Origin of the sequence: Streptococcus sp. S5, assembly GCF_034134805.1 — a bacterium.
GTDB lineage: Bacteria > Bacillota > Bacilli > Lactobacillales > Streptococcaceae > Streptococcus > Streptococcus lingualis.
Genome location: NZ_CP139419.1, coordinates 1,725,677 through 1,841,019, shown reverse-complemented (window position 1 = coordinate 1,841,019; position 115,343 = coordinate 1,725,677). Strand labels below are relative to the sequence as shown.

106 protein-coding genes, 4 tRNA genes, 3 rRNA genes and 2 pseudogenes (2 of these 115 running past the window's edge) are annotated in these 115,343 nt (G+C 41.8%); 99 read left to right on the top strand and 16 right to left on the bottom strand.

Translation table 11 applies throughout. The features are described from left to right. The 30 genes from SM123_RS08925 to SM123_RS08780 all read left to right on the top strand — a co-directional run. On the top strand, positions 1-14 hold the 3' portion of the coding sequence (locus tag SM123_RS08925; protein WP_049497650.1) for a B3/B4 domain-containing protein. 682 nt of this gene lie to the left of the window's left edge; the window shows 14 of its 696 coding nt (coding positions 683-696); the start codon falls outside the window, past its left edge; the stop codon is at positions 12-14. A gap of 173 nt (positions 15-187) precedes the next feature. Beyond that, on the top strand, positions 188-1,801 hold the full coding sequence (locus SM123_RS08920; RefSeq protein WP_003004055.1) for a CTP synthase: 1,614 nt from the start codon (positions 188-190) through the stop codon (positions 1,799-1,801). A 123-nt stretch (positions 1,802-1,924) separates the two neighbouring features. Continuing rightward, a tRNA-Leu gene (locus SM123_RS08915) sits at positions 1,925-2,010 on the top strand. 80 nt (positions 2,011-2,090) lie between these two features. Beyond that, positions 2,091-2,543, top strand: a complete 453-nt coding sequence (locus SM123_RS08910; protein WP_049497653.1) for a hypothetical protein — start codon at positions 2,091-2,093, stop codon at positions 2,541-2,543. Between the two features lie 189 nt (positions 2,544-2,732). Beyond that, complete coding sequence (locus SM123_RS08905) at positions 2,733-3,614, top strand: class II fructose-bisphosphate aldolase (protein ID WP_003004573.1); 882 nt, start codon at positions 2,733-2,735, stop codon at positions 3,612-3,614. Positions 3,615-3,823: 209 nt separating this feature from the next. Continuing rightward, positions 3,824-4,609 (top strand): hypothetical protein, encoded by a 786-nt coding sequence (locus SM123_RS08900; RefSeq protein ID WP_257738288.1) that lies wholly within the window; start codon positions 3,824-3,826, stop codon positions 4,607-4,609. Between the two features lie 134 nt (positions 4,610-4,743). After that, entirely contained in the window at positions 4,744-5,685 is a 942-nt protein-coding gene (locus tag SM123_RS08895; protein WP_320909454.1) for an alpha/beta hydrolase, read from the top strand. A 359-nt stretch (positions 5,686-6,044) separates the two neighbouring features. Continuing rightward, entirely contained in the window at positions 6,045-7,037 is a 993-nt protein-coding gene (locus SM123_RS08890; protein ID WP_013904684.1) for an ABC transporter ATP-binding protein, read from the top strand. 1 nt (position 7,038) lies between these two features. Beyond that, on the top strand, positions 7,039-7,857 hold the full coding sequence (locus tag SM123_RS08885) for an ABC transporter permease (protein WP_023919334.1): 819 nt from the start codon (positions 7,039-7,041) through the stop codon (positions 7,855-7,857). Position 7,858: 1 nt separating this feature from the next. Beyond that, entirely contained in the window at positions 7,859-8,644 is a 786-nt protein-coding gene (locus SM123_RS08880) for an ABC transporter permease (RefSeq protein ID WP_003017328.1), read from the top strand. Between the two features lie 38 nt (positions 8,645-8,682). Next, positions 8,683-9,144, top strand: a complete 462-nt coding sequence (locus tag SM123_RS08875; protein ID WP_049513999.1) for a GNAT family N-acetyltransferase — start codon at positions 8,683-8,685, stop codon at positions 9,142-9,144. 46 nt (positions 9,145-9,190) lie between these two features. Next, a tRNA-Thr gene (locus SM123_RS08870) sits at positions 9,191-9,263 on the top strand. A 199-nt stretch (positions 9,264-9,462) separates the two neighbouring features. Beyond that, positions 9,463-9,774 carry a LiaF transmembrane domain-containing protein gene (locus tag SM123_RS08865; protein ID WP_320910007.1) on the top strand — a complete coding sequence of 104 codons (312 nt, stop codon included), beginning with the start codon at positions 9,463-9,465 and terminating at the stop codon, positions 9,772-9,774. A gap of 296 nt (positions 9,775-10,070) precedes the next feature. Continuing rightward, on the top strand, positions 10,071-10,517 hold the full coding sequence (locus SM123_RS08860) for a LytTR family DNA-binding domain-containing protein (protein ID WP_003004160.1): 447 nt from the start codon (positions 10,071-10,073) through the stop codon (positions 10,515-10,517). A 4-nt stretch (positions 10,518-10,521) separates the two neighbouring features. Then, positions 10,522-11,217: a LiaF transmembrane domain-containing protein gene (locus SM123_RS08855; protein ID WP_013904689.1), complete on the top strand. Its 696-nt coding sequence runs from the start codon at positions 10,522-10,524 to the stop codon at positions 11,215-11,217. 118 nt (positions 11,218-11,335) lie between these two features. After that, on the top strand, positions 11,336-11,524 hold the full coding sequence (rpmB, locus tag SM123_RS08850; protein WP_001140948.1) for a 50S ribosomal protein L28: 189 nt from the start codon (positions 11,336-11,338) through the stop codon (positions 11,522-11,524). A gap of 142 nt (positions 11,525-11,666) precedes the next feature. After that, the gene (locus SM123_RS08845; protein ID WP_003004393.1) at positions 11,667-12,032 is read left to right on the top strand and encodes an Asp23/Gls24 family envelope stress response protein; all 366 of its coding nucleotides are present in this window, start codon (positions 11,667-11,669) and stop codon (positions 12,030-12,032) included. Positions 12,033-12,034: 2 nt separating this feature from the next. After that, positions 12,035-13,699, top strand: a complete 1,665-nt coding sequence (locus tag SM123_RS08840; protein ID WP_320909453.1) for a DAK2 domain-containing protein — start codon at positions 12,035-12,037, stop codon at positions 13,697-13,699. A gap of 282 nt (positions 13,700-13,981) precedes the next feature. After that, positions 13,982-14,536 (top strand): SP0191 family lipoprotein, encoded by a 555-nt coding sequence (locus tag SM123_RS08835; protein WP_320909452.1) that lies wholly within the window; start codon positions 13,982-13,984, stop codon positions 14,534-14,536. Positions 14,537-14,671: 135 nt separating this feature from the next. Then, positions 14,672-14,863 carry a hypothetical protein gene (locus SM123_RS08830; protein WP_320909451.1) on the top strand — a complete coding sequence of 64 codons (192 nt, stop codon included), beginning with the start codon at positions 14,672-14,674 and terminating at the stop codon, positions 14,861-14,863. Between the two features lie 72 nt (positions 14,864-14,935). Beyond that, entirely contained in the window at positions 14,936-15,853 is a 918-nt protein-coding gene (locus tag SM123_RS08825) for an ABC transporter ATP-binding protein (RefSeq protein ID WP_320909450.1), read from the top strand. Beyond that, entirely contained in the window at positions 15,822-16,562 is a 741-nt protein-coding gene (locus SM123_RS08820) for an ABC transporter permease (protein WP_320909449.1), read from the top strand. The genes SM123_RS08825 and SM123_RS08820 overlap by 32 nt, the downstream gene beginning before the upstream one ends. Next, positions 16,559-17,656, top strand: a complete 1,098-nt coding sequence (locus SM123_RS08815) for a sensor histidine kinase (RefSeq protein WP_320909448.1) — start codon at positions 16,559-16,561, stop codon at positions 17,654-17,656. The genes SM123_RS08820 and SM123_RS08815 overlap by 4 nt, the downstream gene beginning before the upstream one ends. Before the next feature lies 1 nt (position 17,657). After that, positions 17,658-18,257, top strand: a complete 600-nt coding sequence (locus tag SM123_RS08810) for a response regulator transcription factor (protein ID WP_320909447.1) — start codon at positions 17,658-17,660, stop codon at positions 18,255-18,257. Positions 18,258-18,445: 188 nt separating this feature from the next. After that, on the top strand, positions 18,446-20,146 hold the full coding sequence (locus SM123_RS08805; protein WP_003004603.1) for an acetolactate synthase large subunit: 1,701 nt from the start codon (positions 18,446-18,448) through the stop codon (positions 20,144-20,146). Further along, entirely contained in the window at positions 20,139-20,615 is a 477-nt protein-coding gene (ilvN, locus tag SM123_RS08800) for an acetolactate synthase small subunit (RefSeq protein WP_320909446.1), read from the top strand. Before SM123_RS08805 ends, ilvN begins: the two co-directional genes overlap by 8 nt. 68 nt (positions 20,616-20,683) lie before the next feature. Continuing rightward, entirely contained in the window at positions 20,684-21,706 is a 1,023-nt protein-coding gene (gene ilvC / locus SM123_RS08795) for a ketol-acid reductoisomerase (protein WP_003010246.1), read from the top strand. 76 nt (positions 21,707-21,782) lie between these two features. After that, positions 21,783-23,033 carry a threonine ammonia-lyase IlvA gene (gene ilvA, locus SM123_RS08790; RefSeq protein ID WP_049488677.1) on the top strand — a complete coding sequence of 417 codons (1,251 nt, stop codon included), beginning with the start codon at positions 21,783-21,785 and terminating at the stop codon, positions 23,031-23,033. A gap of 110 nt (positions 23,034-23,143) precedes the next feature. Further along, positions 23,144-24,037 (top strand): SPFH domain-containing protein, encoded by an 894-nt coding sequence (locus SM123_RS08785; RefSeq protein WP_003004210.1) that lies wholly within the window; start codon positions 23,144-23,146, stop codon positions 24,035-24,037. A gap of 108 nt (positions 24,038-24,145) precedes the next feature. After that, positions 24,146-24,361, top strand: a complete 216-nt coding sequence (locus tag SM123_RS08780) for a capsule biosynthesis transcriptional regulator (RefSeq protein ID WP_003004771.1) — start codon at positions 24,146-24,148, stop codon at positions 24,359-24,361. 119 nt (positions 24,362-24,480) lie between these two features. Here the strand turns inward: SM123_RS08780 and SM123_RS08775 are convergent, their stop codons facing one another. Together SM123_RS08775 and SM123_RS08770 are read right to left on the bottom strand one after the other, a co-directional pair. Beyond that, positions 24,481-25,221 (bottom strand): amino acid ABC transporter ATP-binding protein, encoded by a 741-nt coding sequence (locus SM123_RS08775; protein ID WP_003010256.1) that lies wholly within the window; start codon positions 25,219-25,221, stop codon positions 24,481-24,483. Next, complete coding sequence (locus SM123_RS08770) at positions 25,221-26,783, bottom strand: ABC transporter substrate-binding protein/permease (RefSeq protein ID WP_320909445.1); 1,563 nt, start codon at positions 26,781-26,783, stop codon at positions 25,221-25,223. The genes SM123_RS08775 and SM123_RS08770 overlap by 1 nt, the downstream gene beginning before the upstream one ends. A gap of 117 nt (positions 26,784-26,900) precedes the next feature. Between SM123_RS08770 and SM123_RS08765 the strand changes: the two genes are divergently transcribed. The 9 genes from SM123_RS08765 to sufB all read left to right on the top strand — a co-directional run bounded on the left by SM123_RS08765 (position 26,901) and on the right by sufB (position 37,116). Continuing rightward, entirely contained in the window at positions 26,901-28,808 is a 1,908-nt protein-coding gene (locus SM123_RS08765) for a DUF2207 domain-containing protein (RefSeq protein ID WP_320909444.1), read from the top strand. 108 nt (positions 28,809-28,916) lie between these two features. After that, on the top strand, positions 28,917-29,753 hold the full coding sequence (locus SM123_RS08760; protein ID WP_003010265.1) for an undecaprenyl-diphosphate phosphatase: 837 nt from the start codon (positions 28,917-28,919) through the stop codon (positions 29,751-29,753). 135 nt (positions 29,754-29,888) lie between these two features. Then, positions 29,889-30,626, top strand: coding sequence for an adaptor protein MecA (gene mecA, locus SM123_RS08755; protein ID WP_003004768.1), 738 nt, complete (start codon positions 29,889-29,891; stop codon positions 30,624-30,626). Continuing rightward, the gene (locus SM123_RS08750) at positions 30,623-31,780 is read left to right on the top strand and encodes a glycosyltransferase family 4 protein (RefSeq protein ID WP_320909443.1); all 1,158 of its coding nucleotides are present in this window, start codon (positions 30,623-30,625) and stop codon (positions 31,778-31,780) included. Before mecA ends, SM123_RS08750 begins: the two co-directional genes overlap by 4 nt. 134 nt (positions 31,781-31,914) lie before the next feature. Beyond that, a complete protein-coding gene (gene sufC, locus SM123_RS08745; protein ID WP_003004238.1) occupies positions 31,915-32,685 on the top strand; it encodes a Fe-S cluster assembly ATPase SufC in 771 nt (256 codons plus the stop codon). A 66-nt stretch (positions 32,686-32,751) separates the two neighbouring features. Then, entirely contained in the window at positions 32,752-34,014 is a 1,263-nt protein-coding gene (sufD, locus tag SM123_RS08740; protein WP_070590541.1) for a Fe-S cluster assembly protein SufD, read from the top strand. Between the two features lie 9 nt (positions 34,015-34,023). Next, positions 34,024-35,250, top strand: a complete 1,227-nt coding sequence (locus tag SM123_RS08735; protein WP_023919307.1) for a cysteine desulfurase — start codon at positions 34,024-34,026, stop codon at positions 35,248-35,250. Beyond that, positions 35,237-35,671: a Fe-S cluster assembly sulfur transfer protein SufU gene (sufU, locus tag SM123_RS08730; protein WP_320909442.1), complete on the top strand. Its 435-nt coding sequence runs from the start codon at positions 35,237-35,239 to the stop codon at positions 35,669-35,671. The genes SM123_RS08735 and sufU overlap by 14 nt, the downstream gene beginning before the upstream one ends. A 32-nt stretch (positions 35,672-35,703) precedes the next feature. Beyond that, entirely contained in the window at positions 35,704-37,116 is a 1,413-nt protein-coding gene (gene sufB / locus SM123_RS08725; RefSeq protein ID WP_003010279.1) for a Fe-S cluster assembly protein SufB, read from the top strand. Between the two features lie 58 nt (positions 37,117-37,174). On the opposite strand, the gene SM123_RS08720 is transcribed toward sufB, so the two are convergent. Beyond that, on the bottom strand, positions 37,175-38,416 hold the full coding sequence (locus SM123_RS08720; protein WP_049475085.1) for a serine hydrolase: 1,242 nt from the start codon (positions 38,414-38,416) through the stop codon (positions 37,175-37,177). A 205-nt stretch (positions 38,417-38,621) separates the two neighbouring features. Between SM123_RS08720 and SM123_RS08715 the strand changes: the two genes are divergently transcribed. The 10 genes from SM123_RS08715 (at position 38,622) to SM123_RS08670 (ending at position 50,343) form a co-directional block, all read left to right on the top strand. Then, positions 38,622-40,607 carry a peptide ABC transporter substrate-binding protein gene (locus SM123_RS08715; RefSeq protein WP_070465015.1) on the top strand — a complete coding sequence of 662 codons (1,986 nt, stop codon included), beginning with the start codon at positions 38,622-38,624 and terminating at the stop codon, positions 40,605-40,607. A 73-nt stretch (positions 40,608-40,680) separates the two neighbouring features. Further along, entirely contained in the window at positions 40,681-42,180 is a 1,500-nt protein-coding gene (locus SM123_RS08710) for an ABC transporter permease (protein WP_021154493.1), read from the top strand. Continuing rightward, positions 42,180-43,106, top strand: coding sequence for an oligopeptide ABC transporter permease OppC (oppC, locus tag SM123_RS08705; protein ID WP_049488657.1), 927 nt, complete (start codon positions 42,180-42,182; stop codon positions 43,104-43,106). Before SM123_RS08710 ends, oppC begins: the two co-directional genes overlap by 1 nt. Positions 43,107-43,117: 11 nt before the next feature. Continuing rightward, positions 43,118-44,185, top strand: a complete 1,068-nt coding sequence (locus SM123_RS08700) for an ABC transporter ATP-binding protein (RefSeq protein WP_070665174.1) — start codon at positions 43,118-43,120, stop codon at positions 44,183-44,185. A gap of 10 nt (positions 44,186-44,195) precedes the next feature. Next, positions 44,196-45,122 (top strand): ATP-binding cassette domain-containing protein, encoded by a 927-nt coding sequence (locus SM123_RS08695; RefSeq protein ID WP_003010296.1) that lies wholly within the window; start codon positions 44,196-44,198, stop codon positions 45,120-45,122. A gap of 250 nt (positions 45,123-45,372) precedes the next feature. Beyond that, positions 45,373-46,920 (top strand): 16S ribosomal RNA (locus tag SM123_RS08690). Positions 46,921-46,973: 53 nt separating this feature from the next. Beyond that, positions 46,974-47,046, top strand: a tRNA-Ala gene (locus SM123_RS08685). A 123-nt stretch (positions 47,047-47,169) separates the two neighbouring features. Beyond that, positions 47,170-50,069 (top strand): 23S ribosomal RNA (locus SM123_RS08680). A 79-nt stretch (positions 50,070-50,148) separates the two neighbouring features. Continuing rightward, positions 50,149-50,264 (top strand): 5S ribosomal RNA (gene rrf, locus SM123_RS08675). The 16S, 23S and 5S rRNA genes sit together here with 2 tRNA genes alongside, the layout of an rRNA operon. Before the next feature lie 5 nt (positions 50,265-50,269). Further along, positions 50,270-50,343, top strand: a tRNA-Asn gene (locus SM123_RS08670). 95 nt (positions 50,344-50,438) lie between these two features. Here SM123_RS08670 and SM123_RS08665 read toward each other — a convergent pair. Further along, on the bottom strand, positions 50,439-51,794 hold the full coding sequence (locus SM123_RS08665) for an aspartate kinase (protein WP_320909441.1): 1,356 nt from the start codon (positions 51,792-51,794) through the stop codon (positions 50,439-50,441). A 240-nt stretch (positions 51,795-52,034) separates the two neighbouring features. Between SM123_RS08665 and fabM the strand changes: the two genes are divergently transcribed. From fabM to SM123_RS08600, 13 genes are all read left to right on the top strand, one after another. Next, entirely contained in the window at positions 52,035-52,826 is a 792-nt protein-coding gene (gene fabM / locus SM123_RS08660) for a trans-2-decenoyl-ACP isomerase (protein ID WP_045760237.1), read from the top strand. A gap of 96 nt (positions 52,827-52,922) precedes the next feature. Beyond that, positions 52,923-53,315, top strand: a complete 393-nt coding sequence (gene fabT / locus SM123_RS08655; protein ID WP_320909440.1) for a fatty acid biosynthesis transcriptional regulator FabT — start codon at positions 52,923-52,925, stop codon at positions 53,313-53,315. Between the two features lie 41 nt (positions 53,316-53,356). Beyond that, positions 53,357-54,331, top strand: a complete 975-nt coding sequence (locus tag SM123_RS08650; RefSeq protein WP_320909439.1) for a beta-ketoacyl-ACP synthase III — start codon at positions 53,357-53,359, stop codon at positions 54,329-54,331. 58 nt (positions 54,332-54,389) lie between these two features. After that, complete coding sequence (locus SM123_RS08645; RefSeq protein WP_003003892.1) at positions 54,390-54,614, top strand: acyl carrier protein; 225 nt, start codon at positions 54,390-54,392, stop codon at positions 54,612-54,614. A 114-nt stretch (positions 54,615-54,728) separates the two neighbouring features. After that, positions 54,729-55,694 (top strand): enoyl-[acyl-carrier-protein] reductase FabK, encoded by a 966-nt coding sequence (gene fabK / locus SM123_RS08640; protein WP_320909438.1) that lies wholly within the window; start codon positions 54,729-54,731, stop codon positions 55,692-55,694. Positions 55,695-55,716: 22 nt separating this feature from the next. Then, the gene (gene fabD, locus SM123_RS08635; protein WP_049522747.1) at positions 55,717-56,637 is read left to right on the top strand and encodes an ACP S-malonyltransferase; all 921 of its coding nucleotides are present in this window, start codon (positions 55,717-55,719) and stop codon (positions 56,635-56,637) included. A gap of 12 nt (positions 56,638-56,649) precedes the next feature. Beyond that, positions 56,650-57,384 carry a 3-oxoacyl-[acyl-carrier-protein] reductase gene (gene fabG, locus SM123_RS08630; protein ID WP_003010456.1) on the top strand — a complete coding sequence of 245 codons (735 nt, stop codon included), beginning with the start codon at positions 56,650-56,652 and terminating at the stop codon, positions 57,382-57,384. Between the two features lie 61 nt (positions 57,385-57,445). Next, positions 57,446-58,678: a beta-ketoacyl-ACP synthase II gene (gene fabF / locus SM123_RS08625; RefSeq protein WP_003010454.1), complete on the top strand. Its 1,233-nt coding sequence runs from the start codon at positions 57,446-57,448 to the stop codon at positions 58,676-58,678. 3 nt (positions 58,679-58,681) lie between these two features. After that, the gene (gene accB, locus SM123_RS08620; RefSeq protein ID WP_049482591.1) at positions 58,682-59,170 is read left to right on the top strand and encodes an acetyl-CoA carboxylase biotin carboxyl carrier protein; all 489 of its coding nucleotides are present in this window, start codon (positions 58,682-58,684) and stop codon (positions 59,168-59,170) included. Further along, complete coding sequence (gene fabZ, locus SM123_RS08615) at positions 59,167-59,592, top strand: 3-hydroxyacyl-ACP dehydratase FabZ (protein ID WP_003004019.1); 426 nt, start codon at positions 59,167-59,169, stop codon at positions 59,590-59,592. Before accB ends, fabZ begins: the two co-directional genes overlap by 4 nt. Before the next feature lie 13 nt (positions 59,593-59,605). Continuing rightward, the gene (locus SM123_RS08610; RefSeq protein ID WP_045760281.1) at positions 59,606-60,970 is read left to right on the top strand and encodes an acetyl-CoA carboxylase biotin carboxylase subunit; all 1,365 of its coding nucleotides are present in this window, start codon (positions 59,606-59,608) and stop codon (positions 60,968-60,970) included. Between the two features lie 103 nt (positions 60,971-61,073). Continuing rightward, positions 61,074-61,940 (top strand): acetyl-CoA carboxylase, carboxyltransferase subunit beta, encoded by an 867-nt coding sequence (accD, locus tag SM123_RS08605; RefSeq protein WP_021154503.1) that lies wholly within the window; start codon positions 61,074-61,076, stop codon positions 61,938-61,940. After that, positions 61,933-62,703, top strand: coding sequence for an acetyl-CoA carboxylase carboxyl transferase subunit alpha (locus SM123_RS08600; RefSeq protein WP_320909437.1), 771 nt, complete (start codon positions 61,933-61,935; stop codon positions 62,701-62,703). Before accD ends, SM123_RS08600 begins: the two co-directional genes overlap by 8 nt. A gap of 42 nt (positions 62,704-62,745) precedes the next feature. On the opposite strand, the gene serS is transcribed toward SM123_RS08600, so the two are convergent. The 7 genes from serS to SM123_RS08565 form a co-directional block, all read right to left on the bottom strand. Next, positions 62,746-64,023: a serine--tRNA ligase gene (gene serS, locus SM123_RS08595; protein WP_320909436.1), complete on the bottom strand. Its 1,278-nt coding sequence runs from the start codon at positions 64,021-64,023 to the stop codon at positions 62,746-62,748. 217 nt (positions 64,024-64,240) lie between these two features. Continuing rightward, positions 64,241-64,609, bottom strand: a complete 369-nt coding sequence (locus tag SM123_RS08590) for a DUF956 family protein (protein ID WP_023920226.1) — start codon at positions 64,607-64,609, stop codon at positions 64,241-64,243. Positions 64,610-64,689: 80 nt separating this feature from the next. After that, complete coding sequence (locus SM123_RS08585; RefSeq protein ID WP_320909435.1) at positions 64,690-65,601, bottom strand: PTS system mannose/fructose/sorbose family transporter subunit IID; 912 nt, start codon at positions 65,599-65,601, stop codon at positions 64,690-64,692. Between the two features lie 18 nt (positions 65,602-65,619). Further along, positions 65,620-66,423: a PTS mannose/fructose/sorbose transporter subunit IIC gene (locus tag SM123_RS08580; RefSeq protein WP_061455936.1), complete on the bottom strand. Its 804-nt coding sequence runs from the start codon at positions 66,421-66,423 to the stop codon at positions 65,620-65,622. A gap of 27 nt (positions 66,424-66,450) precedes the next feature. Beyond that, entirely contained in the window at positions 66,451-67,440 is a 990-nt protein-coding gene (locus SM123_RS08575; RefSeq protein WP_003010431.1) for a PTS sugar transporter subunit IIB, read from the bottom strand. A 373-nt stretch (positions 67,441-67,813) separates the two neighbouring features. Then, positions 67,814-68,836 carry an alcohol dehydrogenase AdhP gene (adhP, locus tag SM123_RS08570; protein ID WP_049474386.1) on the bottom strand — a complete coding sequence of 341 codons (1,023 nt, stop codon included), beginning with the start codon at positions 68,834-68,836 and terminating at the stop codon, positions 67,814-67,816. 189 nt (positions 68,837-69,025) lie between these two features. Then, positions 69,026-69,838 carry a Cof-type HAD-IIB family hydrolase gene (locus tag SM123_RS08565; protein WP_320909434.1) on the bottom strand — a complete coding sequence of 271 codons (813 nt, stop codon included), beginning with the start codon at positions 69,836-69,838 and terminating at the stop codon, positions 69,026-69,028. A gap of 175 nt (positions 69,839-70,013) precedes the next feature. Here SM123_RS08565 and SM123_RS08560 point away from each other — a divergent pair, with 175 nt between their 5' ends. From SM123_RS08560 to lytR, 4 genes are all read left to right on the top strand, one after another. Continuing rightward, positions 70,014-71,435, top strand: coding sequence for an NCS2 family permease (locus tag SM123_RS08560; RefSeq protein WP_320909433.1), 1,422 nt, complete (start codon positions 70,014-70,016; stop codon positions 71,433-71,435). Between the two features lie 382 nt (positions 71,436-71,817). Further along, complete coding sequence (tsaE, locus tag SM123_RS08555; protein WP_003010422.1) at positions 71,818-72,273, top strand: tRNA (adenosine(37)-N6)-threonylcarbamoyltransferase complex ATPase subunit type 1 TsaE; 456 nt, start codon at positions 71,818-71,820, stop codon at positions 72,271-72,273. After that, complete coding sequence (locus SM123_RS08550; RefSeq protein WP_049472478.1) at positions 72,266-72,796, top strand: GNAT family N-acetyltransferase; 531 nt, start codon at positions 72,266-72,268, stop codon at positions 72,794-72,796. Before tsaE ends, SM123_RS08550 begins: the two co-directional genes overlap by 8 nt. A gap of 13 nt (positions 72,797-72,809) precedes the next feature. Next, entirely contained in the window at positions 72,810-74,003 is a 1,194-nt protein-coding gene (lytR, locus tag SM123_RS08545) for a glycopolymer--peptidoglycan transferase LytR (RefSeq protein WP_049472477.1), read from the top strand. Between the two features lie 21 nt (positions 74,004-74,024). Here lytR and SM123_RS08540 read toward each other — a convergent pair whose 3' ends face one another. Continuing rightward, the gene (locus tag SM123_RS08540; RefSeq protein WP_049472476.1) at positions 74,025-74,315 is read right to left on the bottom strand and encodes a hypothetical protein; all 291 of its coding nucleotides are present in this window, start codon (positions 74,313-74,315) and stop codon (positions 74,025-74,027) included. 12 nt (positions 74,316-74,327) lie between these two features. Further along, a complete protein-coding gene (locus tag SM123_RS08535) occupies positions 74,328-74,741 on the bottom strand; it encodes an HIT family protein (protein WP_003012582.1) in 414 nt (137 codons plus the stop codon). Between the two features lie 67 nt (positions 74,742-74,808). On the opposite strand from SM123_RS08535, the gene SM123_RS08530 reads away from it, so the two are divergent. The 20 genes and pseudogenes from SM123_RS08530 (at position 74,809) to SM123_RS08440 (ending at position 98,477) form a co-directional block, all read left to right on the top strand. Next, a complete protein-coding gene (locus SM123_RS08530) occupies positions 74,809-75,540 on the top strand; it encodes an ABC transporter ATP-binding protein (protein ID WP_320909432.1) in 732 nt (243 codons plus the stop codon). Continuing rightward, positions 75,537-76,592 (top strand): ABC transporter permease, encoded by a 1,056-nt coding sequence (locus SM123_RS08525; RefSeq protein ID WP_195327271.1) that lies wholly within the window; start codon positions 75,537-75,539, stop codon positions 76,590-76,592. Before SM123_RS08530 ends, SM123_RS08525 begins: the two co-directional genes overlap by 4 nt. Before the next feature lie 40 nt (positions 76,593-76,632). Next, positions 76,633-77,427 (top strand): cell cycle regulator CcrZ, encoded by a 795-nt coding sequence (gene ccrZ, locus SM123_RS08520; RefSeq protein WP_003003852.1) that lies wholly within the window; start codon positions 76,633-76,635, stop codon positions 77,425-77,427. Next, entirely contained in the window at positions 77,424-78,059 is a 636-nt protein-coding gene (gene trmB / locus SM123_RS08515) for a tRNA (guanosine(46)-N7)-methyltransferase TrmB (protein WP_024056398.1), read from the top strand. The genes ccrZ and trmB overlap by 4 nt, the downstream gene beginning before the upstream one ends. 97 nt (positions 78,060-78,156) lie before the next feature. Beyond that, entirely contained in the window at positions 78,157-78,636 is a 480-nt protein-coding gene (gene rimP / locus SM123_RS08510) for a ribosome maturation factor RimP (protein ID WP_021154518.1), read from the top strand. Between the two features lie 44 nt (positions 78,637-78,680). Continuing rightward, on the top strand, positions 78,681-79,823 hold the full coding sequence (gene nusA / locus SM123_RS08505) for a transcription termination factor NusA (RefSeq protein ID WP_320909431.1): 1,143 nt from the start codon (positions 78,681-78,683) through the stop codon (positions 79,821-79,823). A 14-nt stretch (positions 79,824-79,837) separates the two neighbouring features. Then, entirely contained in the window at positions 79,838-80,134 is a 297-nt protein-coding gene (rnpM, locus tag SM123_RS08500; RefSeq protein ID WP_003010401.1) for an RNase P modulator RnpM, read from the top strand. Continuing rightward, positions 80,127-80,426 (top strand): YlxQ-related RNA-binding protein, encoded by a 300-nt coding sequence (locus SM123_RS08495; RefSeq protein ID WP_003010399.1) that lies wholly within the window; start codon positions 80,127-80,129, stop codon positions 80,424-80,426. The genes rnpM and SM123_RS08495 overlap by 8 nt, the downstream gene beginning before the upstream one ends. A 16-nt stretch (positions 80,427-80,442) precedes the next feature. Further along, positions 80,443-80,566 (top strand): annotated as a pseudogene (locus tag SM123_RS10290) (translation initiation factor IF-2 N-terminal domain-containing protein); the annotation flags it as partial. Between the two features lie 95 nt (positions 80,567-80,661). Next, a pseudogene (infB, locus tag SM123_RS08490) lies at positions 80,662-83,157 on the top strand (translation initiation factor IF-2); the annotation flags it as partial. A gap of 73 nt (positions 83,158-83,230) precedes the next feature. Next, on the top strand, positions 83,231-83,581 hold the full coding sequence (gene rbfA, locus SM123_RS08485) for a 30S ribosome-binding factor RbfA (RefSeq protein WP_003003976.1): 351 nt from the start codon (positions 83,231-83,233) through the stop codon (positions 83,579-83,581). A 449-nt stretch (positions 83,582-84,030) separates the two neighbouring features. Further along, on the top strand, positions 84,031-85,662 hold the full coding sequence (locus SM123_RS08480; protein WP_037608308.1) for a Na/Pi cotransporter family protein: 1,632 nt from the start codon (positions 84,031-84,033) through the stop codon (positions 85,660-85,662). Between the two features lie 153 nt (positions 85,663-85,815). Beyond that, positions 85,816-86,973: an N-acetylglucosamine-6-phosphate deacetylase gene (gene nagA / locus SM123_RS08475; RefSeq protein ID WP_042760248.1), complete on the top strand. Its 1,158-nt coding sequence runs from the start codon at positions 85,816-85,818 to the stop codon at positions 86,971-86,973. A 172-nt stretch (positions 86,974-87,145) separates the two neighbouring features. Continuing rightward, on the top strand, positions 87,146-87,364 hold the full coding sequence (locus tag SM123_RS08470) for a hypothetical protein (RefSeq protein ID WP_049498094.1): 219 nt from the start codon (positions 87,146-87,148) through the stop codon (positions 87,362-87,364). Beyond that, positions 87,361-88,203 carry an aldo/keto reductase gene (locus SM123_RS08465; RefSeq protein WP_320909429.1) on the top strand — a complete coding sequence of 281 codons (843 nt, stop codon included), beginning with the start codon at positions 87,361-87,363 and terminating at the stop codon, positions 88,201-88,203. The genes SM123_RS08470 and SM123_RS08465 overlap by 4 nt, the downstream gene beginning before the upstream one ends. A gap of 269 nt (positions 88,204-88,472) precedes the next feature. Continuing rightward, entirely contained in the window at positions 88,473-92,891 is a 4,419-nt protein-coding gene (locus tag SM123_RS08460; protein WP_320909428.1) for a S8 family serine peptidase, read from the top strand. 512 nt (positions 92,892-93,403) lie between these two features. Beyond that, positions 93,404-94,321 (top strand): glycine--tRNA ligase subunit alpha, encoded by a 918-nt coding sequence (gene glyQ / locus SM123_RS08455; protein WP_320909427.1) that lies wholly within the window; start codon positions 93,404-93,406, stop codon positions 94,319-94,321. Between the two features lie 282 nt (positions 94,322-94,603). After that, positions 94,604-96,640 carry a glycine--tRNA ligase subunit beta gene (gene glyS / locus SM123_RS08450; RefSeq protein WP_320909426.1) on the top strand — a complete coding sequence of 679 codons (2,037 nt, stop codon included), beginning with the start codon at positions 94,604-94,606 and terminating at the stop codon, positions 96,638-96,640. Positions 96,641-96,673: 33 nt separating this feature from the next. Then, the gene (locus SM123_RS08445; RefSeq protein ID WP_003010384.1) at positions 96,674-96,931 is read left to right on the top strand and encodes a DUF896 family protein; all 258 of its coding nucleotides are present in this window, start codon (positions 96,674-96,676) and stop codon (positions 96,929-96,931) included. Positions 96,932-97,094: 163 nt separating this feature from the next. Then, complete coding sequence (locus tag SM123_RS08440; protein WP_195487750.1) at positions 97,095-98,477, top strand: amino acid permease; 1,383 nt, start codon at positions 97,095-97,097, stop codon at positions 98,475-98,477. 260 nt (positions 98,478-98,737) lie between these two features. On the opposite strand, the gene SM123_RS08435 is transcribed toward SM123_RS08440, so the two are convergent. Continuing rightward, positions 98,738-98,917, bottom strand: coding sequence for a hypothetical protein (locus SM123_RS08435; protein WP_037599920.1), 180 nt, complete (start codon positions 98,915-98,917; stop codon positions 98,738-98,740). A gap of 150 nt (positions 98,918-99,067) precedes the next feature. Between SM123_RS08435 and rsmH the strand changes: the two genes are divergently transcribed. The 13 genes from rsmH to pepC all read left to right on the top strand — a co-directional run bounded on the left by rsmH (position 99,068) and on the right by pepC (position 112,718). Further along, positions 99,068-100,018, top strand: a complete 951-nt coding sequence (gene rsmH, locus SM123_RS08430; protein WP_003010377.1) for a 16S rRNA (cytosine(1402)-N(4))-methyltransferase RsmH — start codon at positions 99,068-99,070, stop codon at positions 100,016-100,018. Positions 100,019-100,029: 11 nt separating this feature from the next. Then, complete coding sequence (ftsL, locus tag SM123_RS08425) at positions 100,030-100,365, top strand: cell division protein FtsL (RefSeq protein WP_003003929.1); 336 nt, start codon at positions 100,030-100,032, stop codon at positions 100,363-100,365. Next, entirely contained in the window at positions 100,358-102,640 is a 2,283-nt protein-coding gene (pbp2x, locus tag SM123_RS08420; protein WP_320909425.1) for a penicillin-binding protein PBP2X, read from the top strand. Before ftsL ends, pbp2x begins: the two co-directional genes overlap by 8 nt. Position 102,641: 1 nt before the next feature. Continuing rightward, on the top strand, positions 102,642-103,634 hold the full coding sequence (gene mraY, locus SM123_RS08415; RefSeq protein WP_003014926.1) for a phospho-N-acetylmuramoyl-pentapeptide-transferase: 993 nt from the start codon (positions 102,642-102,644) through the stop codon (positions 103,632-103,634). Positions 103,635-103,768: 134 nt separating this feature from the next. Further along, positions 103,769-105,112, top strand: a complete 1,344-nt coding sequence (locus tag SM123_RS08410; protein WP_070659694.1) for a DEAD/DEAH box helicase — start codon at positions 103,769-103,771, stop codon at positions 105,110-105,112. Positions 105,113-105,308: 196 nt separating this feature from the next. After that, positions 105,309-106,109, top strand: coding sequence for an amino acid ABC transporter permease (locus tag SM123_RS08405; protein ID WP_049498839.1), 801 nt, complete (start codon positions 105,309-105,311; stop codon positions 106,107-106,109). Then, on the top strand, positions 106,109-106,852 hold the full coding sequence (locus tag SM123_RS08400; protein ID WP_320909424.1) for an amino acid ABC transporter ATP-binding protein: 744 nt from the start codon (positions 106,109-106,111) through the stop codon (positions 106,850-106,852). Before SM123_RS08405 ends, SM123_RS08400 begins: the two co-directional genes overlap by 1 nt. An 81-nt stretch (positions 106,853-106,933) precedes the next feature. Beyond that, on the top strand, positions 106,934-107,161 hold the full coding sequence (locus SM123_RS08395; protein WP_003003995.1) for a DUF4059 family protein: 228 nt from the start codon (positions 106,934-106,936) through the stop codon (positions 107,159-107,161). A gap of 59 nt (positions 107,162-107,220) precedes the next feature. Continuing rightward, positions 107,221-108,132, top strand: coding sequence for a thioredoxin-disulfide reductase (trxB, locus tag SM123_RS08390; RefSeq protein ID WP_320909423.1), 912 nt, complete (start codon positions 107,221-107,223; stop codon positions 108,130-108,132). A gap of 138 nt (positions 108,133-108,270) precedes the next feature. Then, positions 108,271-109,731, top strand: coding sequence for a nicotinate phosphoribosyltransferase (locus SM123_RS08385; protein ID WP_201087887.1), 1,461 nt, complete (start codon positions 108,271-108,273; stop codon positions 109,729-109,731). Further along, positions 109,728-110,552, top strand: a complete 825-nt coding sequence (gene nadE, locus SM123_RS08380) for an ammonia-dependent NAD(+) synthetase (protein WP_201087886.1) — start codon at positions 109,728-109,730, stop codon at positions 110,550-110,552. Before SM123_RS08385 ends, nadE begins: the two co-directional genes overlap by 4 nt. 212 nt (positions 110,553-110,764) lie before the next feature. Then, positions 110,765-111,316, top strand: coding sequence for a GNAT family N-acetyltransferase (locus tag SM123_RS08375; RefSeq protein WP_320909422.1), 552 nt, complete (start codon positions 110,765-110,767; stop codon positions 111,314-111,316). A gap of 67 nt (positions 111,317-111,383) precedes the next feature. After that, positions 111,384-112,718 carry an aminopeptidase C gene (gene pepC, locus SM123_RS08370; protein ID WP_070659665.1) on the top strand — a complete coding sequence of 445 codons (1,335 nt, stop codon included), beginning with the start codon at positions 111,384-111,386 and terminating at the stop codon, positions 112,716-112,718. Between the two features lie 152 nt (positions 112,719-112,870). Here the strand turns inward: pepC and pbp1a are convergent, their stop codons facing one another. Together pbp1a and recU are read right to left on the bottom strand one after the other, a co-directional pair. After that, complete coding sequence (gene pbp1a / locus SM123_RS08365; protein ID WP_070659666.1) at positions 112,871-114,985, bottom strand: penicillin-binding protein PBP1A; 2,115 nt, start codon at positions 114,983-114,985, stop codon at positions 112,871-112,873. Beyond that, positions 114,986-115,343 carry the 3' portion of a Holliday junction resolvase RecU gene (gene recU / locus SM123_RS08360; protein WP_320909421.1) on the bottom strand. The gene runs 236 nt beyond the window's last position, so the window shows 358 of its 594 coding nt (coding positions 237-594); the start codon falls outside the window, past its right edge; the stop codon is at positions 114,986-114,988. It abuts the gene before it with no gap.

Genomic DNA, 115,343 nt, shown 5'->3' with positions numbered 1-115,343 from the left:
AAAAGGTCGTGTAAACAGCGAAAATCATTTTCATGAATTTTTCAATTTGACAAAGTAATCCATTTGCGGTAAGATATTGTTCGGGCACCTCATTTTGAGGTCGGAGCTCCCTAAGGATTAGGGAGCTATTTTTGTTTTTTCTGCAAAGAGGAATGGCCTCTACAACATTAGAAGAAGAGGAAAGCACATGTCAACAAAATATATTTTTGTCACAGGTGGTGTCGTATCATCCATCGGGAAAGGGATTGTCGCAGCAAGTCTTGGTCGCTTGCTCAAAAATCGTGGATTGAAAGTGACCATCCAAAAATTTGACCCTTATATCAATATTGACCCAGGGACGATGAGCCCTTACCAACACGGGGAAGTATTTGTCACAGACGATGGCGCAGAGACAGACTTGGACCTTGGTCACTATGAACGCTTTATTGATATCAATTTGAATAAGTACTCAAATGTGACAACAGGGAAAATTTATAGCGAAGTCCTTCGCAAGGAGCGTCGTGGAGAATACCTGGGTGCGACGGTACAGGTGATTCCTCATATTACAGATGCTTTGAAAGAAAAGATCAAACGAGCAGCGACGACGACAGATTCAGATGTCATCATCACAGAAGTCGGGGGAACAGTTGGAGACATTGAGTCCCTTCCTTTCCTGGAAGCTCTTCGTCAAATGAAGGCAGATGTTGGTGCTGAAAACGTTATGTACATCCACACCACCCTTCTTCCTTACTTGAAGGCTGCGGGAGAAATGAAAACCAAGCCGACGCAACACTCTGTGAAAGAATTGCGTGGTCTTGGGATTCAACCAAATATGTTGGTCATCCGTACAGAAAAACCAGCTGGTCAAGGAATTAAGAACAAGTTGGCTCAATTCTGTGATGTGGCACCAGAAGCTGTCATCGAGTCACTGGATGTGGAACACTTGTACCAAATCCCATTGAACTTGCAAGCGCAAAACATGGATCAAATCGTTTGTGACCATTTGAAATTGGATGTTCCTGCAGCAGATATGACAGAATGGTCTGCGATGGTCGACAAGGTCATGAACCTCAAGAAACAGGTCAAGATTTCCTTGGTTGGAAAATACGTAGAATTGCAAGATGCCTACATTTCTGTTGTTGAGGCCTTGAAGCACTCAGGGTATGCTAACGATGCAGAAGTCAAAATTAATTGGGTCAATGCCAATGATGTGACAGCTGAAAATGTGGCAGAACTCCTTGGAGACGCGGATGGGATCATTGTCCCAGGTGGTTTTGGTCAACGGGGAACAGAAGGAAAAATTCAAGCCATCAAGTATGCGCGTGAACAGGACGTCCCAATGTTGGGTGTCTGCTTGGGGATGCAGTTGACTTGTATCGAGTTTGCCCGTCACGTTTTAGGCTTGGAAGGGGCTAATTCATCCGAATTGGATCCAGAAACCAAGTATCCGATTATCGATATCATGCGGGACCAAATCGATGTGGAAGACATGGGAGGAACGCTCCGTCTCGGTCTTTACCCATCTAAACTCAAACGAGGCTCAAAAGCAGCAGCTGCCTATGACAATCAAGAAGTGGTACAACGTCGCCACCGTCACCGTTATGAGTTTAACAATGCTTTCCGTGAACAGTTCGAAGAAGCAGGATTTGTCTTCTCAGGCGTTTCACCAGACAACCGTTTGGTCGAAATCGTTGAAATCCCAGAAAACAAATTCTTTGTTGCTTGCCAATACCACCCAGAATTGTCAAGCCGTCCAAACCGCCCAGAAGGACTTTACACAGCCTTTATCACAGCGGCAGTTGAAAACCACGATAGCAAATAAAAATCAAGGGAGCAGGTTGAAGGACCTGCTCCCTTTTGTGAAAAAATGACAAACTCTGAAAAAAGTTTGAAAAAAATCTTGACAAAAAAGTCGTTGATTGATATACTAGTAAAGTACTCAATCGCGGGGATGGCGGAATTGGCAGACGCGCAGGACTAAGGATCCTGTGACCGCTTTAGGTCGTGAGGGTTCAAGTCCCTCTCTCCGCATCGGATCAAGATAGCTTCGGCTATCTTTTTTTGTTTTCAAATCTCTTTGTGGTAGAATAGGTGTGAGATGAGGTGAGAACATGAAGAAGAAGTATCTGGTTTTGGTCGATGGCCTCTTTGCACTATTGGGAAGTGCCATTAATTTTTTCGGTCCTATCCTGATTTTAGCGATGGGGATAGGCGCATACAAGGATACTTTTAGATATTTTATCGCCTTAAACATATGGAATGTTTTCATTTTTTTAGTGGCGATTGCTTCTAAGTATCTGCTCAGAGATGAAAAAAGAATCAAAAAATGGATTCTTTATCTTTTTCTGATAGCGGGCAGTATTCTCTTTCTTGCCTCAATCCTTGCTGTGTGTGAGAATATTCCCTTTCTTGAGGGATTGGTAAACGGACTTCTTGGGAAAATGTTTACCGACAGTCAGTTATTTGCTGCTTATTTCTATTCTCAATGGGTCGCAGGTGGACTCCTTGTGATTTGCGGGATTGCTTTTCTCCTTTCATTAAAAAATTTTAAAGAGAAGGATTGAAAGGGGCTTGCGCCCCTTTTTTGCTTTTTGAATAGGATAGAAGTCTTAGGAGAGAGAGGGTTCCTCCTCATTTATCGTAAGAAATCGCTTAAAGGCACAGGAAAAACTAGCAATTTCATCTAAAAAGTGATAAAATAAACAATGTAAGTGGGATTAACCCCACAAAAATATATAGGAGGCCTATGACTAATGGCAATCGTTTCAGCAGAAAAATTTGTCCAAGCAGCTCGTGACAATGGTTATGCAGTTGGTGGATTTAACACAAACAACCTTGAGTGGACTCAAGCTATCTTGCGTGCAGCAGAAGCTAAGAAAGCTCCAGTACTTATCCAAACTTCTATGGGTGCTGCTAAATACATGGGTGGTTACAAAGTATGTAAAGCCCTTATTGAAAACCTTGTAGAATCAATGGGTATCACTGTACCAGTTGCTATTCACCTTGACCATGGTCACTACGACGATGCTCTTGAATGTATCGAAGCTGGTTACACTTCAATCATGTTTGACGGTTCACACCTTCCAGTTGAAGAAAACCTTAAATTGGCGAAAGATGTCGTTGAAAAAGCTCATGCTAAAGGTATCTCAGTAGAAGCTGAAGTTGGTACTATCGGTGGTGAAGAAGACGGTATCATCGGTGACGGTGAATTGGCACCAATCGAAGACGCTAAAGCAATGGTTGCTACAGGAATCGACTTCTTGGCTGCAGGTATCGGTAACATCCACGGTCCTTACCCAGCAAACTGGAAAGGTCTTCACCTTGACCACTTGCAAAAATTGACTGAAGCTGTTCCAGGATTCCCAATCGTATTGCACGGTGGATCAGGTATCCCTGATGATCAAATCCAAGCAGCGATCAAACTTGGTGTTGCAAAAGTTAATGTGAACACTGAATGCCAAATCGCATTTGCAAATGCTACTCGTCAATTCGTACGTGAATACGATGCAAACGAAGCAGAATACGACAAGAAGAAACTCTTCGACCCACGTAAATTCTTGAAACCAGGTTTCGAAGCAATTACTGCAGCTGTTGAAGAACGTATCGACGTATTCGGTTCAGAAGGCAAAGCTTAATTTAGCTTTGAAATGTTATTAACCAGAGGTTTATCCGCAAGGATAAACCTTTTTTGATTTTATATTCATTTCATCTGATTAATGTTGAATGAATAGAATTGTAAGTTAAAATCAATCCACGATTATATAAAAATGTTAATATATTTACTTCTGTAATAGGTTGTGCTAAAATGAAATTAAGTTTTAGGTATATAGGAGGTAGTGTGAATATGAAAAACACTAAATTATTGTTAACAGTTTTAATAGCTGGCTCGTTGCTGACGGCTTGTCATACTAATAATGTATCGAAAGATACTGCTTTGCCTGAAAAGAATCCAACGGTAAAATCGGATTCGACACCTAAGTCTGAAAAGAATTCGTCAATGAAAGATGTTACTAAAGAGAACTCGCGTTTAGAAGAGATGAATTTGTTAGCAAAACAATCGAAATCAACAGAAGAAATCTATGTCACCGGAGATGTTGTTGTGGGTGAGAACGGAGATGTAAAACCTGGTATTTATGATTTGGAAATAACAGGAGGATCAGGAAATATTTTTGGAAATAGGAAGGATCCTTTTTCACTGTTTATTAATTGGGTAGCAGGTGCACCAGGAACATCAACAGATTATCCTTCAAAAATCAGGATTATTTTATTTGAGGGTGATACATTGGATTTTAGTAATATTTCCAAGATTAAGTTTAATGCAGTACCAGAAAAAGTAGAAATGAGTAATGAAGCGGGAATTGGAGAGTATGTAGTGGGGCGTGATATTAAAGCTGGTACGTATAAACTGAGTACGAATGTGAAGCTAGATCCTGAATTTGATAATTTAGGTTGGTCAATTGATATTTATAATAATTCAACGAAAAAAAAGAAAGAACAAACTCTAAATTCTGGTAATCAAGATGTTGTCGTGAAATTAGAAGACGGAGATATAATTTCAACTAGTTTATATAACTCTGATCCTGATTTACCAAGTGATAATGCTAGATTAATTTTTACTGAATATAAATAGATTATAAATTAACCAGAGGTTTATCCGTAAGGATAAGCCTTTTTTGTAGACTTGGAGGTTATTATTTATCTCTTTTATTATTGCAATAAAAATATCTTATTTGTATTGCTAAAACACTCTAAAACTTGTACAATATGGCTATGAAAAAATTCAAACTGTGGAGCTGGATCGTTTGTGGCTTTCTCCTGCTCTTTTTAGGGGCTACATTTGTTTTTCATCAATTCAGTTTACGAAATGAAAGTAAGCTTCTCACACCCATTGGTAAACAAGTTACGGTCAATGGACATCAAATGAATGTATACATTAAAGGTGAAGGACCTGAAACAATCGTTTTTCTTTCCGGTGCAGGTATCGCCTCTCCTATTTTAGACTTTAAGAATCTATCAGATTCCCTATCCAAAAAATACAAAGTTGTTGTCGTGGAGCGAGCCGGATATGGTTTTAGCCAAGATAGTGATCGTTCAAGAGATGTGATGGAGGTCCTTTCTGAGACCCGTCAAGCTTTGGCGCAAGCTCATGTTTCAGGTCCTTATGTGATTATTTCGCATTCTATGGCTAGTTTAGAGAGTCTTGCTTGGCAAGAGAAATATCCGAATGAAGTGAAGGCTTTGATTGGCCTGGATTGGGCCTTGCCAGCGAGCTATGAAGATTTAAAAGAACACCCAACTCTCATAACCTTAGCTTATTGGACGAGTAAGATTGGCCTGCTCCGTTATTTCCCAGAGTCTGTTTACCTGAAGAATTCTGACTTGACTAAAAGTGAGCGTCAGCAATACCGATTTTTAGCTTACAAGCAGTTGCTGTCGACGGCTATGCTCAATGAGACCCGAACTGTAAAGAAAAATGCCCAAAAGGTTAGTAAATTTACCATTGATCCCAAAATCCCTGTACTTCTCTTGGTTTCTAACGGTGAAGGCACGACCTTTAGCCAATCAGAGTGGCAACGTTATGCAGAGAGATTTGCAAGCGACCAGTCTAATGTTCAAGTCGACTATATAGATGCGCCTCACGACCTCTATCATTATCAAAGCGATGCTATTGTTTCTCGTATTAAAGAATTTTTAGAGAATAATTGAGGGCTTAAAAATCCATTGAGACTGATGATAATAATTAAATGCTGAAGGATTAACAGTAGAATCGTTAATTTTCTCGATTAAAAAAATTCTTTTTCTTAACAATAGGCCTGCCCCTAAGGGCAGGTTTTTTGGTGTTTTAAGGAAACTATTTAACAGAATTTTTGATTAAAAGTTTCATTTTAAGAGAGAAATCTCTAATTTCATAATCTATAAGCAAACGCTTGCATTCCTATATTTATTAGATTATAATAGGTTGGTATAAAGCCTTCTGTAATAATATTGAGAAAGTGTAGGAAGTAAGGATTTAGAATATTTGTAGTCAAAAATACAATGTTGCTTCTTACGATAGGGCGATAGATATGGCAATGATAGAAGTGCAACATCTTCGGAAAAATTTTGTGAAGACAGTTAAGGAGCCGGGGTTAAAGGGAGCCTTACGCTCCTTTATTCATCCTGAAAAGCAGACCTTTGAAGCGGTCAAGGATTTAACTTTTGAAGTTCCAAAAGGGCAGATTTTAGGATTTATCGGGGCAAATGGTGCTGGGAAGTCAACCACCATCAAAATGCTGACAGGAATTTTGAAGCCCACATCTGGCTTTTGTCGGATTAACGGCAAGATTCCACAGGACAATCGCCAAGATTATGTCAAGGATATTGGAGTCGTTTTCGGACAACGCACCCAGCTATGGTGGGATTTGGCTCTGCAAGAGACCTACACGGTTTTGAAAGAGATCTATGATGTACCGGACTCGCTTTTCCATAAGCGCATGGACTTTTTGAATGAAGTTTTGGATTTGAAGGAATTTATCAAGGATCCTGTGCGGACTCTTTCACTAGGTCAACGGATGCGGGCGGATATTGCGGCTTCCTTGCTTCACAATCCCAAAGTTCTCTTTTTAGATGAGCCGACTATTGGTTTGGATGTGTCGGTCAAGGATAACATTCGTCGGGCCATTACCCAGATCAATCAAGAGGAAGAAACTACTATTCTCCTGACCACTCACGACCTGAGTGATATTGAGCAACTCTGTGATCGGATTTTTATGATTGATAAGGGGCAAGAGATTTTTGATGGAACGGTTAGCCAGCTCAAGGAGACCTTTGGAAAGATGAAGACTCTCTCCTTTGACCTGACGCCAGGTCAAAATCATCTAGTCTCTCATTATGAGGGTTTGCCTGATATGTCCATTGATAGACAAGGAAATACTCTCAATATTGAATTCGATAGTTCCCGCTACCAGTCGGCCGATATTATCAAGCAAACCTTATCTGATTTTGAGGTCCGTGATTTGAAGATGGTAGATACGGATATTGAAGATATTATCCGTCGCTTCTATCGAAAGGAGCTCTAAGATGGTCAAATTGTGGAGACGTTATAAACCCTTTATCAATGCAGGGATTCAGGAGTTGATTAGCTATCGAGTCAACTTTATTCTTTATCGGATTGGCGATGTCATGGGTGCTTTTGTGGCTTTTTATCTATGGAAGGCTGTCTTTGATTCCTCCCAGGAGCCTTTGATTCAGGGCTTCAGTATGGCGGATATCACCCTCTACATCATCATGAGTTTTGTGACTAATCTTCTGACTAGGTCGGATTCTTCCTTTATGATTGGTGATGAGGTCAAGGATGGTTCCATTATCATGCGCTTGTTGCGACCAGTGCATTTTGCGGCTTCTTACCTCTTTACGGAGCTTGGTTCCAGGTGGTTGATTTTTATCTCTGTTGGACTGCCATTTTTAAGTGTCATTGTTTTGATGAAAATCTTGTCTGGGCAAGGAATTGTAGAAGTGTTGGGACTAACTACCCTTTATCTTTTTAGCTTAACGCTGGCCTATCTGATTAACTTTTTCTTTAATATCTGCTTTGGATTTTCAGCCTTTGTATTTAAAAATCTTTGGGGTTCCAACCTACTTAAGACTTCCATAGTGGCCTTTATGTCTGGGAGTTTGATTCCCTTGGCTTTCTTTCCAAAGGTCATTTCAGATATTCTGTCCTTCTTACCTTTCTCATCCTTAATTTACACTCCGGTCATGATTATTGTTGGGAAATACGATGCTAGTCAGATTCTTCAAGCACTTTTGCTTCAGCTTTTCTGGCTTATAGTGATGGTGGGCTTGTCTCAGTTGATTTGGAAACGAGTCCAGTCATTTATCACCATTCAGGGAGGTTAGTATGAAAAAATATCAACGCATGCATCTGATTTTTATCAGACAGTACATCAAGCAAATCATGGAATACAAGGTAGATTTTGTGGTTGGTGTGTTGGGAGTCTTTCTGACTCAAGGCCTGAACCTCTTGTTTCTCAATGTCATCTTTCAACACATTCCCTCCCTAGAAGGTTGGACTTTTCAAGAAATTGCCTTTATCTATGGATTTTCCTTAATTCCAAAGGGACTAGATCATCTCTTTTTTGACAATCTCTGGGCTTTAGGTCAACGACTAGTTCGAAAAGGGGAGTTTGACAAGTATCTGACTCGTCCTATCAATCCTCTCTTTCACATCCTCGTTGAGACCTTTCAGATTGATGCCTTAGGTGAACTTTTGGTCGGTGGAATTTTACTAGCGACAACGGCGACTAGCATTGCTTGGACTCTTCCAAAATTCCTGATTTTTCTAGTTTGTATTCCTTTTGCGACCTTGATTTATACTTCCTTGAAAATTGCTACAGCCAGCATCGCTTTTTGGACCAAGCAGTCAGGTGCCATGATTTACATTTTCTATATGTTTAATGATTTTGCCAAGTATCCTATTTCTATTTACAATTCGCTCCTTCGATGGTTAATTAGCTTTATTGTACCTTTCGCCTTTACGGCCTACTATCCTGCCAGCTATTTCTTGCAGGACAAGGATGGACTCTTTAATATTGGTGGTTTGATTCTGATTTCCCTTGTTTTCTTTGTTATTTCCCTCAAACTTTGGGACAGGGGATTGGATGCCTACGAAAGTGCTGGTTCGTAAGAGGTAAAGTAAGACTAAAATCAAGAAAGGAACTTATGATGTTTGTAATTAAAGAAGTCAAGGGTGAAGATCAAAAAATGGCAGTTGTCGCTGAGATTTTAAGGGATTTGCCAGAATGGTTTGGAATACCAGAAAGCACGCAAGCCTACATTGAAGGAGCTAAGGATTTACGAGTTTGGGCTGCTTATCAAGAAAGTGATGTAGTAGGGTTTATAAGTTTATCATATTCGAGTGAAGATTGTGCTGAAATTGACTGTCTAGGCGTGAAAAAATCATTCCAAGGTCAAGGAATTGGAAGGGAATTAGTTACGACTATAGAAAGAGAAGCAGTCAAACAAGTGGCCTACCTACAGGTCAAAACAGTCGCAGAAGGTTCAAATAAAGATTATGACCGAACAAATGTCTTTTATCGCAGTCTTGGTTTTAAAAAATTAGAGATTTTTCCGCAACTATGGGATCCACAGAATCCATGTCAGATTCTGATTAAAAAGATCAACTAAAAGTGCTTGACATCCGCTATCAGAGTGCTATACTAAGAAGGTAATCGCCGATTTAGCTCAGTTGGTAGAGCAACGCACTCGTAACGCGTAGGTCACAGGTTCGATCCCTGCAATCGGCATAGGAAGAAACGGCTTTGAAGGAGCGAGACGACGAATGATGGTGATAACCGATTCGTTCTGTCTCGCTCTTTTTTTGACCGCATAGGCGCCATTTTTGACCGCTTAGTCAAAAGTCCTTGTCTCCATAGGGGCTCTCTGCTATCATAGAATCATCAAAGGAAGCAATACTTCCAATTAATGAAAAAGAGGTATACGATGATGAAAAAATTACTTGGACTTGGTTTTATTCTGGCAGCTCTTGCGGTTGTTATAATGGGAATGGTTGGCTTTCCAAAGCTTGATGTGAATATCTGGCCTTTATTCTCCGTTCTCTTATTTGCTTTCTTTACTCTTGAAAATCTGATGAAACAGGACTACAAGGCAAGTGTCATCTGTGCTTTAATTGCTCTGATGATTGCAAACGCGATCTACGATCTCTTGCCGGTTTCAAATGGCTTAGTGATCACAGCGGGTGTCCTTGCTTGTGTGGGTCTTAGTTTTCTTTTACCGGATAAGGAAAGCAACAAATAAAGAAAGAGAGTGGGACAGAAATCGGTCATTCGTTAGAATTCGATTTCGTCGTCCCACCTCCGCACAGTTGAGTAGGGCTATAAAAGCTGATGAAATCAGCGTAGTAGAGCCCACTCAACCACTGCGTCTTGCTCGACAATCCAAAGACAATTGAGAGGCTAGGACTTTTGTCCCAGCCTCTTTACTTCTCAAAAGCTACCTCTTGATGGGCAAAACGTGCCACTTACTGAAAAGCCCTTGTTTTGTTTTCAACAGCTGTTATAATGGTACTATCAAAACGTTGGGAAAGGAGTTTTATGAAAGTTAGAATCGAATTGGATCCATCAATGGATGAGCCTGAGATCTTGATTCGAGCTCCGCGCTTGACCCCGGAATTGACCCAGCTGCAAGAGAGAATCCTAGAACAAAAGGTCGCTCCTTTGGCCTTCTACAAGGATCGAAGTGAGTATTTTCTGGATGTGGCATCGATCCTCTTTTTTGAGACGGACGGGGAGAAGATTTTTGGGCACACCAAGGATGAGGCCTATGAGGTTAAGCAGAAGCTCTATGAGTTGGAGGAGCTGCTTCCCATCGCCTTTTGTCGGATATCCAAATCCACCATTGTCAACGCCAAGCAGATCTATTCTCTAGAAAAGTCTTTTTCAGGAACCAGCACGGTCAATTTCTATCAGACCCATAAGCAGGTTCACGTATCCAGACGCTACTATCAACTCTTAAAAGAACGACTAAATGAAATGAGGTAATATCATGAGAAAAAAATTAATCGGAGTATTCTTAATCCTTTTAGCAGCCTTAATCCTTTTACAGGGCTATTTTGTAAAATGGGACATCAGCATCTGGACCTTAGCTTGGGTTACCTTGCTTGCCGTCCTGTCCCTCTCTAGTTTCTTAAAACGCCATTTTGGTTGGGGCTTCATCTATGGACTTTTAGCCCTCTTTTGTCTCAATGGGCAATACCATTTCCTCCCAGTTTCAAATTCAGTTGTCATCCTTTCCTCAATTCTCGCTGTGATTGGGCTCAACATTTTGTTTAAACCCTCTAAGAAAACAAAAGCCCGCCTAGCTTCCTATTCTGCTGGGTCCATGAGTAAGTCGGATGGCAATGATATTGATGTCACTTTTTCAACAGTGACAAAATATCTCAATGACCAACACTTTACCCGCGGAAGTGCAGATGTGAGTATGGGAGAAGCATCGGTTTATTTTGACAATTGCCGCATCGAGGGTCCATCTGCTCAGTTTGTTGTCGATGTTTCCCTTGGGAGTCTGAGCCTCTATGTACCAAGCGATTGGCGCGTCCATGTAAATGTGGATAATTCCCTCTCAGCGATCCAACATCAGGAAAATCCAAGTGCTCTGACAAGCAAGGATTTCTACATTACGGGCGATGTTTCCTTAGGAAATCTGGAAATTATCTATGTCGGAGCGAATTCGTTTTCTTAAGTCGGAAATGAAAAACTTTGGCCAAAAGCTTGCCAAGAGAGATTTTTTTTGGTAATATAGTACGGTATGTGGTGCTAGCACATCCGTTATATTAGATCTAATAGGAGGAAACACAGAAATGGCTAAAGTATGTTATTTCACAGGTCGTAAGACTGTATCAGGTAACAACCGTTCACACGCTATGAACCAAACAAAACGTGCCGTAAAACCAAACCTTCAAAAAGTAACTGTCCTTATCGATGGTAAACCTAAAAAAGTTTGGGCTTCAGCTCGTGCATTGAAATCTGGTAAAGTAGAACGCGTTTAATAAAGAAATAAGAACCTCCTTGAGGTTCTTTTCTTTTTCTCTAGAGACAGCTGTCACAGCGGGAGAAGAATAGTCCCTACCCTTTTACAGTTGACCTCTTTTATGGTAAAATAGAATATAAAATACTTTTGAGGTAGAAATTATGACAGTAAAAATCAATACAAAGGACGGTCAAATTGAATTGACTGATGAGGTTATCGCAACTGTTGTAGGCGGTGCTGCTACTGAGATCTTCGGTGTGGTTGGAATGGCCAGCAAAAATGCGATCAAAGATAATTTCCAAGCCCTCCTAGGGAAAGAAAACTTCTCTAAAGGTGTTGTTGTCAAAACAACGGAAGCAGGAACTATCGCAGTTGATGTTTACACTGTTTTGAGCTATGGAACAAAAATTAGCGAAGTCTCAAAAAATATTCAAGAACGTGTGAAATTTAGTTTGGAAAATCAACTTGGAATCACTACGGATACTGTGAATGTCTATATTCAAAATATCAAGATTGTGGGAGAATAATCGTGGCTAATATTACTACAAGTTTATTTCAAGAAATGGTTCAAGCGGGGGCTACGCGCTTAAATAAACAAGCGGAATATGTAAACTCTTTGAACGTCTTTCCTGTACCAGACGGGGACACAGGAACCAATATGGGAATGACCATCGAAAATGGGGCCAAAGAAGTATCGGACCGTTCTGCTTCAACTGTTGGAGAAGCAGCAGGGATCTTTGCTAAAGGTCTCTTGATGGGCGCGCGTGGGAACTCAGGAGTTATCACTTCTCAATTGTTCCGTGGATTTTCTCAAAGTGTCAAAGACAAAGAAGAATTGGATGGAGCAGCGCTTGCGGCAGCCTTCCAGTCTGGGGTAGAAGTCGCTTATAAAGCCGTTATGAAGCCGGTTGAAGGAACCATTTTGACGGTTTCTCGTGGGGCAGCCATTGGGGCCAAGAAAAAAGCAGAATCTACCAACGATGCAGTGGAAGTTATGCGTGCAGCTCTTGAAGGAGCTAAAACAGCTCTTGCGAAGACTCCAGATATGTTGCCGGTCTTGAAAGAAGTTGGCGTGGTAGACTCTGGTGGTCAAGGTTTGGTCTTCATCTATGAAGGATTCTTATCAGTTTTGACAGGTGAATTCATCGCTTCTGAAGAGTTCCAAGCAACACCTGCAACCATGTCAGAAATGATTAATGCAGAACACCACAAGTCAGTCGCTGGCCATGTGGCTACTGAAGACATCAAGTTTGGTTACTGTACAGAAATCATGGTCGCTTTGAAACAAGGTCCAACCTATGTCAAAGACTTCGATTATGATGAATTCCGTAACTATTTGAACAACCTTGGGGATTCCCTATTGGTGGTGAATGACGATGAGATTGTCAAAGTTCACGTCCATACAGAAGATCCAGGTCTTGTCATGCAAGAAGGTCTTAAGTACGGAAGCTTGGTCAAGGTGAAAGTCGACAACATGCGTAACCAACACGAAGCGCAAGTTGAAAAAGAAGAACGTCAAGCCAAACCAGTTGAAGAAAAAGAATATGCCATCATCGCAGTAGTTGCTGGTGAGGGATTGGCTGATATCTTTAAAGCGCAAGGGGTTGATTACATCATCTCTGGTGGTCAAACCATGAACCCATCGACAGAAGACTTTGTCAAAGCAGTTGAAGAGTTGAATGCGCGCAACATCATTATCTTGCCAAACAACAAAAATATCTTGATGGCCGCTCAATCTGCAGCAGAAGTGATTGAGCAACCTGCAGCAGTTGTTGAGACCAAGACCATCCCTCAAGGATTGACTAGTCTTCTTGCTTTTGATGAAAGCAAATCAATCGAAGAAAACTACGAACGCATGAGCGCTTCATTGGGCGATGTTGTGTCTGGTAGTGTGACGACAGCGGTTCGCGATACTACTATTGATGGGCTTGAAATCCATGAAAATGATAATCTTGGAATGGTAGATGGCAAAATCGTTGTTTCAAATCCAGATATGATGGAAACCTTGGAAGAAACATTCGCTCATATGTTGGATGAAGACAGTGAAATTGTGACCATCTATGTTGGTGAAGACGGCAGTGAGGAGTTGGCAAATGAATTGGCCCAAGCCCTTGCTGAAAAATACGAAGATGTAGAAGTAGAAATCCACCAAGGTGGCCAACCTGTCTACCCATACTTGTTTAGTGTAGAATAATTGAACAGAAGGTTCCTTTCGGAACCTTTTTTGTATATAGAAAAACGAGGAGATTCCTATTAAAGCAGCGTGATTCAGAGGGATTGAGACTGAAGTGAACCCTCCACGGAGGCTTTATTCGTGAGAAAAAGGAGTTTCTGCAAAAAGTCTCACATTCATCAGTTTTTTATTCAAATTGAAGAGCTTGAAATGAGGGGGAAATGGTTTGAGCAGTGGAGTTTTTAGACAAGAAAGACGCGATATGTTATACTGGTATCAGTATGTGAAAGGAGAGTTATAAAAATGAAGAAATTTTTTGTAACCCTTGGGCTAGCCATTTTGGTATTGACTGGTTGTTCGCAATCCCAAACAAAGAAAACTACAACCGCTAGCTCATCTAGCAGTTCCTCTGTTAAAAAAGAAGTAAAAAATGAAGAAAAAACCACAACCTTAGTAGGAGATATCAATGGAACAAAACACCGGGATATCATCAAGTCTAAGGGAGATAAGGTAGAAAACCTTCGCATCGAAGTGACGGCCGATCTGCCCCAACAACTTGGGACCATCGCAGCAGAGAAGTCGCCTGAAGAACTCACAGCAGCCATTCAAGCTTTGCTGGAGCAAAATGAAGACTATAAGAAGCTAAAAACCGTTCCCGGTTTTAGTTTGGAATACACAGTCACACCAGAGAAAAAATTGCTCTCAACCAGTGTGATTGACCTCAACCTAATTGATGCCAAGTCTCTAGAAGAAATTTCTTACTTCAAAGATGCTGGTCTCAATGATTTGAAAAACATGAAGGCAGATGCCTTGGTCAAGGCCTTAAAATTGCATGGCATGAAAGAAGAAGGCCAGTAAGAAGAATAGAAAAAGTCGAGTGAAGTCACTTGGCTTTTTTTAGTGACTTTTGTCATGTGAGCGAGTGACAAAATTATCTAGTGGCTGTTATTTTCTTTCGCTATAATATAGTCAGAAAGTAAGAGGTAAGGAAAAATGAAACAATGGTTCTATAAAGTGTTTACGTTAACAGTGGTGGGGATGGTCGTCTATTTGATCTTTTCAAAGGATGATAGTCTCTATTACCATTTTCCTTGGGAATTATTTGCTGGGCTTGGCATCATGAGTTGGGCGATCCAAGAAGTTTTGAAAATGGTCAAGGCGGTTAAAAAGGAAATGGAGCAATGAACAAAACGGGAGTGACCTTGGTCGTCTTTGTCATCATTCCAGCTGGTCAAATCTGGTTGAAAGGAGAGTCTCATGAGTGTCATTAGAGTAGAGAACTTGAACAAAAGTATCAAAGGAAAGGTGATCCTAGAAGATCTTTCTTTCACAGTGGAACGAGGGGACTGTCTGGCCTTGATTGGGCCAAACGGGGCAGGGAAAACAACCTTGATGAACTGTCTTCTGGGAGATATGAAGGCGACTTCTGGGATTATTGAAGTAGAGGGGAAGGCACCTGGTCATCCTCAGTTAAAGGCTAGTGTGTCCTATCTCCCTCAAGAGAATGCCATCGTTCAAAAGTTAACCGTGCAGGAACTGATTAACTTCTTTCGCTCTATTTATCCCCAACCCTTAACAGGGGAAGAAATTGATGATTTATTACGTTTTAGCTCAGAACAAAAGAAACAATTGGCTAGTAAGTTGTCTGGTGGTCAAAAGCGCCTCTTATCCTTTGTTCTAACCTTGATTGGTTGTCCCAGCTTACTTTTCTTAGATGAGCCAACTGCGGGAATGGATACGTCCACTCGCCAACGCTTCTGGGAGATTGTCGGGCATTTAAAGGAAGAGGGTGTGACCATTGTCTATTCTTCGCATTACATCGAGGAAGTAGAGCACACGGCTGATCGAATTTTGGTCTTGCACCAGGGCCATTTGCTTCGGGATACGACACCTCTCGCTATGAGAAGCGAAGAGGTAGAAAAACATTTTACCTTGCCTTTGCGCTACCAAGCTCTAGTGGCAGAGATGGAAGACATTGGTCAAGTGGTCATTAAACCCGATGCCCTTCAGGTTGTGACACGGGACGCCAATCGTTTGTGGAGGCGATTGCAAGAAGAAAGCTGTTCAATCCAAGAGATTGAAGTGACCAATAGAAGTTTATTGGATTCTATTTTTGAAAATACAAAGGAAGTAGGTAGAGAAGATGAAACGCATGAAAGCTCTTGGCGTGGTTGAGTGGCATTTAACTAAACGCCAAGCCATTTATTACTTGTTATCAATTGGGATGCCCACGGCCTTTTATCTCTTCTTTTCAGGGATGTACCAGGACACACCAGGGGCACCCGCTCACTTTATGAGGGATTATCTCCTTTCTATGACGGCATTTTCTATGATGTCTACGGCTATCTTTTCTTTTCCAACCGTTCTTGAAACCGATCGACTCAATAATTGGCAAAAAGTCTTGCGCCATACCCCCGTATCTATGGTAGAATATTATCTAATAAAGGTTGTAGGTCTCTTTGTCGATTTTCTCCTTTCGATTGTAGTTGTCTTTACCGTGGGCCATGTGGTGCGGCATGTGAATATGCCCCTACAGGATTGGGTCTTAGCAGCCTTTATTCTCATCCTAGGAAGTCTAGCTTTTGTGGCTCTCGGTCTGGTCTTGACCCTGCTTCCTTCTAGTCAATTGATGTCTGTTGTAGGTAATCTCCTTTACATGGGACTGGCTGTCATGGGTGGCCTTTGGATGCCCATTAGTCTCTTTCCAGAATGGATGCAAGCCATCGGCAAATGCCTACCAACCTATCAATTGATGGAGCTGATCAAGACCTTTTTAAACAAGGGGCAGATCAATGTTCTCGCTAGTGTCTATTTAACCTTGTTTACCCTGGTCTTGTTTACCCTTGTCATTGTTTATCGTCGTCATTCTGAGGTTCGTTCATGATTGAAAAACTCAAGCGTATCCATTATATGTTTTACGCTAGCCTAGTCTTTATGGGCTTTCCCTTTATCTCTATTTTATTAGGGGAGGTCCCCTACTGGCACTTCTTTTTAGCCCTCTTGTTTATTGCTTCCTATCTAGGAGTCTTGATTACTGAAAACAAAAAGCTGACCTGGATTTGTTGGCTATACCTCCTAGCCTATGTAGCAGGAAATACTCTTTTTATTAACGCCAACTATTTTTGGTTTTATTTCTTCATCAGCAACCTATTGGTCTATCACTTTGAGATTCGCAATTTTCGCTCTCCCTATCTTTGGACAGTTTTTCTATCGCAATTCCTGCTTTTTGGGGCCATCTTTTTCAAACAGAGTGCGATGGAGTATGAATGGGTATTTTTAATCATTATTTTCTTTTTTACCCATGCCATGACCTACGGCATGATTCGGATTCGGATGGTGGAAGAGTTGAAAGCTGACCATGCCAAGCAAAATGCCCAGATCAATCTCTTGTTGGCAGAAAACGAGCGCCATCGGATTGGCCGCGATCTGCATGACAGTCTGGGACACACCTTTGCCATGCTCAGTGTCAAGGCGGACCTAGCTGATCAATTCTTAGCATTGGGTCAGGTTGAGAAGGCGCAGGAGCAGGTGCAAGAGATTCAAGCCATCAGTCAAGAGTCCATGCACCAAGTCCGAGAGATTGTCGAGAACTTGAAGCAGCGAACCCTGGCAAGAGAGCTAGAAACCGTCAAGCAAATGCTCGAAGTGGCGCAAATCAAAGTTGAGATTCAAAATGAGCTTGATACAGCCAGCATCTCGCCGATTCTAGAATCTGCTCTGGCCATGGTATCTCTGGAATTAGCTACCAATATGATCAAACACGCTAAAGCGACGCAGGCCCTTCTCTCTTATCGCTCCACCGAGACAGGTGTGGAAATGGTCGCAGAAGATAATGGCATCGGCTTTGACAAAGTCTCTGACGAAGACCTGCACTCGATTCGCGAACGGATTGCCTTGTTGGGAGGAGAGCTGGAGATCAGTCATCAACACAATCCGACCCGGATAGAAATACGGATCCCCTATCAAGAAAGGAAATAAGATGCGCTTATTAGTTGCTGAAGACCAAAGTATGTTGCGCGATGCGCTCTGCCAGCTCTTGCTCCTGCAAGAGGATGTGGAAGATGTCTTGCAGGCTGGCGATGGGCAAGAGGCTATTCGTTTACTCGAAACACATCCAGTCGATATTGCGATTTTAGATATCGAAATGCCCATCAAAACCGGGTTAGAAGTGTTGGAATGGGCTAAAAGTCAACAACCCCAGCTCAAGGTCGTCATCGTTACCACTTTTAAGCGGCCGGGCTATTTCGAGCGGGCACTCAAGGCTGGAGTCGATGCCTATGTCTTAAAAGAACGCCGCATTACGGATTTGATGGCGACTCTTCATGCAGTTTTAGCAGGGCAAAAAGAATATTCGCCTGAATTAATGGAAGGGATCTTGACCCATCCCAATCCTCTAAGCACTCAAGAAAAGGCAGTTTTAAAAGAAGTCGCAAAAGGGGCTTCTAACCAAGAAATTGCTGATCGCTTATTCCTCTCAAACGGGACCATCCGCAATTATATGTCAGCCATTCTGACCAAGTTGGATGCGGAAAACCGGACTGAGGCGGCAAAAATTGCCCAAGAAAAGGGTTGGTTATAAGGAAGAAAAGTTTCTAGGGTTTCCTAGAGACTTTTTTTGTGATAGACGTAGCATTTTTAGAAAAACTCTCATTCTTCGGATTTGGATAGAAAATTCAGAAAATTTACTATTTTTCCTTGAAATATTTTCTAAAAATGGTATGATAGTAGCATGCTAATTTGATATACAAAGTACTGGAAAGGAGAGACATGGAGAAAATTACCTTAGAAACTGCAAAAACCGGTTCAGAGCTCGTTCTTGAAACCCTGCGTGATTTGGGCATTGACACGATTTTTGGTTATCCTGGTGGAGCGGTTTTGCCTTTATACGATGCCATCTATAGCTTTGAGGGTATCCAGCATATCTTGGGTCGTCATGAACAAGGATGCTTGCATGAGGCTGAAGGCTACGCCAAATCAACTGGAAAGCTGGGTGTCGCAGTCGTCACTAGTGGACCGGGGGCTACAAATGCCATTACAGGGATTGCAGATGCCATGAGCGATAGCGTTCCCTTATTAGTCTTCACTGGTCAAGTCAATCGTGCTGGGATCGGGAAAGACGCCTTTCAAGAAGCGGATATCGTGGGAATTACCATGCCCATCACCAAGTACAATTATCAAGTACGTGAGACGGCAGATATTCCACGAATTATCACAGAAGCTGTCCATATTGCGACGACCGGCCGTCCTGGCCCTGTGGTAATTGACCTTCCAAAGGATGTGTCTGCTTTAGAGACAGATTTTATCTATGAACCAAGTGTGAAGCTTCCAAGCTACCAGCCTACCATTGAACCCAATGAATTGCAGATCAAAAAGATTTTGAAGCAATTGAGTAAGGCTAAAAAACCAGTTCTTCTTGCTGGTGGTGGGGTGAGTTACGCTGGAGCTGCAAAAGAGTTGATTGCTCTAGCAGAGCGCTATCAGATTCCAGTAGTGACCAGTCTGTTAGGTCAAGGAACGATTGCGACCAGTCATCCTCTTTTCCTAGGGATGGGAGGCATGCATGGATCCTTCGCGGCCAATATCGCTATGACAGAGACAGATTTCATGATCAGTGTTGGTTGTCGATTTGATGACCGTTTGACAGGGAATCCAAAGACTTTCGCTAAAAATGCTAAGGTTGCCCATATTGACATTGATCCTGCAGAGATTGGGAAGATCATTGCTGTCGACATTCCTGTTGTTGGCGATGCAAAGAAAGCCTTGCAACAGTTGCTAGCAGAGCCAACGGTTCATAACAACACAGAAAAATGGATTGAAAAGGTGACCCAAGATAAGAACCGGGTTCGTTCATACGACAAGAAAGAACGGGTTGTGCAACCACAAGCTGTGATCGAACGCATCGGAGAGTTGACCAAGGGGGACGCTATTGTCGTCACAGACGTTGGACAACACCAAATGTGGGCGGCTCAATACTATCCTTACCAAAATGAGCGCCAATTGGTAACATCTGGTGGTCTAGGAACGATGGGATTCGGTGTTCCTGCAGCTATCGGAGCGAAAATTGCCAATCCAGATAAAGAAGTTGTTCTCTTTGTCGGAGATGGTGGTTTCCAAATGACCAACCAAGAATTGGCGATCTTAAATATTTATAAGGTTCCGATCAAGGTCGTTATGCTCAACAACCACTCGCTTGGGATGGTCCGTCAATGGCAAGAAGCCTTCTATGATGGTCGGACGTCAGAGTCAGTCTTTGATAGCCTTCCGGATTTCCAATTGATGGCGCAAGCTTACGGGATCAAGAATTATAAATTTGATAATCCTGAAACTCTGGAGAAGGATTTGGAAGTCATCACAGAAGATGTACCAATGTTCATCGAAGTAGACATTTCTCGGAAAGAGCATGTCTTGCCGATGGTACCAGCTGGTAAGAGTAATCATGAGATGTTGGGGGTGAAGTTTAATGCGTAGAATGTTAACAGCCAAACTTCAAAACCGCTCAGGTGTTCTGAACCGCTTTACTGGAGTCTTGTCGAGACGTCAAGTCAATATCGAAAGTATCTCTGTCGGCGCAACAGAAAACCCTAATGTATCGCGGATTACCATTATCATTGATGTTGCTTCGCATGATGAAGTAGAGCAAATCATCAAACAGCTCAACCGCCAGATTGATGTGATTCGCATTCGTGATATCACTGACAAACCACACATGGAGCGCGAAGTGATCCTGGTGAAAGTTTCTGCACCAGCTGAGAAGCGGGCAGAAATATTGGCCATTATCCAACCTTTCCGTGCGACCGTGGTCGATGTAGCTCCAAGCTCTATCACCGTTCAAATGACGGGAAATGCAGAAAAGAGCGAAGCCCTCATTCGTGTTATTCGACCTTATGGGATTAAAAACATTGCCCGCACCGGTGCAACCGGATTTACTCGAGATTAAATCTCACCTTAACATTGTCAACTCCGCCTTAAAAAGGCAAATAATAAAATAGAAAAGAGATTTTACTTATGGCAGTTCAAATGGAATACGAAAAAGACGTTAAAGTTGCAGCATTAAACGGTAAGAAAATTGCTGTGATCGGTTATGGTTCACAAGGACATGCGCATGCACAAAACTTGCGTGACTCAGGTCATGATGTCATCATCGGTGTACGTCCAGGTAAATCATTCGATAAAGCAAAAGAAGATGGTTTTGATACCTATACAGTAGCAGAAGCGACTAAATTGGCAGACGTGATCATGATTTTGGCTCCGGATGAAATCCAACAAGAATTGTACGAAACAGAAATTGCGCCAAATCTTGAAGCGGGTAATGCTGTTGGTTTTGCACACGGATTCAATATCCACTTTGAATTCATCAAAGTTCCAGCGGATGTCGATGTCTTTATGTGTGCACCGAAAGGACCAGGTCACTTGGTTCGTCGTACTTATACTGAAGGATTTGGTGTACCAGCACTTTACGCAGTCTATCAAGATGCTACAGGTAATGCGAAAGATATCGCTATGGACTGGTGTAAAGGTGTTGGTGCGGCACGCGTTGGTCTTCTTGAAACAACCTACAAAGAAGAAACGGAAGAAGATTTGTTCGGAGAACAAGCTGTACTTTGTGGTGGTTTGACTGCCCTTATCGAAGCTGGTTTTGAAGTATTGACTGAAGCCGGTTATGCTCCAGAATTGGCATACTTTGAAGTTCTTCACGAAATGAAATTGATTGTGGACTTGATCTACGAAGGTGGCTTCAAGAAAATGCGTCAATCAATCTCTAACACTGCTGAATACGGTGACTATGTATCAGGCCCACGTGTAATCACTGAACAAGTGAAAGAAAATATGAAAGCTGTTCTTGCTGATATTCAAAATGGTAACTTCGCTAACGACTTTGTTAACGACTACAAAGCTGGACGTCCAAAATTAACTGCTTACCGTGAACAAGCTGCTAACCTTGAAATTGAAAAAGTTGGTGCTGAATTGCGTAAAGCGATGCCGTTCGTTGGTCAAAACGACGATGACGCCTTCAAAATCTACAACTAATTGTCTGTAGAAGACTAAGCAAGTTGGGACACCCTGGCTTGCTTTTTTGATCAATACACAGCAACAGAGGTATGAAATGATAACAGCAAAAGATGTGGCCAAGGCCCATAAAATATTAAGTGGAGTCGTTGTCAATACGCCCCTTGAATACGACCACTATTTATCTGAAAAATATGGGGCAAAGATTTATTTGAAAAAAGAAAACGCCCAACGTGTTCGTTCGTTCAAGATTCGTGGAGCGTATTTTGCAATTTCTCAACTCTCAAAAGAAGAGCGTGAGCGTGGGGTAGTGTGTGCATCTGCGGGAAACCACGCGCAAGGAGTTGCTTATACTTGTAATGAAATGAAGATTCCAGCGACCATCTTCATGCCGATTACAACACCGCAACAAAAGATCGGCCAAGTCCGATTCTTTGGTGGGGACTATGTAACGATTAAGTTGGTCGGGGATACCTTTGATGCATCAGCGAAGGCGGCCCAAGAATTTACTCTTGCAGAAAAACGGACCTTTATTGACCCTTTTGATGATCCACACGTACAGGCTGGCCAAGGAACAGTAGCCTATGAAATTCTTGAGGAAGCTCGAAAAGAATCGATTGCCTTTGATGCTGTCCTCGTTCCTGTTGGTGGAGGAGGCCTCATTTCAGGTGTTTCTACCTATATCAAAGAAACGGAGCCTCGGATTGAGGTTATTGGGGTAGAGGCCGAAGGAGCACGCTCCATGAAGGCTGCTTTTGAAGCAGGTGGTCCCGTCAAATTACCAGAAATCGATAAGTTTGCAGATGGGATTGCCGTGCAAAAGGTGGGCCAATTGACTTATGAAGTAACCCGCCAGCATGTGGAAACTCTTGTTGGAGTCGATGAAGGCTTGATTTCAGAGACCTTGATTGATCTTTATTCTAAACAAGGGATCGTAGCTGAACCAGCGGGAGCTGCAAGTGTGGCCTCCCTTGAAATCTTGCGCGAATACATCAAGGGGAAAACTATTTGTTGTATTATCTCAGGTGGGAATAATGATATCAACCGTATGCCTGAGATGGAAGAACGGGCTTTGATTTACGATGGAGTAAAACACTACTTTATCGTCAACTTCCCACAACGTCCGGGAGCTCTTCGCGAATTTGTAAATGATATCCTAGGACCAAATGATGATATCACGCGTTTTGAATACATCAAGCGTGCTAGTAAGGGAACAGGCCCTGTCTTGATTGGGGTTACTTTGGCCAATAAACATGACTATGCAGGCTTGGTTAACCGTATCGAGCGTTTTGATCCGTCTTTCATTAACTTGAACGGCAATGAAACTCTCTATAATATGCTGGTCTGAGTATCATGCAGAAATAATCGACTATTTAAGCAATATATTTTTATGGAATATATTGCTTTTTTATGAAGACTTGTGATATGATATGCGTAAATTAAAAGGAGGAACTTTTTATGCCTGGATTTATTATCTTTGTTTTATTCTTGCTCCTAGTTGCAGGAGTCATTGTGATCAGCTCACTATATGTGGTCAAGCAACAATCAGTTGCCATCATCGAGCGATTCGGACGTTATCAAAAAATTAGCGACAGTGGTATTCATATGAGAGCGCCTTTTGGCATCGATAAAATTGCAGCACGTGTTCAATTGCGCGTCTTGCAGAGTGAGATCGTGGTTGAAACAAAAACTCAGGATAACGTGTTCGTTACCATGAATGTGGCAACGCAATACCGAGTGAACGAAAGCAACGTAAAGGATGCCTACTACAAACTCATGCGTCCAGAATCACAGATTAAATCATACATTGAAGATGCTCTTCGTTCTTCTGTGCCTAAGTTGACCTTGGATGAATTATTTGAGAAAAAAGATGAAATCGCCCTTGAAGTTCAAAAACAAGTAGCAGAAGAAATGTCAACTTATGGATATATTATTGTTAAAACCTTGATCACCAAAGTTGAGCCAGATGCCGAAGTGAAACAATCCATGAACGAGATCAATGCGGCGCAAAGAAAACGCGTGGCAGCTCAGGAATTGGCAGAAGCAGACAAAATCAAGATCGTTACTGCTGCCGAAGCAGAGGCGGAAAAAGACCGTTTGCACGGGGTTGGTATTGCCGAGCAACGGAAGGCCATTGTCGATGGATTGGCAGACTCTATTAAAGAGTTAAAAGGTGCGAATGTAGACTTGACCGAAGAACAAATCATGTCTATTCTCTTAACCAACCAGTACTTAGATACCCTAAATAATTTTGCAGATAAAGAAGGGAATAATACGATTTTCCTACCGGCAAACCCTGATGGCGTTGAAAACATTCGTACACAAATATTATCAGCCCTGAAAGCAAAGTAAACTTTTTATCATTTTTTAAAAAAGGTTCGTATTTTCAGCGATTTTAGTTGACAAAATGTGCAAAAAAATTTATATTAGTATTGGAAATAATAATATAGGAGAAAGATCATGGCTAAATCGAACTTTGAGAAAGTAGAATCAGTTGTTGGATGGGTACGTGATAAGAAAATTACAGGGTATCGTATCAGCAAAGAAACAAATGCCCGTGAAATGTCTATCATTGCCTTGGCTCAAGGACGTGCAAAAGTAAAGAACATCTCGTTTGAAACTGCACTTGGATTGATTGATTTTTATGACAAAAATCATCAAAAATTCGAAGATTAATTTGTTGTTCCAATTGAAAACCAGAGAGTTTGCTCTCTGGTTTTTTTCGATGCCTCAAAAGCAGAAGCGATACAAAAAACAGCTTGCTTCCATACTGGTAAGCAAACTGTTTCAAGAGATTAATGTAAGAAGCGTTGAAGGAATTCCTTGGTCCGTTCTTCTTTTGGATTGCTAAAGATTTCTTTTGGATCTCCTTGCTCAGCGATGACACCCTTGTCCATGAAGATGACCCGGCTAGAGACATCGCGGGCAAATTCCATTTCGTGGGTTACGACAATCATGGTGAGTCCTTCTTTTGCCAGGTCCTGCATGATTTTCAAGACTTCCCCAACCATTTCTGGGTCTAGGGCAGAAGTTGGTTCATCGAAGAGAATGGCATCAGGATCCATTGAGAGGGCGCGTGCGATAGCGACCCGTTGCTTTTGACCACCTGAAAGTTGTTTCGGACGGGCAGCCCAATATTGAGATCCCATACCGACTTTTTCAAGGTTTTCTTTGGCAACTTTCTCTGCAGTCTCACGATCGCGCTTGAGGACGGTTGTTTGTGCAACGATCGTATTTTCCAAGACGTTTAAATTTTCGAAGAGATTAAAGCTTTGGAAAACCATTCCTAATTTCTCGCGGTAGTGGGTAAGATCATACTCAGGATCAAGAACATTTTGCCCACGATAGAGAATCTCTCCAGCTGTGGGAGTCTCTAGAAGATTGATGGAGCGAAGGAAGGTTGATTTTCCGCTACCAGAGCTCCCGATGATGGAAATCACCTCTCCTTTTTCAACGGTGAGCGAAATATCTTTCAAGACTTCATTTTGACCGTAAGATTTTTTTAAATGTTGGATTTCAAGAATTTTTTCTGCCATTATTTCACCTCACTGACTTGCATTTGATTGGCACCTGTAGTATAAGTATCAGAATCTAAGCGACGTTCGATGTAGCGAAGAATTCGTGTGATAGTAAAGGTGAGAACGAAGTAAATCACAGCGATGATCGTAAAGGTTGGGAAGTATTTGAAGTTCTGTGTTGCAACCGTATTTCCTGTGAAGTAAAGTTCAACTACAGAAATAACGTTCAAGACAGAGGTGTCTTTAATGTTAATGACGAATTCATTCCCCGTTGCTGGCAAGATATTGCGAATAACTTGTGGAAGTACAACCTTGCGCATGGTTTGTCCATGGGTCATTCCCAGTGCCGTAGCTGCTTCAAATTGCCCCTTATCCACAGCGTAGATCCCACCACGAACAATTTCACTCATGTAGGCACCTGTGTTGATAGATACGATGACGATGGCAGCGAGAGTCCGGTCGATTGAAATCCCAAAGGCTTGAGCTGTTCCGTAGTAAATAACCATAGATTGTACAATCATAGGTGTCCCACGGAAGATTTCAATATAGACGTTCAAGAACCAACCAAAGGCAGTTTGGAATCCAGCAAGGACTTTATTTTTTGCTTTTGGAGCTGTCCGGTAAACTCCAATCAATAACCCAATAATCAAACCGGCAACTGTCCCAGTCATAGAAATCAAGAGGGTCATTCCGGTTCCACGTAAGAACTGTGGACTACTTTCTTTTAAGATGTTTACAACTTGGTCAAAGAACGATTCTTTACTCTCAGTAGTATCTGTTGAAACAGGTTGTTTTGTCACCATGTCGTCCATTAGTTTGACCTGTTCTTTAGTGGAAATGTTTGCTAAAGCAGCATTGACTTTGTCAATCCGGCTATCACCTTTTTTCATACCGATAGCGATCGCGGCATCTTCTTCGCCAACTTTAAAACCATTTTTGAATTGAATCATTTTAAAATTTGAATTGGCAGATTCAGCTGTCAATGCTTCGGGACGTTCTGAAACATAGGCATCGATGACACCAGATTCTAAAGCTTGGCGCATTTGGGCAAAGTCGCCCATAGCAGTTACTTTTTTAGAACCTTTTAGTTGTGAAATAAGATTATATAGGTAGACACCTTGTTGAGAGGTGACCTTTGCATCTTTAAAGTCATCTAAGGTAGTAGCATTTGCATATTTTCCATCTTTGCGAACGAGCATAACTGGCTCACTGGTATAGTAGCTGTTAGAGAAAGCTATTTCTTTTTTTCGTTCTGCGGTAGGACTCATCCCTGCAATGATCATGTCAATTTTTCCAGATGATAAAGCTGGGATTAGTCCATTCCAAGATGTTTTGACAATTAGTGGTTTTTTTCCAAGTTTCTCTGCTACCTTTTTGGCGATTTGAACATCATATCCATTGGCATATTGATTCGTACCATCAATCTTAACAGCCCCATTTGAATCATCTTTTTGAGTCCAGTTGAAAGGAGCGTAGGCCGCTTCCATTCCGATTCGTAAATAGTCATCTGCATGAGCAACCTGTGTGATCCCCAGGCAAATGAAAAGCCCCGTTAAGAGCGCGAATAATGTTTTTTTCATTTTTTCTCCTCTTCCTTATTATAACTTCTCCTATTGTACAGTAAAATAGGCTGCATTTCAAACATGGTCCTCTTTTTATTTAAAAAATGCTATAATAATACAAAGGAGCGTGATCAAATGAAAAAGTATTTGTATGTTTTTTTCGCCTTTCTGGCCTGCCTTTTTGTCAGTCAGAATGTCCATGCATCTAGTCCATCTTATGATGTACTTTACTATGGTGGAACCTTGACCTTGGACACCTGGGACGACGCCACCTATGAGGAAGAACTGGTTTATTATTTCAAAGATTCTTATAGAGGGCAGTATGTTAGCCTAGGAACTGCGGGCAACATGCCACAAGGTTTTGCAATTGAGATACCGCCAAAGGTTGAGGTGGAAGGTCGTGATCTTCAAAGAGAACCCGAGATTACGAATCTAGGTGATGGCTACCGAGTGAAAATTTATAACAGTGGTGTAGCGACAGATACAGTCAAAATTAAAGTCACATGGAAATTAAAAAATCTTCTTTATTCACACAAGGATATCTTGCAGTTGAACTGGAAACCAATTACGGATGGCGATCAGAAGGTGGACGAAGTTCAATTTCGTGTCATTCCTAAGTTTGCACCAGCCAATGCCCAATCGGAACTGTATATCCATACAGCCTTTATGGGACCGGATGTGACTGTAAAGAAAGAAGATGGAATCTATTCTGCCACTTTCTATAACCTAGGCAAAGGAAAAGCTGTGGAGTTGTATGGTTACTGGTTGAAGTCAGACCTAACTACTTTGTATGATTCTGGTCGAAATACAGGATTGACCAAATTGGATGAATTTCACAAGAACCAAGCTAAAATTGAACAGGAAAAATACTGGACACGCATGTTTTGGAACTGGATCTTGCCAGCCTTCATTATTGCACTCTGGCTTCTTTCTCTCTTGGGTCGCAATCGGTTCAAAAAAATGATTTGGCCTGGTGTGACCTATCCGACCGATACTCGTCTTTATGAAATTCCACAGGATATTGCACCTCTTGTCATGAGCTCGGTTGTTTATTCAGCTGAATTAGACGAGGCCTCCCCGACTAATAAAGAGAAGGCGACTCCGCCGGTGTTTACATTTGAAAAAATGCTTCAAGCTACTTTGCTGGATCTGATGGACCGTGGAGTGATTGTCTACGAGCAACAAGGAAATGAAGTCGTTTTGACGAGAAAGTCTCATGGACATGTGGATGATTTTGAACGCTCCTTTATGAATATGGCTTTTGGGGATCAAGTTTCCTGTCCTGTTAACCGTCTCTTTGAGAATTATAAATTTAGTGATGATGTATACAAACATGCCAAAAAAGCAGATCAAGATGCCATTCGTTCACTAGGAAGTTGGGCTCAGGGCCGCTTTGATACGGCTGTCAACCAAGTGGCCCGAGATGTTCATCGCAAGGTGGAAGATCTCCATTTGCCAAGCTACTATCGCCCTTTAGAAGCAAAAGAAGAAGCGCAAGCTAGACGAAGTCTCTTCTTTGGTTGGGCTGCTTGGTTTATCGCTCTTGGAGCAGAAATCTTTGCTATCTTTGGGATGGGGTGGTTCTCTGTTCCTTGTTTGATAGGGATCCTCATACTTTGGTTTATGCCAGTGCGCTTCAATGGTGTCTTTAAAGCCTGCCTACGAGATGGAGTTGTCAATCTTGCGGGTGCTGAGCAACGCTATTACTGGGATAGTTTTGGTCGGATGTTGAAAGAGATTGCCCACCTCAATGATGCAGAGTTGCAGTCTCTGGTCCTATGGAATCGCTTATTGGTCTATGCGGCCTTGTATGGTGTAGCTGATCAGGTCACAAAGGTCATGAAGCTTCGGAATATTCATTTAGAAAATCAAGCCTTAAACGCCTTCGTTTATACTCCGTTCTATCATGATGTGACCCACTCAAGTCATGCCATGTCTACTTATGGATCGACAGCATCGACGGCTAGTCATTTCACAGTTTCCTCTGGTAGTGGAGGAGGTTTCTCTGGCGGAGGAGGCGGAGGAGGCTTTGGTGCCTTCTAAGTAGCACTAAGAATGGTCTTGGTCGCTCTTTCCCTTCTAGTTTAGAAGGCCTGGTCCAGTCCATAGATTTATGATATAATAGAGCAAATGTAAGTTTAGGAGAAAAAGATGTTTCTGATCGAATTAATCAAGGCGGTTCTTTTTGGGATTGTCGAGGGGATTACAGAATGGTTGCCGATCTCAAGTACAGGTCACTTGATTCTGTTACAGGATTTTGTGCAGTTTAAAAATCAAGATCCAGCCTTTATGGAGATGTTCAATGTCGTGATCCAATTGGGTGCGATCCTAGCGGTTGTGGTGATTTATTTCGATAAATTGTATCCCTTCAAACCTGGTAAATCTCCAATCGAAGTACGGCGGACCTGGCAATTATGGGCAAAAGTTGCGGTTGCAACGCTCCCGCTTGTCTTTGTTTTTAAATTAGATGATTGGTTTGAGGCGCATTTTCACAATTCGATTTCCGTTGCGATTATGTTGATCACCTACGGGATTGCCTTTATCTATCTAGAAAGACGGGAACAAGTTGAGCCAGCAGTAACGGAATTGCATAAGCTACCTTATCGAACAGCTCTTTATATCGGACTCTTCCAAGTTTTATCGCTATTTCCAGGAACAAGCCGTTCAGGTGCTACGATTGTAGGCGGCTTGATCAATGGTGTTAGTCGTCCAGTGGTGACAGAATTTACCTTTTATTTAGGGATCCCAGCCATGTTTGGCGCTAGCCTCTTAAAGGTTGGAAAATTCGCTCTTGGCGGACATTCACTAGCACTGGGGCAACTCTTTATTCTACTGGTAGCGATGGGAGTGGCCTTTGTGGTCAGCATGTACGCTATCCGCTTCTTGACAGATTATGTGAAAAATCATGATTTCACCGTCTTTGGGAAATACCGGATTGTTCTTGGTTCCATCTTGCTATTGTATGGACTCTTCCGTGTTATTTTCTAAGAGAACGGTTGAACTTGATCAAATTATTTTTCGAGGTTGGAGACTTTTGTCCCGACCTCTTTTCTATGCATCCTTTTTTTGAATTCTATCCAATTTTTTAGTATAATAGTAAGACTAGAAGTATGAGGTTATGCTATGAAGATGAAGCAAATTAGTGATTCAACTATTAAGATCACGATCCAACTAGAAGACTTAGAAGAACGTGGGATGGAAATTGCTGATTTCCTTGTCCCGCAAGAAAAAACAGAAGAATTTTTCTATGCCATTTTGGATGAACTCGAAATGCCAGAAAGCTTCCTGGATAGCGGGATGCTGAGTTTTCGCGTGACACCAAAACCAGATAAATTGGATGTTTTTGTTACCAAATCAAAAATTGATCAACAATTGGATTTTGAGGATTTGTCAGATCTTCCTGATATGGAAGAATTGTCGCGCATGACGCCAGATGAATTTATCAAAACCTTGGAAAAAACGATCTCTGATAAGACAAAAGGGGATGCAGAAGCTATTCACCATTTGGAACAAGAAGAGTTACGGGACAATCAAGAACAAGATCCTACATCTGAAGCACCAGTAAGTCAGTATATTTATTACATTTTGCGTTTTTCAAATATCCAGCAAGCAGTTGCCTTTTCAAAAACGGTCAGCTTTCCAGTGGATACCTCTGAATTATACAAAATGGGATCCGATTATTATTTAACTGTCTTGATCGATACAGAGGATCAACCAAATCAATATCCAACCTGGTTACTTGCCATCATTCGGGAGTATGCGGATGATTCAGAAGTGACACGGGCCGTTCTGCAGGAACATGGTCATTTATTAATGGTGTCTGGTGCGATTGAGAATTTGAAGAAAGTTGCTAGCTTATGATGTCCTTTTCCTTGCAATTTGTTCTGGTGCTGATTGGAACTTTTATGATTGCTTTGGTATTGACGCCCTTGGTTCGCTTGTTCTCCTTTAAGATTGATGCCGTAGATTATCCGAATGCGCGTCGGATCAATACCAAGCCCATGCCAAGCGCGGGTGGACTGTCTATCGTGATTGCTTTTTCAATTGCGACTCTTGTGTTTATTCCTATGCTGACATCCACTACCGCACCAATCAAAAATTACCTATCTTATACCTTGCCGGTCGTGGGCGCAGGATGGATTATCGCTCTCACAGGCTTGATCGATGATGTAAAAGAATTGTCTGCCAAGAAAAAGATGATCGGCATCCTGCTGGCAGCGAGTCTGGTCTGGTTTTTGACAGATTTTCGTCTGAATGATTTTAAGATTCCATTCGGTGGGCCCTTACTTCATTTTGAACCATGGCTATCGTATCTTTTGACAGTGATTTGGATTGTTGCCATTACCAATGCGGTCAATCTGATTGATGGATTAGATGGATTGGTGAGTGGGGTCTCTATTATTTCCCTAGTGACAATGGGGATTGTGTCCTATTTCTTTCTTCCAGTACCCAATCTCTTTCTGACCATGACGATCTTTGTCTTGGTTGCGTCCATCGCTGGTTTCTTTCCCTTTAACTACCATCCAGCCATTCTCTATCTAGGAGACACCGGTGCCTTGTTTATCGGATTCATGATTTCTGTCTTGTCCTTGCAAGGTTTGAAAAATGCGACAGCTGTTGCGGTAGTCACCCCAATGATTATCCTCGGAGTACCGATTACAGATACCTTTTTAGCCATTATCCGTCGGACCCTGTCTGGTCAAAAATTTTATAAACCGGATCGCAATCACTTGCACCACCGACTTCTTTCTCTGGGCTTGACACATCGGGGAACTGTATTGGTGATCTATGGAATTTCGATGATCTTCTCCTTGATTTCTCTCTTGCTCAACATCTCGAGTCGCATTGGGGGCGTCCTACTTGTGATCGGGCTCTTGTTTGGAGTAGAGTTGTTAGCAGAATTGATTGGGATTCTGGGGCCACATCATAGTCCTTTGTTAAATGTTCTGCGCTATATAGGGAATTCTTCCTATCGGGAGGAAGTTCGTCAAAAACGAAAAGAAAAAACTAAATAAGAATAGTTCTAATCAAAAGAAAAGCCATTTAGGCTTTTTTTTGATATACTTGAAAGGTAAAAAAATACTTTGTGATGAAGGAATCGATGCTTTGAGAACCTTCTAGACTTCAAAGTAAAAAGAAAGGGAATGCAATGTCGACATTAGAAATTAAAGACCTTCACGTTGAAATTGAAGGCAAAGAAATTTTAAAAGGTGTAAACCTGACCCTAAAAACTGGTGAGATAGCAGCCATCATGGGACCAAACGGAACAGGGAAATCTACTCTGTCAGCTGCCATTATGGGAAACCCAAATTATGAAGTAACCAAAGGGGAGATTCTCTTTGATGGTGTCAACATCTTGGAATTGGAAGTAGACGAACGTGCACGGATGGGCTTGTTCCTTGCCATGCAATACCCTTCAGAAATCCCAGGGATTACCAATGCAGAATTTTTACGTGCAGCCATGAATGCTGGTAAAGAAGAGGACGAGAAGATCTCTATTCGTGATTTCATCAAAAAATTGGATGAAAAGATGGAATTGCTCAACATGAAAGAAGAAATGGCAGAACGCTATTTGAACGAAGGATTCTCTGGTGGTGAGAAAAAACGCAATGAAATCCTTCAATTGTTGATGTTGGAACCAACATTTGCCCTGTTGGACGAAATTGACTCTGGTTTGGATATCGATGCTCTTAAGGTCGTATCTAAAGGGGTTAATGCAATGCGAGGTGAAGGTTTTGGAGCGATGATCATCACCCACTACCAACGTTTGTTGAACTATATTACTCCTGACGTCGTTCATGTGATGATGGAAGGCCGTGTCGTGCTTTCAGGTGGGCCAGAATTGGCTGCACGCTTGGAACGTGAAGGCTATGCCCAACTCGCAGAAGAACTCGGTTACGACTATAAAGAAGAACTATAACCTGATGACAAGTGATCTAATGTTGTCATAAAATCAAACAGATAGTATCTTTATTAGGAGAAAAAAATGAGTATTGAAAATATTACCCTCTTTTCGGAACTGCATGCTGAGCCAAGCTGGCTGCAAGATTTACGAAAAAAAGCTTTTGACAAGATCGATCAGTTGGAATTGCCAGCCATTGAACGCGTCAAATTTCACCGCTGGAATCTTGGAGATGGGACGATCACAGAAAGCGAGGCTTCTGCTAATGTTCCCGATTTTACAGCCCTCGATTCAAACTTAAAATTGGTCCAAGTTGGAACCCAAACTGTATTTGAACAGGTGCCACAGGCCTTGGCAGACCAAGGAGTCCTTTTCACAGATTTCCATACTGCTCTAGAAGAAATTCCGCAGGTGGTGGAAGACTACTTTATGTCTTCAGTTAAATACGACGATGATAAACTAGCAGCTTACCACACAGCTTATTTTAATAGTGGGGCTGTTCTCTATATTCCAGATAACGTCGAAATTTCAGAACCAATCGAAGGCATTTTCTACCAGGATAGCGACAGTGATGTACCTTTCAATAAACACATTTTGATTATTGCAGGCAAAAACAGCAAGTTCAGCTATTTGGAACGCTTGGAATCAAAAGGTGATGGCTCAGCAACAGCAACTGCGAATGTGACGGTTGAGGTGATTGCCCGCTCAGGTGCCCAAGTGAAATTTGCGGCGATTGACCGCCTGGGTGAAAATGTCACAGCCTACATCAGTCGACGTGGGAAACTAGGACAGGATGCCAGCATTGATTGGGCTATCGGTGTTATGAATGAAGGAAATGTGGTTGCGGACTTTGATAGTGACTTGGTTGGAAACGGAAGTCATGCAGATTTGAAAGTCGTTGCCTTATCAAGCGGTCGTCAGGTGCAAGGAATTGACACCCGCGTGACCAACTTTGGTTGCAACTCGATCGGAAATATCTTGCAACACGGGGTTATTCTTGAAAAAGGAACCTTGACCTTCAACGGAATTGGTCATATTATCAAGGGGGCTAAAGGAGCTGATGCTCAGCAAGAAAGCCGTGTTTTGATGTTATCGGACCAAGCGCGTTCAGATGCCAACCCAATCCTCTTGATTGATGAAAATGACGTTACAGCAGGCCATGCTGCATCGATCGGTCAAGTGGACCCAGAAGATATGTATTACCTCATGAGTCGTGGTCTGGATCAACACACAGCGGAACGCTTAGTGGTGCGTGGTTTCTTGGGATCTGTTATTGTTGAAATCCCAGTTAAAGAAGTACGTGATGAAATGATTGCTACCATCGAAGAAAAGTTATCTCAACGCTAAGGAGAAACAATGCTAGATAAAAATACGATTGCTCAAGATTTTCCCATTCTCGATCAACTAGTCCACGATGAGCCTTTGGTTTATCTAGATAATGCAGCGACGACGCAAAAACCTAAACGTGTTCTTGAAGCAGTCAATCACTATTATTTGCAAGATAACGCCAATGTCCATCGTGGAGTCCATACCTTGGCTGAACGAGCGACAGCTGCTTATGAGGCGGCGCGTGAGAAAGTCAGAAAATTTATCAACGCTTCATCAACCAAGGAAGTGCTCTTTACAAGAGGAACAACGACCGGACTCAACTGGGTAGCCCGCTATGCAGAAGAAGTCCTAAAGGAAGGGGATGAAGTCCTGATTTCCATCATGGAACATCACTCCAACATCATTCCTTGGCAGCAAGCCTGCAAGAAAACAGGAGCAAAACTGGTCTATGTCTATCTAAAAGATGGCTTACTGGATATGCAGGACTTAAAGAGCAAGCTTAGTGAGAAGACAAAATTTGTCTCTATCACCCATGCTTCAAATGTCTTAGGGGTGGTCAATCCGATCAAGGAAATTGCTCGATTAGCTCATGAAGTTGGAGCGATAATGGTCGTAGATGGGGCTCAATCAACCCCTCATATGGCCATTGATGTACAAGACTTAGATGCGGATTTCTTTGCTTTTTCTGGCCATAAGATGGCTGCACCAACAGGGATTGGTGTCCTCTATGGGAAGGAAGAAATATTAGAGCAAATGTCTCCGATCGAGTTTGGGGGCGAGATGATTGACTTTGTTTACGAGCAATCTGCCTCTTGGAAGGAATTACCTTGGAAATTTGAAGCTGGAACCCCTAATATGGCGGGTGCAATTGGACTTGGTGCAGCAATCGATTACTTAGAAGAGCTGGGGATGGAACAGGTAGAAGCGCATGAGCAAGAATTGATTGCCTATGTGTTTCCAAAATTACAGGCTATCGAAGGTTTGACCATCTATGGTTCCCAAGACTTAGCCCAACGTTCTGGCGTCATTTCCTTTAATCTAGGAGATCTCCATCCGCATGACTTGGCAACAGCATTAGATTATGAAGGGATTGCTGTTCGTGCAGGTCACCACTGTGCACAACCGCTCCTTCAATACCTACAAGTCCCAGCGACAACGAGAGCAAGTTTTTATATCTACAACACCAAAGCGGACTGTGATAAATTAATTGAGGCATTGATCAAAGCAAAGGAGTTTTTCAATGGCACTTTCTAAATTAGATTCGCTGTACATGGCGGTCGTAGCTGACCATTCAAAACACCCCCATCACCAAGGGCAGATTGAAGATGTTGATCAGATCCAACTCAACAATCCAACTTGTGGAGATGTGATCCAGTTAAGTGTGAAATTTGATGAGAATGACAGGGTGGAAGATATTGCCTTTGTGAATTCAGGCTGTACGATCTCAACAGCTTCAGCTAGCATGATGACAGATGCTGTAATGGGAAAAACAATAGAGGAAGTCGAAGAATTGGCGCAGGTCTTTTCAGAAATGGTCCAAGGGAAGTCAGATCCTCGCCAAGAGGAATTAGGAGACGCAGCCTTTTTATCTGGAGTCTCAAAATTTCCACAACGGATTAAATGTGCGACCCTCTCCTGGAATGCTCTTAAAAAAGCGATCGAACGTAGCAAATAATTAAAAGAAGAAACAGAGAAAGAAAGGAAATTATGGCTGAAGAAAGAGTCGAACCGAAACCAATTGATCTCGGTGAATATAAATTTGGATTTCACGATGACGTTCAACCCATTCTCTCTACCGGGAAGGGATTGAATGAAGCGGTTATTCGTGAATTGTCTGCAGCAAAAAATGAACCAGAATGGATGCTCGAATTCCGTTTGAAATCTTTTGAAACCTTCAAAAAGATGCCCATGCAAACCTGGGGAGCCGATCTATCAGAAATTGACTTTGATGATTTGATCTATTATCAAAAACCTTCGGATAAACCTGCCCGTTCATGGGACGAAGTCCCAGAGAAAATCAAGGAAACCTTTGAGCGTATCGGGATTCCTGAAGCGGAACGTGCTTACTTAGCGGGGGCTTCTGCTCAGTATGAATCAGAAGTGGTTTACCACAATATGAAAGAAGAGTTTGAAAAGTTGGGGATTATCTTTACCGATACGGATTCTGCCCTAAAAGAATATCCAGACCTTTTCAAACAGTATTTTGCGAAGTTAGTACCACCAACGGACAACAAATTGGCTGCCCTTAACTCAGCAGTCTGGTCTGGTGGAACCTTCATTTATGTACCAAAAGGTGTAAAAGTAGACGTCCCACTTCAAACTTACTTCCGTATCAACAATGAAAATACAGGTCAGTTTGAGCGCACTTTGATTATTGTGGATGAGGGAGCAAGTGTCCACTATGTAGAAGGCTGTACAGCGCCGACCTACTCAAGCAATAGCCTCCATGCAGCGATTGTTGAGATCTTTGCCTTGGATGGTGCTTATATGCGCTACACGACTATCCAAAACTGGTCTGACAATGTCTATAACTTGGTCACCAAGCGGGCCAAAGCCCAAAAAGATGCTACAGTTGAGTGGATCGATGGAAACCTAGGTGCGAAGACAACCATGAAGTACCCATCTGTTTATCTAGATGGAGAAGGAGCGCGCGGGACCATGTTGTCCATTGCCTTTGCGAATGCAGGTCAACACCAAGATACAGGTGCCAAGATGATCCACAATGCCCCTCACACTAGCTCGTCTATCGTATCTAAATCCATCGCGAAAGGTGGCGGAAAGGTAGACTACCGTGGACAAGTTACCTTTAACAAAAATTCCAAGAAATCAGTTTCTCACATCGAGTGTGACACCATTATCATGGATGATTTATCTGCATCAGATACGATTCCATTTAATGAAATCCACAACTCACAAGTTGCTTTGGAGCACGAAGCCAAGGTTTCAAAAATCTCAGAAGAACAACTGTATTATTTGATGAGTCGTGGTTTGTCTGAATCAGAAGCGACAGAAATGATTGTCATGGGATTTGTAGAGCCCTTTACAAAAGAACTTCCAATGGAATACGCCGTTGAGTTAAACCGACTCATTAGCTACGAAATGGAAGGATCTGTAGGATAATTCGTTTTAATAGCAAAATAAAATCACAATGGATTTGACTCCATTGTGATTTTTTTGCTTATAGCTTTTCGTTGACATAACGAACAAATTCATTCCACCAAACCTTTAAGAAAAAGCTTTTCTCAATGGTTCTTCCCGATACCATATCGACCGTTGGCTCTTGATCTTCTAAGTAGCCACGTCCGATTTTATCTGGATCAGTGTAGTGTAATTTTCCAAGATTTGTGCCTGATTTGACAGGTGCTCGGAATGATTCTTGGTCACTCTTGAATTGAATTTTTGGTTCTGCTTGACTACCTTGTTTTTCAACGATATAGAAGTCTTTTTTTGCAACAGCTAAAACAGTCTCGGATTTCCCATCCATGACAGTTGCCTTACTTTTTCCGTAGGGATCTCCTTCTTTAACGACAATGGAAGAAACAAAGGTCCGTACCACGTAGTTCATCAGAGAAGAAGTAGCCACAAAGCGTGCATAGGGATCACCGTCAACTGCCTCAACTCCTAGGACAACCGTGATCATATGGATGCCATTTTGCGTCGTCGATGCAGCAAAGGTGATGCCACCTTTGGTAGAGTTGCTGACCCGAAGGCCGTCGACTCCCGAACGGTAATTCGGCATGCCTTCTAGCATCAGATTGGGGTTTTCAATCTGCGTGTTTGAAAAAAGAGCAGTGGGCTTTGAAGTATATTTGGTCACTTCAGGAAAATCCTGGAGTAAGTGCTTGGCAATAACAGCAATATCATAAGCACTCAATTGATTTTCGTCTTCTTTCCCTCCAGGATCTCCACTGATGGTTTGAGTATTTAATCCGGTAGCATTGATTAAATGAGGAGATTGAATGCCCCATTCAGCAAGTTTTTGCTTCATTTTTTCAACGAAGCTTTTCTCAGAGCCACCCACTTTCTCAGCTAAGGCCAAGGCAGCAGTGCTAGAATTTCCAACTAAAAGAGCAGTCAATAACTGTTCAACTGTATATTGGTTCGCTTCCATAGGAAGAGTACCAGCACCTTCGATATCATTTAAGGCTAGAGCTTTCTCAGACAGTTTGATAGGATCTTTTAGAGAAAGTTTTTTTTCATGAATGGCTTCGAAAATCAGATAAGTGGTCAAGAGTGTAGATAGTCCCCCCACATCTCGCTTTTTCTCTGAATCCTTTTCATATAAGATTTTACCTGTATCAGCTTCAACAGCAATAGCACTTTGAGCAGGAAGATCTAGATCGTCTGCTAGAACGACATGATAAGGTAAACTGCATAACAGCAGGATGAAGGTTAAAAAAGAAAGAAAGAATTTTTTCACAGTTGTTTCCTCGTTGCTTAGTCCACTCTATTGTATCATACAAATGATTAATGGAAAATCGTAAAATCATCAATTAGGCTAAAAAGTCAATCATAGCAAGGTTTTTGGATGGTGTTGAAGCAAATATTCAGAAAATTTAGTTTACTTTTTTTTCTACTTGTGATATAATCTTAAACAAATCTAAAAAAACTATTGGAGAATTCCTATGAAAAAAGGTAAAGTATTCGCAGTTGCCGGAGTAACACTCCTTGCAGCTGGATTGTTAGCTGCATGTTCTAGTTCAAATACTAGCAAAGCAAGCTCAGGCGAAGACAAAAACTATGGTTATGTCTACACTTCAGATCCAACAACTTTGGACTATACAATTTCTTCTAAAGCTGCTACCCATGACATCACTACAAATGTGGTAGACGGTTTGTTAGAAAATGATAAATACGGTAACCTTGTACCTTCACTTGCGGAAGACTGGTCTGTTTCTAAAGATGGTTTGACTTATACCTACAAGATTCGTAAAGGTGTCAAATGGTATGATGCGGATGGTGAAGAACACGGCGAAGTGACTGCCAAAGACTTCGTGACTGGTTTGAAACACGCTGCTGATAAAAAATCAGAAGAACTTCCACTAGTTCAAGGCTCAATCAAAGGCTTGGATGATTATGTGCAAGGAAAAACTACAGACTTCAGCCAAGTTGGTGTCAAAGCGGTTGATGATTACACACTTCAATACACATTGAACAAACCTGAAACTTTCTGGAACTCTAAAACGACTAACGGAATTTTGTTCCCAATAAGCACAGAGTTCTTGAAGAGTAAGGGAGATGATTTTGGTCAACCAAACGATGTGAAGTCAATCCTTGCAAACGGACCTTTCCTTCTTAAATCAATCACTTCAAAATCATCTGTTGTATTTGAAAAGAATGACAACTACTGGGATAAGAAAAACGTTCACCTGAAAGAAGTAAAATATACTTATTACGATGGATCAGACCAAGATTCATTGGCACGTGGATTCTCTGATGGTGCTTATACAAAAGCTCGCCTTTTCCCTGCAAGTTCAAACTTTGCAACTGTAGAGAAAAAATATAAAGACGATATCTTTACTACACCAGCAGGATCAGGTGTAGCAGTTCTTGGCTTTAACCTTGATCGTCAATCTTACAAACACACTGCTAAGAAATCCGATGCTGAAAAATCTTCTACTAAGAAAGCAATTTTGAACAAAGATTTCCGTCAGGCCGTCACTTTTGCCTTGAACCGTGAAAGCTACTCAGCACAAGTCAATGGTAAAGAATTTGCTAAACCAGCTATCCGTAATACATATGTTGCACCTGCATTCGTACAAGTAGATGGAAAAGACTTCGGAAATGTAGTTGCAGATAAGTTGACTACTTATGGAGACCAATGGAAGGGTATCAACCTTGCAGATGGTCAAGATGGTCTTTACAACAAAGATAAAGCGAAAGCACAACTTGAAAAAGCCAAAGCTGAACTTCAAAAAGATGGTGTTCAATTCCCAATTCATATTGATGTACCGGTAGCACAAAATTCTACAAACTTTGTTTCACGGATGCAATCTCTGAAACAAACTGTGGAAGATACTCTTGGTAAAGACAATGTCGTTCTTGATCTTCAAATGATGGACTCAGACGAAGTGTTGAATATTACTTTGAATGTGCCATCAGCTGCAGACGCAGACTGGGATCTTCAAGGAATGGTAGGATGGAACCCAGACTATGATGATCCATCAACTTACCTTGATACTCTTCAACCAGCTTCTGAGGACCAAACAAAAGTTTACCTTGGTTTTGCAGGTGGTGTAGATAACCCATCAGCAAAAGCTGTAGGTTTGGATGAGTTTGCAAAACTTCTTGACGATGCAAACAACGAAACACAAGATGTTGTGAAACGTTATGAAAAATACGCAGCAGCTCAAGCTTGGTTGACAGATAGTGCGATTGTTATTCCAACGATGTCAAGTACAGGTGCTGCAACAGTTGTTTCTAAGGTAGTTCCATTCTCTGAACCATCATCACAAACAGGTAACAAAGGTTCAACATACTTGAAATACGTTGAAGTTCAAGATGAGCCGGTTACTAAGAAACAATACGATGAAGCCCTTAAGAAATGGCAAAAAGAAAAAGCTGAGTCAAACAAAAAAGCTCAACAAGATCTTGAAAAACACGTTAAATAATTAAATTATTGATTTTCATTAGAACTTTCTCTTCTAGGGGAGAAAGTTCTTTTGGACATTAAAGGAATGAAATATGAAAAAATATGTTTTTATGCGTATTTTGCGTTCGTTAGTGTCGATCTTTCTCGTCACGACATTAACCTACATGATTATCTATACGCTAACACCGAGAAATCTCATCTTTAAAAATGACCCTAACTACAATAAAGTAGCGAAGACAAAGGATTCGAAGATCAACTACGAAAATACAGTCTACGATCGCATGGGTTATTTGGAATACATGGATTCAAAGAGCTTGCAACAAAAAGCAAGTAAAGAAGATTCTTCTGTAACAGTTGATGCGACGACTGCTAATGAAAAGATCTATAAGGAATACATTAACAAATTAGGTCATGGTTGGCAGTTGAAACGTTTCCCGGAAAGTAAGTCTTTCTATGCGGTGCGTGAAATTCCGGTTTTTGAACGTGTCATCAGCTTCTATGCGAATTTGATTCAGTTTGATCATCCAGGTTGGGTGAAAGATGCCTCAAATCCAAACCTCAAACGCTATATCCGTATTGAAAATGATCCATCTATTGGTTGGTCAGTAGTAGGTTCTGGTACGAAACACAAATACCTCTTGTACTTTAATGGTCAATTCCCATATGTACACCAAAACTTTGTAACCTTAAACCTTGGAAATTCATATCCAACTTATTCAAATACCCCTGTTCTTCAAGTTATTACCCAAGGACAAGGAACGACTAAGAAGAGTGAAGTGAACTTCCCAACAGGTAAAAAGACATCTTCAATCGATATCTACTCACGTACCTACAAATCACCAAGTAAGGCAGACTCACAAGACATCAGTCGATTTGGTAAAGGGGACGCTTATACAGCAACGTTGAGCAACTATGAGAATCCATCAATGATTGCATCTTCTTCAATCATTGGTTTAATTGGTATTGCGATTGCTTACTTGATTGCGATCCCATTAGGATCTTACATGGCTCTTTTCAAGAACTCATGGTTTGATAGCATCTCAACAGCAACCTTGACATTTATGATGTCTCTTCCAACTATTGCCCTTGTTTACATTGTGCGTCTAGCAGGTTCATTTGTTGGACTTCCAGACTCATTCCCAGTACTTGGAGCACAGGACTGGCGTTCATATGTATTGCCGTCTCTGATTCTTGGTTTGTTGAGTGCGCCATTTATCGCAGTTTGGATTCGTCGTTACATGATAGATATCCATTCGCAAGATTTCGTCCGTTTTGCTCGTTCAAAAGGATTGTCAGAACGTGAGATCTCAAGAAAACACATCTTCAAAAATGCGATGGTTCCATTGGTATCTGGTATTCCAGGTTCTATCATTGGAGTTATCTCAGGTGCGACGTTGACTGAAACAGTCTTCGCTTTCCCAGGTATGGGTAAAATGTTGATTGACTCTATTAAAGCATCAAACAACACCATGGTCATCGGACTTGTCTTCATCTTCACATCACTTGGTATCTTTGCTGCCATGTTAGGTGATATCTTGATGACAGTGCTTGATCCACGGATTAAATTAACGAATACGAAAGGAGGCAAATAATGGCTACAATCGATAAAAATAAATTTCAGTTTGTAAAACGCGATGACTTTGCCTCTGAAGTAATCGATGCTCCAGCGTATTCATACTGGAAATCTGTATTTAGACAGTTCTTGAAGAAAAGAACCACGATCATTATGCTTGCTATTTTGATTGGGATTCTCTTGATGAGTTTTGTCTATCCTATGTTTTCAAATTTTGATTACAACGACGTAAGTAAGGTAAATGACTTTTCAGCACGTTTGAATCCACCAAGTGCCAAAGCTTTCTTTGGTACAGATAATAACGGTAAATCCCTCTTTGATGGAGTTTGGTTTGGTGCTCGGAATTCAATTATCATTTCCTTCATCGCAACTGTTATTAACGTGGTAGTCGGAGTTATCGTTGGTGGAATTTGGGGGATCTCAAAATCTATCGACCGTATCATGATGGAAGTTTATAACGTTATTTCAAACATTCCATTTATGTTGATCGTTATCGTCTTGACTTACTCAATGGGATCTGGTTTCTGGAACTTGATTCTTGCCATGTCCTTAACAGGATGGATCGGAATTGCTTATACCATTCGTGTCCAAATCATGCGTTACCGTGATTTGGAGTACAACCTTGCCAGCCGAACATTAGGAACACCAACAATGAAAATTGTTACGAAAAATATTTTACCTCAATTGGTATCTGTTATCGTGACACAAACATCACAGTTGCTTCCAAGCTTTATTTCTTACGAAGCCTTCCTTTCCTTCTTCGGACTTGGTCTTCCAATCACAGTTCCAAGTTTGGGACGGTTGATTTCTGACTATTCTCAAAACGTAACTACAAATGCCTACCTATTCTGGATTCCGCTTACTGTTTTGATTTTAGTATCCTTGTCATTCTTTATCGTCGGACAAAACTTGGCCGATGCCAGCGACCCACGTACACATAGATAGGAGGAGTAGATATGACATCAAATAACAATATTATTTTATCTGCTCAAGATATCGTAGTGGAATTTGACGTGCGCGATCGCGTACTGACAGCGATTCGTGGCGTATCGCTTGAGCTAGTAGAAGGTGAAGTTCTTGCCTTGGTTGGTGAGTCAGGTTCAGGGAAATCAGTTTTGACAAAAACATTCACCGGAATGTTAGAAGATAACGGCCGTATTGCCCAAGGTTCGATTAAATACCGTGGTCAAGAATTGACAGATTTGAAATCGAATAAAGATTGGGAAAATATTCGTGGGTCTAAGATCGCTACAATTTTCCAAGACCCAATGACAAGTTTGGACCCAATCAACACAATTGGTTCACAAATTACAGAAGTCATTATCAAACACCAAGGGAAAACAGCTAAAGAAGCTAAAGAAATGGCATTGGACTATATGGAGAAAGTTGGAATTCCAGATGCGGAACGTCGTTTTGATGAGTATCCATTTCAATATTCAGGTGGGATGCGTCAACGGATCGTTATTGCCATCGCCTTAGCCTGCCGTCCAGATATCTTGATCTGTGATGAACCAACAACAGCCCTTGACGTAACCATTCAAGCGCAAATCATTGATTTGTTGAAATCCCTTCAAAAAGAATACCAATTTACAGTTATCTTTATCACCCACGACTTAGGTGTGGTTGCAAGTATTGCAGATAAAGTAGCCGTTATGTATGCTGGAGAAATTGTTGAGTTTGGTAAAGTAGAAGAAATTTTCTACGATCCAAAACATCCATACACATGGAGCTTGCTTTCAAGCTTGCCTCAATTGTCAACCTCAGATGGTGATCTTTACTCTATTCCAGGAACTCCGCCATCATTGTATGCTCCAATTAAAGGAGATGCCTTCGCACTTCGTTCAGACTATGCAATGCAGATTGATTTTGAAGAAGAGGCACCTGCTTTCAAAGTGACCGATACTCACTGGGCTAAGACATGGTTGCTCCATCCAGATGCACCAACAGTTCATAAACCAGAAGTAATCGAAAACCTTCACGAAAAGATTGGCTCAAAAATGGGCTTCACTCAAATTACAGAATAGGAGGAAGGAAATGACTGAAAAATTAGTTGAAATTAAAGATTTAGAAATTTCCTTCGGTGAAGGAAGTAAAAAATTCGTTGCTGTAAAGAACGCCAACTTTTTCATTAATAAGGGAGAAACGTTCTCTCTTGTTGGTGAATCAGGAAGTGGTAAGACAACAATTGGGCGTGCGATCATCGGTTTGAATGATACAAGTGCTGGAGAAATTATTTATGACGGTCGCAAGATCAACGGAAAAAACTCTCATAGTGAAAAATCAGAGTTGATCCGTAAAATTCAAATGATCTTCCAAGACCCAGCAGCAAGTTTGAATGAACGTGCAACAGTTGATTATATTATCTCTGAAGGTTTGATCAACCACCATTTGTTTAACAGCGAAGAAGAACGTCAGGAAAAAGTAAAAAATATTATGCATGAAGTTGGGCTTCTAGCAGAACATTTGACACGTTATCCTCACGAATTCTCAGGTGGGCAACGTCAACGGATCGGTATTGCCCGTGCACTTGTCATGGAACCAGAATTTGTCATTGCGGATGAACCAATCTCAGCTCTTGACGTTTCAGTACGTGCACAGGTCTTGAACCTTTTGAAAAAATTCCAAAGAGAATTAGGCTTGACCTACCTCTTTATCGCCCATGACTTGTCAGTTGTACGCTTCATTTCCGACCGTATTGCAGTTATCTATAAAGGGGTTATTGTAGAAGTAGCAGAAACTGAAGAGCTATTTAACCACCCAATCCATCCATACACACAATCCCTACTTTCAGCTGTCCCAATTCCAGATCCAATTCTAGAACGTAAAAAAGTTCTAAAAATCTACGATCCAGAACAACATGATTATTCTGAAGATAAACCACAAATGGTTGAAATTAAACCAGGTCATTATGTATGGGCTAACAAAGCTGAAGAAAACAAATACAGACAAGAATATAAATAGAGAGGATTCCCTCTCTATTTTCTTTATTTCAAAAAAACATTCAAAAAAATAAATTTTTTTAAGAAAAAGTGTTGACAGTAAGGGTAGGTCATGATATACTAATATAGTTGTCGCGCGAGAGCGACAAAGACCTTTGAAAACTGAACAAGACGAACCAATGTGCAGGGCGCTATAACTAAGGTTATAGTAACTGAACAATAAAAAACAATAAATCTGTCAGTGACAGAATGAGTTTAAGACAAACAATTATTTTAATGAGAGTTTGATCCTGGCTCAGGATGAACGCTGGCGGCGTGCCTAATACATGCAAGTAGAACGCTGAAGCTTGGTGCTTGCACCGAGCGGATGAGTTGCGAACGGGTGAGTAACGCGTAGGTAACCTGCCTCTTAGCGGGGGATAACTATTGGAAACGATAGCTAATACCGCATAAAAGTCGATATCGCATGATATTGATTTGAAAGGTGCAATTGCATCACTAAGAGATGGACCTGCGTTGTATTAGCTAGTTGGTGAGGTAACGGCTCACCAAGGCGACGATACATAGCCGACCTGAGAGGGTGATCGGCCACACTGGGACTGAGACACGGCCCAGACTCCTACGGGAGGCAGCAGTAGGGAATCTTCGGCAATGGGGGCAACCCTGACCGAGCAACGCCGCGTGAGTGAAGAAGGTTTTCGGATCGTAAAGCTCTGTTGTAAGAGAAGAACGAGTGTGAGAGTGGAAAGTTCACACTGTGACGGTAACTTACCAGAAAGGGACGGCTAACTACGTGCCAGCAGCCGCGGTAATACGTAGGTCCCGAGCGTTATCCGGATTTATTGGGCGTAAAGCGAGCGCAGGCGGTTAGATAAGTCTGAAGTTAAAGGCTGTGGCTTAACCATAGTACGCTTTGGAAACTGTTTAACTTGAGTGCAGAAGGGGAGAGTGGAATTCCATGTGTAGCGGTGAAATGCGTAGATATATGGAGGAACACCGGTGGCGAAAGCGGCTCTCTGGTCTGTAACTGACGCTGAGGCTCGAAAGCGTGGGGAGCAAACAGGATTAGATACCCTGGTAGTCCACGCCGTAAACGATGAGTGCTAGGTGTTGGGTCCTTTCCGGGACTCAGTGCCGCAGCTAACGCATTAAGCACTCCGCCTGGGGAGTACGACCGCAAGGTTGAAACTCAAAGGAATTGACGGGGGCCCGCACAAGCGGTGGAGCATGTGGTTTAATTCGAAGCAACGCGAAGAACCTTACCAGGTCTTGACATCCCTCTGACCGCTCTAGAGATAGAGTTTTCCTTCGGGACAGAGGTGACAGGTGGTGCATGGTTGTCGTCAGCTCGTGTCGTGAGATGTTGGGTTAAGTCCCGCAACGAGCGCAACCCCTATTGTTAGTTGCCATCATTCAGTTGGGCACTCTAGCGAGACTGCCGGTAATAAACCGGAGGAAGGTGGGGATGACGTCAAATCATCATGCCCCTTATGACCTGGGCTACACACGTGCTACAATGGCTGGTACAACGAGTCGCGAGTCGGTGACGGCAAGCTAATCTCTTAAAGCCAGTCTCAGTTCGGATTGTAGGCTGCAACTCGCCTACATGAAGTCGGAATCGCTAGTAATCGCGGATCAGCACGCCGCGGTGAATACGTTCCCGGGCCTTGTACACACCGCCCGTCACACCACGAGAGTTTGTAACACCCGAAGTCGGTGAGGTAACCTTTTGGAGCCAGCCGCCTAAGGTGGGATAGATGATTGGGGTGAAGTCGTAACAAGGTAGCCGTATCGGAAGGTGCGGCTGGATCACCTCCTTTCTAAGGAAATGGAAACCTGTACGTTGGTCTTGTTTAGTTTTGAGAGGTCTTGTGGGGCCTTAGCTCAGCTGGGAGAGCGCCTGCTTTGCACGCAGGAGGTCAGCGGTTCGATCCCGCTAGGCTCCATTAACACTGTAAGGGTGTTAAGATTGAACATTGAAAATTGAATATCTATATCAAATAGTAACAAGAAAATAAACCGAAACGCTGTAAATATTTAAAGAGTTTAGGTCGTAAGACCAAAAATAAGGTTAAGTTAATAAGGGCGCACGGTGGATGCCTTGGCACTAGAAGCCGAAGAAGGACGTGACAAACGACGAAATGCTTTGGGGAGCTGTAAGTAAGCGACGATCCAGAGATGTCCGAATGGGGGAACCCACTAGCTGATGGCTAGTACTCCTATCTGTTAAGGATAGGTAGAGGAAGACGCAGTGAACTGAAACATCTAAGTAGCTGCAGGAAGAGAAAGCAAAAGCGATTGCCTGAGTAGCGGCGAGCGAAACGGCAGGAGGGCAAACCGAAGAGTTTACTCTTCGGGGTTGTAGGACTGCAATGTGGACTTAAAGATTATAGAAGAATGACATGGGAAGGTCAGCCAAAGAGAGTAAGAGCCTCGTATTCGAAATAGTCTTTATACCTAGCAGTATCCTGAGTACGGCGGGACACGAGAAATCCCGTCGGAATCTGGGAGGACCATCTCCCAACCCTAAATACTCTCTAGTGACCGATAGTGAACCAGTACCGTGAGGGAAAGGTGAAAAGCACCCCGGGAGGGGAGTGAAATAGAACCTGAAACCGTGTGCCTACAACAAGTTCGAGCCCGTTAATGGGTGAGAGCGTGCCTTTTGTAGAATGAACCGGCGAGTTACGATATGATGCGAGGTTAAGTTGAAGAGACGGAGCCGTAGGGAAACCGAGTCTGAATAGGGCGAGTTAGTATTATGTCGTAGACCCGAAACCATGTGACCTACCCATGAGCAGGTTGAAGGTGAGGTAAAACTCACTGGAGGACCGAACCAGGGCACGTTGAAAAGTGCTTGGATGACTTGTGGGTAGCGGAGAAATTCCAAACGAACTTGGAGATAGCTGGTTCTCTCCGAAATAGCTTTAGGGCTAGCGTCGACATTAAGATTCTTGGAGGTAGAGCACTGTTTGGGTGAGGGGTCCATCCCGGATTACCAATCTCAGATAAACTCCGAATGCCAATGAATTATGGTCGGCAGTCAGACTGCGAGTGCTAAGATCCGTAGTCGAAAGGGAAACAGCCCAGACCACCAGCTAAGGTCCCAAAATAATTGTTAAGTGGAAAAGGATGTGGGGTTGCACAGACAACTAGGATGTTAGCTTAGAAGCAGCTATTCATTCAAAGAGTGCGTAATAGCTCACTAGTCGAGTGACCCTGCGCCGAAAATGTACCGGGGCTAAAACAATTTACCGAAGCTGTGGATACCTTTATAGGTATGGTAGGAGAGCGTTCTATGTGTGGAGAAGGTGTACCGTGAGGAGCGCTGGAACGCATAGAAGTGAGAATGCCGGTATGAGTAGCGAAAGACAGGTGAGAATCCTGTCCACCGTAAGACTAAGGTTTCCAGGGGAAGGCTCGTCCGCCCTGGGTTAGTCGGGACCTAAGGAGAGACCGAAAGGTGTATCCGATGGACAACAGGTTGATATTCCTGTACTAGAGTATGTAGTGAAGGAGGGACGCAGTAGGCTAACTAAAGCGTGCGACTGGAAGTGCACGTCTAAGCAGTGAGGTGTGAATTGAGTTAAATGCTTAATTCTGTAACATTGAGCTGTGATGGGGAGCGAAGTTTAGTAGCGAAGTTAGTGACGTCACACTGCCAAGAAAAGCTTCTAGCGTTAATCATACTCTACCCGTACCGCAAACCGACACAGGTAGTCGAGGCGAGTAGCCTCAGGTGAGCGAGAGAACTCTCGTTAAGGAACTCGGCAAAATGACCCCGTAACTTCGGGAGAAGGGGTGCTGGCTTTAAGTCAGCCGCAGTGAATAGGCCCAAGCAACTGTTTATCAAAAACACAGCTCTCTGCTAAATCGTAAGATGATGTATAGGGGGTGACGCCTGCCCGGTGCTGGAAGGTTAAGAGGAGTGCTTAGCGTAAGCGAAGGTATGAATTGAAGCCCCAGTAAACGGCGGCCGTAACTATAACGGTCCTAAGGTAGCGAAATTCCTTGTCGGGTAAGTTCCGACCCGCACGAAAGGCGTAATGATTTGGGCACTGTCTCAACGAGAGACTCGGTGAAATTTTAGTACCTGTGAAGATGCAGGTTACCCGCGACAGGACGGAAAGACCCCATGGAGCTTTACTGCAGTTTGATATTGAGTGTCTGTGCCACATGTACAGGATAGGTAGGAGCCATTGAGATCGGGACGCCAGTTTCGATGGAGGCGTTGTTGGGATACTACCCTTGTGTTATGGCCACTCTAACCCGGTAGGTTCATCATCTACGGAGACAGTGTCTGACGGGCAGTTTGACTGGGGCGGTCGCCTCCTAAAAGGTAACGGAGGCGCCCAAAGGTTCCCTCAGAATGGTTGGAAATCATTCGCAGAGTGTAAAGGTATAAGGGAGCTTGACTGCGAGAGCTACAACTCGAGCAGGGACGAAAGTCGGGCTTAGTGATCCGGTGGTTCCGTATGGAAGGGCCATCGCTCAACGGATAAAAGCTACCCTGGGGATAACAGGCTTATCTCCCCCAAGAGTTCACATCGACGGGGAGGTTTGGCACCTCGATGTCGGCTCGTCGCATCCTGGGGCTGTAGTCGGTCCCAAGGGTTGGGCTGTTCGCCCATTAAAGCGGCACGCGAGCTGGGTTCAGAACGTCGTGAGACAGTTCGGTCCCTATCCGTCGCGGGCGTAGGAAATTTGAGAGGATCTGCTCCTAGTACGAGAGGACCAGAGTGGACTTACCGCTGGTGTACCAGTTGTCTCGCCAGAGGCATCGCTGGGTAGCTATGTAGGGAAGGGATAAACGCTGAAAGCATCTAAGTGTGAAACCCACCTCAAGATGAGATTTCCCATGATTTTATATCAGTAAGAGCCCTGAGAGAAGATCAGGTAGATAGGTTAGGAGTGGAAGTTGTGTGAGCAATGGAGCGGACTAATACTAATAGCTCGAGGACTTATCCAAAGAGTCAGAAGATATTGACAACGAAAGGTTAACTTGTTAGAATATAGATGTTCAATTTTGAATGTTTAATCATTCAGAGTTAAGTGACGATAGCCTAGGAGATACACCTGTACCCATGCCGAACACAGCAGTTAAGCCCTAGAACGCCGGAAGTAGTTGGGGGTTGCCCCCTGTGAGATAAGGTAGTCGCTTAGCTTGATTCCGCCATAGCTCAGTTGGTAGTAGCGCATGACTGTTAATCATGATGTCGTAGGTTCGAGTCCTACTGGCGGAGTATAGAAAAAAAAGAGATCAGGTAATTGATCTCTTTTTTACTTTTCATTTTAATGTTAATTAAAGCTCCGTTTAGTTAACGGAGCTTTTCTCTATTTAGTTATTTGGGAAAAATGCTTGATATAAGGCTTTAATTGCTTTTTCTTCTTGATCTTTACTTACAACGAACATAATGGAAACTTCACTAGAACCTTGCGAGATCATTTGAATATTCACTTCATTTTCTGATAGTGCTTTGGCTGCAGTGGCGGTAACCCCCACTTGACTCTTCATTTTCTCACCAACAATCATAATGATGGAAAGATCATGTTCAATTTCGGCTGTGTCAACTTCTAGCTTTTGTGTTAATTGTTTCAGAATCTCTTGTTCTTTGATTGGAGTCAGTTCACGTGAACGCAAAATGATGGATAAATCATCAATTCCTGTTGGCATATGGTCCCAACTGATATTGAGATCTTCTAAAATTTGAAGGACTTTTCGACCAAAACCGACTTCGCGGTTCATAAGGTATTTTGTAGTGTTAATACTAACGAATCCTGAATCACCTGCAATCCCTACAACAGTCACATGATCATTTGAATGTTCCAAAACAATGCGGGTTCCAGGGTGGTCTGGATTATTTGTATTTTTAATGACTAATGGAATTTTACCTCTGTATGCTGGAACAAGTGCTTCATCATGTAAGACTGAAAAACCAGCATAGGCTAATTCACGCATTTCTTTGTAGGTTAATTCAGGAATAGAATGTGGGTGTTTAATAATACCTGGATGTGCTGCAAAGATACCATTTACGTCTGTAAAGTTTTCGTATAAGTCTGCTTTTACACCTGCTGCAATGATCGATCCAGTAATATCAGATCCACCACGAGAAAATGTACAAATATTACCATCTTGAGTAACACCAAAGAATCCTGGAATGACAATCACTTCACTTGAGTCTTTTAGTTCTTCAATTTTATCGTAACTAGATGGTAATATACGAGCGTTGGAAGGTTCTGCAGTGACTGTAATCCCTGCCTCTTTTGGATGGATGTATCTTGCTTCTAATCCATTTTGATTGAAATAAGCAGCAATGAGTTTAGCATTGTTATTTTCGCCTGCTGCTAGGAATGCATCGTATGTGAATGGATTCCCTTTTTTAGGTAAATTTGTTAAATCATAGATATCTTCAGCAATTTCTTGAATAATGGAATCTTTGAGACCCAATTCTTCTGTAATGGCACGATAACGTTCAATAATCCACTGTTGTGTTTGTGTGACATCCTTATCTGAAGTAAATTCTTTATAATACCGGATCAGAGCGTCTGTTACTTTTGTATCTTCAGCGTTGCGTTTGCCTGGAGCTGATACAACTACAAATCTTCTTTCTGGATCATCTTTAATGATATCAAGTACTTTTTTTAATTGAGAAGCTGATGCTAGAGAACTTCCACCGAATTTAGTTACTTTCATATTTTCTCCTTAATAGTTTCATTAATACATTATATCAAAGTTCAGTTATTGATACAATGTATTTACAGATAGGGCATAAAATAATTGATTCTGTAGAGGAGAGAAATTGTAATTATTCAAATTTTACAATTTTGTTACATCTTATAGATATATTTTACTATTTTACTTTTTTGTGGTATGATATGTTATAATTCAAAAGTTTTAATATCAAAATATTTTATATTTAAACAAAAGGAGTCTGTGATGTTTGAAACAATTTTGTATTCTGTCGAAAACGACCTCGCGACAATCTCTTTAAATCGTCCTGAAGTATCCAATGGTTTTAACATTCCAATGTGTCAGGAAATTTTAGCTGCCCTGGAAGATGCAGAAAAAAATGAGGAAGTAAAATTCATTATTCTATCAGCAGAAGGGAAAATCTTTTCAGTTGGTGGAGATTTAAGCGAAATGAAACGAGCAGTCGATGCGGATGACATCGAGTCTCTTGTTTTAATTGCCGAATTAGTTAATACGATTTCAAAGAAAATCAAGCAATTGCCAAAACCGGTTATTATGATGGCAGATGGAGCGGTTGCTGGAGCAGCTGCTAACATTGCAGTAGCTGTTGATTTTTGTATTATTAGTGATCGTACTAAATTTATCCAAGCCTTTGTTGGGGTTGGTTTAGCACCGGATGCGGGTGGGTTATTCTTGTTAGGAAAAGCCATTGGCATGTCTCGGGCTACTCATTTAGTAATGACGGGTGAAGCCTTGACTGCTGAAAAGGCATTTGATTATGGTCTAGCTTATCGTGTTTGTGAATCTGAAAGACTCGATAAAACAGTTGAGCAATTGCTTAAAAAATTAAGAAGAGGATCTTCAAATTCTTATGCTGCCATGAAAGAAATGGTTTGGGAAGCATTCTTGAAAGAATGGGACCAATATGCGGGTCTTGAATTGGATTTGCAAAAGAAACTAGCATTTACAGAAGATTTCAAGGAAGGGGTTATTGCCTACTCTGAGAAACGTCGGCCACAATTTAAAGGAAAATAAATTTGTAATTTTTCTATGTTTTGTGAAAAAATGCTTGCAAATTATTTTCATTTTTGATAAAATTTGACTATCAAAGTAAAATTAGGAGGTGGAGTTTTGAATTACCAATTAGTTAACGACTATTTAACATCCATCTTTAATAATGTTTTGGTTATTGAGGAGTCGAGCCTAAGAGCAAGTCGATTCAAAGATGTTTCTATTAAAGAAATGCATACGATCGATGTGATTGGTTCGACACCGAATGCAACCCCGAGTGATATTTCACGGGAGTTGATGGTGACTTTGGGGACTGTCACGACAAGTTTGAATAATCTTGAGCGCAAAGGGTATATCGAAAGAAGAAGATCGGAAGTTGATCGTCGGGTTGTACACTTGAGTTTAACGAAGAACGGTCGTCTACTTTATCGTCTTCATCAGCAATTCCATAAACGGATGGTCAACCAGATTATTGGAGATATGAGTCCCGAAGAGAAGAAAGTGATGCAATAAGGATTGCAAAATCTGTATCGTTTCTTGGAGGAAATTAAATAATGGTCTTTGCTAAAATTAGTCAAGTTGCTCATTATGCACCTGACCAAGTCGTATCAAATGATGATTTGGCTGAGATCATGGATACAAGTGATGAATGGATCAGTAGTCGGACAGGTATCCTTCGGCGTCACATTTCAAAAGATGAGACGACAAGTGATCTAGCAACAATTGTTGCACAAAGATTATTAGCAAAAGCAAACTTAGATGCTGAGGAAATTGATTTCATCGTTGTTGCTACGATTACACCAGATAGCTTAATGCCATCAACTGCAGCCCGGGTACAAGCTAATATTGGAGCTTCTCGAGCTTTTGCCTTTGATCTGACTGCAGCATGTAGCGGATTTGTATTTGCATTAGCCACTGCTGAAAAATACATTTCTTCAGGTATGTACCGGCGAGGAATTGTGATCGGTAGTGAGACGCTTTCAAAAGTATTAGACTGGTCAGACCGTTCCACTTCAGTCCTTTTTGGAGATGGAGCTGGTGGTGTCTTGCTTGAAGCAAGCGATCAAAAATCGTTTTTGGCTGAGAATCTTTTTACAGATGGTAGCCGAGGTGCTAGTCTTGAGTCTTGCTATTTGGGTCTGTCTTCCCCTTATTCAGATGACGTTTTTGATCGAAGATATCTGACAATGGATGGACGGGCAGTTTTTGATTTTGCCATTCGTGATGTCACGAAAAGTATTCAAAAAATTATAGTAGACGCCTCTATGGAAGCAGAAGAGATTGACTATTTTCTGTTACACCAGGCGAATGACCGAATGTTAGATAAGATGTCAAAAAAACTGGGTGTCTCTAGAGAGAAAATCCCAGCAAATATGATGGAATATGGGAACACTAGTGCTGCTAGTATCCCCATTCTATTATCGGAGTGTGTCGAGAATCATCGAATCAAGATGGATGGAAGTCAAAAAATTCTTCTGACAGGATTCGGTGGAGGTTTGACATGGGGCACACTTCTTGTTACAATCTAGTTAAACATGTGGAAACACATTTTAAAAATTTATATATTATTTTTTAAGGAGGCCTATTATGGCAGTATTTGAAAAAGTACAAGAAATTATCGTTGAAGAACTTGGTAAAGAACCATCAGAAGTAACTCTTGAATCTACATTCGAAGATTTAGAAGCAGATTCATTGGATTTGTTCCAAGTTATCTCTGAAATTGAAGATGCTTTTGACATCCAAATCGAAACTGAAGAAGGGTTGTCTACAGTTGGTGACCTTGTCGCTTACGTAGAAGAAAAAACAAAATAATGATAGATGAGAGTATCGAAAGATATTCTCTCTTGTTTAGGTAATAGTTTGAGGCTCAAAGAAACAATCTTTTAAACTCAAACTATTACTTAAGCGAAAAAAGAGGTAGGTATAATGCAAACACGAATTACTGAACTATTGAATATTAAATATCCAATCTTCCAAGGTGGGATGGCATGGGTCGCTGATGGTGACTTGGCTGGAGCAGTATCAAACGCCGGTGGTCTTGGAATCATTGGTGGCGGGAACGCTCCAAAAGAAGTTGTAAAGGCTAACATTGATAAGGTGAAGTCTATTACAGATAAGCCTTTTGGTGTAAATATCATGCTTTTGTCCCCATTCGCGGATGACATTGTTGACCTGGTGATTGAAGAAGGTGTAAAAGTTGTTACAACTGGAGCTGGAAATCCTGGGAAATACATGGATCGTTTCCATGAAGCAGGGATCACTGTCATTCCTGTTGTTCCATCTGTTGCCCTTGCAAAACGGATGGAAAAATTGGGTGCCGATGCAATGATTGCAGAAGGAATGGAAGCTGGAGGTCACATTGGTAAATTGACGACTATGACCTTGGTTCGTCAAGTGGTTGAAGCTGTTTCTATTCCAGTAATTGGTGCTGGAGGTGTCGCTGATGGTGCTGGTGCTGCAGCTGTCTTTATGTTAGGTGCCGAAGCTGTTCAGGTGGGAACTCGTTTCGTGGTTGCTAAAGAATCTAATGCTCACCAAAACTTTAAGAATAAAATCTTGAAAGCGAAAGATATTGATACGGTAGTTTCAGCATCAGTTGTTGGACACCCTGTTCGTGCGATCAAGAATAAATTGGCTTCTGCCTATAACCAAGCTGAAAAAGATTTCTTGGCAGGTAAGAAGACTCAAGAAGAAATTGAAGAATTAGGAGCAGGTGCCCTTCGCAATGCCGTTGTTGATGGAGATGTTGACAATGGATCTGTAATGGCAGGTCAAATTGCTGGACTTGTCAGCAAGGAAGAAACTTGTGCTGAAATTCTAGAAGATATCTATTATGGTGCAGCCAAGGTGATTCAAAGAGAGGCTGCTCGTTGGGCAGATGTAAACGTCTAAAAACGTCGAAAGGATTAGGATAGTGACAAAACGTGCGTTCTTATTTGCTGGTCAAGGGGCTCAGAAATTGGGCATGGCGAGCGATTTGTATGCGGCTTATCCCGTTGTTAAAGAGACATTTGATACGGCTAGTCGTATTCTAGGTTATGATTTGCGTGAATTGATTGATTCTAACGAAGAAAAACTGAATCAGACACGCTATACTCAACCAGCTATTTTGACAACGTCAGTAGCCATTTATCGTCTCTTAGTAGAAAATGGTATCACTCCTGATATTGTTGCCGGCCTCTCTTTGGGGGAATATTCTGCCCTGGTTGCGGCTGGAGCTCTTTCGTTTGAAGATGCAGTAGCTTTGGTTGCGAAACGAGGTGAATTCATGGAAACGGCAGCTCCCGCTGGAAGTGGGAAAATGGTTGCTGTTATGAATACAGATCCAAGTTTGATCGAAGAGATTTGTCAACAAGCATCTGAAAAGGGTGTAGTGACACCAGCTAACTACAATACACCCGCACAAATTGTGATTGGTGGTGAGGTTGCAGCTGTGGACTATGCTGTGGAACTATTGCAGGAAGCAGGTGCCAAACGCTTGATCCCTTTGAATGTGTCAGGTCCATTCCACACAGCCTTACTGGAATCTGCTAGTCAAAAATTGGCGGCTGAACTAGAAAAAGTATCATTTAATGATTTTGATCTTCCTTTAGTTGGGAATACAGAAGCTACTATCATGAAGTCAGAAGATGTGAAAGCACTTTTGGCCCGTCAAGTAAAAGAACCGGTTCGTTTCTATGATTCAATTGCTACGATTCAAGACTTTGGTGTAGATGAAGTCATCGAGATCGGACCTGGAAAAGTCTTGTCAGGATTCTTGAAGAAAATTGATAAAACTCTTCCAACTCATAACGTCGAAGATCAGGCTAGTCTAGATGCACTTCTGAATGCTTAAAACGAGGTAAAGATGGAACTTAAAAATAAAAATGTTTTTGTAACAGGTTCAACACGCGGAATTGGATTGGCTGTGGCTCATAAATTTGCGAGTCTCGGTGCCAATGTTGTCCTAAATGGACGTTCTGAAATTTCTGAGGACTTGCTTGCACAGTTTGCTGACTATGGTGTGACTGTTGTTGGTATTTCTGGGGATATTTCGAATGGCGAAGATGCTCAACGTATGGTGGCTGAAGCAATTGAAAAGCTTGGGAGTGTTGATGTTTTGGTCAATAACGCTGGCATCACAAATGACAAGTTGATGTTGAAAATGACTGAAGAAGATTTTGAACGGGTCTTGAAAATCAACTTGACTGGTGCCTTCAATATGACACAAGCTGTCTTAAAACCAATGTCTAAGGCGCGTCAAGGTGCCATTATCAACATGTCCTCTGTTGTTGGTCTAATGGGGAATATTGGTCAAGCGAACTATGCAGCTTCAAAAGCTGGATTGATTGGTTTTACCAAATCCGTTGCGCGTGAAGTTGCGGCTCGTGGCGTTCGTGTGAATGCCATTGCACCTGGTTTCATTGAATCAGATATGACAGACGCTATTCCAGAGAAAATGAAAGATGCCATGCTAGCTCAAGTGCCAATGAAACGAATTGGTCAAGCTGAAGAAGTGGCAGAAGTTGCGGCTTTCTTGGCAGGTCAAGAATATTTAACTGGTCAAACAATTGCCATTGATGGCGGCATGACTATGCAATAATGAATGCTTACTGATCGAAAATCACTTACTTAAATATCCATCCGACAAAAGGAGAATATATATGTCTACAAATCGTGTTGTTGTTACAGGTTACGGTGTAACCTCACCAATCGGAAATACACCAGAGGAGTTCTGGAATAGCCTTCATGAAGGAAAAATTGGAATCAAGCCCATTACGAAATTTGATGCTTCTGAAATTCCAGTCTTTAATGCTGGTGAAATTCAAGATTTCCCATTCGATAAATATTTTGTGAAAAAAGATCAAAATCGTATGGATACTTACTCATTGTATGCAATCTATGCTGCGATGGAAGCTATTGAAAATTCAGGCTTGAATATGGAAGAAGAAGACCGTGATCGAGTAGGCGTGATTGTATCATCTGGTATCGGTGGTTTGCAAGAATTGGAAGATCAAATTATCCGGATGCATGAACGTGGGATGAAGAGAATCCAACCAATGTTTATTCCAAAAGCTCTTTCAAACATGGGTGCTGGAAACATCGCACTTAAGATTGGGGCTCAAGGGGTATGTAAATCCGTAACAACAGCTTGTGCTTCTGCTAATGATGCCATTGGTGAAGCTTTCCGTGAAATTAAATTTGGTATGCATGATGTTGTTTTGGCAGGTGGTGCTGAAGCTTCAATTACCAAGATTGGTATCGGTGGTTTTAATGCCCTTACGGCCCTTTCAACAACGGAAGATCCAGAACGTTCATCTATCCCATTTGACAAAGACCGTAATGGTTTTGTGATGGGTGAAGGTGCAGGGGTTCTTGTCATCGAAAGCTTGGAACATGCCCAAAAACGTGGTGCTAATATTTTAGCTGAAATTGTTGGTTACGGTTCGAACTGTGATGCCTACCATATGACAACACCGACACCAGATGGTTCAGGTGCTGCTAAAGCGATTAAATTAGCGATCAATGAAGCGGGTATCAAGCCTGAAGATGTCGATTATGTCAATGCGCATGGTACATCTACACCTGCTAATGAGAAAGGTGAAAGCGGAGCTATTGTTTCTGTCCTTGGTAAAGAAGTTCCTGTATCATCTACTAAATCATTTACAGGACACTTGTTAGGTGCTGCTGGTGCGGTTGAAGCGATTGCTACCATCGAAGCGATTCGTCACAGCTTTGTACCAAAAACTGCTGGTACTAAAGAATTGTCTGACTATATCGAAGCAAACGTTGTTTATGGTGAAGGTCAAGAAGCGGATATTCAGTACGCTATCTCAAATACCTTTGGTTTTGGAGGACACAATGCTGTTCTGGCCTTTAAACGTTGGGAGGGTTAATTCATGAATATTTCTGAAATCAAAGATTTGTTGGCTCAATTTGATGCGTCAACTTTGCGTGAATTCTCATATAAAAATAATGGCGAAGAATTGAATTTGAGTAAAAACCAAACGAGTTCAGTTGCGGCTACACCGGTTGCTCCTGCAGTTGAAGTGGTAGCAACTCCTCAAACTCCTGTAGTAGCCCCTGTTGTTGAAGCACCAGCAACTCCAGCTGTAGCGGCTGAACCAGTTGCTGCTCCAGCTCAGGCTGCAGAAGGTGATGTGGTTGAAAGTCCATTGGTTGGGGTGGCTTACTTGTCGCCAGCTCCGGATAAACCAGCCTTTGTATCTGTAGGAGACAAAGTTACTAAGGGTCAAACACTCTTGATTATCGAAGCCATGAAAGTGATGAATGAAGTCCCAGCGCCTAAAGATGGGGTAGTCACTGAAATTTTGGTAACGAATGAAGAAATGGTTGAATTTGGAAAAGGATTGGTTCGAATCAAATGACAATTGATATTAATGCTATTCGTGAGGCTTTGCCACATCGTTACCCAATGCTTTTGGTGGATCGCGTATTGGAAACAAGCGAAGATACGATTGTTGCCATTAAAAATGTGACAATTAATGAACCATTTTTTAATGGACATTTTCCACAATATCCTGTTATGCCAGGTGTTCTTATCATGGAAGCTTTGGCACAAACAGCAGGTGTACTAGAGTTGTCAAAACCTGAAAATAAAGGGAAATTAGTCTTTTATGCAGGGATGGACAAGGTGAAGTTTAAAAAACAAGTCGTTCCAGGAGATCAACTGGTGATGACAGCTACTTTTGTCAAACGTCGTGGAACCATTGCTGTTGTTGAAGCGAAAGCAGAGGTAGACGGTAAGCTTGCAGCTTCAGGAACACTTACTTTTGCAATTGGAAATTAAGAAAGGCCTATCTATGTTTCGTAAGATCTTAATCGCCAATCGTGGTGAGATTGCAGTGCGCATTATTCGTGCGGCTCGTGAACTTGGCATCGAGACGGTTGCGGTGTATTCTACTGCTGATAAAGAAGCCTTGCATACCTTACTAGCGGATGAAGCAGTCTGTATTGGCCCTGCTAAATCAACAGAATCTTATTTGAATATGAGTGCTGTCTTGTCTGCAGCTGTCTTAACAGGTGCAGAAGCTATCCACCCTGGTTTTGGATTTTTAAGTGAAAACTCAAAATTTGCAACCATGTGTGAGGAAGTGGGCATTAAATTTATTGGTCCTTCTGCTAAAGTCATGGATTTGATGGGGGATAAGATTAATGCTCGTAAACAGATGATCAAAGCAGGAGTGCCTGTTATTCCTGGATCAGATGGTGAAGTGTATACTGCTGAAGAAGCACTCGAGATTGCAGAGCGTATTGGTTACCCTGTGATGTTGAAAGCATCTGCAGGAGGCGGTGGCAAGGGAATTCGGAAGGTTGAAAAACCAGAAGATTTGGTTGCTGCTTTTGAATCTGCTTCCTCAGAAGCTCAAGCTGCTTTTGGGAATGGTGCCATGTATATGGAGCGGGTGATTTATCCGGCACGCCACATTGAAGTACAGATTTTAGCGGATCAGCATGGACATGTCATTCACTTAGGTGAACGCGATTGTTCTCTTCAACGAAATAACCAAAAAGTTCTAGAAGAATCCCCTTCGATTGCTATTGGAAAAACGCTTCGTGATCGGATTGGTTCTGCAGCTGTTCGTGCAGCTGAATCAGTTGGGTACGAGAATGCTGGAACGATTGAATTCTTGTATGATGAAGGCAAGGGTGAGTTCTACTTTATGGAAATGAATACCCGTGTCCAAGTAGAGCATCCTGTCACGGAATTTGTAACAGGAGTTGATATCGTTAAGGAACAGATTAAAATCGCAGCTGGCCAAGAATTATCCGTTACTCAAGAGGATATTGTCATTAAAGGCCATGCGATTGAATGCCGGATCAATGCGGAAAATCCTTCCTTTAACTTTGCACCAAGCCCAGGTAAGATCACTAATCTCTATCTTCCAAGTGGTGGGGTTGGCTTGCGTGTGGATTCTGCTGTGTATCCTGGTTATACGATTCCACCATACTATGATAGTATGATTGCCAAGATCATTGTCCATGGGGAAAATCGCTTTGATGCACTGATGAAAATGCAGCGTGCTCTTTATGAGTTGGAAATCGATGGTGTCACAACCAATAGCAGTTTCCAGTTGGATTTGATTTCAGATTCACATGTGATCGCTGGTGATTATGACACTGCATTTTTGATGGAACAATTCCTTCCAAATTATAATAAGGAATGATGAAAAAGCCTGGACTTGTGAGGGGAGTATGAACATCATCTTCACAGTTTCGGGCTTTTATAGTAATGCTGCAGATACTGTAGCATATTATAAGGAGTAAGTAATGGCATTATTTTCTAAAAAAGATAAATATATTCGGATCAATCCGAATAGGTCAGCCTGGAAGGAGCCTCAGCCAAAACCTGAAGTTCCTGATGAACTATTTTCACAATGCCCAGGTTGTAAACATACCATTTACCAAAAGGATTTAGGTAGTGAACGGGTATGCCCAAACTGTGGCTATACCTTCCGTATTTCTGCTAAAGAACGCTTGGCGCTGACAGTGGATCCAGCTAGCTTTGAAGAAATGTTTACAGGAATCGAAACGACAGATCCTTTGAATTTCCCAAATTATAAGAAAAAACTAGCAGCAGTGAGGGAAATGACAGGACTGGATGAAGCAGTCCTGACTGGCACTGCCTTGATTAAAGGGCAAAAAGTTGCGCTTGGGATCATGGATTCCAACTTTATCATGGCTTCAATGGGTTCTGTAGTAGGTGAAAAAATTACTCGTTTATTTGAATTTGCGACAAAAGAAAAATTGCCAGTTGTTCTCTTTACCGCTTCCGGTGGTGCTCGGATGCAAGAAGGAATCGTGAGTTTGATGCAAATGGCAAAGATTTCTGCGGCTGTTCAACATCATTCTAAAGAAAAATTATTCTATTTGACAGTATTGACAGATCCGACAACTGGTGGGGTGACAGCCTCATTTGCTATGGAAGGTGATATTATCATGGCAGAGAGTCAGGCCTTGGTCGGGTTTGCCGGTCGTCGCGTGATCGAATCAACTGTGCGTGAAAAATTGCCAGATGATTTCCAAAAAGCAGAATTTCTACAAGAACATGGATTTGTAGACTTGATCGTGGAGAGAAGCCAAATCCGAGCAACAGTTGGACAATTATTGGCCCTTCATGGAGGTAAACATGAGTAAAATAACACAGATTATTAAAGAAGCACGTGACCAAGGAAGATTGACTGCTCTTGATTTTGCTCAAGGAATTTTTGATGATTTTATCGAATTGCATGGAGATCGAAACTTCCGTGATGATGGTGCGGTGATTGGTGGGATTGGACGCTTAGGCGATCAAACGGTTACAGTCGTTGGGATCCAAAAAGGAAAAAATCTTCAGGATAATCTAAAACGTAATTTTGGACAACCACATCCAGAAGGCTATCGAAAAGCTTTACGCCTCATGAAGCAAGCGGAGAAGTTTGGCCGTCCAGTTGTGACCTTTATCAATACAGCGGGTGCTTATCCTGGTGTTGGTGCCGAGGAACGAGGACAAGGTGAAGCTATTGCCCGCAACCTCATGGAAATGAGTGATTTAAAAGTTCCAATTATCGCGATTATCATCGGAGAAGGTGGCTCTGGTGGGGCCTTGGCTCTGGCTGTAGCAGATAAGGTCTGGATGCTAGAAAACTCCATCTATGCAGTCTTGAGTCCAGAAGGTTTTGCCTCTATTCTTTGGAAAGATGGAAGCCGTGCCATGGAAGCAGCAGAGTTGATGAAGATTACTTCTCACGAGTTGTTAAATATGGACATTGTCGATAAGGTGATTCCAGAGCATGGATTTTCAAATGGTGAACTACTGGCTCAAGTGAAGAAGGAATTACAGGAAGAGTTAAAGGTTTTACAAGCCGTACCTCTGGAGGATCTTTTAGAGCAACGCTACCAACGTTTTCGTAAATATTAAAAAACTGAGCTTGCAATTTGCAAGACTCAGTTTTTTTAAACTTTATTTTGGTGCGATGACTTCAGCGCCACCCATGTATGGACGGAGGACTTCTGGAATAGTCACAGAACCGTCTTCGTTTTGATAGTTTTCAAGAATAGCAGCGACGGTACGTCCAACAGCCAACCCAGAACCGTTCAAAGTGTGAAGGAGTTTTACCTTGCCATCTGCTTCATCACGGTAACGGATTTGCGCACGGCGAGCTTGGAAATCTTCTGTATTGGAACAGCTTGAGATTTCACGGTAGGTGTTTTGCGCCGGAATCCATACTTCCAAGTCATAAGTCTTAGCAGCTGAGAAGCCCATGTCTCCAGTGGAGAGAGCTACCACACGGTATGGAAGGTTCAGTTTTTGAAGGATATTTTCAGCATTGACAACCATTTTTTCCAATTCATCGTATGATTCTTCTGGTTTGGCAAATTTCACCATTTCAACCTTATGGAATTGGTGCAACCGGATCAAGCCACGAGTATCACGACCAGCAGAACCAGCTTCTGAACGGAAAGATGGACTCATAGCGGTGAAGTAGATTGGAAGGTCTTTCCCATCAAGAATTTCATCGCGGTAGTAGTTTGTCAAAGGAACTTCGGCTGTTGGAATGAGGACGTAATTGGTATCGCTAAGTTCAAAAGTATCTTCCTTGAATTTTGGATATTGTCCAGTACCAAACATAGAATCATGGTTGACCATGTAAGGAGGGATGACTTCAGTGTAGCCTTCCTTGCCATGTTCGTCCAACATGAAGTTGTAGATAGCGCGTTCTAAGCGAGCTCCAAGTCCTTTGTAAAAGAGGAAACGAGCACCAGTAACTTTAGCCCCGCGTTCCCAGTCAAGGATATCAAGGTCTTCACCTAAATCCCAGTGAGCTTTTGGTTCGAAGTCAAACTCGCGAGGAGTTCCCCAACGGCGAACTTCAACGTTGTCATCCTCATCTGCTCCAACAGGGACACTATCAGCAGGGATATTTGGAAGGGTAGTAGTGAATTCAGTTAATTTGGCATCGATTTCAGCCAATTCTGTATCCAATGCTTTGACTTCTGCAGAGAGGGTTTGCATGGCAGCAATCTTATCATCTGCATTTTCCTTGTTGCGTTTAGCTTGTGCGATTTCAGCAGATACAGTGTTACGCTCTGCTTTAAGATTTTCTACTTTGACTAAGATATCTCGACGTTTGGCATCGATTTCTTTCATTTCATTCAAAATAGCTGCATCTACGCCACGTGTTGCCAATTTTTTAGCAACCGTATCAAAGTCTGTACGAATCCGTTTAATATCTAACATAGCTTCTCCTTTAACAAAAAACACACCTGTTAGAGTGTTGGAGTGGCAGAGCCACGGTTCCATCCAACTTCACAGGTGTGCACTTGATTCGATATTGTATTTTAAAGAAACGGTAGAATTTCAATTAAGATTTCTATCTGCTCGCAGCAACCGCAGACTTTCTGAAAGAGACTCTTAACTTACTTATCCGTTTGCGTCTATTATACAAGAAAAGATTCTATTTTGCAAATAGATTTTTAATTTTAGCCGTGATGATTTGGATCAACGTAGGAAGTTTGACAATTTTATCATTTCCTAGATGTTCCCGAGCAATCTTTAAAATTTTTCCAGAGTCTTTTGAAGCAAAGAGAAATTTTGATTCTCTGGTATAGATTTCAAAATGGCGGCTAATTTTACGTCCGGATACATTGGCTCCGATTCGCTCGATTTCTTGCCAGGGAATTTGGATGTAGTCTTCTACATTTGCATCCGCATAAAATTCAAAAGCGGCATTCCCGACTAGGATTTTTCCAACCTTTCCCCCCACTCCAAGGTAAGAAACCCCTGTAGTATGGAATTCAACGGTTTTATTCAATGATTGAGCCATGAGATCCTCCTGTATTGCTGTTCACTCCATTATATCATAATAAAAAGAAGGCCGAAACCTTCTTTTTAGTTGATCTTTGCTTACATCAAGCCAGCAACGTGTGCTAATACACCGATTACAAAGAGGGCGATGATGATGGCGATTGGAGATACTTTTTTCTTCAACAACCACATACAAGCAAAAGTAAGAAGTAATCCCATCAAACCAGGAATCAATGAATCCAAGTTTTGTTGGAAAGTCGTAACTTTTTCAGGTGTTTGAGAGAGACCTGAGCCAACTTGAGCGAAGGCTTCTTGGATACCCTTGTATCCTTCAGGAAGTTTATCCCAGTGGATATAAGCTTTGTCGTCTAATTTGACAGAAGAAACATTAAAGATGAATTTAATAGATACCCAACGTTCTACCAAGACAGCAAGGATGAACATCCCGAGGATAGAAGCTCCTTTGGTGATGTCTTGCAAGATCCCACCAGACATATCTTTGGTAATTTCAGAACCTGCTTTGTAGCCAAGTTCTTGCGTGTACCACAAGAAGGACATACGAATCGCATTCCATGCGATAAAGAAGATGAGTGGGCCAAGGATGTTACCAGACGCAGCAAGTGATGCACCAAGGGCACCAAGGATAGGACGTACTGTAAACCAGAAGACTGGATCTCCGATACCCGCCAAAGGACCCATCATACCAATTTTAACCCCTTGGATGGCAGCATCGTCAATCGCAGCACCGTTTGCTCTTTCTTCTTCAAGAGCAAGTGTTACCCCGATGATAGGAGCAGCAACGTATGGGTGAGTGTTAAAGAATTCCATGTGACGTTCAAGAGCAGCCGCTTGGTCTTCTTTCTTTGTGTAGAGTTTTTTGATAGCTGGGATCAATGAGTATGCCCAACCCAAGTTTTGCATCCGTTCATAGTTCCAAGAACCTTGCAAGAAGGTTGAACGCCACCAAACTTTTTGACGATCTGATTTAGATAATTGTAATTTTTCAGTCATGATAGTGTCACACCTTTCTTAATAGTCTTCGAGAATGTCGCCGATTGGATCGTTAGAAGTAGCGGCTCCGCCACCTCCATTGCCACCTTTCTTAGAGAGTGAAAGGTAGATTAAGGCAAGAGCAACACCGATTGCTCCAAGAGCGATCAAGGTCAATTGGCTAACAGCTGCAAGAGCAAAACCGATGGCAAAGAATGGCCATACTTCACGGCTCGCCATCATGTTGATAACCATGGCATAACCAACGGCTACAACCATACCACCACCGATTTGCATTCCATCAGAGAGCCATTTTGGCATTTGTTCAAGAGCAGTTTTGACAGTTTCAGCAGGAATCATCAACAAGAGGGCTGCAGGAATGGCGATACGAAGACCTTGAAGAAGAAGGGCCACAAAGTGAGCGCGTTCTACACCTTTGATATCCCCTTTTCTAGCAGCAGCGTCGGCAGTGTGAACCAAACCAACGGAAAGGGTACGGACGATCATGGTCAAGAAAAGGCCAGCAACTGCAAGTGGAATAGCGACACCTTGAGCGACAGCGATTCCTTTTGTACTGAAGTCTCCCCCAAGTACCATGATGATGGCAGCAGCGACAGATGCAAGGGCAGCATCGGGTGCAACTGCGGCACCAATGTTTGCCCAGCCAAGTGCAATAAATTGAAGTGAACCACCAAGCATAATGCCAGCAGTCAAATTACCTGTTACCAAACCGATTAAGGTACAAGCAACAAGGGGTTGGTGGAATTGGAATTGGTCAAGGATACCTTCAAGACCTGCTAAGAAGGCAACAACGACCACTAATACCATAGAAATAATAGACATGTTTAAAATCCTTTCGTAAGTAATCGATTATTGAACGTTAGCTTTGTTAATTAAGTCAAACAAATCTTTCTTAGAGTCATTTGGCACTTTACGGACGTCAAATTCAACTCCAAGATCACGCATTTTTTCAAATGTAGCCACGTCATCTTTATCCATTGACAACACATTGTTCACCATGGTTTTACCAGTTGAGTGGGCCATTGAACCAACGTTCAAGGTTTTAATCGGAACACCACCTTCGATGGCGCGAAGAGCATCTTGAGGTGTTTCAAATAAGATCAAAGCATGGGTATTTCCAAAACGTGGATCTTTTGCAACGTCGATCAATTTTTGAATTGGGACAACGTTTGCTTTCACACCATTTGGTGCCGCTTGTTTGATCAATTCCTTACGGAGTTCATCTTTGGCAACAGAATCTGAAGCAACAATGATCCGATCGGCTTTTGAATCAGGTGTCCAAGCAGTTGCCACTTGTCCATGAAGAAGACGTGTATCTAAGCGGGCAAGGTTAATCTTGAGTTTTCCATCTCCGATAACTGTTCCTTCTGGAATAGCAGCTTGGGCTACAGGAGCAGCAGCGGCTGTACTAGCTTCTTCAACAGGATTCAATTCTTCTGGAAGGGCTTTGACACCGTCTTTTGCTTCCTTAATGATGTTTGCAGCGACTTGATCAACGCCGGCATTTGCATCCATCAAACGTTCTGTATAAGCTTGAATCAACATCGGAAGGTTTAATCCTGTAATGATCGCAAATTTACGATCTGGATTTTCTCCCATGACGCGACTTGCTTGGTTAAATGGAGAACCACTCCAAAGGTCAGCCAAAACCAAGACTTCATCTTCTGCATCAAATGCGGCAACAGCTGCATTGAATTTAGCATAGAGATCATCCGGGCCTTCACTTGGCATGAACGTAACCACTTGAACTTTCTCTTGATCCCCAAAGATCATCGAGCCGGATTGGTGGATTCCAGCTGCAAATTCACCGTGGCTAGCAATAATGATACCAATACTCATTATTGACATTCCTCCTTATAAAATTTGTTTGACTTTCAGTTTAAGAAAACTTTAAGCTACTTTATTATAAATCGTTTCCACACTTAAGTCAATTTTTCTATCAAAATCTCGATGTAAAAATATTGATTTATTATATTAAATTATCGTTAGATAGAAAAAGAATGCTCTTGAATGCATTTTGTTTATTACTTGTTGATGCTTAAAAAAACAATAATAGATATGTTTTATAGGATTTTGTTCTCAATGAAAAGATTCCGACAATCAAACGATATTCTCGAAAATAAAAATAAATATATAATAAATTGTAAAATAGAGTGATTGGGAGCACTAAAAAAGACTAGCCCAGTTGGGCTAGTCCTGTAGGTTCAGTTGTTTAGTTTGTAAAGTCAAGTACCATACGTCCTTGAATGGTTCCAGCTTCCATTTCGTCAAAGACTTTGACAGCATCTTCTACTGGACGTTTTTGAACGATAGGGACTACCAAGCCTTCTGCTCCAAATTGGAAAGCTTCTTCCAAGTCTTTACGAGTTCCTACAAGAGAACCAATGACTTGGATACCATCTAATACAGTTTTCACAATGCTGAGGTCCATCATTTCAGAAGGAAGACCAACTGCGACCACGCGGCCACCTGCACGAACAGAATCTACTGCTTGGTTGAAAGCTACTTTAGAAACAGCTGTTACGACAGCAGAGTGAGCTCCACCATTTGTTTTTTCTTTGATCAATCCTGGGACATCATCAACTTCGCGACCGTTGATGACAAAGTCTGCACCAACTTCTTTCGCTAATTCCAGTTTATCATTGTTGATATCGACAGCGATGACATGTGCGTTGAAGACTTTCTTAGCATATTGAACAGCCAAGTTTCCTAGTCCACCAGCTCCATAGATAACGATCCATTGTCCTGGTTCAGCTTTGGCTTCTTTGATGGCTTTGTAAGTTGTAACACCTGCACAGGTAATAGAAGAAGCTTGGGCTGGATCTAATCCTTCAGGTACTTTCACTGCGTAATCTGCAGTAACGATACATTGTTCAGCCATCCCTCCATCAACAGAGTAACCAGCATTTTTTACAGTACGGCAAAGAGTTTCACGACCAGTTGTACAGTATTCACAAGTTCCACATCCTTCGAAGAACCATGCGACACTGACACGATCCCCAACTTTTAGGCTCTTGACATCTGGAGCAACTTCTTTAACAATACCGATTCCTTCGTGTCCAAGAACACGTCCTGGAACTTTACCAAAGTCTCCGTGAGCAACGTGCAAGTCAGTGTGGCAGACACCACAGTATTCGATTTGAACAAGAGCTTCCCCTGTTTCAAGTGGACGCATGTCTTTGTTTGCAACGATTTCAACACCAGTACCTTCTGGATTTACAACAACAGCTTTCATTTTGTTCCTCCTTAAGTGAACGAGAAGCGATTTAGCATTTTTGAAAGCGCTTCTTTAATAACTATGTTAATAATATCACAAACTAGATGGCAAGGCAATGAAAAAAATGTAAAAATAGGAGGGTATTGATTAACCGATTAAGTATTTAGGATAGAAACAGACATGAGGGATAGCTCATGTCTGTTCCTATTATAAGAATAATTGAATTAGTTGGCGCGCGACACCGTCCTCATTATTGGTAAAATCTGTGACGGAATCCGCGTAAGGAAGTAGGACAGAGCTCGCGTTTTTCATGGCGTATCCATGACCAGCGAGAGCTAGCATGTCGGTATCGTTGTGCTCGTCTCCAAAGGCAATCAAATCCTTCTGATCCATATTGAGTTTATCTAGAAGGTAGGTCAGAGCAGAAGCTTTGGTCACATTTTTTGGATTGCATTCCAGAATATTTAAGGGACCACCCCAAGTATTGATAGACAGATTGTAGTTATAATGCCGATTCATTTCATCTGCCAGAGCATATTTGTCTTCCGCTTTCGTTTGAAAGAGGATACAGTTTGGGTCGCTCGTTACCCGTTCGGGGTTGAATTGATTTTCTGGTTGGAAAGATTCAATCCCGAATAATTTAGGATCTGCAACGTGCTCATTTGGATCGGTAATAAAGAATTTATTGCGGTATTCGCCTGCTATAAAGTCCGCTTGGATAGTGTCTCGGTTAGCGACCATATCTAACAGGTATTTTTTATCTAAAGTCAAACATTGTTCATCTGCCCATTTTTTCTCAGGTAGATGCGTAAGGGAGCCGTTAAAATTGATCATCGGAGTATCTAGCACTAGTTGTTTGTAATAGGTATGTGCCATACGGTAGGGGCGGCCTGTTGTAATAATGACTTTATGGCCAAGAGCACTAATTTTTTTTATCGTATCAATGGTAAAGTCGCTCAATTTGCTTTCGGAATTTAAGAGAGTGCCGTCTAGATCTAGAGCGATCATCTTTTTATGCATATTTCAGTTCCTTTCGAGAAGAATGAGACCATTATATCAGAAAAATCGGAAAAGCGCTCAAAAATCGAGAAGAGAAGCGGGATTTCTTGAAAGGCGAAAGATCTTTTGGTAAAATAGAAATAACGTTCGCAAATTGATTGGGAGCGAGAATGATGAAAAAGGAGTTTATTCTGAAATGGATAAGTTTTTTAAACTTTCAGAACATGGAACCACTGTTCGAACAGAGGTTCTTGCTGGTTTGACAACCTTTTTTGCGATGAGTTATATCCTCTTCGTAAACCCGCAAATGTTGTCACAAACAGGGATGCCAGCTCAAGGGGTCTTCCTTGCAACGATTATTGGATCTGTTGTCGGAACCTTGATGATGGCTTTTTATGCCAATTTACCGTATGCACAAGCACCAGGAATGGGCTTGAATGCCTTCTTTACCTTTACCGTTGTATTTGGTATGGGCTACTCCTGGCAGGAAGCTTTAGGAATGGTCTTCATTTGTGGTGTGATTTCATTGATCATCACATTGACAAATGTTAGGAAGATGATCATCGAATCGATTCCGACAGCCCTACGTTCTGCTATTTCAGCGGGGATTGGGATTTTCTTGGCCTATGTTGGAATTAAGAATGCAGGATTTTTGAAATTTACGATTGACCCTCATACCTACACAGTGGTCGGAGAAGGAGCAGATAAGGCGAATGCAACGATCTCAGCCAATGCATCTGCTGTTCCTGGTTTGGTTGATTTTAACAATCCAGCCGTCCTCTTGGCCCTTGTTGGTCTTGCGATTACCATTTTCTTTGTTGTCAAGGGGATTAAGGGAGGGATTATCCTTTCCATCTTAGTGACGACGGTTCTTGGAATTCTCATCCATGTTGTTGATATCAGCAAAATCGACTTTGCAAGTAACCATCTAGGAGCTGCCTTTAAGGATTTAGGCACGATCTTTGGTCAAGCTTTAGGATCGAAAGGATTGGGTTCGTTGATTTCCAATACGTCTCGTTTGCCTGAGACCTTCATGGCAATCTTAGCCTTCTCCTTGACCGATATTTTTGATACAATCGGAACTTTGATCGGTACGGGTGAAACAGTTGGGATTGTTGCGACGAATGGGGAAAATCATCAATCAGCTAAATTAGATAAAGCGCTCTATTCAGACCTCGTAGCGACTTCAGTTGGAGCTATTGCAGGGACATCGAATGTAACGACCTATGTTGAATCTGCAGCCGGTATTGGAGCGGGTGGACGAACTGGTCTGACAGCCTTGGTTGTAGCGATCTGTTTTGCTATTTCAAGTCTCTTTAGTCCCTTGTTGGCGATTGTACCGACCGCTGCTACAGCCCCAATTTTGATTGTTGTTGGGATCATGATGTTGAGTGGTTTGAAAAATATCCATTGGGAAGATATGTCAGAAGCCGTTCCTGCCTTCTTCACTTCTATCTTTATGGGCTTCAGCTACTCAATTACTCAAGGGATCGCTGCTGGATTTATCACCTATAGCTTGGTGAAAGTGGTTAAAGGACAAGCCAAAGAAGTGCATAGCATGATTTGGATCCTAGATGTTCTCTTTATTTTAAACTACGTTAGCATGGCCTTGAATTAAGTATCAGAAAAGTGCCAAAAAGGAATGGGAGTTGTCTCCCATTCCTTTCAGATTGAAGACAAAGTTATACCAAAAACATTCCTTAGGTGAGTACGGACGTCAGCGAACTTCTTTGAAGTTCCATGACTAATTATTGAGCCTAAGGTCTCAATAATTCCGAGTGCCTGAAACGTTATTGTTTCAGGCACTTTTCTCACAGCGGAAAGTTTCAGTATTTTCTTAAATCGATTTAAAAATTGGAACTCAAATTTATTTTTTTTTGCAGAATCACTTAACTTATTTTACTTTAAAATAGTTTGTCTATCTATCTAAAAAGCAAACCTGAGTCGAACAATTTCTAAAAGAAAGAGCAGATTTTTAAAAAGTTTGGTATAATAGAGAAATGATTAGTCACAATGAAACGGAGCTGATCGCTCTAGGAAAACAGCTAGGAAAACTCTTAGAAAAGCAAGACGTGATTATCTTATCAGGTGATCTAGGAGCAGGAAAAACGACCTTTACCAAGGGAATTGCAAAGGGGTTAGGGATTGATCAGATGATTAAAAGCCCGACCTATACCATTGTTCGTGAATACGAAGGTCGCTTGCCTTTATACCATTTGGATGTTTACCGGATTGGGAATGATCCAGATTCTATTGATTTAGATGATTTTCTATTTGGAGATGGTGCTACCATTATTGAATGGGGAGAGCTGATTGAGCCGAGTCTTTCGGATGCTTATCTAAAAATTTTTATCCGAAAATTAGAAGATGGGCGAGAGTTAGCTTTTGAAGCTCATGGAGCGCGTGCAGAAGCTTTACTGACATCCTTTGAGCAGGTGGAAAAAACGGATGACTAAGGAAAAGGAAGTGACAGTAGAAATTCGGCAAGCTGACAGTGCAGATGCGGCTCTTGTCGTTGATTTCTTAAATCAAGTTGGGAAAGAGTCAGATTACATGACACTAGATGAAGCTGGAATTGGCATGTCTCCAGCAGACATGGAGCAATTTCTGATGGTGCAAGAGATGGCGGAAAACCGGATTTGCCTCTTGCTATTTCTAGATCAGGAACTGGCAGCTTTGTTAAATATCACTGCAGCTTCTCAACGGTCCATTCGGCATATTGGTGATGTCTTTATTGTGGTTCAAAAAGCTTATTGGAATCAAGGGCTTGGACAGATCCTGTTGGAAGAAGGGATCGAGTGGGCGCACTCGACCGGTGTTCTTAGGAAACTAGTCTTGAATGTCCAAGTGCGCAATGAACGGGCGGTTCACCTGTATAAAAAGTTAGGTTTTGAGATCGAAGGTTGCCAAGCTCGTGGAGCTTGTTCAGCTGAAGGAGAATTCTTAGATGTTTACCTTATGGGGAAACTGATAGATTAGAGAGAGATTCTATATGGTTAAAAAAATTATTTTAATGTTTTTGAGCTTATTGACGGTAACAGTGATTGGGATTGGGGCTTATGGCCTTACCATCCTAAACCAAACGACTGGGACTCTCAGTAAGACCTATAAAGGCTTTGGAAATGAGACCAATGTCATTGCAGAAAACAAGCCGATGACCATCCTTTTGATGGGGGTTGATACAGGTAGCGGTTCTCGGGAAGATCCTTGGGCCGGAAATAGTGATACTATGATTTTGGTGACTGTTAATCCTCAAACAAAAGAAACAACCATGACTAGCTTGGAAAGAGATATCCTAACCAATATTACTTCAGATGGCGAAACGGTCCAAGCAAAATTGAATTCGGCTTATGCTCAAGGTGGTGCCAAGTTAGCCATTAAGACCATTCAAGATCTTTTGAATATCCATATTGACCGCTATGTCATGATCAATATGAAGGGGCTGGTTCAATTAGTGGATAAGGTTGGTGGCATCACAGTCAACAATCCATTTGACTTCGATATCTCGATCGAGGAAAATGAGCCAGAATATACGGCTAAGATCGCACCAGGACGTCAGGAGATTAATGGGGACCAAGCTCTCGTTTATTCACGCATGCGCTACCAAGACCCAGAAGGAGACTACGGACGTCAAAAACGCCAACGTGAAGTGATCAAAAAGATTGTTGAGAAAGTTTTAAGCCTCAATAGTTTGAGTCACTACAAAGGAATCATTGAGTCTGTTAGCGATAATATGCAAACCAACATAGCGCTTGACAGTAATAGCCTTCTTCAATTGCTAGGATATAAAGATGCCCTTTCAACGATTCATCAGTACCAGCTGAAAGGAGAAGATGCCACCTTAGCAGATGGCGGAAGTTATCAGATTGTCACTTCAAAACATATCTTGAAAATTCAAAATATCATCCGTAAAGCTTTGGGACTAAAAGAAATCAAAACATTGAAAACCAATGCTTACCTATTAGATGGAGATGAAGAGTTGAAGAATGCTTCTTCTCAAAATGATACGCCAGCGGCATCATCTGAGGAAGCGCCTGTTTACCAAGAGTTTAACCAACTACCAGTTGTACCATCGACCCAGGATACGGGAGTGGTGACGCCTCAAAGTTCTGTTGCACCAGTGACACCAGTTGCTCCTGCAGCTACAGAGTCGAGCAGTGTGACACCTACGGTACCTTCAGAATAAGAAAAAAACGATTGAGTTTTCTCAATCGTTTTTACTTGGTTGCCAGATGTCTTGAATTTCTTTTAGAGAGGCTGTTGCTTGTTGACTAAATAATTTGGTCTTGTATTGGAAATCCGTTACCAATTCTTGAAGATTGGTCTGTTGGGCTTGGATAATATCCAGATTGCGTTGGATTTTTGCTAGGTTATCTTGAATTCCCTTAACCAATTGGCTGGATTCAGTTACCTCTGTTTTGATTTCTTTGCGGTTTTTAACCAGGTGGTAGCTAATGCTAGCTCCTGTTGCAAACCAAAAGAGATTTTTGAGTTTCATATGGCCTCCTTTTTAACTGTTTTTGATGGTTTCTGCGAGAACTGCTAGTTGTTCAAAATTAGGCTCGTGTTCAGTAAAAGAAATGGCAAGCTCATCTTGATCGGAATAGCGAGGGATAATGTGGACATGTGTGTGAAATACGGTTTGTCCAGAAACTTCTTCCATGTTGCTGATGATATTCATTCCCTTAGCTTGGGTAGCAGCTTCTACTTTTTTAGCAACTTTAGAAACACGTGCAAATAGTTGAGCTGTGGCGGTTTCGTCCATCTCTAAGAGGTTGCGAGCGTGTTTTTTTGGAACCACTAACGTATGACCTGGTGTAACCTGAGAGATGTCCAAAAATGCGAGGACTTCCTCGTCCTCATAGACTTTGGAGGAAGGAATGTCGCCAGCTATAATCTTACAAAAAATACAATCGTCAACCATAAATACACCTCATTTAGACTAAATTTTGTTATAATATAAGAACATTATACCAGAAATCGGAGAAAATATGTTAGAAATCAACAAGTTGACAGGGGGCTATGTCAACATCCCTGTCCTGAAAGAGGTGAGTTTTTCAGTTCCGGATGGCCAACTGATTGGTTTGATTGGACTTAATGGAGCTGGGAAGTCAACCACGATTAATGAAATTATTGGTCTCCTGCATCCTTATGCTGGTGAAGTACGGATTGACGGCTTGAGTCTGCCAGAAGCTCCAACGGAATACCGCAAGAAAATTGGTTATATTCCAGAAACCCCTAGTCTATATGAAGAATTAACCTTGAGAGAGCATATCGAGACCGTAGCTATGGCCTATGATTTAGACATGGAGCAGGTCATGGTGCGCGTCCAGCCTTTGTTGGAACGATTTCGTTTGGCTGAAAAATTAGATTGGTTCCCGACCCAGTTTTCAAAAGGGATGAAGCAAAAGGTCATGATTATTTGCGCCTATGCAGTGGATCCAAGTCTTTATATTGTCGATGAACCCTTTTTGGGATTGGATCCTGTTGCGATTGCAGATTTGATTCAGTTATTGGCAGATGAGAAAGCAAAAGGAAAATCGATTTTGATGAGTACCCACGTTCTGGATTCGGCTGAAAAGATGTGTGATGGTTTTGTGATCCTCCATAAGGGTCAGGTCCGAGCAAAAGGGACCTTGGACGAGCTGCGTTCAACTTTTGGGGATGAGAAAGCAAGTCTAAATGATATCTACATGACCTTGACAGAAGAGGAAACAGCATGAAAGAGTTGATGAAAAAACGGCAAGAAACGTTTCGAACTCAATGTGTAAAATATAGCCGCTATGTTCTCAATGATCATTTCGTTCTCTTTATGTTGATTTTCATAGGATTTTTGGCGGTTCAATACAGCCAATTCTTGCAAGATCTACCCAAAGATACAAGCCTGATCCGCTGGAGTCTCATGATTGGCTTGCTCCTCTTGGTTCCGATTGGCTCCATTGCGACCTACTTAGAGAAGCCCGATGCTTTATTCCTTTTGGTAAAGGAAGAGGAAGTGAAACGTTATGTCAAAGGGCAGGCCAAGAAGTCTTTTGTGTTTTGGTTTTTGATTCAAAGTTTTGTCCTTCTATTATTTGTGCCTCTTCTTCTGGCAACAGGGCTGGATAAACTTGCTATTGTAGCTTATATCCTTGTCTTAGGGGTGGCTAAAGGGGCTGTTTTTAGCTGGAAGGAAGCGCGTTTCTACCAGGATGAAAATTTAAATTGGCCCTTGGCTATTGCTCGTGAGAATGCAAGGAAACAATTGATTCTTCGCTTCTTTGCCTTGTTTACAACGGTGAAAGGTATTACTAACAGTGTCAAAAGAAGAGCGTACTTGGATGGTTTCTTAGGGCTTCTTCCCAAAACACATGGCAATACGTGGCTGCACTTATATATGCGCTCCTTCCTACGGAATGGAGATCTTTTCTCTATGACTCTACGACTCTTGGCTCTTTCCATTCTCGCTATCATCTTTATTCCCCAGCCTCTCGTAGTGATTGCCCTTGTAGCCTTGCTCAATTACTTGGTTATTTTTCAATTACTGGGGCTTTACAGTGCTTTTGATTACCAACCCTTGACCCTCCTTTTCCCGATGAAAAAGGGCAGTAAAAAGGCAGGGTTGAACAAAACGATTCAGCTGGTCATGGGGATGATAACGGTGATAGAAGGAGGAATTGGCCTGGTCTTTATTTCAGATAAAGTCCTGTTGTTAGGCCTACTGGCTTATACAGTTGCTTTAATCCTACTCTATCTTCCATTTAAGATGGCGCGCTTGGTTGACGAAAGTCGTTAAAATTAGTAAAATAGATTGGAAACTTTTTACGGAGGAAAAGATGGACTCGAATGAAAAAGAGCTAAGCCTCACCCCAATTCCTGGGAAGAGTGGGAAGGCCTACATGGGGACCTACCCAGATGGTGGGCGCGTTTTTGTAAAAATGAATACGACCCCAATCCTTGCGGGTCTAGCAAAAGAACAGATTGCTCCTCAATTGTTATGGAGTCGACGCTTGCCAGATGGAAATGTGATGAGTGCCCAAGAATGGTTGAATGGGGAAATTCTCACGCCAAATGGGATGTCGAAAAAACAAGTCGTCAATATTTTAACGAGATTGCACCGTTCTAGACCTTTGATGACTCAATTAAAAAAACTTGGCTATCCTGTGGAATCTCCATTAGAATTGCTCAATTCTTGGAGTAACCGGTTGCCAATTGCCCTACGTCAGAACCACTATATCCAATCAGTCGTAAAGAATTTACGTAAGACAGTGCCTGCCTTTCGGGAGGATTATGCGACGATCGTCCACGGGGATGTTCGTCATAGTAACTGGATTGAGACAGAGAGCGGCTTGATTTATCTAGTCGACTGGGACTCTGTTCGTTTGACAGACCGGATGTTGGATGTGGCGCATATCTTGAGTCACTATATCCCAGATTCTAATTGGCGCGATTGGTTAGGCTATTATGGCTACAAGTACAATCAAAAAGTATTTGATAAACTCTATTGGTTTGGTCAATACTCTTTCTTGTGCCAAATTGCTAAATACTATGAAAATAATGATTTAGAAAATGTCAATCGCGAGATCTATGCTCTGCGCAATTTCCGGTTGAAATATGGAAAGGAAATATGAGAGTTAGAAATCGCAAGGGAGCGACTGAATTATTAGAAGCGAACCCGCAATATGTGGTCCTAAATCCAGAAGATGCCAAGGGAAAGTGGCATGAGATTTTTGGGAATGACCATCCTATTCATATCGAAGTGGGTAGCGGAAAAGGGGCCTTTATTACTGGGATGGCTAAGGCCAATCCAGAGATCAACTACATTGGAATTGATATTCAAAAATCGGTCTTGAGTTATGCTTTAGATAAGGTCTTAGAAGCTGATGTTCCTAACATTAAATTGCTTTGGGTAGACGGAGATAGCTTGACCAACTATTTTGAAGATGGGGAAATTGATCAACTCTATCTGAATTTTTCAGATCCTTGGCCTAAGAAACGTCATGAGAAGCGTCGTTTGACCTACAAGACCTTCCTGGATACCTTCAAGCAAATTCTTCCAGAACATGGGGAGATTCACTTTAAAACAGATAATCGAGGTCTGTTTGAATACAGTTTGGTGAGCTTTTCGCAATATGGGATGACTTTGAAGGGAGTCTGGCTAGACCTTCATGCTAGTGATTTTGAGGGGAATGTCATGACGGAATATGAGAAGAAGTTCTCAAGTAAAGGTCAGGTCATTTACCGTGTAGAAGCACAGTTTTAGCATATTCCTTGCAATCATTGGGGAATCGTGTTATAATACATTAAATGAATAGAAAAGGAGAGGCGGGGAAATATCTTCGCCTCTTATCTATGAGGAGGTGGCAACCATCGCAACGATTGTTGACTTAGTAACAGAAGTGATTCAGCCAGCCATCAAGGAACCATTTGAATTGGTCGATGTTGAATATGGCAAAATGGGTGGTGACTACGTCTTAAGCATTTTCGTAGACAAACCAGAAGGGATCACACTGAATGATACAGCGGATTTGACAGAAATCATTAGCCCGCTATTGGATCAAATTAAACCAGACCCATTTCCAGAACAGTACTTTTTAGAAGTTACCAGTCCTGGCTTGGAGAGACCTTTGAAAACCAAGGAAGCACTCGAGGGAGCTGTTGGCAAGTATGTCAATATCAGCTTGTATAAGGCTGTTGAAAAGCAAAAGGTCTTTGAGGGGAACTTGGTAGGTTTTGAAGAGGATGTTTTGACCATTGAGTATATGGATAAAACACGAAAGAAAACTGTAGAAATTCCTTATAACCTTGTGTCCAAAGCAAGGTTGGCTGTAAAATTGTAACAGAATGAAAGAAAGGATGCCTTTATAGTAGAGGCAAGAAAAACATGAGTAAAGAAATGCTAGAAGCCTTCCGCATTTTGGAAGAAGACAAAGGGATCAAAAAAGAAGATATCATCGAAGCCGTCACAGAATCATTGCGTTCAGCTTATCGCCGTCGTTATGGACAATCAGAAAGTGCAGCGATTGAATTCAATGAAAAAACTGGAGATTTCCGTGTTTATACGGTTCGTGAAGTGGTGGATGAAGTCTTTGATAGCCGTTTAGAAATCAGCTTGAAGGATGCCTTGGCCATTAGCTCTGCTTATGAGTTGGGGGATAAGATCAAGTTTGAAGAAGCACCAGCTGAATTTGGTCGTGTAGCAGGTCAATCTGCTAAACAAACGATCATGGAAAAAATGCGTAAGCAAACGCGCACCATCACCTATAACACTTATAAAGAACATGAAAATGAAATCATGAGTGGAACGGTGGAGCGCTTTGACAATCGATTTATCTATGTCAATCTTGGTTCGATCGAAGCTCAATTGTCTAAGCAAGACCAAATTCCAGGAGAAGTCTTCCAATCCCATGACCGGATCGAAGTTTTTGTTTACAAGGTAGAAGATAACCCTCGTGGTGTCAATGTCTTTGTTAGCCGAAGCCATCCTGAAATGATCAAACGTTTGATGGAACAAGAAATTCCTGAAGTCTATGATGGAACTGTTGAGATTATGAGTGTAGCGCGTGAAGCTGGAGATCGTACAAAAGTTGCGGTTCGTAGCCATAATTCAAACGTAGATGCGATTGGGACTATCGTTGGTCGTGGTGGATCGAATATTAAAAAGATTACCAGCAAGTTCCACCCAGCTCGATACGATCAAAAATTAGACCGTATGGTTCCGACAGAAGAAAACATCGATGTCATCGAGTGGGTTCCAGATCCAGCTGAATTCATCTATAATGCGATCGCTCCTGCAGAAGTGGACCAAGTTATTTTTGATGATGAAGATAGCAAACATGCTCTCGTTGTGGTTCCAGACAACAAATTATCTCTTGCCATTGGTCGTCGTGGTCAAAACGTTCGTTTGGCAGCTCATTTGACTGGTTACCGCATTGATATCAAATCTGCTAGTGAGTTCGAAGAAATGGAAGCAGCTCAAGAAACTTTTGAAGACCAAGTAGAAAGTGGCGAAGAGCAAGTCGATTAAGAGAGGGAGGGAAAATGGTAAAAACAAGAAAAATCCCTTTAAGAAAATCTGTCGTTTCAAATGAAATTATTGATAAGCGCGATTTGCTCCGCATTGTCAAAAATAAAGAAGGACAAGTCTTTATCGATCCAACTGGCAAAGCCAATGGTCGAGGCGCTTACATCAAGCTAGACAATGAAGAAGCGGCACTTGCTAAGAAAAAGAAAGTTTTTAATCGTAGCTTTAATATGGAAGTGGAAGAAGCTTTCTATGATGAATTGATCGCTTATGTAGATCATAAGGTGAAGAGAAGAGAGTTAGGCCTTGAATAAGCAAAAGATAAGTAATTTGTTGGGCTTGGCGCAAAGAGCAGGAAAACTCATTTCTGGAGAAGAACTCGTGATCAAAGCAATCCAGGAAGAAAAAGCAAAATTAGTTTTTCTGGCGAATGATGCAGCTAGTAACCTGACAAAAAAGGTGACAGATAAGGGTCACTATTATGAGGTTCAAGTATCTACCGTGTTTTCAACACTAGAATTAAGCACTGCAATTGGACGTGCCCGTAAGGTCGTCGCTGTTGTAGATGCTGGATTTTCAAAGAAAATGAGGTCTCTTATGGAATAGAAGAGGAGGACAGCAATTGTCTAAGAAAAGATTATACGAAATTGCCAAAGAATTGGGCAAGGAAAGTAAGGAAGTCGTCACTCGTGCGAAAGAATTAGGTTTTGACGTCAAGAGTCATGCATCTAGTGTCGATACTGATGTTGCTGAAAAGTTGATCAAGAGCTTTGCAGCGAAAAAAGAAACAGTCGAAAAGAAAGTAGCAGAAGTGGCTGCCAAGGCAACGGCTGTCGCAGAGAAAAAAGAAGCAGCGCCCGTCAAAAAAGAAGGAGCAACTGAGACAAAATCAGTAACGCCAGCTGCTAAACCAAAGAGTCGGAACTTTAAAGCGGAACGAGAAGCGCGTGCAAAAGAGCAGGCTGAACGTAGGAAACAACAAGACAATCGTCCAAAACGCGATCGCAAAGACAATCAGCGTTATGGTGACAACCGAAATCAACGACCACAAGAGCGAAATGAACAACGAAATCAAGGTTCTGAGCGTCGCAATAACCGACCAGATCAAAGACGTAGTGCACAACCCCAAGTGGCACCAAAAGTTGATTTCAAAGCGCGTGCAGCGGCACTGAAAGCTGAACAAAATGCTGAATACGCACGTGGAAGTGAAGATCGCTACAAACAACAAGCTGTAAAAGCAGAACAAGAACGTCAACAGCGCCGGAAACGGGTAGAAGCACCAGAAGTTAAAGCACCTGTACAGGAGCCAGCTGTTGAGAACCATACAAAACCAGCTGTTGCTGCTGCTCCAGCTCAAGTCGATACACGTCGGAAGAAACAAGCGCGACCAGATAAGAAACGCGATGATTTTGATCGTGAAGAAGATGGTCCAAGAAAACAACAAAGGAATCGAAATAGTCAAAATCAAGTGAGAAATCAGAGAAATAGTAACTGGAATAACAATAAGAAAAATAAAAAAGGAAAGAACAACCGTAATGATGCTCCAAAACCAGTAACAGAGCGTAAATTCCATGAATTACCAAGTGAATTTGAGTATACGGATGGAATGACGGTTGCAGAAATCGCAAAACGCATCAAGCGTGAACCGGCTGAAATCGTTAAGAAGCTCTTTATGATGGGAGTCATGGCGACTCAAAACCAATCGCTGGATGGAGATACGATTGAACTCTTGATGGTGGATTATGGAATTGAAGCCAAGAAAAAGGTTGAAGTGGACAATGCCGATATCGAACGCTTCTTCGTTGAAGATGGTTATTTGAATCCAGATGAATTGGTAGAGCGTCCACCAGTTGTCACCATCATGGGACACGTTGACCACGGTAAAACTACCCTTTTGGATACCCTTCGTAATTCCCGTGTAGCAACAGGTGAAGCGGGAGGAATCACTCAGCACATCGGTGCCTACCAAATCGTGGAAAATGGTAAGAAGATTACCTTCTTGGATACACCTGGACACGCGGCCTTTACTTCTATGCGGGCGCGTGGTGCATCTGTTACCGATATTACCATCTTGGTTGTAGCAGCAGATGACGGGGTGATGCCACAGACCATCGAAGCCATCAACCACTCAAAAGCTGCCAATGTCCCAATCATTGTGGCTATCAACAAGATCGATAAACCAGGAGCTAATCCAGAGCGTGTCATCGGTGAATTGGCAGAGCATGGAGTTATGTCAACTGCCTGGGGTGGAGATTCTGAGTTTGTAGAGATCTCTGCCAAGTTCAACCAAAATATCGATGAACTCTTGGAAACTGTCCTTCTTGTAGCTGAAATCCAAGAACTCAAGGCAGATCCAACTGTTCGTGCCATCGGTACTGTTATCGAAGCGCGTTTGGATAAAGGAAAAGGTGCGGTGGCAACCCTCCTTGTTCAACAAGGTACCTTGAATGTCCAAGACCCAATCGTTGTCGGAAATACCTTTGGACGTGTCCGTGCCATGACCAATGACCTTGGCCGTCGTGTGAAAGTAGCTGGACCATCTACTCCGGTTTCTATCACTGGTTTGAACGAAGCCCCAATGGCGGGGGACCACTTCGCGGTTTACGAAGATGAAAAATCTGCGCGTGCAGCCGGTGAAGAACGTGCCAAACGTGCTCTTATGAAACAACGTCAAGCAACCAACCGCGTCAGCCTTGAAAATCTCTTTGATACCTTGAAGGCTGGGGAAGTGAAATCTGTTAATGTCATCATTAAAGCCGATGTACAAGGTTCGGTTGAAGCCCTTGCTGCTTCCCTTCAAAAGATTGAAGTGGAAGGTGTGAAAGTGACCATCGTTCACTCAGCAGTTGGTGCCATCAACGAATCAGACGTGACCCTTGCAGAAGCTTCAAATGCCTTCATCATCGGATTTAACGTCCGTCCTACTCCACAAGCACGTCAACAAGCTGAAGCTGACGAGGTGGAAATCCGTCTTCACTCAATCATCTACAAAGTGATTGAAGAAATGGAAGATGCCATGAAAGGTATGTTGGATCCTGAGTTCGAAGAGAAAGTCATCGGGGAAGCAGTTATTCGTGAAACCTTTAAGGTCTCTAAAGTGGGTACCATTGGTGGATTTATGGTCCTTAGTGGTAAGGTTACACGTGATTCCAAAGTCCGTGTCATTCGTGACGGTGTCGTGATCTATGACGGAGCTCTTGCAAGCTTGAAACACTTCAAAGATGATGTCAAAGAGATCACAAATGGTCGTGAAGGTGGATTGATGATTGAAGGCTACAATGATATCAAGACAGACGATACCATTGAAGCCTACATCATGGAAGAAATTAAAAAATAAGAGGCTGACTAGGAAAAAAGAGGAATTTTCTCTGATTTCCTAGTTTTTAAACACAAAGCAGAAAGGAGTTCCTATGGCAAGTCATTTTCGGACAGATCGAGTAGGGATGGAAATCAAGCGTGAAGTCAATGAGATTTTACAAAAGAAAGTCCGTGACCCGCGTGTTCAAGGCGTTACTATTACGGATGTTCAAATGCTAGGTGATTTGTCTATGGCCAAAGTGTATTATTCAATTATGAGTGATTTGGCTTCAGACAATCAAAAGGCTCAGACAGGCCTTGAAAAAGCAACAGGAACCATCAAGCGTGAATTAGGTCGGAATTTGAAACTGTACAAGATTCCGGATCTTACTTTTGTCAAAGACGAGTCTATCGAATACGGTAACAAGATCGATGAGATGTTACGCAATTTGAACAAAGACTAGAGAGGTTGGAAATTTTCCACGCCCAGATTGAAAGACAAAGTCTTCTTAGAAACTTTCCTTAGGTGAGTACGGACGTCAGCGAACTTCTTCGAAGTTCCATGACTAATTATTGAGCCTAAGGTCTCAATAATTCCGAGTACCTGAAACTATTAAGTTTCAGGTACTTTTCTCACGACGAAAAGTTTCAGTAGATGATTGAATCACTCTAACGAGTAACATTTCTTTTTATAGAATTTATTAGATTTATAAAAAAGAATAGTTTGTCTACAGTCTCGGGTTGGAAATTTTCCACCCTCTTTTTTTGGCTCTTAAAACGAGGAAAATAAAACAGAAGGAAAAACGGTTTCAAAAAATAATAGAAATTTACAGAAATCTCTTGTGTGATTGGAAATTATCCTTTACAATAGGAGAGGAGTTTTATTTCTGATCTCAAATTTGGAGGAATGAACATGTCGATTAACTGGCAGGAAATTGTATTTAACTTTTTGGGAGGCCTGGGGCTCTTTCTCTATAGTATTAAAACCATGGGAGAAGGCTTGCAACAGGCTGCAGGAGATCGACTTCGATACTATATTGATAAATATACGAGTAATCCCTTTCTAGGGGTTCTAGTAGGGATTGGGATGACTGCCTTGATTCAGTCGAGTTCAGGGGTTACAGTGATTACGGTCGGTCTGGTGAGTGCAGGACTTCTAACCCTCCGTCAAGCTATTGGTATTGTTATGGGGGCCAATATTGGAACGACTATTACCTCCTTTATCATTGGTTTTAAATTAGGAGACTACGCTCTTCCCATGCTCTTTATCGGAGCGGTTTGTCTCTTCTTTACCAAAAATCGTTTGGTTAATAATGTTGGACGAATCGTTTTTGGTGTCGGTGGTATCTTCTTTGCCCTCAACTTGATGAGTGGGGCTATGGAACCTCTTAAAGATTTGCAAGTCTTTCGTGACTATATGGTGCAGTTAAGTAAAAGTCCTATCTTGGGTGTCTTTGTTGGATCAGGCTTAACACTTTTGATTCAGGCCTCTTCTGCAACCATTGGTATCTTGCAAAATCTCTATGCTAGTCATTTGATTGACCTGAAAGGAGCCCTCCCAGTTCTCTTTGGTGATAATATCGGAACGACCATTACAGCTATCATTGCTTCCTTGGGAGCTAATATTGCGGCCAAACGTGTGGCAGGTGCCCATGTAGCCTTTAATGTTATCGGAACCATTATCTGTCTTGTCTTCCTTGTTCCGTTTACCTCTTTGATTCAATGGTTTGAAACGACTCTTCATTTATCCCCAGAAATGACCATAGCCTTTGCTCACGGAACCTTTAATATAACCAATACCATCATCCAGTTCCCATTCATTGGAGCTTTGGCATACTTTGTGACCAAGCTGATTCCTGGTGAGGATGAGGTTGTCAAATATGAACCGCTCTACTTGGATGAAAACTTGATCACCCAAGCGCCTTCGATTGCTCTTGGAAATGCGAAAAAAGAGTTGCTTCATTTAGGTGGATATGCAGACAAAGCTTTTAATCTTTCTTATGATTATATTGTTCATCAAAATGAGAAAACAGCTGAAAAGGGTCATAAGACAGAAGAAGCCATCAATACCATTGATGATGATTTGACTCGCTACCTGATTCGTTTGTCAAGTGAAGCCTTGAGTCCGAGAGAAAGTGAAGTTCTCACCAATATCTTGGATTCTTCACGGGATTTGGAGCGGATTGGAGATCACGCGGAAGCCTTGATCAATCTGACCGATTATTTAATTCGTAAGAAAGTGGTCTTTTCAGAAGCGGCCTTGGCTGAATTGGAAGATATTTACAACCAAACCCATCAATTTGTAGAGGATGCCTTAAAAGCTGTTGAGAACAATGATGTGAGTCTTGCAAACCAATTGGTAGCACGTCACGAGGCAATTGAAAAGTTGGAGAAAAGACTTCGGAAAACCCATATTCGTCGTTTGAACCAAGGCGAATGTACACCTCAAGCCGGAGTAAACTTTATTGATATCATTTCTCACTATACACGTGTTGCAGACCATGCCATGAATCTCGCTGAAAAAGTACAAATCGAGCAAATTTAAGGAACGTCAAACAGAGTAAGTAGGAAGCTTACTCTGTTTTTTGTTGGATTCTATTCAAAAATAGGTCTAGACCATTTACAAATGGAAGTGAAAGCGTTATAATATGTATGAATATAAATGGAACACAGTTCCTACAATGGAAAGGACGATTTTATGTCTACATATATTAAAGCAGATCAATTTTATTATCCACATGGGGTTCGCCGCGGAGGCTATTTGGAGCTTGTTGATGGCAAGTTTGGAAAACATGTGGAAAGCTTACCAGAAGGTGCGGATGTGCTGGATTATTCTGGTTACAGCATTGCGCCTGGCCTCGTAGATACCCATATTCACGGATTTGGTGGGGTAGATGTGATGGATAATAATATCGAAGGCACTCTCCATACCATGAGTGAAGGGCTCTTGAGTACAGGGGTTACGAGCTTTTTGCCTACGACCCTTACTTCCTCTTACGAACAACTTTTGGCAGTAACTGAAAATATCGGTGCACGATACAAAGAAGCAACAGGAGCTAAGATTCGCGGGATTTATTTTGAAGGACCTTATTTTACAGAAAAATACAAGGGAGCTCAAAACCCATCTTATATGAAGGATCCAAGTATGGAAGAATTCCGGGCTTGGCAAAAAGCTGCCAATGGTCTGTTGAATAAGATTGCCCTTGCTCCCGAGCGTGAAGGGGTAGAAGAATTTGTTCGGACCATTACAGGAGAAGGGGTGACTGTCGCTCTGGGACACTCTAATGCTACTTTTGAAGAAGCTAAAAAAGCGGTTGATGCAGGTGCGAGTGTCTGGGTGCATGCCTACAATGGTATGCGTGGTTTGACGCACCGTGAACTCGGTATGGTTGGTGCCATGTATGAGTTGCCTCATACTACAGCAGAGTTGATCTGTGATGGCCATCACGTGGATCCACTAGCGTGTGATATCCTGATGAAACAAAAAGGAAAAGAAAATGTTGCCTTGATTACGGACTGTATGACAGCTGGGGGCTTAGAAGACGGGGACTACATGCTTGGGGAATTCCCGGTTGTGGTCGCTGAAGGGACGGCTCGCTTGAAATCAACTGGTAATCTAGCTGGCTCAATCTTGAAATTGAAAGATGGATTAAAAAATGTTGTAGAGTGGGGGATTGCTAACCCTCACGAAGCAGTGATGATGGCCAGCCTCAATCCGGCAAAATCAGTCCATATTGATGATGTTTGTGGTCAAATTCGAGAAGGATATGACGCGGACTTCATCGTGCTTGATCAAAATTTGGATCTGGTTGCGACCTATCTCGATGGGGTCAAACGTTACCAAGCTACCAATTAGATTCAAGAATCGAAGATAGAATACTCCCTCTCTAGGTCATACCTAGAGAGGTTTTTGTGACGTATTCAAGGGGTTAAACAGTCTTGAGTGGCTTTTTGTTTACCGATGGTAGTGCAATTTTGTGAATGCTGTCTTTTCATGCTATAATGGGAATTGAAATGTGAGGTAGCTTATGAAGGCAATTGATATACGTTTTTTATTGATGGGAATTTTTTTCTTGCTCTATGGGATTGTAAGAAAAAATATCTTTATTGTAATCGTTGGTGGGTCATTTTTACTCTATAGTTTTTATAGCAAGAAGATGGAGCCAACCAAGAAGAATATTTTTAAGCCAGAGCTCAAGCTTCGAGGGCCTAAGAAACCAAAATCGAAGAAAGGAAAGAAAAAATGAATCATTATCGTTTAAATAATGGGGTGGAGATTCCTGTATTGGGATTTGGTACATGGAAAGCAGCGGATGGAGAAGAAGCCTATCAAGCTGTTTTAGCTGCTTTAAAAGCAGGTTATCGCCATATCGATACAGCTGCGATTTATCAGAATGAAGAGAGTGTGGGTCGGGCCATTAAAGACAGTGGTCTTGCGCGCGAAGACCTGTTTATTACCACCAAACTTTGGAATACTCATCACACCTATGAAGATGCTCAAGCTGCTTTGAAAGAGTCTCTTGAAAAACTAGGCTTGGACTATGTGGACCTTTATTTGATTCATTGGCCAAATCCAAAACCTCTTCGAGAAAATGATGCTTGGAAACAACGAAATGCTGAGGTTTGGCGAGCAATGGAAGATATGCTAGCTACTGGCAAGGTTCGAGCTATTGGTATTAGCAATTTTCTGCCTCATCATTTGGAAGCCCTCCTTGAAACAGCTCGGGTCATTCCGTCTGTGAACCAAATTCGTCTAGCACCTGGGGTTTACCAAAGCGAAGCCATTGCAGCGAGTCGTAAGCATGGCATTTTACTAGAGGCTTGGGGACCTTTTGGCCAAGGAGAATTGTTCCAAAATGAACAAGTAAAAGAAATGGCTACTAAATATGGAAAGACGGTCGCTCAACTAGCCTTGGCTTGGAGTTTGCAAGAAGGTTTCCTTCCACTGCCAAAATCGGTTACACCTGAGCGGATTGCGAGTAATTTAAATTGCTTTGATTTTGAATTGACGGCAGATGATATGGAACTCCTTCGCCATCTTCCGGTTGAAGCAGGTGCACCAGATCCAGACACCAAAGATTTTTAAGAAAGAATATCTATTCATTAATGAAAACCGAGGACAGTTTCGTTCTCGGTTTTTAAAATCCTTTCAATGATTAAATAATTTTAAAACTCTAATAAAAACAGATGTTCTATAATACCTTCCCATACTAATTTACATTTTTCCGAACGAAAATAAATTAATAGTTAGTAACATTCGTGAATGTTACATTTGTGTTACAATTTGTTTTTTGAATGAATTTTCAGATAATTTTGCGTTATAATAGTTACTATTAAAATAAAAGGGGAGTTTCTATGAATAGACAAGAACGTTTTTCATTAAGAAAATACAAATTTGGTGTAGCCTCAGTTTTATTAGGGGCTGTTTTGGTATTTGGATCTGCACAAGCGAGTGCTGAAGAACAAGCGGCCAGCCAAACGAGTGCTGGAACACAGCTTGTAGCCACTACTCAACAGGCACCTGCTGAAGAAGAGCATTCACAAGCAACAGAAGCAAGTACAGCAGTTGCTAGTGAGAAAGTAGAAGTTGCAAAAGAAGCAACAGTTGCTGCAAAGACAACGAATGCAACAGAAGCAGCTCTTGTTGAAAAAACAGAAGCTCCGAAAGAGGCAGCTACTGTTCCAGAAACAAAACCGGAAGTAGCGGAAAAACCTGTAGAAAAAGCAACAGCAGTGGCTACTGCGACAAGTTCAGAAACAACGAATCGCCATGAGGCAGCTGAAAAACCTCAAAGCATCGAAAGTGACGAAATTATTACTGTTCCCCAAACCTGGAAGCAAGGTTATAAAGGGGAAGGGATGGTTGTCGCCGTCATCGACTCTGGTTTGGATGTGAACCACGAGGTTCTTCGGATTACCGATCCTTCAAAAGCTAAGTTTAAAAACCAAGGAGAAATAGAAGCTGCTAAGAAAGCAGCAGGAATTGATTATGGTAAATGGTACAACGACAAGGTTGTCTATGCCTATGACTACTTTGATGGTACCGACAATATCAAAGAGGCCGAAAGAGATTCTCATGGGATGCACGTTACAGGGATTGCAACAGGGAATCCTGATAAAGCAGCAGGAAACGGAGAAAAGATCTATGGTGTAGCACCAGAAGCGCAAGTTATGTTTATGCGTGTCTTCTCAGATCGCCAAAAAACAACGGGATCTGCTCTTTATGTAAAAGCAATTGATGATGCTGTAGCTCTTGGTGCAGATACTATCAACATGAGTCTTGGTTCTACGACTGGTTCTACGGTCAATGCGGATTCAGATATTGTGGATGCCATTAAACGGGCGCGCGCTAAAGGCGTATCTGTCTTAATTTCTGCAGGAAATAGCAATAGCTTTGGAAATGGTTACTCAAGACCTTCTGCTGAAAATCCAGATTATGGTTTGGTCGGAAATCCTTCAACAGTAGAGGACTCCATCTCTGTTGCTTCTATCAATAATAATGTTATTACGACAGAAGTGTTTGAAGTCAAAGGCCTTGAAGGCAATGCGGAAGCGGATAACGGTAAGTTTGATTACAGTAAATCTGCTGCAGACGCTGATTTTGAAAAAGGTAAAGAATATGAGTATGTATCAGTTGGTCTTGGGAAAGAAGATGATTTCAAAGATCTAGATCTTACTGGTAAATTGGCGCTTATCCAACGTGGAGAAATTCCATTTTCAGAAAAAATTGCGAATGCCCTCCATCATGGTGCAGTAGGGGCCTTGGTTTACAATAATGTAGAAGGATCGAATCTTGGAATGGCAATTGATGGAGATGCTAAGAAAATTCCATCTGTCTTCATTTCAAAACGCTATGGGGAAGCTCTGAAAGCTGGATCTTACAAAGTTGTCTTTAACAATACCATGGCCAACCGTCCATCTCCAGAAGCAGACCAATTGTCTGATTTCTCAAGCTGGGGAGTGACAACAGATGGTCAGTTGAAACCAGATGTCACAGCACCTGGTGGGAATATCTTCTCTTCTTTAAATGACAATACCTACGGGGATATGAGTGGTACTAGTATGGCCTCACCTCATGTAGCAGGTGTGGCAGCTTTGGTCAAAGAATACCTTGTGAAGAACCACCCAGAATTGACTCCAGAACAAGTTTCTGAAACTGTCAAAGCCTTGATTATGTCTACGGCTAAACCACATGTTAATAAAGAAACCGGTGTTTATACTTCTCCACGTCAACAAGGAGCAGGGGTTGTAGACACAGCTGCAGCCGTTTCAACAGACTTGTATGTGACTGGTGAAAACAACTATCCAAGCGTTACTCTTGGAAATGTTGGAGATAGCTTTACCTTTGATGTGACGGTTCACAATATTTCAGATACCGATCGTACCTTGAAAATGTTGGTGAATACTGACACAGATGAAGTGAAAGATGGTAAATTTACCCTTCGTCCACGTAAATTAACAGAAACTGCTTGGCCTGAAGTAACCGTGAAAGCGCATAGTTCTGAAACAGTTACGGTGAAAGTCGACACAAGTAAATTCACAGAAGAATTAAGCAAAGAAATGCCAAATGGCTATTTCCTTGAAGGATTTGTTCGCTTTGTAGATCCGGCAGATGATGGGGATGTGGTCAGCTTGCCGTTTATGGGATTCAAGGGAGAATTCCAAAACCTTCCAGCTGTTGAAAAACCAATCTATGATTTGGTTCGCGAAGGAAAAGATGGCTTCTACTATCATGTTCCAAAAGATTTGAATATCTCCTCTAGTGCCAATGTTTCTGCGCTTGTTACCCTTCAAAATGATCTTCTCCTCACACAAGGAAAACGAGATGGTCGTCGGATTACAGTTCTTGGTATTGAAGAAAATGCGGAAGGTACACATTCTCTTCAATTAGATGAAAATGGAAATGTTCGCATCGCTATTTCGCCAAATGAAGATGGGAATAAAGACCTCGTTGAATACAAGACAGTTGCCCTTAGAAACATTGAAAACCTTCGTGCAACAGTTTATGCAGCAAGTGATACGGAACATAAAAATCCATTGTGGGAAGGAACTCCATCTGACCATCGTAAGAACTTCTTCAACGGAGATCAAAAGAACCCACGCAGCTACACACTAGATAATACTGCTTGGAATGGTACCGATGCAAATGGGAAAGCAGTAGCAGATGGTGTATATGATTATGTCATTCGTTACACACCAATGGTTCCTGGAGCTGAGGAGCAATCAACAACCTTCAAGGTGCAAGTCGATACTCAAAAACCAGTGATCACATCTGGATATATCCGTTTCAAAGATGGGGCTCAACAGTTTGTAGCACGTAAAGCCAAAGATGTTGGCGAAGGTGGTATCTTAACTGAAAAACTCGTCTACGTGACTCCATTCGATGATAAGGGAACAATGGTCCAAACTAGTGAAGGTAAGAACGGGACACGTGCCCTTGAAAATTACCATGTCATTAAAGCGAATGCAGATGGTAGCTTCGATCTTCCTGAAAACATCGATAAGAAGAATATCTACTACTATGTAGAAGACTTTGCGGGTAACGTAGATTATGTTTCACTAGCTGATTTAGTTCGGGATCAAAATAGTGGTCGGGTTCAAATTGCAGTTCGTGACGCTAAAACGAACAAAGATTTGGATACTATGTATGTTTACCGAATCAAAGATAGCAATGGCCAATACGTATCAGTTGATAAGACAAAAGATATTAACTTCTTGAACTTTGGTCATTATACTGCAGAAATCTTTACGTATGATCGTACAGAAGTGAAATTTGTCAGCAGCTTGACACAAGAATTTGATTTGACAGAGGATAATAGTTTCCAAACGATCGCTTTCCTTGCCAATACTTTAGAATATGCACCAGTTAGCATCAGCTTTGATCAACCGGTTTCAAAAGCAGCTACGATCGTATTAAAAGGGGCAGATGGTGAAAACTTTGTCTTGCCTGCTGAAAAATATGGTAAAAATGGCTTTGGTAAATCTGTAGCAACTGGTCAATATACCTTGGTTGCAACTCTTCCTACAGGCTATGAACTAGCTGAGGAAGCACCAGTGATCTCAGTTGTCGCAGGGCGCAACAACAATTATCGTATTGGAGTGATCTCAAAAGTGGATCTCTTAGCCGCTTTGAACAACCAAGCAGATGTTGCAAAGACAGCGCAATACTTCAATGCCAGTGCGGATAAGAAGGAAGCCTATGATCAAGCCTTGCAAGCGGCCCAAGCAGCCTTGGCCAACAAGGTTAGTCAAGAGCAAGTCAACCAAGCTCTAGCTAGTCTTGAAGCTGCCAGCCAAGCTTTGGATGGGAAAGATTCAAACGTTGCGGCATTGAAAGAAGCGATGCAGGCTTACGATGCTACGACTAAAACCGGTCGTTATGCTAATGCCAAAGAAAAAGTACGTCGAGACTACGATCGTGCTTTCCAAACAGTAGCCTTGCTTGCAGTTGATCCAACTGTGAAACAAGAACAAATCAATCAAGCACTTGCAGAGCTTAGCCGTGCAGAAGGAAAATTAAACGGGAAAGCAACTGATTTTTCAATCCTTGAAAAATACATCAAGGAAGAATTGAAGTTCCAAGAAAAGAATGCAAAATTCATCTATGCTGGAAATGAAGAAAAAGAAGCTTACCTAGCAGCCTTCAAGGATGCACAAACTATCCTTTCAAATCCAGGAGCAAGCCAACAAGATGTGAAAGATGCTTTGACAGCCTTGAAGAATGCCAAGAAAAAACTTCATGGTAAAAAACCAAAAGCTGCAAGACGTCCATAAAAAAAACAACATTGTTTGTTAGCCTAAAATCCGTATGAAACGATTGTTTCATACGGATTTTAATTTACAAGTCACTAAAAATCTGCTATAATACTAGTCAAGAAAGAAGGGCTTACGGCGTTTTTCTAGCGAGCTTGGGATAGTGAGAGCCAAGTAGAGCAAAGTAAGCAAGTGGCGCTTTCTCTCAGTAAAAAGCTGAGTAAAGTAAAATAAAATGAAGTAATAAATTAGGGTGGAACCGCGTTTCTGACGCCCCTAGGTCACAGACTTAGGAGCGAGGACACGGTTCTTTTTGTATTCTAGGTCACGGATTTAATATTAAATTAAGGAGTAAATAATGTCTAAACAACTAACCTTTCACTGAGTTAGTGACAGAGACCTCCTTACAGTCGGACTGCCACACGCTCAGCACTAGGGTGCCTGAGCTAGACGCAGTACTAACTCGTCTTGCTTCGTGTAATCAACGAGGCAGACTCGTGTCGCAAGAAATCATTTAAATCAAGGAGTATTTAATGTCTAAGAAATTAACCTTTCAAGAAATTATTTTGACTTTGCAACAATACTGGAATGACCAGGGTTGTATGCTCATGCAAGCTTATGATAATGAAAAAGGTGCGGGAACCATGAGTCCTTACACCTTCCTTCGTGCCATTGGTCCTGAGCCATGGAATGCGGCTTATGTAGAGCCATCACGTCGTCCAGCAGACGGTCGTTACGGAGAAAACCCAAACCGTCTTTACCAACACCACCAATTCCAAGTGGTCATGAAACCATCGCCATCAAACATCCAAGAGCTCTACCTTGAATCATTGGAAAAATTGGGGATCAATCCTTTGGAACACGATATCCGTTTCGTTGAAGATAACTGGGAAAACCCATCAACTGGTTCAGCTGGTCTAGGTTGGGAAGTTTGGCTGGACGGTATGGAAATCACTCAGTTCACCTACTTCCAACAAGTTGGTGGATTGGCAACTGGTCCGGTAACTTCTGAGGTCACTTACGGATTGGAACGTTTGGCTTCTTACATCCAAGAAGTAGACTCAGTTTATGATATTGAGTGGGCTCCAGGCGTTAAATACGGAGAAATCTTCCTTCAACCAGAATATGAACACTCAAAATATAGCTTTGAAGTTTCTGACCAAGATATGCTTCTTGAAAACTTCGAAAAATTTGAAAAAGAAGCAGGGCGTGCTTTGGAATTAGGCCTTGTTCACCCTGCCTATGACTACGTTTTGAAATGTTCACACACCTTCAACTTGCTTGATGCTCGTGGAGCTGTATCCGTTACAGAACGTGCCGGCTACATTGCCCGCATCCGTAACTTGGCCCGTGTCGTAGCCAAAACCTTCGTCGCAGAACGCAAGAAACTTGGTTACCCACTTCTCGACGAAGCCACACGCGCCAAACTCCTAGCAAAAGAGGAAGAATAAAAAGAGTTACAAGAATGGAAAATGGGCAAACAAAGTGAGCCCGTACGGCTACCCAGAGGCAAGTCGGAGACTTGCTAAAGGGATAGGCACCGCCGTACTGCTTGATGGGGATTTTTGAAACGTTAGTTTCAAAAATCAGTTGGCTAAATCCACTTTGATGAGACTGTTGGAAATCGATGTCAAAGAGACAGAAGATTTCCCTACAGCCTCACAAAGTTAGTTAGCGACGTCCCCGGTACCTAAGGTGCCTATCAAAAAGAAGAATTTTGTAAAGGAAAAAACATGACAAAAAACTTATTAGTAGAACTTGGACTTGAAGAGTTGCCAGCCTACGTTGTCACACCAAGTGAAAAACAACTGGGTGAGAAAATGGCAGCCTTCTTGGATGACAACCGTCTTTCATACGAAAGCATTCAAACCTTCTCAACACCACGCCGTTTGGCCGTCCGTGTGATTGGTTTAGCGGATCAACAATCTGATTTGACCGAAGATTTTAAAGGACCTTCTAAGAAAATCGCCTTGGATGCAGATGGAAACTTCTCAAAAGCGGCTCAAGGATTCGTCCGTGGGAAAGGCTTGACGGTTGATGATATCGAATTCCGTGAAGTCAAAGGTGAAGAGTACGTTTATGTCACGAAACACGAAGCTGGTAAACCTGCCAAAGAAGTCTTGGCTGGCCTTCCAGAAGTGCTTGCTTCATTGACCTTCCCTGTCAGCATGCACTGGGCTAACAACACATTTGAATACATTCGCCCAGTTCACACCTTGATCGTTCTTTTGGGCGACGAAGCGCTCGACCTTGATTTCTTGGATATCCATTCAGGTCGTGTGAGTCGTGGCCACCGTTTCCTTGGACATGAAGTGGAAATTACCAATGCGGATTCTTATGAAGAAGACCTTCGTACCGTTTACGTGATTGCGGATAGCAAAGAACGTGAAAACATGATTCGTGAGCAAATCAAAGCCATCGAAGCAGAACAAGGTGTTCAAGTCCAAATCGAAGAAGGACTTTTGAATGAAGTCTTGAACTTGGTCGAATACCCAACTGCCTTTATGGGAAGTTTTGACACTAAATATTTGGATGTTCCAGAAGAAGTTTTGGTGACCTCAATGGAAACGCACCAACGTTACTTTGTTGTACGTGACCTTGATGGTAAGCTGAAACCAAACTTCATCTCAGTTCGTAATGGGAACGCTGAGCACTTGGAAAATGTTATCCGAGGAAATGAAAAAGTATTGGTGGCGCGTCTCGAAGATGGTGAATTCTTCTGGCGTGAAGACCAAAAACTTAAGATTGAAGACCTCGTTGCTAAATTGGCCAACGTGACCTTCCATGAAAAAATTGGTTCTCTTTCAGAACACATGGCGCGTGCGGGTGTCATTGCAGCGTCACTAGCTGAGCAAGCTGGTTTGACTGCTGAAGAAACGGCAGCCGTCGCTCGTGCAGCTGAAATCTACAAATTTGACCTCTTGACGGGTATGGTCGGAGAGTTCGATGAATTGCAAGGAATCATGGGTGAAAAATACGCCCTCCTTGCTGGTGAAGATGCTGCGGTTGCGACAGCTATCCGTGAGCACTACCTTCCTGATTCAGCAGACGGAGCCCTTCCAGAGACTAAGGTTGGTGCCATTCTTGCCCTTGCAGATAAATTGGATACCCTTCTTTCCTTCTTCTCAGTTGGCTTGATTCCATCAGGTTCCAATGACCCTTATGCACTTCGTCGTGCAACACAAGGGATTGTTCGTATCTTGGATGCCTTTGGTTGGCATATCCCTATGGATGAGTTGATTGACAGCCTTTACGGTCTGTCGTTTGATAGTCTTTCTTATGACAATCAAGCAGAAGTGCTCAACTTCATCAAGGCGCGTGTGGACAAGATGATGGGACGCACACCAAAAGATATCAAAGAAGCTGTTCTTGCTGGTTCAAACTTTGTCGTGGCTGATATGCTGGAAGCAGCTGAAGCTCTTTCAGAAGCTGCGAAGATGGATGGTTACAAGGCAGCTGTTGAATCACTCTCACGTGCCTTCAACTTGGCAGAAAAAGCAGATGCTTCAGTAGCAGTCGATGCGAGTCTCTTTGAAAATGATCAAGAAAAAGCCTTGGCTCAAGCAGCAGAAAGTCTTGAATTGACAGGTTCAGCTAGCGACAAACTGGCTCAACTCTTTGCTCTTAGCCCGGTCATTGATGCTTTCTTTGACAATACCATGGTGATGGCAGAAGATGAGGCTGTTAAAAACAACCGTCTGGCCCTTCTTGCAGGTCTTGTAGCGAAAGCTAATGCTGTCGCAGCCTTTAATCAATTGAACACAAAATAATGACCTGATGACAGGTAGAAAGTAGGTTTTATTATGACACCTGAAAAAATTGCTCGGATCAATGAGCTGGCTAAAAAGAAAAAAACAGAAGGTTTGACTCCAGAAGAAACAGTGGAACAAGCAAAACTTCGTGAAGAATACATTGAAGGTTATCGTCGCTCCGTTCGTCACCACATTGAAGGGATCAAAATTGTGGATGAAGAAGGTAACGATGTAACACCTGAGAAACTACGCCAAGTGCAACGGGAAAAAGGTTTGCATGGCCGTAGTCTCGATGATCCTAATTCATAATCAAAAGAGTGCTGGAATAGACTCCAGCACTCTTTTGTATCTTTAAAATTCAGAATATTCTGGACCAGATTGACCAATTTTTAAAAACATGGTATAGTAGATTGTGTGAAAATTTGAAGTATACTTTTCTGAAAATGTACAGAAAAAGAATTGGAGTAATCATATGTCAAAAAAACATCATCCTAGTCAAGAAACCGAAAATGGGATGGTTCGTGGTCTGCAAAATCGGCATGTTCAGCTGATCGCTATTGCAGGAACCATCGGGACAGGACTCTTTCTTGGAGCCGGTCGTTCCCTTTCTTTGACAGGTCCCTCTATTATTTTAGTCTATATGCTGACTGGCGCCTTCATGTACTTGATGATGCGGGCGATCGGAGAAATGCTCTATATGGACCCTGATCAACACACCTTTATCAACTTTATCACCAAGTATCTAGGAAAAGGTTGGGGTTATTTTTCAGGATGGTCCTATTGGGTCTCCTTGGTATTTTTGGGAATGGCAGAGATCACCGCTGTTTCCAACTATGTCCAGCTTTGGTTTCCAAATTGGCCAGCCTGGCAGATTCAAATTATCTTTTTAGCGCTTTTAAGTTGTGTAAACTTGATCGCTGTGAAGGTTTTTGGAGAGGTTGAATTCTGGTTTGGAATGATCAAGATTGTCACTATTTTAGCCCTGATCGCAACAGGGATCTTTATGGTGACGACGAATTTTGAAACACCAGCTGGACACGCTAGCTTAACCAATATTACCAGTGGTTTTCAAATGTTTCCAAATGGTTGGGTCAAGTTCGTCATGGCCTTCCAAATGGTCTTCTTTGCTTATCAAGCGATCGAGTTTGTTGGAATTACTACTTCTGAAACAGCTAATCCCCGCCAAGTATTGCCAAAAGCCATTAAAGAAATTCCAATCCGAATTGTAATCTTTTATGTAGGGGCTTTGTTGGCGATTATGGCTATTTTCCCTTGGCAACAGCTTCCCGTCAATAAATCACCATTTGTAACGGTCTTTCAGATGGTTGGAATCAAGTGGGCAGCAGGATTGATTAATTTTGTTGTACTGACAGCTGCTGCATCTTCCTTGAATTCCACCCTCTATTCAACAGGGCGTCACTTGTACCAGATTGCAAAGGAAACACCAAACAGTAAAGTGATGAATCGTTTGAAACTGAATAGCTTATCTCGTATGGGGATTCCAAGTCGCGCGATTATTTTTTCTGCGATTGTGGTTGCTGTTTCAGCCTTTATCAATGTCTTGCCAGGTGTCTCAGATGCTTTTGCCTTGATTACGGCATCTTCTTCTGGTGTCTACATTGCTATTTACATTTTGACCATGCTTGCCCATCTTAAGTACCGTAAATCGAAAGAATTTATGCCAGATGGTTTTATCATGCCAGCCTATAAAGTGTTGAATCCATTGACCATCGTTTTCTTCCTCTTTGTATTCGTTTGTCTCTTCTTGCAAGAATCAACATACATTGGAGCGATTGGAGCAACCATCTGGATCATTCTTTTTGGGATTTACAGCAATTGGAAACATAGTAAATAAACCGCAAGAGAGTGGGACAGAAATCGGTAATTCGTTAGAATTCGATTTCGTCGTCCCACCTCCGCACAGTTGAGTAGGGCTGTAAAAGCTGATGAAATCAGCGTAGTAGAGCCCACTCAACCACTGCGTCTTGCTCGACAATCCAAAAATAATTGAGAGGCTAGGACTTTTGTCCCAGCCTCTTTATTATTTCAGAGCTAGTTTGCTTTCTTTTAAGGAATTACTTGGAGGGAATAAAAGAAAAACAGAGGTGGAAGAAATTATTTTTCTTCCATCTCTGTTTTTTGTCCTTGAATGGCTTTTTTGAGCCACCAAAGTGAGCCGGCTAGGATCAGGGCAGCAAGCCAAAAAATCCAAGCCTCAATAGTGGTTAGAAAAAAGTAGAGAGCGATAGCATCGACCAATAAAAGTGGGATGAGAATCTGTTTTCTTATTTTCATAAGAATATTGTATCATAAATCCTAGAGGAAACAAGTGAAATCAAGCCTGTCTAGGTATTTTGTAGGATCCGAAAAGGCCCGATAGGATTAGTTAGTGAATTTTCTTTCAGGAGTGCATCTTGGTCCCATTTGTGGTAAAATAGTAAAGATATGAGTAAAGAATTTCATCATGTAACGGTTTTGCTTCATGAAACGATCGATATGCTGGATGTTAAGCCAGATGGTATCTATGTAGACGCCACATTGGGTGGGGCAGGCCACAGCGAATATTTGTTAACAAAATTAAATGAATCGGGCCATCTTTATGCCTTTGACCAAGATCAGCATGCAATTGAGAATGCTAAGATTCGTTTAGCTCCATTCATCGAGAAAGGCATGGTGACCTTCATTAAGGATAACTTTCGTCATTTGAAGGAACGTCTAAACGAATTGGGTGTGACTGAAATTGATGGAATCTGTTATGACCTAGGTGTCTCTAGTCCTCAGTTAGATGAACGGGAACGCGGATTTTCTTACAAGAAAGATGCGCCGTTAGACATGCGGATGAATCAAGAAGCTTCCTTGACAGCCTATGAAGTCGTTAATAGCTACGATTACCATGATCTAGTCCGTATTTTTTTCAAATATGGAGAGGACAAATTTTCCAAGCAAATTGCGCGGAAAATTGAGCAAGCACGAGCAATTAAACCGATTGAAACGACGACTGAATTAGCAGAGATTATTAAATCTGCTAAACCAGCTAAGGAGCTCAAGAAAAAGGGCCATCCTGCTAAACAGATTTTCCAAGCCATTCGTATCGAAGTCAATGATGAATTGGGAGCTGCAGATGAATCGATTCAGCAAGCCATGGATTTGTTGGCCCTCGATGGTCGTATTTCTGTGATTACCTTTCATTCGTTAGAGGATCGATTGACCAAACAATTGTTTAAAGAAGCTTCGACGGTTGAGGTTCCAAAGGGACTTCCCTTTATTCCAGATGATTTGAAACCAAAGATGGAGTTGGTTAACCGGAAACCTATTTTGCCAAGTGAAGAAGAGCTTGAGGAAAATAATCGATCCCATTCAGCAAAACTTCGGGTTGCTCGAAAAATACACAAGTAAGAGGAATTGATATGGCAGCAAGAGATGAGAGAACAAGAACACAGGTACTGCAAGACCGCTTTCGCCGTTTCTCTAGAGTAGAAAAGGCTTTTTATGGGTCGATTGTCCTAACAGCTGTGATTTTAGCCATTAGTATCGTCTTTATGCAGACACGGATTTTACAAGTTCAAAGTGAACTGACTGATTTGAATACGGAACTAGAAGCCAAAAAGACGGAATTGGCAGATGTTCGTCAAGAGGTCAATGAATTAACACGTTATGACCGCTTATCACAGTTGGCTAGCTCCCAAGGAATGAAGCTGCAAAAAGAAAATCGAAAAACAGTGAGTGCAAGTAGTGATGAATAAATTCAAAAAATTTTTGATCGGGTATTCGATAAAGAAACGTCGCTTGCCGGATCAGAATCGAAAACAAGTTGGGAAAAATCTCAGTGTACTGGCGATTTTCCTCTTTTTTCTCTTTCTGATTAATTTTGCAATGATCATTGGGACTGACAAAAAATTTGGTGTGACCTTATCGGATCAAGCCAAAAAAGTCCATGAGCAGACGGTCATTGTTCCTGCAAAACGTGGAACGATCTACGACCGAAATGGAGCAGTAATTGCTGAAGATGCGACGACCTATAACGTTTATGCTATTATTGATAAAAAGTACAAATCAGCAACTGGGAAAATCCTCTATGTAGAAGAGAGCCAATTTAAAAAAGTAGCAGAAATCTTTAAGCAGTACTTAGGGATGGATGAGGATTACGTCATTCAACAGTTGTCGCAAAAGAAATTGAAACAGGTTTCTTTTGGCTCGAACGGAAACGGCATAACTTATAGTAATATGACAGCCATCCGTGAGGCCATGGAAGCGGCGAAGATTGAAGGGGTTGCCTTTACAACCAGTCCAAATCGAAGCTATAAAAATGGAGTTTTTGCTTCTCAATTTATAGGTCAGGCCTCTCTTCAAGAAGATAAAGAGGGGAATAAAACTCTGAAGGGGCAATCAGGGATGGAGAAATCCCTCGATCGTATTCTCGCTGGTCAAAATGGGGTTATCACCTATGACAAAGACCGAAACGGCAATATCGTTCCTGGTTCAGATAAGGTTTCTGTCAAAACAGAAGATGGAAAAGATGTCTATACGACCATTTCAGCAGAATTACAAACCTACCTTGAGACGCGAATGGATGTTTTCCAAGAAAAAGTAAAAGGAAAGTATGTTAGTGCGACTCTTGTGAGTGCAAAAACTGGAGAGATCCTAGCGACAACGCAACGTCCATCCTATAATGCGGATACCAAACAAGGGTTGGATCTGAAAAACTTGAAAACCTGGAATACCATCCTTTATCAAGATCAATATGAACCGGGTTCAACGATGAAGGTCATGTTATTAGCTTCGGCGATTGATCATGGAACCTTCCCAGCCTATAATGAGGTATACTATAGTAACGAACTACAAGTAAAAGATGCGACGATCCGTGACTGGGATGTCAATATGGGGCTGTCAGCAGGCCGTTACATGAATATTGCTCAAGGCTTTGCCTATTCGAGTAACATTGGCATGACTCGTCTGGAACAGAAAATGGGAAATACGGTTTGGATGGATTATTTGACACGCTTTAAGTTTGGTCTTCCAACTCGTTTTGGTATGGGAGATGAGGCTTATGGTAGCCTTCCAGGTGATAACTATGTCAGTCAGGCACAATCTGCCTTTGGTCAAGGGATTTCCGTCAGTCAAACCCAAATGTTACGGGCCTTTAGTGCCATTGCTAATGATGGGCAAATGTTAGAGCCGAAGTTTATTAGTGCCATTTACGATAAAAAATCAGACACAGCCCGCAAATCAAAAAAAGAAGTTGTTGGAAAACCAGTTTCAGGATCAGCTGCGCAACAGACACGGAACTATATGATCACCGTTGGAACAGATCCAGAGTATGGAACCTTGTACAGTGATGGACCCATCATTCAGGTACCCGGTCAAAACGTTGCGGTGAAATCAGGGACTGCCCAAATTGCGACAGATCAAGGATACTTGCAAGGAGAAAATGATTATATCAACTCGGTTGTAGCCATGACACCTGCAGAAGATCCTGAATTCATCATGTATGTAACGGTCCAACAACCAGAAGTAAAATTCTCTCCAAATAATTGGGAAGAATTGGTCAATCCCATTTTAGAAGATGCTGTTGCTTTGAAAGATGATTTGCATCTAACCTCAGAGGCACCAACGTTGGATGATGTGACCAAAGAAACGACCTACAAAATCCCTTCAGTAGAAACTCTCTCTAAGGAGTTGAATCTGAAACAAAATCTGAGCCCAGGTGCTTATTCAGAGGAATTGCGTCGCAATTTGGTACAACCAATTGTCCTAGGAACCGGGAAAAATATCCGCAAGATGTCTGTGGATGTAGGCTCTAAAGTCAAAGCCAATCAACAAGTATTGTTATTGACAGAAGACTTTGATGCGGTTCCAGATATGTATGGTTGGACTAAGAAAAATGCAGACATCTTTGGAGAATGGACTGGAATTGAGATTACCTATAAAGGTAGTGGAAAGAAAGTAACCAAACAAAGTGTCAAAATGAACACCTCACTCAATAAAACTAAAAAGATTACGTTAACATTAGGAGACTAAGATGTATATTGCTACGATCCTTGTATCGTTTCTATTAACAGTGGCTGCTATTCCAGCCTTTATTCGATTTTACCATCGTGCTCATATTTCCGGGCAACAAATGCACGAAGATGTGAAACAACACAAAGCGAAAGCTGGCACTCCGACAATGGGTGGAGTTGTATTTCTCATTACAGCCGTTCTAGTTAGTTTTGTCGTTACCGTATTGACTGGAAATTTCACGCGACCTGTTCAACTTATTCTATTTATCTTGATTCTATATGGAATTGTTGGATTTTTGGATGACTTTTTAAAAGTTTTTCGTAAGATTAATGAAGGTCTCAATCCGAAACAAAAATTGGCCCTTCAACTTGTTGGTGGAATCATCTTCTATATTTTTTCTGAACGCCACGGTGCAGGAAGCCTTTTAAATGTCTTTGGTTACGATCTTTACTTGGGCCATTTCTACATTCTCTTTGCTTTGTTTTGGTTGGTTGGATTTTCAAACGCGGTCAATTTGACAGATGGGATTGATGGATTAGCCAGCATCTCCGTTGCTATTAGCCTGAGTGCCTATTCCTTTATTGCCTATATGCAAGGGAAATGGGACATTCTCTTTGTCACCTTGAGTATGATTGGGGCCTTGCTTGGATTCTTTGTCTTCAACCACAAGCCGGCTAAAATCTTTATGGGCGATGTCGGTAGTCTAGCTCTTGGAGGGATGCTTGCAGCCTTGTCAATGGCTCTGCATGTCGAGTGGACGCTGCTCTTAATTGGTCTGGTCTATGTCATTGAAACAGGTTCTGTGATGCTACAAGTGACCTATTTCAAATGGACCAAGAAACGCTACGGAGAAGGACGTCGGATTTTCCGAATGACTCCTTTCCACCATCATTTAGAACTGGGGGGACTTTCTGGCAATGGCCAAAACTGGTCAGAATGGAAAGTGGATGCCTTTATGTGGAGCATTGCCTTGGTGACAAGTGTCGTGACTCTAGTCCTTCTCTATCTATAAAACGACGGTGGGCTTGCCCATCGTTTTTTTGCTGACTCAGAGAGACTTCGCTGGTTAGGAAAAATGACCCATAAGAGAGGCAAGAAGACAGCTTTTCTGATATAATAATAGAGATCATGAAAGGAACTGAGAAAATGAAATTTACAGAGTTTAATTTTAAGCCCTATATTCAAGAGGCACTGAAAGAAATCAATTTTAGAGAAGCAACCGAAGTACAGGAAAAACTAATTCCGATTGTCCTAGCTGGAAATGATTTGGTTGGAGAGTCAAAGACAGGTTCTGGGAAGACCCATACTTTCCTCTTGCCGATTTTTCAAACCTTAAATGAAGATAGTGAGCAAGTTGAAGCGGTCATCACGGCTCCTAGTCGGGAGTTGGCGACGCAAATTTACCAAGCTGCTCGTCAAATCGCTAGTCATTCTGACAAAGAGATTCGGATTGTAAATTATGTTGGAGGAACGGATAAAAGCCGTCAGATTGAAAAATTGCAGGTCAAACAACCACATATCGTTATTGGAACTCCAGGCCGGATCTATGATCTGGTTGCATCGGGTGATCTGGCTATTCATAAGGCCCATACTTTTGTAGTAGACGAGGCAGATATGACACTGGACATGGGATTCTTGTCTACTGTGGATAAGATTGCTTCAAGGCTTCCGCAACAACTGCAATTTTTAGTTTTTTCAGCCACCATTCCGCAAAAATTGCAGCCTTTCTTGAAAAAATATCTCTCAAACCCAGTCATGGAGCAAATTAAGACCAAGACGGTGATTTCAGATACCATCGATAATTGGCTGGTTTCGACCAAGGGTCGGGATAAAAATGAGCAAATTTACCAATTGACCAAGACCTTGCAACCTTATTTGGCCATGATTTTCGTCAATACCAAAACGAGAGCAGATGATCTCCATGCTTATCTAGTAGCCCAAGGATTGAAAGTGGCGAAGATTCACGGAGATATCCCACCACGTGAACGGAAACGGATCATGAATCAGGTTAAAAATCTTGATTTTGAGTATATTGTGGCCACAGATTTAGCGGCTCGTGGAATTGATATCGAAGGGGTGAGTCATGTCATCAACGATGCTATTCCACAAGATCTTTCTTTCTTTGTTCACCGTGTTGGCCGGACAGGGCGCAATGGTCTACCAGGTGTCGCTATTACTCTTTATCAACCGAGTGATGATTCAGATATCCGTGAACTAGAAAAAATGGGCATTCGTTTCGTACCGAAAGTGTTGAAAAATGGGGTTATTGAAGATACTTATGATCGGGACAGACGGGCCAATCGTGAGAAGAAGCAAGAGAAACTCGACATTGAAATGATTGGTCTGGTGAAGAAGAAAAAGAAAAAAATCAAACCAGGCTACAAGAAAAAAATCAAATGGGCAGTTGATGAAAAGCGGAGAAAAGCTAAAAGAGCTGAAAACCGTGCGCGTGGTCGGGCGGAACGAAAGGCCAAACGCCAAACTTTCTAACCCCTTCTTTCACATGTTCAGAAGAAAACATAGATTTTCTTTATGAACTCCATAAAGAAAAACTATTAGGAACTTGTCTAAAATTATGATAGACTAAATTTGAGTAGTCTATCATTTTTCTATTTCTGTAGCAATTTTTGGAATTCCGATAGTGAATGTGATAGAATGTTTATGTTCGAGAAAGGAAGTAACAAAAATGTTTACAACTAATCTTTTAACTGCCAACTGGTATGCTGACTTTTTAAAACACGTTCCAGACAGCAAGCTGTTTAGTTTGAGAGCCGTATTGGATGCATTTCCGGCAGTCATTGGGAAATTGCCTGTGACGATTTTATTAGCCCTAGGAGGCGCATTTTTTGGGATTATTTTTGCCATGATTTTTGCTCTGGTCAAAATTAATCGTGTACGAATTCTTTACCCGATTCAAGCTGTTTTTGTCAGTTTTTTACGTGGGACTCCTTTGTTGGTTCAGTTGATGTTGACCTATTATGGGATTCCTCTTATTTTAAAAGCGATCAATCAGTCCTATGGAACAGCTTTTAATATTAATGCCATTCCAGCTGAGTTATTTGCAATTGTTGCTCTTGCCTTTAATGAGGCAGCTTATGCGAGTGAAACCATCCGGGCAGCCATTTTATCAGTGGATCCTGGTGAAATTGAGGCAGCGCGTAGTCTTGGGATGACCAACCGTCAAGTTTATCGCCGGATTATTATTCCCAATGCAGCAGTCGTTGCAACTCCTACTTTAATCAACTCTCTCATCGGCTTAACCAAGGGGACCTCGCTAGCCTTTAGTGCCAGTGTGGTTGAAATTTTTGCCCAAGCACGGATTATTGGGGGGAGCGATTTGAAGTACTTTGAACGCTTTATCACGGTATCGATTGTTTACTGGATTGTGAATATTCTCATTGAAATACTAGGCCGTCACATTGAACGTCGACTGGATATTGAGACTCCCGTAGCAATTGATTTACCAGATCAGGAGGTCCGGATCTAATGATTTATATTTCAGAATTATCAAAGACATTTTCAGGTCAAAAGGTTTTAAATAATCTAAGTTTGGAAATTCAAAAAGGGGAAGTCGTGGCCTTAATCGGGTCTTCGGGAGCTGGTAAATCAACCTTCTTACGCAGTTTAAACTATTTGGAAGCTCCAGACAGTGGTAGAATTAAGATTGATGATTTCGAAGTTGATTTTGAGCACATTACCCAAGATCAAATCTTAACCTTAAGAAGAAAATTGGCCATGGTGTTCCAGCAGTTTAATTTGTTTGGTAGAAAAACAGCCCTTGAAAATGTGAAAGAAGGGCTCATTGTTGTGAAGGGCTTATCCGATCAAGAAGCAACGAAAATTGCTCGAGAAGAACTGGCAAAAGTCGGCTTATCGGATCGTGAAAATCACTATCCTCGTCACCTCTCAGGCGGACAAAAGCAACGCGTGGCTTTGGCTCGTGCCTTGGCCATGAAACCAGAGGTTCTTTTGCTGGATGAACCGACTTCAGCCTTGGATCCAGAATTGGTTGGGGAGGTTGAAAAATCCATTGCCAATGCCGCAAAAACAGGTCAAACTATGGTATTGGTCAGCCATGATATGTCTTTTGTAGCGCAAGTAGCAGATAAGGTCTTATTTTTGGATAAAGGACGGATTATTGAATCTGGAACACCAGAGGAAATCATGCAGCATCCAAAAGAAGAACGGACAAAAGAATTCTTTGCTAGTTACAAACGGACCTATGTTTGATATAATAGAAAAGAGGTAAGACTCAGCTGGCGGTGCTAGCTGGGTTTGTTTTCTGAAAATGTAAAAATATTTGGAGTCGTGATGTTAAATAAATTATTGTCCTTATATTTACAAAGTTTAGTGACGACAACGATTTTAGTTGGGATCGCTTCTTGTATTTGGATTGGCTACCGTGCCCTTAAGAAGAAAGATAAAACAGCCAAGCAACGACAAGCCCATTTATATGATATCCTCTTAATTGATATCATGACGATTCCTATTTTAACCTTTGCGGTCATAGGGATCTTGTTTATCTTTCAAGCACGATAATTGCAAAAAGACCGTGTTAGAATTATAATGATTACAACGAAACGGAAAAGAGGTTGACTATGTTTGATACAGTGATTATTGGAGCAGGTCCTGCAGGGATGACTGCGGCCCTTTATGCAGCACGAAGTAATTTAAAAGTCGCATTGATTGAGAGAGGAATTCCAGGTGGTCAAATGAACAATACGTCTGACATCGAAAACTATCCTGGCTATGCGAATATTAGTGGCCCAGACTTGGCTGAAAAAATGTTTGAGCCTTTAGAAAATCTTGGCGTGGAACATTTGTTTGGTCAGGTAGAGCGTATCGAAGACCTTGGAGCAACCAAAAAGATTGTCACAGATGATGGGGAATTTGAAGCTAAAACCGTGGTGATTGCAACAGGGTCTAACCATCGTTCATTGAATGTCCCTGGCGAAGAGGAGCTGAATAGTAGAGGGGTTTCCTACTGTGCTGTTTGTGATGGAGCTTTCTTTAGAGACGAGGATCTCTTGGTCGTTGGTGGAGGTGATTCTGCGGTAGAAGAAGCTGTTTTTTTGACTCAGTTTGCAAAAACAGTGACCATTGCCCATCGTCGTGATCAATTGCGTGCCCAAAAAGTTCTTCAAGATCGTGCCTTTGCCAATGATAAAATTCACTTTGCTTGGAATACGGTTGTTGAAGAAATTAAGGGTGAACAAAAAGTAACGTCTGTCCTTTTAAAAGATGTGAAGACAGGAGAGGTTAGAGAGCAAGCCTTCGGTGGTGTCTTTATCTATGTCGGTTTAGATCCTGTCAGTGATTTTGCGACAGAACTTGGTATTTTAGATGAAAATGGCTGGGTGATCACGGATGATCATATGAGAACCACAGTCCCAGGTATTTTTGCAGTTGGCGATGTTCGTCAAAAAGATTTGCGTCAAGTGACGACAGCCGTCGGAGACGGTGCGATTGCTGGCCAAGAAGTTTATAAATATATCACAGAAAACTTTTAATCCAAAAAAATCTGAGCTTCCTGTCTCAGATTTTTTTCATGCTTTCCTTTCAGTATTCAATGGGGCTGAAATGTGCTATAATGGTACTAATTTTATGGTAGGAATTCATAGAACAAATCTAAAAAAAGAGGTATTCATATGTATCCAGATGACAGTTTAACGTTGCATACTGATTTATACCAAATCAACATGATGCAAGTCTATTTTGATCAAGGTATTCACAATAAACATGCCGTATTTGAAGTCTATTTTCGTCAACAGCCTTTTAAAAACGGCTACGCAGTATTTGCTGGCTTAGAGAGAATTGTGAAATACTTGGAAAACTTGTGCTTTTCTGAGAGCGATATTGCCTATTTAGAGTCACTTGGTTATCATGGGGCCTTCTTGGAATATCTCCGTGATCTCAAGCTGGAACTGACGGTACGCTCGGCTCAAGAAGGAGACTTAGTCTTTGCCAACGAACCAATTGTTCAGGTAGAGGGCCCTCTAGCCCAGTGTCAATTGGTGGAAACAGCTCTCTTGAATATCGTCAACTTTCAAACCTTGATTGCCACAAAAGCTGCTCGTATTCGTTCAGTCATTGAAGATGAGCCTTTGATGGAATTTGGAACCCGTCGTGCGCAAGAAATGGATGCTGCCATTTGGGGAACTCGTGCGGCAGTCATCGGAGGTGCCAATGGAACTAGTAATGTACGTGCAGGTAAGCTCTTTGGAATCCCAGTTTTAGGAACTCATGCCCATTCTCTTGTACAGGTTTATGGAAATGACTACCAGGCCTTTAGGGCTTATGCGGAAACCCATAAAGATTGTGTTTTCCTCGTCGATACTTATGATACCCTGCGTATTGGGGTCCCTGCTGCTATTCAGGTAGCGCGTGAAATGGGAGATAAAATCAATTTCCTAGGCGTCCGGATTGACTCAGGAGATATTGCCTATATTTCTAAAAAGGTCCGCCAGCAATTAGATGAGGCTGGGTTTACAAATGCTAAAATCTACGCTTCTAATGACTTGGATGAAAATACCATCCTCAACTTAAAAATGCAAAAAGCAAAAATTGATGTTTGGGGTGTAGGAACCAAGTTAATTACAGCTTACGATCAACCAGCGCTTGGAGCGGTATACAAAATTGTTTCTGTTGAAAATGATAAAGGAGAGATGATCAATACCATCAAGCTTTCCAATAATGCCGAGAAAGTTTCTACTCCAGGTAAAAAGCAAGTCTGGCGGATTACGAGCCGTGAAAAAGGTAAGTCAGAAGGAGACTACATCACTTATGATGGAGTAGATGTTTCACAACTGACAGAACTTAAAATGTTCCATCCAACTTATACCTACATTAATAAAACAGTTCGAAACTTTGAGGCCATTCCTCTTTTAGTGGATATTTTTAAAGAGGGTCAATTGGTTTATCAATTGCCAACATTATCAGAAATTCAAGAATATGCTCGTAAAAATTACGATCAATTATGGGATGAATACAAGCGTGTCCTCAATCCACAGCATTACCCAGTTGACTTGGCCAAAGATATTTGGCAGGATAAGATGGATCTGATCGAGGAAATGCGTAACAAGGCCAATGGAGAAGGAGAAGCAAAATGAGTTTGCAAGAAGAGATTATCCAACAATTGGGTGTCAAGCCTAGCATTGATCCTCAGGAAGAGATTCGCCACTCGGTTGATTTCTTAAAAAGATATCTAAAGAAGCATCCCTTCTTGAAAACATTTGTATTAGGGATCTCAGGAGGACAAGATTCAACTCTTGCTGGACGATTAGCTCAATTGGCCATGGAAGAAATGCGCGCAGAAACAGGAGATGCCTCCTATCAATTTATTGCCGTTCGTCTTCCTTATGGGGTACAGGCAGATGAAGCAGATGCACAAAAAGCATTGGCCTTTATCCAGCCGGATGTTAGCCTGGTTGTGAATATCAAGGAGTCTGCTGACGAAATGGTACGAGCAGTAGAAGCGACTGGAACAGAGGTTTCTGATTTTAACAAAGGCAATATTAAGGCTCGCAGTCGTATGATTGCTCAATATGCTCTAGCTGGAGCACGTAGCGGTGCGGTGATTGGGACGGACCATGCTGCAGAAAATATTACTGGTTTCTTCACAAAATTTGGAGATGGTGGTGCAGATATTTTACCCCTTTTCCGTTTGAATAAACGCCAAGGAAAACAATTGCTTAAGGCCTTAGGAGCCGATCCTGCTCTTTATGAGAAAATCCCAACAGCAGATTTGGAAGAAGAAAAACCAGGAATAGCAGATGAAGTAGCGCTGGGTGTCACCTATAATGAAATCGATGATTACCTAGAAGGCAAACAAGTGAGCCCAGAAGCTCAAGCCACTATTGAAAAATGGTGGTACAAAGGCCAACACAAACGCCACTTGCCAATCACAGTATTTGATCATTTCTGGGAGTAAAAAGGTCCAGTGGACCTTTTTAGCCCGAGTCTTAAAATAGGAAAACGAGGTAGAAATCGGTAACTCGTAGAATTCAATTTCGTAGTCTTCTCACCATACAATATTGTGAAAAGCATCAAAAAGAAGGGCGGTTTCATCCGTCCTTTTCTTCTAGATTAAAGTAACCAACTTGCAACGTTCAAGTTGCATGAAAAAATGAAGGGAGACAATCTATGAATCATCTTGGAAGTCTTGTCATAGAGACAGAGCATTTATACTTGAGGCCTTTCGTTTTGGAGGATGCACCAGCGATGTTTGAAAATTGGGCTTCTGATCCTGAAACCCTGAACTATGTCACCTGGGATGCCCATGCATCTTCTGAGAGAACCAGAGAATCGATCAAAAGATGGATCGAACAGTATCGTAAACCAGATACTTATAAATGGGCGATCTGTTTGAAAACATCACCGGATCAGGTAATTGGAGATATTAGTGTGGTTTCTCAAGACCAGGAAAGTCAATCATGCGAGCTAGGTTATATCCTTGGCAAGAAATTCTGGGGGAAGGGATTCATGACAGAAGCCGTCACAGCTGTTTTGGATTTCTTATTGAATGAAGTCGGATTTAAGGAAATCAAAGCCACTTATGTCAGTTTAAATCCTGCTTCTGGTAAAGTCATGAAAAAGGCCGGAATGCAGTATGTAGAAACCATCCCTCATGCCATTCAACGCAAAGGATATTGTGGCGATAAAATCATCTATTCTATACAGAATCCCTCTCTATAGGGTGATTTTTACTTGAAGATTCTGCTCAAAGGATTATAATAGTAAATAACGAAAAAAGGAGATTGCTATGTCAGAATTAACGAAAGAATTTACAGACCAGCTCTATGCTAATTATGAAGCAAATGTGAAATATGCGGCTCTTGAAAATGCTGTTACCCATAATGGGATCCATGCATCGCTTGAAACGCGCAAGAGTGCAGTAGAAAATACACCAGTTTTTTCACTTGATTTGACCAAGGATAAGGTGACAAACCAAAAAGCATCTGGGCGTTGTTGGATGTTTGCGGCTTTAAATACCTTCCGTCACAAGATGATTTCAAGCTTCCAATTGGAGGATTTTGAATTGTCTCAAGCACATACTTTCTTTTGGGATAAGTATGAAAAATCAAACTGGTTTTTGGAGCAAGTGATTGCTACAGCAGACCAAGAATTGACCAGCCGTAAGGTGGCTTTTCTCCTACAAACCCCACAACAAGATGGCGGTCAATGGGATATGGTGGTATCCCTCTTTGAGAAATACGGGGTGGTTCCAAAATCAGTTTATCCAGAATCGATTTCTTCAAGCAATAGTCGGGAATTGAACACCTACCTCAATAAACTCTTGCGTCAAGATGCGCAAATCTTGCGTGATTTGATTCACTCAGGCGCAGATAGTGAGGCAGTTGCGAGCAAGAAACAAGCGCTGTTGCAAGAAATTTTTAACTTCTTGGCTATGTCTTTAGGATTGCCTCCACGTGAATTTGACTTTTCATACCGTGATAAGGACAACCAATTCCATAGTGAAAGTGGCTTAACTCCACAAAGCTTCTACAAAAAATATGTAGACCTTCAATTAGACGATTACGTCTCTATTATCAATGCCCCAACTACAGACAAGCCATATGGAAAATCTTACACCGTAGATATGCTGGGCAATGTTGTTGGTAGCCGTCCAGTCCGCTACCTAAATGTTCCAATGGATCGATTGAAAGAATTAGCCATTGCTCAAATGAAAGCAGGAGAAACTGTCTGGTTTGGTTCAGATGTAGGCCAAGTCAGCAACCGTAAAGCCGGAATCCTGGCAACAGATGTCTACGATTTTGAAGCAGGCATGGATATTCATTTGACACAAGACAAGGCGGGTCGCTTGGACTATGCAGAAAGTCTCATGACACATGCTATGGTCTTGACAGGGGTTGATTTAGACGAAGCAGGTCAGTCTCGTAAATGGAAGGTTGAAAATTCATGGGGAGACAAGGTCGGTACAGATGGTTACTTTGTGGCTTCTGATGCTTGGATGGATGAATATACCTACCAAATCGTGGTTCGTAAAGAATTCCTAACAGCAGACGAATTAGCAGCCTATGAAGCAGAACCAATTGTCCTAGCACCGTGGGATCCAATGGGAGCTTTGGCAAAATAATGATACAGAAAAGAGCCGAAAGGCTCTTTTTTTTATATACTCAAAAATAAAAAAGCTGGGAAGTCTAACTAAATAAATCAGATTTTATTCGTTCTGGTTTTTTAACCATTGTTTTAAAAAAAGCCGGGCAAAAGCCCGACTTCTCTGTTATATTATTCGTTATGATTGTTAGATTCTTGTGAAGAAGGCTCAGATGGTTTAGATTGATTTTCTTCGTTCGAAGAGCTAGACGATGGTTCTTCATACGAATACTGATCAGTGGAATAACTTGGCTCATAGTAGTAGTTATTGTAGTTGTTCTTACCATTGTTTAAGTAGAGATAAGAACCACTTCGATACAGTCCACTTGGTTGCGTCCAATCCGTATGACCAGAGTTATTATTATTAGCAAGATAGAGCATCATTTGACGGTAGACATCCGTTGCGACCTGTATTCCATTATCCAATACTGGTGTAAAGCGATTGGAATAACCTGTCCATACTGCCATGGCATATTCAGGAGTGTAGCCTACAAACAATTCATCCGGTGTTACAATATTTGAATAAGCATTTTTTGTCAATTTACCGATTTCGTTATCAGCATAGTTTGATGTACCTGTCTTACCAGCTTGGTAGATTCCCGAAATGGCAGCATTTGTACCGGTACCAGACAAGAGAACTGTCTTCATCATATCTGTCATCATGTAGGCAGTTGTTGCTTTCATTGCACGAGTTCCTTCGGACTCAAATTCCTTGGTTGTGCCATCACTAAAGACAACCCGACTAACATAGGATGGTTTGTAATAGGTACCGCCATTGGCAAAAGCAGCATAGGCAGCAGCCATTTTTTCACTGCTAGCTCCGTATTTGTTACTTGAATCGCTAGTGTTACTTGAGATGGCATTAGCGTATACCATTTCTGGATAATCGATTCCGAGTCCATTGAGGAATTTCTTAGCTTGTTTAAGACCAACTTTTTCCAGGGCCTTCACCGCAGGCACGTTACGAGATTGTTGAATTGCGTAGGTAATGGACATGCTACCATAGTATGAACGGTCCCAGTTGTAGACAGGCGTTGATGAATGAGGGAAGTTGTATGGCGCATCTGTTGTAGTAGCTGCTGTAGAGGTATATTCCTCATGTTCAAGAGCTGGTGCGTAATCTGTGATTGGTTTCATTGTTGAACCCCAGTCACGGTTCGTTTCAACCGCTTGGTTTGTACCAAAGGAAACATTGCTGGATTGGTGACGAGAACCCAGCTGAGCAATGACTTTACCAGTATTGACATCAATAACGGTAGAAGCTACTTGCATTTCATCATCCGGGTAATTGACATATTCATCTGTATTGTAGATATCCCATAGTTTCTTTTGAGCTTCTGTATCCACGTTTGTATAGACAACCATTCCGGTTGTCAACAAATTGTAGCCCGTTTCTTCTTCGACTTGCTCGATCACTTCTTTTAGGTAATTATCCATATAGGCTGGGTAACTGCTTGAAGAACTGAGACTTTGCAGACCATCTGTAACAGGTGTATTGACCGCTGCTTCGTATTGTTTGTTAGAAATGGTCTTCATATCGAGCATTTCTTTTAATACTAAGTTTCGGCGCTGTTGCGCTGCTTCAGGATGGGAGTATGGATCGTATTGGTTTGGTGCTTGGGGCATCCCCGCAAGGAGTGCCAATTGAGGGAGCGAAAGATCTTTTAGATCTTTTCCGTAATAACTTTTCGCAGCTGTCTGCATTCCGTAGTTCCCATTCGCCATAAATACTTTATTGACGTAATAGGTCAAGATTTCTTGTTTGGTTGCTTTCTTTTCTAGTTGGGTTGCTAACCAAGCTTCTTGGATCTTACGAGAGAGGGTACGGTCAGAGGCTGAAGTGGAGAAATAGGTTAACTTGATCAATTGTTGCGTCAAGGTTGACCCACCTTGACTTCCTCCTCGTAAGTTGTGAAGGAAGGAACCGCCGATCCGAATGATGTCGACCCCACGGTGATTGAAGAAACGGTGGTCTTCAATCGCAACGATAGCATTGACCAAATCAGTAGGGATTTCATTGGCTGTGACATTGATTCGTTTCTCAGCTCCCAAATCCGCGATCAAGTTATTTTGGTTGTCATAGATCTTACTAGATGTTGTTGCAACCAAATCTTTTTCAGACAAGGTTGGTGCTTTCATAGCATAGTAACTAAAAATCAGTCCACCAAGGACAAATAAAAGTAAGAAAAATGAAATGGCTGCGATCGCAACATATTTCAACCATTGAATGACTGTTTGTTTATTCATTTAAATACCGCCTAGAAGTTTCTGTTCGATAATATCAAGATAAGGAACGCTCGGAAGTCGATTCTCATCTACTAGAAAGCCGTGCTCCTGAATATAGGAGAGGGGCATGGATTTATTACCATGATCGATGTTGTAATAGTGAATTAATGCAGGAGCAGGAAGTAAGTAGGTTTCACTCAACTTTGCAAAATGCAAGAGAACGAAACAGATACCGCCTTGCTGGACAACCGCCTCCATATGATCGATTTGATGTTGATGAAAATTTTTCATCGGCATGGATTGCTTTTGCTGTGTTTCCTTAGCTTCAAAATCGATATAGCGTCCCTTGTATACTCCAGAATAGTCTGTCGTTGAGGCT

Coding starts and splice junctions, on each gene's coding strand:
- SM123_RS08920 (WP_003004055.1), top strand. CDS start 188: ATGTCAACAAAATATATTTTTGTCACAGGTGGTGTCGTATCATCCATC.
- SM123_RS08910 (WP_049497653.1), top strand. CDS start 2,091: ATGAAGAAGAAGTATCTGGTTTTGGTCGATGGCCTCTTTGCACTATTG.
- SM123_RS08905 (WP_003004573.1), top strand. CDS start 2,733: ATGGCAATCGTTTCAGCAGAAAAATTTGTCCAAGCAGCTCGTGACAAT.
- SM123_RS08900 (WP_257738288.1), top strand. CDS start 3,824: ATGAAAAACACTAAATTATTGTTAACAGTTTTAATAGCTGGCTCGTTG.
- SM123_RS08895 (WP_320909454.1), top strand. CDS start 4,744: ATGGCTATGAAAAAATTCAAACTGTGGAGCTGGATCGTTTGTGGCTTT.
- SM123_RS08890 (WP_013904684.1), top strand. CDS start 6,045: ATGGCAATGATAGAAGTGCAACATCTTCGGAAAAATTTTGTGAAGACA.
- SM123_RS08885 (WP_023919334.1), top strand. CDS start 7,039: ATGGTCAAATTGTGGAGACGTTATAAACCCTTTATCAATGCAGGGATT.
- SM123_RS08880 (WP_003017328.1), top strand. CDS start 7,859: ATGAAAAAATATCAACGCATGCATCTGATTTTTATCAGACAGTACATC.
- SM123_RS08875 (WP_049513999.1), top strand. CDS start 8,683: ATGTTTGTAATTAAAGAAGTCAAGGGTGAAGATCAAAAAATGGCAGTT.
- SM123_RS08865 (WP_320910007.1), top strand. CDS start 9,463: ATGAAAAAATTACTTGGACTTGGTTTTATTCTGGCAGCTCTTGCGGTT.
- SM123_RS08860 (WP_003004160.1), top strand. CDS start 10,071: ATGAAAGTTAGAATCGAATTGGATCCATCAATGGATGAGCCTGAGATC.
- SM123_RS08855 (WP_013904689.1), top strand. CDS start 10,522: ATGAGAAAAAAATTAATCGGAGTATTCTTAATCCTTTTAGCAGCCTTA.
- rpmB (WP_001140948.1), top strand. CDS start 11,336: ATGGCTAAAGTATGTTATTTCACAGGTCGTAAGACTGTATCAGGTAAC.
- SM123_RS08845 (WP_003004393.1), top strand. CDS start 11,667: ATGACAGTAAAAATCAATACAAAGGACGGTCAAATTGAATTGACTGAT.
- SM123_RS08835 (WP_320909452.1), top strand. CDS start 13,982: ATGAAGAAATTTTTTGTAACCCTTGGGCTAGCCATTTTGGTATTGACT.
- SM123_RS08830 (WP_320909451.1), top strand. CDS start 14,672: ATGAAACAATGGTTCTATAAAGTGTTTACGTTAACAGTGGTGGGGATG.
- SM123_RS08825 (WP_320909450.1), top strand. CDS start 14,936: ATGAGTGTCATTAGAGTAGAGAACTTGAACAAAAGTATCAAAGGAAAG.
- SM123_RS08820 (WP_320909449.1), top strand. CDS start 15,822: ATGAAACGCATGAAAGCTCTTGGCGTGGTTGAGTGGCATTTAACTAAA.
- SM123_RS08815 (WP_320909448.1), top strand. CDS start 16,559: ATGATTGAAAAACTCAAGCGTATCCATTATATGTTTTACGCTAGCCTA.
- SM123_RS08810 (WP_320909447.1), top strand. CDS start 17,658: ATGCGCTTATTAGTTGCTGAAGACCAAAGTATGTTGCGCGATGCGCTC.
- SM123_RS08805 (WP_003004603.1), top strand. CDS start 18,446: ATGGAGAAAATTACCTTAGAAACTGCAAAAACCGGTTCAGAGCTCGTT.
- ilvN (WP_320909446.1), top strand. CDS start 20,139: ATGCGTAGAATGTTAACAGCCAAACTTCAAAACCGCTCAGGTGTTCTG.
- ilvC (WP_003010246.1), top strand. CDS start 20,684: ATGGCAGTTCAAATGGAATACGAAAAAGACGTTAAAGTTGCAGCATTA.
- ilvA (WP_049488677.1), top strand. CDS start 21,783: ATGATAACAGCAAAAGATGTGGCCAAGGCCCATAAAATATTAAGTGGA.
- SM123_RS08785 (WP_003004210.1), top strand. CDS start 23,144: ATGCCTGGATTTATTATCTTTGTTTTATTCTTGCTCCTAGTTGCAGGA.
- SM123_RS08780 (WP_003004771.1), top strand. CDS start 24,146: ATGGCTAAATCGAACTTTGAGAAAGTAGAATCAGTTGTTGGATGGGTA.
- SM123_RS08775 (WP_003010256.1), bottom strand. CDS start 25,221: ATGGCAGAAAAAATTCTTGAAATCCAACATTTAAAAAAATCTTACGGT.
- SM123_RS08770 (WP_320909445.1), bottom strand. CDS start 26,783: ATGAAAAAAACATTATTCGCGCTCTTAACGGGGCTTTTCATTTGCCTG.
- SM123_RS08765 (WP_320909444.1), top strand. CDS start 26,901: ATGAAAAAGTATTTGTATGTTTTTTTCGCCTTTCTGGCCTGCCTTTTT.
- SM123_RS08760 (WP_003010265.1), top strand. CDS start 28,917: ATGTTTCTGATCGAATTAATCAAGGCGGTTCTTTTTGGGATTGTCGAG.
- mecA (WP_003004768.1), top strand. CDS start 29,889: ATGAAGATGAAGCAAATTAGTGATTCAACTATTAAGATCACGATCCAA.
- SM123_RS08750 (WP_320909443.1), top strand. CDS start 30,623: ATGATGTCCTTTTCCTTGCAATTTGTTCTGGTGCTGATTGGAACTTTT.
- sufC (WP_003004238.1), top strand. CDS start 31,915: ATGTCGACATTAGAAATTAAAGACCTTCACGTTGAAATTGAAGGCAAA.
- sufD (WP_070590541.1), top strand. CDS start 32,752: ATGAGTATTGAAAATATTACCCTCTTTTCGGAACTGCATGCTGAGCCA.
- SM123_RS08735 (WP_023919307.1), top strand. CDS start 34,024: ATGCTAGATAAAAATACGATTGCTCAAGATTTTCCCATTCTCGATCAA.
- sufU (WP_320909442.1), top strand. CDS start 35,237: ATGGCACTTTCTAAATTAGATTCGCTGTACATGGCGGTCGTAGCTGAC.
- sufB (WP_003010279.1), top strand. CDS start 35,704: ATGGCTGAAGAAAGAGTCGAACCGAAACCAATTGATCTCGGTGAATAT.
- SM123_RS08715 (WP_070465015.1), top strand. CDS start 38,622: ATGAAAAAAGGTAAAGTATTCGCAGTTGCCGGAGTAACACTCCTTGCA.
- SM123_RS08710 (WP_021154493.1), top strand. CDS start 40,681: ATGAAAAAATATGTTTTTATGCGTATTTTGCGTTCGTTAGTGTCGATC.
- oppC (WP_049488657.1), top strand. CDS start 42,180: ATGGCTACAATCGATAAAAATAAATTTCAGTTTGTAAAACGCGATGAC.
- SM123_RS08700 (WP_070665174.1), top strand. CDS start 43,118: ATGACATCAAATAACAATATTATTTTATCTGCTCAAGATATCGTAGTG.
- SM123_RS08695 (WP_003010296.1), top strand. CDS start 44,196: ATGACTGAAAAATTAGTTGAAATTAAAGATTTAGAAATTTCCTTCGGT.
- SM123_RS08665 (WP_320909441.1), bottom strand. CDS start 51,794: ATGAAAGTAACTAAATTCGGTGGAAGTTCTCTAGCATCAGCTTCTCAA.
- SM123_RS08650 (WP_320909439.1), top strand. CDS start 53,357: ATGGTCTTTGCTAAAATTAGTCAAGTTGCTCATTATGCACCTGACCAA.
- SM123_RS08645 (WP_003003892.1), top strand. CDS start 54,390: ATGGCAGTATTTGAAAAAGTACAAGAAATTATCGTTGAAGAACTTGGT.
- fabK (WP_320909438.1), top strand. CDS start 54,729: ATGCAAACACGAATTACTGAACTATTGAATATTAAATATCCAATCTTC.
- fabG (WP_003010456.1), top strand. CDS start 56,650: ATGGAACTTAAAAATAAAAATGTTTTTGTAACAGGTTCAACACGCGGA.
- fabF (WP_003010454.1), top strand. CDS start 57,446: ATGTCTACAAATCGTGTTGTTGTTACAGGTTACGGTGTAACCTCACCA.
- accB (WP_049482591.1), top strand. CDS start 58,682: ATGAATATTTCTGAAATCAAAGATTTGTTGGCTCAATTTGATGCGTCA.
- fabZ (WP_003004019.1), top strand. CDS start 59,167: ATGACAATTGATATTAATGCTATTCGTGAGGCTTTGCCACATCGTTAC.
- SM123_RS08610 (WP_045760281.1), top strand. CDS start 59,606: ATGTTTCGTAAGATCTTAATCGCCAATCGTGGTGAGATTGCAGTGCGC.
- accD (WP_021154503.1), top strand. CDS start 61,074: ATGGCATTATTTTCTAAAAAAGATAAATATATTCGGATCAATCCGAAT.
- SM123_RS08600 (WP_320909437.1), top strand. CDS start 61,933: ATGAGTAAAATAACACAGATTATTAAAGAAGCACGTGACCAAGGAAGA.
- serS (WP_320909436.1), bottom strand. CDS start 64,023: ATGTTAGATATTAAACGGATTCGTACAGACTTTGATACGGTTGCTAAA.
- SM123_RS08590 (WP_023920226.1), bottom strand. CDS start 64,609: ATGGCTCAATCATTGAATAAAACCGTTGAATTCCATACTACAGGGGTT.
- SM123_RS08585 (WP_320909435.1), bottom strand. CDS start 65,601: ATGACTGAAAAATTACAATTATCTAAATCAGATCGTCAAAAAGTTTGG.
- SM123_RS08580 (WP_061455936.1), bottom strand. CDS start 66,423: ATGTCTATTATTTCTATGGTATTAGTGGTCGTTGTTGCCTTCTTAGCA.
- SM123_RS08575 (WP_003010431.1), bottom strand. CDS start 67,440: ATGAGTATTGGTATCATTATTGCTAGCCACGGTGAATTTGCAGCTGGA.
- adhP (WP_049474386.1), bottom strand. CDS start 68,836: ATGAAAGCTGTTGTTGTAAATCCAGAAGGTACTGGTGTTGAAATCGTT.
- SM123_RS08565 (WP_320909434.1), bottom strand. CDS start 69,838: ATGCATAAAAAGATGATCGCTCTAGATCTAGACGGCACTCTCTTAAAT.
- SM123_RS08560 (WP_320909433.1), top strand. CDS start 70,014: ATGGATAAGTTTTTTAAACTTTCAGAACATGGAACCACTGTTCGAACA.
- tsaE (WP_003010422.1), top strand. CDS start 71,818: ATGATTAGTCACAATGAAACGGAGCTGATCGCTCTAGGAAAACAGCTA.
- SM123_RS08550 (WP_049472478.1), top strand. CDS start 72,266: ATGACTAAGGAAAAGGAAGTGACAGTAGAAATTCGGCAAGCTGACAGT.
- lytR (WP_049472477.1), top strand. CDS start 72,810: ATGGTTAAAAAAATTATTTTAATGTTTTTGAGCTTATTGACGGTAACA.
- SM123_RS08540 (WP_049472476.1), bottom strand. CDS start 74,315: ATGAAACTCAAAAATCTCTTTTGGTTTGCAACAGGAGCTAGCATTAGC.
- SM123_RS08535 (WP_003012582.1), bottom strand. CDS start 74,741: ATGGTTGACGATTGTATTTTTTGTAAGATTATAGCTGGCGACATTCCT.
- SM123_RS08530 (WP_320909432.1), top strand. CDS start 74,809: ATGTTAGAAATCAACAAGTTGACAGGGGGCTATGTCAACATCCCTGTC.
- SM123_RS08525 (WP_195327271.1), top strand. CDS start 75,537: ATGAAAGAGTTGATGAAAAAACGGCAAGAAACGTTTCGAACTCAATGT.
- ccrZ (WP_003003852.1), top strand. CDS start 76,633: ATGGACTCGAATGAAAAAGAGCTAAGCCTCACCCCAATTCCTGGGAAG.
- trmB (WP_024056398.1), top strand. CDS start 77,424: ATGAGAGTTAGAAATCGCAAGGGAGCGACTGAATTATTAGAAGCGAAC.
- nusA (WP_320909431.1), top strand. CDS start 78,681: ATGAGTAAAGAAATGCTAGAAGCCTTCCGCATTTTGGAAGAAGACAAA.
- rnpM (WP_003010401.1), top strand. CDS start 79,838: ATGGTAAAAACAAGAAAAATCCCTTTAAGAAAATCTGTCGTTTCAAAT.
- rbfA (WP_003003976.1), top strand. CDS start 83,231: ATGGCAAGTCATTTTCGGACAGATCGAGTAGGGATGGAAATCAAGCGT.
- SM123_RS08480 (WP_037608308.1), top strand. CDS start 84,031: ATGTCGATTAACTGGCAGGAAATTGTATTTAACTTTTTGGGAGGCCTG.
- nagA (WP_042760248.1), top strand. CDS start 85,816: ATGTCTACATATATTAAAGCAGATCAATTTTATTATCCACATGGGGTT.
- SM123_RS08470 (WP_049498094.1), top strand. CDS start 87,146: ATGAAGGCAATTGATATACGTTTTTTATTGATGGGAATTTTTTTCTTG.
- SM123_RS08465 (WP_320909429.1), top strand. CDS start 87,361: ATGAATCATTATCGTTTAAATAATGGGGTGGAGATTCCTGTATTGGGA.
- SM123_RS08460 (WP_320909428.1), top strand. CDS start 88,473: ATGAATAGACAAGAACGTTTTTCATTAAGAAAATACAAATTTGGTGTA.
- glyQ (WP_320909427.1), top strand. CDS start 93,404: ATGTCTAAGAAATTAACCTTTCAAGAAATTATTTTGACTTTGCAACAA.
- glyS (WP_320909426.1), top strand. CDS start 94,604: ATGACAAAAAACTTATTAGTAGAACTTGGACTTGAAGAGTTGCCAGCC.
- SM123_RS08445 (WP_003010384.1), top strand. CDS start 96,674: ATGACACCTGAAAAAATTGCTCGGATCAATGAGCTGGCTAAAAAGAAA.
- SM123_RS08440 (WP_195487750.1), top strand. CDS start 97,095: ATGTCAAAAAAACATCATCCTAGTCAAGAAACCGAAAATGGGATGGTT.
- SM123_RS08435 (WP_037599920.1), bottom strand. CDS start 98,917: ATGAAAATAAGAAAACAGATTCTCATCCCACTTTTATTGGTCGATGCT.
- rsmH (WP_003010377.1), top strand. CDS start 99,068: ATGAGTAAAGAATTTCATCATGTAACGGTTTTGCTTCATGAAACGATC.
- ftsL (WP_003003929.1), top strand. CDS start 100,030: ATGGCAGCAAGAGATGAGAGAACAAGAACACAGGTACTGCAAGACCGC.
- pbp2x (WP_320909425.1), top strand. CDS start 100,358: ATGAATAAATTCAAAAAATTTTTGATCGGGTATTCGATAAAGAAACGT.
- mraY (WP_003014926.1), top strand. CDS start 102,642: ATGTATATTGCTACGATCCTTGTATCGTTTCTATTAACAGTGGCTGCT.
- SM123_RS08410 (WP_070659694.1), top strand. CDS start 103,769: ATGAAATTTACAGAGTTTAATTTTAAGCCCTATATTCAAGAGGCACTG.
- SM123_RS08405 (WP_049498839.1), top strand. CDS start 105,309: ATGTTTACAACTAATCTTTTAACTGCCAACTGGTATGCTGACTTTTTA.
- SM123_RS08400 (WP_320909424.1), top strand. CDS start 106,109: ATGATTTATATTTCAGAATTATCAAAGACATTTTCAGGTCAAAAGGTT.
- SM123_RS08395 (WP_003003995.1), top strand. CDS start 106,934: ATGTTAAATAAATTATTGTCCTTATATTTACAAAGTTTAGTGACGACA.
- trxB (WP_320909423.1), top strand. CDS start 107,221: ATGTTTGATACAGTGATTATTGGAGCAGGTCCTGCAGGGATGACTGCG.
- SM123_RS08385 (WP_201087887.1), top strand. CDS start 108,271: ATGTATCCAGATGACAGTTTAACGTTGCATACTGATTTATACCAAATC.
- nadE (WP_201087886.1), top strand. CDS start 109,728: ATGAGTTTGCAAGAAGAGATTATCCAACAATTGGGTGTCAAGCCTAGC.
- SM123_RS08375 (WP_320909422.1), top strand. CDS start 110,765: ATGAATCATCTTGGAAGTCTTGTCATAGAGACAGAGCATTTATACTTG.
- pepC (WP_070659665.1), top strand. CDS start 111,384: ATGTCAGAATTAACGAAAGAATTTACAGACCAGCTCTATGCTAATTAT.
- pbp1a (WP_070659666.1), bottom strand. CDS start 114,985: ATGAATAAACAAACAGTCATTCAATGGTTGAAATATGTTGCGATCGCA.